The 88093-nt window shown below is 66.0% G+C and carries 80 protein-coding genes; 36 read left to right on the plus strand and 44 right to left on the minus strand.

The annotated features are described in order from the left end of the window. The first annotated feature begins 129 nt into the window (after window positions 1-129). A complete protein-coding gene (locus tag L5876_RS12860) occupies window positions 130-357 on the plus strand; it encodes a type II CAAX prenyl endopeptidase Rce1 family protein (RefSeq protein WP_236956762.1) in 228 nt (75 codons plus the stop codon). A gap of 114 nt (window positions 358-471) precedes the next feature. Here L5876_RS12860 and mnmA read toward each other — a convergent pair whose 3' ends face one another. The 4 genes from mnmA to flgK all read right to left on the minus strand — a co-directional run bounded on the left by mnmA (window position 472) and on the right by flgK (window position 5451). Next, on the minus strand, window positions 472-1656 hold the full coding sequence (gene mnmA, locus L5876_RS12865; RefSeq protein WP_236956763.1) for a tRNA 2-thiouridine(34) synthase MnmA: 1185 nt from the start codon (window positions 1654-1656) through the stop codon (window positions 472-474). Between the two features lie 89 nt (window positions 1657-1745). Beyond that, a complete protein-coding gene (locus L5876_RS12870) occupies window positions 1746-2057 on the minus strand; it encodes a hypothetical protein (protein WP_236956764.1) in 312 nt (103 codons plus the stop codon). Between the two features lie 329 nt (window positions 2058-2386). Then, window positions 2387-3301, minus strand: coding sequence for a flagellin (locus L5876_RS12875; RefSeq protein ID WP_236956765.1), 915 nt, complete (start codon window positions 3299-3301; stop codon window positions 2387-2389). 11 nt (window positions 3302-3312) lie between these two features. Beyond that, the gene (gene flgK / locus L5876_RS12880; protein ID WP_236956766.1) at window positions 3313-5451 is read right to left on the minus strand and encodes a flagellar hook-associated protein FlgK; all 2139 of its coding nucleotides are present in this window, start codon (window positions 5449-5451) and stop codon (window positions 3313-3315) included. A 431-nt stretch (window positions 5452-5882) separates the two neighbouring features. Between flgK and L5876_RS12885 the strand changes: the two genes are divergently transcribed. From L5876_RS12885 to L5876_RS12950, 14 genes are all read left to right on the plus strand, one after another. Beyond that, window positions 5883-7667, plus strand: coding sequence for a flagellar hook-length control protein FliK (locus tag L5876_RS12885; protein WP_236956767.1), 1785 nt, complete (start codon window positions 5883-5885; stop codon window positions 7665-7667). 10 nt (window positions 7668-7677) lie between these two features. Further along, the gene (locus L5876_RS12890) at window positions 7678-8343 is read left to right on the plus strand and encodes a flagellar hook assembly protein FlgD (protein WP_236956768.1); all 666 of its coding nucleotides are present in this window, start codon (window positions 7678-7680) and stop codon (window positions 8341-8343) included. Window positions 8344-8452: 109 nt separating this feature from the next. Then, complete coding sequence (locus L5876_RS12895; protein ID WP_236956769.1) at window positions 8453-9841, plus strand: flagellar hook protein FlgE; 1389 nt, start codon at window positions 8453-8455, stop codon at window positions 9839-9841. Between the two features lie 187 nt (window positions 9842-10028). Next, entirely contained in the window at window positions 10029-10298 is a 270-nt protein-coding gene (locus L5876_RS12900) for a DUF1153 domain-containing protein (protein ID WP_039712063.1), read from the plus strand. A 203-nt stretch (window positions 10299-10501) separates the two neighbouring features. Beyond that, entirely contained in the window at window positions 10502-12145 is a 1644-nt protein-coding gene (gene fliF, locus L5876_RS12905; protein ID WP_336886698.1) for a flagellar basal-body MS-ring/collar protein FliF, read from the plus strand. A gap of 2 nt (window positions 12146-12147) precedes the next feature. Next, complete coding sequence (fliG, locus tag L5876_RS12910; RefSeq protein WP_236956771.1) at window positions 12148-13176, plus strand: flagellar motor switch protein FliG; 1029 nt, start codon at window positions 12148-12150, stop codon at window positions 13174-13176. 14 nt (window positions 13177-13190) lie between these two features. Continuing rightward, entirely contained in the window at window positions 13191-13856 is a 666-nt protein-coding gene (locus L5876_RS12915; RefSeq protein ID WP_236956772.1) for a FliH/SctL family protein, read from the plus strand. An 11-nt stretch (window positions 13857-13867) separates the two neighbouring features. Beyond that, window positions 13868-14242, plus strand: coding sequence for a flagellar motor switch protein FliN (gene fliN, locus L5876_RS12920; protein ID WP_236956773.1), 375 nt, complete (start codon window positions 13868-13870; stop codon window positions 14240-14242). Between the two features lie 38 nt (window positions 14243-14280). Continuing rightward, window positions 14281-15648: a sigma-54-dependent Fis family transcriptional regulator gene (locus L5876_RS12925; RefSeq protein ID WP_236956774.1), complete on the plus strand. Its 1368-nt coding sequence runs from the start codon at window positions 14281-14283 to the stop codon at window positions 15646-15648. A 71-nt stretch (window positions 15649-15719) separates the two neighbouring features. Then, window positions 15720-17768 carry a flagellar biosynthesis protein FlhA gene (gene flhA / locus L5876_RS12930; protein ID WP_370469069.1) on the plus strand — a complete coding sequence of 683 codons (2049 nt, stop codon included), beginning with the start codon at window positions 15720-15722 and terminating at the stop codon, window positions 17766-17768. 12 nt (window positions 17769-17780) lie between these two features. Further along, window positions 17781-18767 (plus strand): flagellar biosynthesis-like protein (FlhF), encoded by a 987-nt coding sequence (locus tag L5876_RS12935; RefSeq protein WP_236956776.1) that lies wholly within the window; start codon window positions 17781-17783, stop codon window positions 18765-18767. After that, entirely contained in the window at window positions 18767-19570 is an 804-nt protein-coding gene (locus L5876_RS12940; protein WP_236956777.1) for an AAA family ATPase, read from the plus strand. The genes L5876_RS12935 and L5876_RS12940 overlap by 1 nt, the downstream gene beginning before the upstream one ends. Window positions 19571-19581: 11 nt before the next feature. Next, entirely contained in the window at window positions 19582-19899 is a 318-nt protein-coding gene (locus L5876_RS12945; protein WP_236956778.1) for a hypothetical protein, read from the plus strand. Continuing rightward, window positions 19896-20342, plus strand: coding sequence for a hypothetical protein (locus L5876_RS12950; protein ID WP_236956779.1), 447 nt, complete (start codon window positions 19896-19898; stop codon window positions 20340-20342). Before L5876_RS12945 ends, L5876_RS12950 begins: the two co-directional genes overlap by 4 nt. Before the next feature lie 483 nt (window positions 20343-20825). Here L5876_RS12950 and L5876_RS12955 read toward each other — a convergent pair whose 3' ends face one another. Further along, on the minus strand, window positions 20826-21863 hold the full coding sequence (locus L5876_RS12955) for a DUF6607 family protein (protein ID WP_236956780.1): 1038 nt from the start codon (window positions 21861-21863) through the stop codon (window positions 20826-20828). Window positions 21864-22017: 154 nt separating this feature from the next. Between L5876_RS12955 and L5876_RS12960 the strand changes: the two genes are divergently transcribed. Continuing rightward, window positions 22018-24120, plus strand: a complete 2103-nt coding sequence (locus tag L5876_RS12960; RefSeq protein ID WP_236956781.1) for a TonB-dependent receptor domain-containing protein — start codon at window positions 22018-22020, stop codon at window positions 24118-24120. 73 nt (window positions 24121-24193) lie between these two features. Further along, window positions 24194-24640: a hypothetical protein gene (locus tag L5876_RS12965; RefSeq protein ID WP_236956782.1), complete on the plus strand. Its 447-nt coding sequence runs from the start codon at window positions 24194-24196 to the stop codon at window positions 24638-24640. A 178-nt stretch (window positions 24641-24818) separates the two neighbouring features. Here L5876_RS12965 and fliJ read toward each other — a convergent pair whose 3' ends face one another. Both fliJ and fliI read right to left on the minus strand, forming a co-directional pair. Then, complete coding sequence (fliJ, locus tag L5876_RS12970) at window positions 24819-25235, minus strand: flagellar export protein FliJ (RefSeq protein WP_236956783.1); 417 nt, start codon at window positions 25233-25235, stop codon at window positions 24819-24821. Next, window positions 25232-26572, minus strand: coding sequence for a flagellar protein export ATPase FliI (gene fliI, locus L5876_RS12975; RefSeq protein WP_236956784.1), 1341 nt, complete (start codon window positions 26570-26572; stop codon window positions 25232-25234). The genes fliJ and fliI overlap by 4 nt, the downstream gene beginning before the upstream one ends. 260 nt (window positions 26573-26832) lie before the next feature. Between fliI and L5876_RS12980 the strand changes: the two genes are divergently transcribed. Then, window positions 26833-28269: a KamA family radical SAM protein gene (locus tag L5876_RS12980; RefSeq protein ID WP_236956785.1), complete on the plus strand. Its 1437-nt coding sequence runs from the start codon at window positions 26833-26835 to the stop codon at window positions 28267-28269. Between the two features lie 3 nt (window positions 28270-28272). Here L5876_RS12980 and L5876_RS12985 read toward each other — a convergent pair whose 3' ends face one another. After that, window positions 28273-28557, minus strand: a complete 285-nt coding sequence (locus L5876_RS12985) for a zf-TFIIB domain-containing protein (RefSeq protein WP_236956786.1) — start codon at window positions 28555-28557, stop codon at window positions 28273-28275. A gap of 335 nt (window positions 28558-28892) precedes the next feature. On the opposite strand from L5876_RS12985, the gene ctrA reads away from it, so the two are divergent. Continuing rightward, window positions 28893-29588: a response regulator transcription factor CtrA gene (gene ctrA, locus L5876_RS12990; RefSeq protein WP_039711022.1), complete on the plus strand. Its 696-nt coding sequence runs from the start codon at window positions 28893-28895 to the stop codon at window positions 29586-29588. Window positions 29589-29643: 55 nt separating this feature from the next. Here ctrA and L5876_RS12995 read toward each other — a convergent pair whose 3' ends face one another. The 5 genes from L5876_RS12995 to chpT all read right to left on the minus strand — a co-directional run bounded on the left by L5876_RS12995 (window position 29644) and on the right by chpT (window position 33262). After that, window positions 29644-30888, minus strand: a complete 1245-nt coding sequence (locus tag L5876_RS12995) for a type II toxin-antitoxin system HipA family toxin (RefSeq protein WP_236956787.1) — start codon at window positions 30886-30888, stop codon at window positions 29644-29646. A 23-nt stretch (window positions 30889-30911) separates the two neighbouring features. After that, a complete protein-coding gene (locus L5876_RS13000; RefSeq protein ID WP_236956788.1) occupies window positions 30912-31139 on the minus strand; it encodes a helix-turn-helix transcriptional regulator in 228 nt (75 codons plus the stop codon). Between the two features lie 133 nt (window positions 31140-31272). Further along, a complete protein-coding gene (locus tag L5876_RS13005) occupies window positions 31273-32103 on the minus strand; it encodes a protein-glutamate O-methyltransferase CheR (protein WP_236956789.1) in 831 nt (276 codons plus the stop codon). 21 nt (window positions 32104-32124) lie between these two features. After that, the gene (locus L5876_RS13010) at window positions 32125-32490 is read right to left on the minus strand and encodes a response regulator (RefSeq protein WP_039711024.1); all 366 of its coding nucleotides are present in this window, start codon (window positions 32488-32490) and stop codon (window positions 32125-32127) included. A gap of 85 nt (window positions 32491-32575) precedes the next feature. After that, entirely contained in the window at window positions 32576-33262 is a 687-nt protein-coding gene (gene chpT / locus L5876_RS13015; RefSeq protein ID WP_236956790.1) for a histidine phosphotransferase ChpT, read from the minus strand. A 216-nt stretch (window positions 33263-33478) separates the two neighbouring features. Here chpT and L5876_RS13020 point away from each other — a divergent pair, with 216 nt between their 5' ends. Both L5876_RS13020 and L5876_RS13025 read left to right on the plus strand, forming a co-directional pair. Beyond that, window positions 33479-34936, plus strand: a complete 1458-nt coding sequence (locus L5876_RS13020; protein WP_236956791.1) for a peptidoglycan DD-metalloendopeptidase family protein — start codon at window positions 33479-33481, stop codon at window positions 34934-34936. Between the two features lie 474 nt (window positions 34937-35410). Further along, window positions 35411-35854 (plus strand): glyoxalase superfamily protein, encoded by a 444-nt coding sequence (locus L5876_RS13025; protein ID WP_369281042.1) that lies wholly within the window; start codon window positions 35411-35413, stop codon window positions 35852-35854. A 126-nt stretch (window positions 35855-35980) separates the two neighbouring features. On the opposite strand, the gene clpB is transcribed toward L5876_RS13025, so the two are convergent. From clpB to prfA, 5 genes are all read right to left on the minus strand, one after another. Beyond that, the gene (gene clpB, locus L5876_RS13030; RefSeq protein ID WP_236956793.1) at window positions 35981-38605 is read right to left on the minus strand and encodes an ATP-dependent chaperone ClpB; all 2625 of its coding nucleotides are present in this window, start codon (window positions 38603-38605) and stop codon (window positions 35981-35983) included. Between the two features lie 128 nt (window positions 38606-38733). After that, window positions 38734-39468, minus strand: coding sequence for a DUF4167 domain-containing protein (locus L5876_RS13035; protein ID WP_236956794.1), 735 nt, complete (start codon window positions 39466-39468; stop codon window positions 38734-38736). 233 nt (window positions 39469-39701) lie between these two features. Further along, window positions 39702-40556 carry a peptide chain release factor N(5)-glutamine methyltransferase gene (gene prmC, locus L5876_RS13040; protein ID WP_236956795.1) on the minus strand — a complete coding sequence of 285 codons (855 nt, stop codon included), beginning with the start codon at window positions 40554-40556 and terminating at the stop codon, window positions 39702-39704. Further along, a complete protein-coding gene (locus L5876_RS13045) occupies window positions 40553-41311 on the minus strand; it encodes an MOSC domain-containing protein (protein WP_236956796.1) in 759 nt (252 codons plus the stop codon). Before L5876_RS13045 ends, prmC begins: the two co-directional genes overlap by 4 nt. Then, window positions 41308-42378 carry a peptide chain release factor 1 gene (gene prfA / locus L5876_RS13050; RefSeq protein WP_236956797.1) on the minus strand — a complete coding sequence of 357 codons (1071 nt, stop codon included), beginning with the start codon at window positions 42376-42378 and terminating at the stop codon, window positions 41308-41310. The genes L5876_RS13045 and prfA overlap by 4 nt, the downstream gene beginning before the upstream one ends. A 110-nt stretch (window positions 42379-42488) precedes the next feature. On the opposite strand from prfA, the gene L5876_RS13055 reads away from it, so the two are divergent. After that, a complete protein-coding gene (locus L5876_RS13055; RefSeq protein WP_236956798.1) occupies window positions 42489-43247 on the plus strand; it encodes a tetratricopeptide repeat protein in 759 nt (252 codons plus the stop codon). Here the strand turns inward: L5876_RS13055 and L5876_RS13060 are convergent. From L5876_RS13060 to L5876_RS13070, 3 genes are all read right to left on the minus strand, one after another. Beyond that, the gene (locus tag L5876_RS13060) at window positions 43244-43663 is read right to left on the minus strand and encodes an MAPEG family protein (protein ID WP_236956799.1); all 420 of its coding nucleotides are present in this window, start codon (window positions 43661-43663) and stop codon (window positions 43244-43246) included. The genes L5876_RS13055 and L5876_RS13060 overlap by 4 nt on opposite strands. 269 nt (window positions 43664-43932) lie before the next feature. Further along, window positions 43933-44514: a TIGR00730 family Rossman fold protein gene (locus tag L5876_RS13065; protein WP_236956800.1), complete on the minus strand. Its 582-nt coding sequence runs from the start codon at window positions 44512-44514 to the stop codon at window positions 43933-43935. Next, window positions 44511-45614, minus strand: coding sequence for a low specificity L-threonine aldolase (locus L5876_RS13070; RefSeq protein ID WP_236956801.1), 1104 nt, complete (start codon window positions 45612-45614; stop codon window positions 44511-44513). The genes L5876_RS13065 and L5876_RS13070 overlap by 4 nt, the downstream gene beginning before the upstream one ends. An 86-nt stretch (window positions 45615-45700) precedes the next feature. Between L5876_RS13070 and L5876_RS13075 the strand changes: the two genes are divergently transcribed. Then, the gene (locus L5876_RS13075; protein ID WP_236956802.1) at window positions 45701-46783 is read left to right on the plus strand and encodes a hypothetical protein; all 1083 of its coding nucleotides are present in this window, start codon (window positions 45701-45703) and stop codon (window positions 46781-46783) included. A 268-nt stretch (window positions 46784-47051) separates the two neighbouring features. Here the strand turns inward: L5876_RS13075 and L5876_RS13080 are convergent, their stop codons facing one another. The 8 genes from L5876_RS13080 to L5876_RS13115 all read right to left on the minus strand — a co-directional run bounded on the left by L5876_RS13080 (window position 47052) and on the right by L5876_RS13115 (window position 55641). After that, window positions 47052-47399, minus strand: a complete 348-nt coding sequence (locus tag L5876_RS13080) for an ArsC/Spx/MgsR family protein (RefSeq protein WP_236956803.1) — start codon at window positions 47397-47399, stop codon at window positions 47052-47054. A gap of 32 nt (window positions 47400-47431) precedes the next feature. Continuing rightward, the gene (locus tag L5876_RS13085; protein ID WP_236956804.1) at window positions 47432-48421 is read right to left on the minus strand and encodes a hypothetical protein; all 990 of its coding nucleotides are present in this window, start codon (window positions 48419-48421) and stop codon (window positions 47432-47434) included. Window positions 48422-48527: 106 nt separating this feature from the next. Next, window positions 48528-49457 carry a hypothetical protein gene (locus tag L5876_RS13090; protein WP_236956805.1) on the minus strand — a complete coding sequence of 310 codons (930 nt, stop codon included), beginning with the start codon at window positions 49455-49457 and terminating at the stop codon, window positions 48528-48530. 11 nt (window positions 49458-49468) lie between these two features. Further along, window positions 49469-49921 (minus strand): hypothetical protein, encoded by a 453-nt coding sequence (locus tag L5876_RS13095; protein ID WP_236956806.1) that lies wholly within the window; start codon window positions 49919-49921, stop codon window positions 49469-49471. Beyond that, window positions 49918-51045, minus strand: a complete 1128-nt coding sequence (gene ispG / locus L5876_RS13100; RefSeq protein ID WP_236956807.1) for a flavodoxin-dependent (E)-4-hydroxy-3-methylbut-2-enyl-diphosphate synthase — start codon at window positions 51043-51045, stop codon at window positions 49918-49920. Before ispG ends, L5876_RS13095 begins: the two co-directional genes overlap by 4 nt. A 100-nt stretch (window positions 51046-51145) precedes the next feature. After that, window positions 51146-52006 carry a helix-turn-helix domain-containing protein gene (locus L5876_RS13105; RefSeq protein WP_236956808.1) on the minus strand — a complete coding sequence of 287 codons (861 nt, stop codon included), beginning with the start codon at window positions 52004-52006 and terminating at the stop codon, window positions 51146-51148. An 84-nt stretch (window positions 52007-52090) separates the two neighbouring features. Beyond that, window positions 52091-54391 (minus strand): phosphoenolpyruvate--protein phosphotransferase, encoded by a 2301-nt coding sequence (gene ptsP / locus L5876_RS13110; protein ID WP_236956809.1) that lies wholly within the window; start codon window positions 54389-54391, stop codon window positions 52091-52093. A 20-nt stretch (window positions 54392-54411) separates the two neighbouring features. Further along, window positions 54412-55641, minus strand: a complete 1230-nt coding sequence (locus tag L5876_RS13115; RefSeq protein WP_370469067.1) for an aspartate kinase — start codon at window positions 55639-55641, stop codon at window positions 54412-54414. 143 nt (window positions 55642-55784) lie between these two features. Here L5876_RS13115 and ubiG point away from each other — a divergent pair, with 143 nt between their 5' ends. Further along, a complete protein-coding gene (ubiG, locus tag L5876_RS13120; protein WP_236956810.1) occupies window positions 55785-56552 on the plus strand; it encodes a bifunctional 2-polyprenyl-6-hydroxyphenol methylase/3-demethylubiquinol 3-O-methyltransferase UbiG in 768 nt (255 codons plus the stop codon). Window positions 56553-56898: 346 nt separating this feature from the next. On the opposite strand, the gene L5876_RS13125 is transcribed toward ubiG, so the two are convergent. The 4 genes from L5876_RS13125 to L5876_RS13140 form a co-directional block, all read right to left on the minus strand. After that, window positions 56899-57321, minus strand: a complete 423-nt coding sequence (locus L5876_RS13125) for a DUF1178 family protein (protein ID WP_236956811.1) — start codon at window positions 57319-57321, stop codon at window positions 56899-56901. Next, window positions 57318-58142 carry a carbon-nitrogen hydrolase family protein gene (locus L5876_RS13130; RefSeq protein ID WP_236956812.1) on the minus strand — a complete coding sequence of 275 codons (825 nt, stop codon included), beginning with the start codon at window positions 58140-58142 and terminating at the stop codon, window positions 57318-57320. Before L5876_RS13130 ends, L5876_RS13125 begins: the two co-directional genes overlap by 4 nt. Before the next feature lie 160 nt (window positions 58143-58302). Next, window positions 58303-58566 carry a glutaredoxin 3 gene (gene grxC / locus L5876_RS13135; RefSeq protein WP_236956813.1) on the minus strand — a complete coding sequence of 88 codons (264 nt, stop codon included), beginning with the start codon at window positions 58564-58566 and terminating at the stop codon, window positions 58303-58305. 35 nt (window positions 58567-58601) lie between these two features. Then, complete coding sequence (locus L5876_RS13140) at window positions 58602-59327, minus strand: ComF family protein (protein WP_236956814.1); 726 nt, start codon at window positions 59325-59327, stop codon at window positions 58602-58604. A 38-nt stretch (window positions 59328-59365) separates the two neighbouring features. On the opposite strand from L5876_RS13140, the gene L5876_RS13145 reads away from it, so the two are divergent. Next, window positions 59366-60289, plus strand: coding sequence for a methyltransferase domain-containing protein (locus tag L5876_RS13145; RefSeq protein WP_236956815.1), 924 nt, complete (start codon window positions 59366-59368; stop codon window positions 60287-60289). A gap of 340 nt (window positions 60290-60629) precedes the next feature. Here L5876_RS13145 and mutT read toward each other — a convergent pair whose 3' ends face one another. Then, window positions 60630-61040: an 8-oxo-dGTP diphosphatase MutT gene (mutT, locus tag L5876_RS13150; protein WP_236956816.1), complete on the minus strand. Its 411-nt coding sequence runs from the start codon at window positions 61038-61040 to the stop codon at window positions 60630-60632. A 50-nt stretch (window positions 61041-61090) separates the two neighbouring features. Then, window positions 61091-62059, minus strand: coding sequence for a peptidylprolyl isomerase (locus L5876_RS13155; protein ID WP_236956817.1), 969 nt, complete (start codon window positions 62057-62059; stop codon window positions 61091-61093). 168 nt (window positions 62060-62227) lie between these two features. Between L5876_RS13155 and secA the strand changes: the two genes are divergently transcribed. Next, complete coding sequence (secA, locus tag L5876_RS13160; protein WP_236956818.1) at window positions 62228-64942, plus strand: preprotein translocase subunit SecA; 2715 nt, start codon at window positions 62228-62230, stop codon at window positions 64940-64942. After that, the gene (locus L5876_RS13165) at window positions 64926-65396 is read left to right on the plus strand and encodes a GNAT family N-acetyltransferase (protein WP_236956819.1); all 471 of its coding nucleotides are present in this window, start codon (window positions 64926-64928) and stop codon (window positions 65394-65396) included. The genes secA and L5876_RS13165 overlap by 17 nt, the downstream gene beginning before the upstream one ends. Before the next feature lie 289 nt (window positions 65397-65685). Here L5876_RS13165 and L5876_RS13170 read toward each other — a convergent pair whose 3' ends face one another. The 4 genes from L5876_RS13170 to L5876_RS13185 all read right to left on the minus strand — a co-directional run bounded on the left by L5876_RS13170 (window position 65686) and on the right by L5876_RS13185 (window position 69428). After that, entirely contained in the window at window positions 65686-66669 is a 984-nt protein-coding gene (locus tag L5876_RS13170; protein WP_236956820.1) for an acetyl-CoA carboxylase carboxyltransferase subunit alpha, read from the minus strand. Window positions 66670-66770: 101 nt separating this feature from the next. Further along, window positions 66771-67694, minus strand: coding sequence for a site-specific tyrosine recombinase XerD (locus L5876_RS13175; protein WP_236956821.1), 924 nt, complete (start codon window positions 67692-67694; stop codon window positions 66771-66773). Next, the gene (locus L5876_RS13180; RefSeq protein ID WP_236956822.1) at window positions 67691-69316 is read right to left on the minus strand and encodes a hypothetical protein; all 1626 of its coding nucleotides are present in this window, start codon (window positions 69314-69316) and stop codon (window positions 67691-67693) included. The genes L5876_RS13175 and L5876_RS13180 overlap by 4 nt, the downstream gene beginning before the upstream one ends. Next, window positions 69288-69428, minus strand: coding sequence for a hypothetical protein (locus tag L5876_RS13185; RefSeq protein WP_236956823.1), 141 nt, complete (start codon window positions 69426-69428; stop codon window positions 69288-69290). The genes L5876_RS13180 and L5876_RS13185 overlap by 29 nt, the downstream gene beginning before the upstream one ends. A gap of 128 nt (window positions 69429-69556) precedes the next feature. On the opposite strand from L5876_RS13185, the gene L5876_RS13190 reads away from it, so the two are divergent. The 6 genes from L5876_RS13190 to pdeM all read left to right on the plus strand — a co-directional run bounded on the left by L5876_RS13190 (window position 69557) and on the right by pdeM (window position 76763). Further along, window positions 69557-70111, plus strand: coding sequence for a shikimate kinase (locus tag L5876_RS13190; RefSeq protein ID WP_236956824.1), 555 nt, complete (start codon window positions 69557-69559; stop codon window positions 70109-70111). Then, entirely contained in the window at window positions 70108-71205 is a 1098-nt protein-coding gene (gene aroB / locus L5876_RS13195; protein ID WP_236956825.1) for a 3-dehydroquinate synthase, read from the plus strand. Before L5876_RS13190 ends, aroB begins: the two co-directional genes overlap by 4 nt. Further along, the gene (locus tag L5876_RS13200) at window positions 71202-72470 is read left to right on the plus strand and encodes an HlyC/CorC family transporter (RefSeq protein ID WP_236956826.1); all 1269 of its coding nucleotides are present in this window, start codon (window positions 71202-71204) and stop codon (window positions 72468-72470) included. The genes aroB and L5876_RS13200 overlap by 4 nt, the downstream gene beginning before the upstream one ends. A 226-nt stretch (window positions 72471-72696) precedes the next feature. Next, entirely contained in the window at window positions 72697-75195 is a 2499-nt protein-coding gene (locus L5876_RS13205) for a ligase-associated DNA damage response DEXH box helicase (RefSeq protein WP_236956827.1), read from the plus strand. A 151-nt stretch (window positions 75196-75346) separates the two neighbouring features. After that, window positions 75347-75997 carry a CatB-related O-acetyltransferase gene (locus tag L5876_RS13210; protein ID WP_370469068.1) on the plus strand — a complete coding sequence of 217 codons (651 nt, stop codon included), beginning with the start codon at window positions 75347-75349 and terminating at the stop codon, window positions 75995-75997. 73 nt (window positions 75998-76070) lie between these two features. Then, a complete protein-coding gene (gene pdeM, locus L5876_RS13215; RefSeq protein ID WP_272906973.1) occupies window positions 76071-76763 on the plus strand; it encodes a ligase-associated DNA damage response endonuclease PdeM in 693 nt (230 codons plus the stop codon). On the opposite strand, the gene L5876_RS13220 is transcribed toward pdeM, so the two are convergent. The 5 genes from L5876_RS13220 to L5876_RS13240 form a co-directional block, all read right to left on the minus strand. After that, window positions 76760-77203 carry a DUF3429 domain-containing protein gene (locus L5876_RS13220; RefSeq protein WP_236956830.1) on the minus strand — a complete coding sequence of 148 codons (444 nt, stop codon included), beginning with the start codon at window positions 77201-77203 and terminating at the stop codon, window positions 76760-76762. The two genes, pdeM and L5876_RS13220, sit on opposite strands and share 4 nt — an antisense overlap. Window positions 77204-77223: 20 nt before the next feature. Continuing rightward, a complete protein-coding gene (locus tag L5876_RS13225) occupies window positions 77224-78039 on the minus strand; it encodes a TIGR02186 family protein (protein WP_236956831.1) in 816 nt (271 codons plus the stop codon). After that, window positions 78036-78971 (minus strand): sulfite exporter TauE/SafE family protein, encoded by a 936-nt coding sequence (locus L5876_RS13230; RefSeq protein ID WP_236956832.1) that lies wholly within the window; start codon window positions 78969-78971, stop codon window positions 78036-78038. Before L5876_RS13230 ends, L5876_RS13225 begins: the two co-directional genes overlap by 4 nt. A 5-nt stretch (window positions 78972-78976) precedes the next feature. Beyond that, entirely contained in the window at window positions 78977-82144 is a 3168-nt protein-coding gene (locus tag L5876_RS13235; RefSeq protein ID WP_236956833.1) for an SEL1-like repeat protein, read from the minus strand. 260 nt (window positions 82145-82404) lie between these two features. Further along, window positions 82405-84264, minus strand: coding sequence for a hypothetical protein (locus tag L5876_RS13240; protein ID WP_236956834.1), 1860 nt, complete (start codon window positions 84262-84264; stop codon window positions 82405-82407). A 162-nt stretch (window positions 84265-84426) separates the two neighbouring features. Here L5876_RS13240 and L5876_RS13245 point away from each other — a divergent pair, with 162 nt between their 5' ends. From L5876_RS13245 to L5876_RS13255, 3 genes are read left to right on the plus strand one after another with little or no spacing between them, the layout of a single operon-like run. After that, the gene (locus L5876_RS13245; protein WP_236956835.1) at window positions 84427-84918 is read left to right on the plus strand and encodes a MerR family DNA-binding transcriptional regulator; all 492 of its coding nucleotides are present in this window, start codon (window positions 84427-84429) and stop codon (window positions 84916-84918) included. A 28-nt stretch (window positions 84919-84946) separates the two neighbouring features. Next, window positions 84947-86722 (plus strand): acyl-CoA dehydrogenase C-terminal domain-containing protein, encoded by a 1776-nt coding sequence (locus L5876_RS13250; RefSeq protein ID WP_236956836.1) that lies wholly within the window; start codon window positions 84947-84949, stop codon window positions 86720-86722. Window positions 86723-86725: 3 nt separating this feature from the next. Beyond that, window positions 86726-87892: an acyl-CoA dehydrogenase family protein gene (locus L5876_RS13255; protein WP_236956837.1), complete on the plus strand. Its 1167-nt coding sequence runs from the start codon at window positions 86726-86728 to the stop codon at window positions 87890-87892. Window positions 87893-88093 lie beyond the last annotated feature (201 nt).

Genomic DNA, 88093 nt, shown 5'->3' on the forward strand with positions numbered 1-88093 from the left:
CGCATTCGCGTGAAGCCGGACCTGCATCACCCAGCCCTCCGTCTCAACGCAACATAGGCTAGCCCAGCAACGATCGCTGGGGAATCAAAACAATCGTCCGAAACGAAACACTTTCGCCGGGGTGACGTGTTGAGAGTTGGGTTCAGCCTCATCGCCTTCATCGCCTGGCACCCGGTTCAGGTGTGGCTCGGCCTGCCGATGGCGCAGCCGGTATTCCTCGATCCGGTCTTTCTCGCCATCGCGGCGCTGCTGGGTGGCGTCTGCACGATCAGCTGGCAGCGGTCCGGCTCTGTCTGGCCGCCCGTCCTGATCCACTGGCTGACGGTCTTCGGCTGGAAGGCGTTTCTGGCGGGGTGATCTTCCTTCTCCCCTCGGGGGAGAAGGTGGCCTGAAAGGCCGGATGAGGGGTTTTTTTTGAGAGTCACCCCTCACCCCTGCCCCCTCTCCCCCGAGGGGAGAGGGGAAGAGAGTTCAAACCGTCCCGGTAATCCAGCCGCCGCCGAGGACGCGGGAGCCGCCATCCTCCGGTGAATAGAAGACCGCGGCCTGGCCCGGTGCGACGCCTTCCTCTTCCGCGTCGAGGACGAGGCCGACCTTGCCGTCATTGACCGACAGGGCAGCCGGAACCGGCGGGCGGGTGGAGCGGACCTTCACGAGGACGGGTTCGCCCTCAAGCTGATGCAGCGGCGTGTCGCCGATCCAGTTCACGTCATGCAGGCGGATGCGCTTCACGCCCAGCGCCTCGCGCGGGCCGACGATGACCCGGCGGCCCGGCGCGTCGAGGCGCACGACGTAGAGCGGCTCGCCCGCCGCAATCCCGAGACCGCGGCGCTGACCGACCGTGTAGCGGATGACGCCGTCATGCTGGCCGAGGACCGTGCCGTCGACATGGACGATGTCGCCGGGTTCCGCCGCGCCGGGGCGCAGCTTTTCCACGATGGCGGCATAGTTGCCGTCCGGCACGAAACAGATGTCCTGGCTGTCCGGCTTGTCGGCGACGGCCAGGCCGAAGGCCTCGGCAAGCTGGCGCGTCTGGTCCTTCGTCAGATGCCCGAGCGGGAAGCGCAGGAAGTCGAGCTGGTCCTGCGTCGTCGCGAACAGGAAGTAGGACTGGTCCTTGCCCGGATCGGCGGCGCGGTGAAGCTCCGCGCCGTTCGGCCCGTCGACGCGCTTGATGTAGTGCCCGGTCGCCATGGCAGCGGCGCCCAGCTGCTGCGACTGGTGCAGGAGGTCGGCGAACTTGACCCGCTGGTTGCAGCGCACGCAGGGGATGGGGGTCGCGCCACCCAGATAGGTGTCGGCAAAATCCTCCATCACCGCTTCGCGGAAGCGGTTCTCGTAGTCGAGCACGTAGTGCGGGAAGCCCATTTCCTCGGCGGCGCGGCGGGCGTCGTAAATGTCCTGCCCGGCGCAGCACGCGCCCTTCTTCTTGATCATTTCGCCATGATCATAGAGCTGCAGCGTGATGCCCACGACGTCATAGCCGGCGCGGTGCAGCGCGGTGGCGGTGACGGTGGAATCCACGCCGCCGGACATGGCCACGACGACGCGGTGGCTCGCCGGTTCGCCGCCGAGTCCGAGCGGATCATCCGCCAGGCCGAAGTCTCGAAGCAGGGTGTCAGCACGCGTGTCCGCGCGCGTCAGCGTATCGGTCATCTCTCGCCTCCACCGGGGTCAAGGCCCGGAGCAAACGTTCATGGGAGGCGGCGATATAGAGGATCGGCGCGTGCGATGGAAGGGCGGGGTTAGATCGGGAACCGCCATGAGCGCCAGTCAAGAATTCTGCCCGGTAACAGAAATCCAACTGCAAATGCGACGAGCGCAATCCAGCACACGGCGATCAACGTTGTTGCGAGCGAGAGTCCCCCGATCAGAAACACTGCGCCAAACACGAAGGCGGTGCCTGAAGAGAAGAAAGCACCCCAGAGAAGGCGCATCTGGAAACCAGAGGGTTCTGAAACCTCGTCTCCATCGAGCGCGTCGGCGTCGCGGAATTCGTCCGGCACCGATGCAATGAAATCGTCGATCTCGCGCTGTTCGTCTGGATCAGGGCGCATGACGGAACCCTATCCGAAGTTGTTGCTCGCACAAGCAACTCCGTCCCGGCCTTGTGCCGGGACATACCGTCAGAGACAGGTTTGCACCGTAGGTAGGCCCCGGAATGAATCCGGGGCGAATGATGAATTTCAATATTCAGCGTCATTCCGGCGAACGCCGGAATCCAGAGGAACGGATGTTCTGGACCCCGGCTTCCGCCGGGGTGACGAAAAACAATTGAAACGTTCCCCGGTTTCGCGAAGCGAAGACCGGGGTCTAAAATTGACGTGAAAATTCTGGATCCCGGACCGGCTTCGCCGTCCGGGAAACGTCGCGGATAGCGGGAAAACTACCTCAGGAACGGCAGCAGCGAGACCTGGCTCAAGGTGGCGAAGGTGCGGGCCGAGACGTCGACCGCCGTTTGCGCCTGCTGGAAGCGCGTGGCGGCCTCGGCCATGTCGACATCCTCGATCGAGCCGATCAGGCGATCGAGATAGTCGGCCTTGTTCTGCTGGCTGGTGACCAGGCCTTCGACGCGGTTCTGCATCGCGCCGTTGGCGCCGACATAGTCGTTGATCCGGTCGAAGGCAGAGAGAATGTTCTGCATCTCGGCCTGGATGAAGGCCTGCTGGTTCGCCGTCAGCGGTCCATTGAACGGGCCATCGACGCCGGCATCGAACTCGGCAATCCGCTTGAAGGACGCCATCAGCTCGGTCCCGACATCGCTCGCGAGGACGCCGGTCTCGACCGTCAGATTGTCATCCAGCTTGACCGTGTTCTTGCGTGCCGAATTCTGGAACACGTCTCCGGCGGCCGGCGCGGCAACCAGATCCGCGAGCGAATTGGCGGTCATCGGGTCGGCGTCAGCGCGCGTGCCGCCGAAGATGTAGGCCCCGGCATATTGCGTCGACAGCGCATTGCGCGCGCTGTCGAAGGCCTCGCGCACCTGGTCCATGATGTAGGTGCCGTCGGTCGTCGTCATGGCGAGGCGAAGCTCGGTCGCCGATTCCGACAACAGGCCGAGGGCGGCATCCGTGACCTCAAGGCGGTTGGCGGTGCGCTTGGCGGCTTCCTCGTATGCTCCGGCGCGAAGCTGGGCGCCATAAGCAGCCGAGAGAGTCTCGGCGCGGTGGCCGACGCCGCGCAGATTGTCGCCGACCTTGCCGGTCGCAATCTGTTGCTGCGCCTCGTAGACGGAACGCTGGGCGCGCATCAGGTCGGCGAGCGCGGACTGGGCGGCGGCAGAGGTGGCGATGCGGGTCATGGCCTATCTCCTCAAACGAGCGACAACAGCGTGTCGGTCAGTTCCTTCGCGGCCTGAAGCAGACGCGCGGAGGCGTTGTAGGACTGCTGGTAGAGCGTCATGTTCGCAAGTTCCTCGTCGAGGCTGACGCCCTCGACATTGGCGCGCTTTTCCGCGGCGACCTGCTTCAGCGATTCCGCGCCCTGCGCCGTGCGCTCCGCCCGAGCGGAACGCGCACCGATGTCGCCGGCAAGCCGGGCCGCATAGTTTTCCAACGTCGATGTACCGCCGGAAAACCCGCCCGCCGTGCGGAAGGTCCGGGTCGAGGTCAGCGCCTGCTGCAGCGCTGCGCCGCCGCGCCCGTCGCCATTGGTCAGAACGAGATCGCCCGCGGCGCTGGCGCCGGTGATGTCGAGCTGGGCCAGCGCCAACCGTGAGGAATCGTTGCGCACCGCGTCGCGGACATTGGCCAGCTCGGCGCGGTTGGCCTTGGCCGCGAGGCCGACACCGAACATCTGCGAGAAGCTGAGACCCGTCCCGCCACGCGCCGTGGAATCCGAGGTCAGTTCGACATCGAAATTGGCGAATCCGGAGATCGGGGTCTCCACAAGGCGGCCATTGCCGTCCAGCGAGAAGGTTGCATAGCGGCCCAGCCCCGTGACGGGGTTGTTCAGCGAGGTCAGCAGATCGTTGAAGCTGGTCCCGCCGACCGTGATCGTCACGTTCTGCGCGGTACGGCCGTCCGGGGCCATGACCTTGAAGGACAGGGTCTGACCGGCGGTGAAGCCGTGCGCGTCCGCCGCCGACAGCCCGGTTTCGAAGAATTGCGGCCGGGCGGAATCGACGATGTCGTTCAGGCCGAAGAAGTGCGCGAAGCCGCGCCCGCCCCGGCTGGCCGGGGTCGCGGGATCCTGCAGCGTGGCAATGCCGTCGCCGCCCGTCGCGGAGATCGTCAGCTGGCCACCCATGAAGCTGGCCGAGCCGTTGGCGCCCAGAGCCGTGTTGATGTCGGAAACGACGTCGCCGATCGTGCCACCCGAGAAGGCCGCCGCCGCTGCGCCGTCGACCGAATAGGTGCCGGCGGTGAAGTCGATATCGATCCGCTTCACCAGCGCGCCGGTCGTGTCGACCACCGCCAAGGTGGTTGATCCGGTGAAGCCGTGCGCGTCGCCGGCCAGAAGCCCGGTATTGCGGCCCGTCAGGCTGGCGGGCGGCGGCACGGCGGAGGCATTGTTGTGCGCGGCGTTCAGCGCATCCGTGGCTCCGGCGACGAGTTCCGCGAGCTGTTCGGCGAGGGCCGGCAGTTCGCTGTCGCGCAGGTCGATCAGGCCGCGCAGTTCACCCGATGCGATGTGGGAATCAAGCTCGATGTTCGCGCCGCCGGTCTTCGAGACGATCTCGATTGGCGCGAAATTCGCTTCGTATCCGCCATTGCCCGCGGGCGCGTAGCGCAGCGTGGCGGCTTCGTTGTCGAGCAGCGGGATACCGTCACCGGTGCGCACGACGATGCGGCCATCGCTCAGGGGCTGGGTGCGGATATCGACATAGGTGGACAATTCGTCGAGCAGTTCGGCCTGACGGTTCGCCGCTCCTGTCGTATCCGACGTGTTCACCGCGAGGGATTGCACGTCCCGGTTCAGCTTCTGCAGCTCGTTCAGGATCTCGTTCATGCGCGACACGGTGGCCGAGATACGGGTCTCGGCTTCCTGACGCTGTGACCGCAATTCACCGGAGAGGCGCTTGGCCTCGTCGAAGAAGCTCTGAAGATCCGCGGCCGCCGACAGGCGCGCGACGGTCAGGGCCGGTTCAACCGAGGCGGAGTTGATCGAATTGAAGGCGCGGTGCAGGCGCGAAAAGATCGATCCCTCGTCGTCGAGACCGCCGACCTGCGACTGGAAACGGTCGAGCGCCTGCGAGGCAATGTCGGCTGCGCCCGCATCGGCCGAGGCGCGCAGCGCGGCGGCCTGCAGGTAGAGGTCTGCCACGCGCTGGACACCGGCCACGTCGACGCCCATCGCCTGGCCGCCGACATTGCGCGAGGTGAAGGTCGCGATGGTCCGCGCGTAGCCGGGCGTGTTGACGTTGGCGACGTTGTTCGAGGAGACCTGCAGGCCGACCTGGCTGGCCTGAAGTCCGGACAGCGCATTGCCGATGATCGAACTCAGCGACATGGGGCGTCCTCTCCGTTCTTATGCGCATGTGTGGAGGATTCTGCCGGGATGCTGGCAGAAATTGCCGGGCAAACGGGCGGGATCGAGGGGTGACCACTGCACCGCCGATCTCTAGCAAGTTGTTCTTTTTGAACCACTTTTCTGACCCGTTTGCTTATACGCACCCGTCATGGGCACGCGGTTTCTCGTCTGAGTGTCGCAACCGGCGGGCCAGAGTCGCACAGGGGTCCGGCTAGGCAGAATCGCCCGCCGGTGCCGGGTCGAATCTGCCGGGGCGGCAAGAAGCGCCCCGATACAGAAACTCACTTTCCTTTTGCTTTTCATATACTTGAATCCCTCCCCCATATGGCATGCCGCTTGCCAGACTTGTTCCGGGACAGGGTGCCTGGCGCCTTGAGACCGGTGGATGACAAGAGGGACGTGACCGCACCATGCATGCGGACGCTTACATTCCGGATTTTCGCGCAACGGGCGGAGCGAACGCTTCCGGCCCCGATCGGCGCGACGCCAAGGCCGGCGCGGGCGATACCGGCTTCGACGCTCTGCTCAATGAGCCCGTGCGCAACGAACCCGCACGCTCACGCGAGTCGATCACCGATCCGCGCGACCGTGGCATCGTTCCCGGCGGCCGCGGCAATCAGCGCCAGCGCCCCGACACGCCCTTCCCCGACCCTTCGCAACCGCCTCGTCCCGTCGATGGCGGCGGACAGCCCGCCGAGACCGGCGTGCTGGCACCGGAGACCGGTGGCGGGCTTCCGCCCGAACAGATTTCCACGATCCCGCCACAGACCGGAGGCGGCACTCCCCCCGAGCAGGTCGTCGCGGGTCAACCGAACATGACCGGCGGCGGAACGCCGTTTGGTAATGGCAATCTCGCGCCCTCGACGGGCGGTGGTCTCGCCCCCGAAACGGTGACGCCCGGCCCCGCGACCGGCGGTCCTCTGCCGACAGAAACCGTCACGCTTGCCCCCGCCACGGGCGGTCCCCTCCCTGCGGAGACGGGCGGACCAAACTTCACGACCGGTGGCGGCACGCCGCAACAGACCGCGACGCTCGAACCGGCGGTGTCGGGCGGACAGCCCCCTGAGCCAGGTGGCCAGGCAGCGCGCACCGGCGGCGGCCTTCCCGCCGAGCAGGGGACGCTTGCACCGAACGCTTCGACCGGCGCACAGGCCGATCCCGTCACTGCCGCCGACGGCAAGCCGAGCGCCAACGCCAAGGAGGCTGGCGAATCCGGCAAGGCCGCCGTCCAGCCGCAACAGGCAGCGCAGCCGGCCGGAAATGGTCCTGCCGCCGGCACGGCCACGGGCACAGGCGCAACGAATGCCAACACGGCGGCTCAGACGGCTCCTGGTCAGACAGCGAATGCCACACCCGCGATCACGCCGGAGCAGGCCGCCGCCGCTGCCGCTGCAGCACCGCAGGACACGGGTCGTCCGCGCGCCATTCTCGAAAAACCGGCCGCGAACGGCGCGAATGCCGCTGCCGCGAAGCCGGGCGTTGCGCCGGCCTCACCCGAGGCGCAAACCAGCGCCCAGCCGCAGACCCAACCGGCCGCGCGTCCGGATCGTCCGGTCCTGCCATCGCAAGCCAGTGATGTTGCGCGCAATGCGATCGAGCGCAACGCCGCCCCTGCCGAGCAGCCGCGCGCCGCCGAACCGGCACCCCTGCCCGACGGCGATTTCGATACCGAATTGACCCTCCAGCGTCAGGCGGCCGACATCCGGTCGGCCGATGCCGCACTCCGGTCCCACAACGCACAAGGCCCGCGCCTGCCGGCCAACGCCGCGCCGGGTCTCGCCGCGCACATCGCGCGCAGTTTCCACCAGGGACAGCGCCAGTTCGAGATCCGCATGGATCCCCCGGAACTCGGCCGGGTGGAGGTCAAGCTTCAGGTCAATTCCAATGACAACCGCGTCCATGCGGTGCTGAGCGCGGAGCGGCCGGAAACGTTGGCCGATCTGCAGCGTTCGGCTCGCGAGCTGGAACGCGCCCTGGCCGATGCCGGGCTCGATCTGTCGGAGAATGGCCTGCAGTTCGAACTTTCGCAGGGCGGCGAGGATGCCGCCGACACTTTCGACCCGTCCGGTGACGGGTTTGCCGTTTATTCCGATGCCGCACCGAGCGGTGCCGTTGCCGATCCTGCTGCCGGTGCGTTGACCCGGCTTTACGGGTTTGCGCTGTCCGGCGCCTCCGGCATCGATGTGAGAATATGAGGAGCGCGACATGACTGACACGTCCGCCGTTGGCCAGGCTTTCGGCTCCGCGAACGGGAATTCCCAGGTCCGGCTCGCCGAGAATTTCGAGATGTTCCTGACCCTGCTCACCGAGCAGATGAAGAATCAGGACCCGCTGAGCCCACTGGATTCGACCCAGTTCGTGGACCAGCTCGTCAGCTTTTCCAGCGTCGAGCAACAGATCGCCTCGAACCAGAATCTGGAATCGCTGCTGGTGATCCAGTCCGCCGCCGCGCAAGGGGCCTCGATCGGCTTCCTCGGCCGCATGGCGACCGTGGATTCTCCGCAGACCGCGCTGACCGAGGGCCAGGCGGAGTGGAGCTACACCCTGCCGGACCAGTCAACGCAGACCGAGCTGGTCGTGCGCGATGCGACGGGCCGCGTCGTGGCGCGCCTCGAAGGCGAGACCGATCCGGGACGCCACACGCTGAGCTGGGACGGCACGGACGGCAGCGGCAATGCGCTGGACGACGGGCTCTACACGCTGACGGTCAACGCGCTCGACGCCGAAGGCGAAACCATGTCGTCGAGCGTCAGCTCGACCGCCCGCGTGACCGGCGTCGACCTGTCAGGCTCCGAAGTCATCATCGAGATGGGACAGCTTCGCGTCCCGCTCTCATCCATTCGCGCCCTTCGTGAGGGTGCGGCAGTCTAGCGAAGAACCGGGCCATTCAAGGTCCGGCACGGCACGCGCAGAATCCGCGGGCGGTGGGGTTTCAACAACAGCAGAACGCTCCTTTTCACCGAATGGGGAGCTCAAAGTCATGAGTATCAATTCCGCCCTCTGGGCCGGTGCGTCGGGCCTGCTGGCCAATTCCAGCGCGCTCGCTGCAATTTCCGACAACATCGCGAACGTCAACACGGTGGGCTACAAGCGCGCCGCGACGACGTTCTCGCCGCTCTATGAAAGCCGGGGCGCAGCCTCGCGCTATGCCGCGGGCGGCGTGTCCTCGATCAATCGCCTCGAAATCTCGCGTGGCGGCCTTCTGACGCCGGGCAGTTCGGCGACCGATCTGGCCATTTCCGGCGAAGGCTTCTTCGTGGTCCGGAACGCCTCGCAAACGACATCGACGACCGACCCGGTCTATTTCAGCCGCGCCGGCCGCTTCGAAGCGGACGCCAACGGCTTCCTGCGCAATGATGCCGGCCTGTTCCTCTATGGCTGGCCGGTCGGGGCAGACGGGTCGATCACCCGCAACCCGTCCGACCTCAACTCGCTCGAGGCGATCAATCTCTCAGCGATTGGCGGTGCGGCGGAGCAGACGTCGAATGTCTCAGTGAATGCCAATCTGCAGGCCAGCCAGACGGTTTCGGCCGACGAGGCGACCTATACCGCCGGGACATCGGCCACGAACATGGCGTCCGGTGCCGTGACGCCGGACTTCCAGCGTTCGATCCAGGTCTATGACAGCCAGGGCGGTGCCCGCACCATCACGCTGTCGCTTCTGAAGAGTGCGACCGCCAATCAGTGGCATGCCGAACTGCATGTCGAACCGGCCAGCGATGTGACCACGGGAGCGGGCCTGGTCGACGGCCAGATCGCGACCGGCATCGTCGCCTTCGATGCCAATGGCGATCTCGACCTGACCAACACCACCCTTCCGACGACGCTCGATTTCCTGGCCTCGGCCAATGCCGGGGCGCTTGGCGCGACGCAGTTCCAGTGGGCTTCGGGTGAAGGCATCGCCGCCCAGTCGATCAACCTCTTCCTCGGCTCGGCGACCCAGCCGGGCGGTCTGACGCAGTATGACAGTCCGTCCGTCCTGCTCTCGACGCAGGTCGACGGCGCGGTCTTCGGCGACTTTTCGGGCGTGGAAGTCGACGGCGAAGGCGTTGTCTTTGCCAAGTTCGACAATGGTATCGTCCGCCGGATCTACCAGATCCCGGTCGCGACCTTCGTGAACCCGAACGGCCTGGCCGCGGAATCGGGCGGCACGTATTCGATCACGCCGGACAGCGGCACGTTCACGCTGAACGCGCCGGGCAATGGCGGCTCGGGTGCGATCGCCTCCTCGACGCTGGAAAACTCCAATGTCGACCTCGCGACCGAGTTCACCTCGCTGATCACAACACAGCGCGCCTATTCCGCATCGTCGAAAATCATCACGACTGCTGACGAGATGATGGACGAAGCGATCCGCATGAAGCGGTAATTCCGCTGATTCCGCATTGAGTTGAGGGGACCTCCGGCACAATCACCGGGGGTCCTTTCATTTTTAGCGATAGCGTTAATTGCAAATTTACGACGGATTTCAGGGGTTTGTTAAAAGCCCTGCGTTAGGGTGCCCCCAACAACAAAAACACAAACCGTCAAAAACCAGGGTGTGTGGGGTTCGTATCATGCAAACGCGTCTGCGCCGCGAAAACTTTGTCATTGGACCGGACGGCAGTCCCCTGACGCTGGCGGACCTGCCAGCGCCCTCCACGCAGCGCTGGGTCATCCGCCGCAAGGCCGAAGTTGTTGCCGCGGTGCGGGGCGGTCTCCTGTCGCTCGAGGATGCCTGCGAACGCTACCGCCTCAGCGTCGAGGAATTCCTCGGCTGGCAACGCGCCATCGACCGGCATGGCCTGGCCGGGCTGCGCACGACGCGGGTTCAGCAATACCGCTAGTTTCCCGTCGCTGACTCTCTTCCCCTGAGATCACAGCGTCCACGGACGGCGGCCCGGGCCACCCCCCGGCCGCCGTCTTCATGTGCATTCACCTGAAATCGATTTCCCGCAATTAAACCCTCGTTTACGCGGCTGGTGGGAAAAATCTGCCCAGTGACCGGTTCGACGTGACCGGCGGGGACGGATTTCAGGGCGGATCGCGCGTGAACGGACTTCTCGATCAATTGAGATCAATCGGCCCCATGCGGCTGATCGCCATCTTCGGATTGGCGGCCGGACTGGCCATGGCGCTGGTCTTCTTCTCGACGAATCTTGGCGGCGGCAGCCAGTCGCTGCTCTATTCCAGCCTGTCCGCCTCCGACGCGGCGGCGGCGAGCGAGCGTCTCGATGAAGCCGGCATTCCATACGAATTCCGCAATGGCGGCAGCTCGATCTACGTTCCGCGCGACCAGGTCGACGAGGCCCGGGTCCGCGTTGCCAGCGGCGGCGCACTCGGCTTCGGCTCGGTCGGCTACGAGATCTTCGACAATTCCGACGCACTCGGCACGACCAGCTTCGTGCAGAATCTCAACGCCAAGCGCGCGCTTGAAGGCGAACTGGCCCGCACGATCCAGTCTCTGGAGGGCGTCGCCACGGCGCGCGTTCACCTTGTCCTGCCGGAACGCCGCCTGTTCGAACGCGAATCAACGCCGCCGAGCGCGGTCATCACGATCGAGGCCCGAGGCGAGCTGAATGACCGCCAGCTGTCCATCGTCCGGAATATCGTCGCGAGCGCCGTGCCCAATCTCGAGCCGGGCCAGGTGACGGTGGCCGACACAACCGGCCGGTACTTCGTCGGTCCCAATCCGGGCGATGAAACCGGAGCCGCAGTGATCGACGATCGCCGCGAACAGGTCGAAGAGCAATTGCGTCAGCGGATCCTCAATATCGTCGAAGGTGTGGTCGGCGCGGGCGGGGCGCGGGTGCAGGTCTCCGCCGACCTCGACCGCACTTCGATCACCGAAAGCCGAGAAATCTTCGATCCGGAAGGCCAGGTCATCCTGTCGCGTGACCGGACCGAGGAGGAATCGCTCGACACGGAAGGCAATGATGGCGCGGTGTCGGCCTCGGAAAACCTACCGGAAGAAGCGCAGGGCAATGGCAGCGAACCGCGTGTCGCTTCCACCCGGACCAATTCGCGCGACGTGGTGAATTACGAGAATTCACGCACCACAAGGACCGAGGTCCGCGAAGCCGGCGCGATCGAGCGTCTGTCCGTCGCAGTCGCCGTCGACGGCGTCTGGGAGACCGGCGAAGACGGCACGGTCACCTATCGCGAACGCACGCCGGAAGAGATGCAGCGCATCGAGGCATTGGTGCGCGGGGCGATGGGCTTCGTGAACAACGAGGTCCGTCAGGACTCGCTCGAGGTTACCAACGTCCAGTTCGCCCGCGCCGATCCTTCGCTCGGCACGCCTGCGACAGGCGGCTTCTCCTTTTCCAAGGACGACATGATGCGCGCGGCGGAGATCGCCGTGATGTTCATCACCGCCCTCCTCGTCATCTTCCTCGTCGCCCGCCCGCTGGCGAAAGGCGCGGGATCCGCGCCGCAGCTCGCCGTCGCAGGCGCCGGTGCAGGGGAAGCTGGCGCGGCGGTAGCCGGTCCCTTGCAACAAGGCGCGGTCGCCGGTCAGGCCGCGGCATCGGGCGGAAGCCTGCCTGCACCCGAGGAATACGATTCCGGCATCGACATCGCGAAAATCGACGGCCAGGTGAAGAAGTCGTCCGTGAAGAAGGTCGCTGGCATCGTCGAACAGCACCCGGAAGAATCCATGTCCATCCTGCGCACCTGGATGCATGAGGGCTGATCATGGCACGCGAACCGAAACGCATGATCGAAGATCCCAACCGCCTCTCCGGCCCGGAGAAGGCTGCGGTGATCCTGCTCGCGCTCGGCGACGAGGAGCACAAGCTCTGGGAGATGATGGACGAGGAAGAGATCCGCGAGGTCTCCTCGGCCATGTCCAATCTCGGCAATGTCTCCTCGAAGGTCGTCGAGAAGCTGATCGTGGACTTCGCCGGGCAGATGTCGTCCGGCGGTTCGGTCATGGGCTCGTTCGAGGCGACCCAGCGCCTGCTCAACGGCTTCCTGCCCGAGGGCAAGGTCGAAACCATCATGGAAGAGCTGCGCGGTCCCGCCGGCCGGACCATGTGGGACAAGCTGGGCAATGTGAACGAAGTCGTTCTCGCCAACTACCTCAAGAATGAGTACCCGCAGACCGTCGCCGTGGTGCTGTCGAAGGTGAAGGGCGAGCACGCCGCGCGCGTGCTGGCCGCCCTGCCCGAGGACTTCGCGCTGGAAGTGGTGATGCGGATGCTCCGTATGGAGCCGGTCCAGCGGGAAATCCTCGACAAGATCGAGGAAACGCTGCGGACCGAATTCATGTCGAACCTGGCGCGGACCTCGAAGCGCGACAGCCACGAGATGATGGCCGACATCTTCAACAATTTCGACCGACAGACCGAGAACCGCTTCCTGGCTTCGCTTGAAGAACGCAATCGCGATTCGGCGGAGAAGATCCGTGCCCTGATGTTTGTCTTCGAAGACCTGTCGAAGCTCGACCCGGGCAGCATCCAGACGCTGTTGCGCGCGGTCGACAAGGACCAGCTGGCGCTGGCGCTGAAGGGGGCCTCGGATTCCCTGCGCGACCTGTTCTTCTCGAACATGTCGGAACGCGCCGCGAAGATCATGAAGGACGACATGGCCGCGATGGGCCCGGTGCGCCTGCGCGATGTGGACCAGGCGCAGCAGGCCATGGTCGCGGCCGCCAAGGACCTCGCTGCCAAGGGCGAAATCATGATCGCCGACGGCGGCGGCGACGACGAACTCATCTACTAGGGACGGAACGCACCATGACGCAGAAATTCGCCTTCTCGACGGTCTTCTCCGAAAGCGGGGAAGTGCTGCGCGATGGCGATCGCGTGCGCCGAATCCTGACCGAGGAAGAAGTTGCCGAGGCCAAGAAGATTGCCTTCTCGGAAGGGGAATCGAGCCAGGTCGCGCGCGCCGCCCAGACCGAAGCCGATGCGATGCGGGCCATCGCCTCGCAGATGCAGCTGATCCTGACCCGTCTGCACGGCGAGAGCGAAACGCTGCGGGCCGACGCTGCCAAGCTGGCTATCGCGGCCTCGAGCAAGATCGCCGGCGCGGCGCTGGACAATTTCGCCGCAGATACGGTCGCCGCCCTGGCCGCCGAGGCCATGGGCGAGTTGCGCGGCGAACCGCGCCTGTCCGTTCATTGCGCGCCCGAGCTGGAAGCTCCGTTGTCGGACAAGCTGGCCGAGGTGGCGCAGCGGAGCGGGTTCGAAGGGGCCGTCACGGTGCGCGGCGAAGCCGGCCTGACCGGAGCGGACTGCCGCCTCGAATGGCGGCGCGGCAGCATTTCCCGGTCGCACGAGGAAATCGCCGAACGGCTCGACGCGCTCGTCATGAAGTGGCTTGAGCGCGGGCCGGAAGAATCCACCGCCACGGACGATGTTTCGTCGTCTGACGGCGAAGCAGACACGCACGCTGCGTGAGGAGAGACACGATGGCCGACGACAAGGATCTCGATCTGCCGGAATTCAGCGGTGACGCCTCCGAGCGGAACGCGCCCGTCCCGGCGCCGCAGACGGCCAGTCTGGCCGAAACGCTGGCCGATGACGACGAGAAGACCGCAGTCGATCTGGAACCGGTCTTCGATGTCCCGGTCAACGTCTCGGCCGTGCTCGGCAAGGTTCAACTCGATGTGCATTCGCTTCTGAAGCTCAAGGCCGGTTCGGTCGTCGAGCTCGACCGGAAGGTGGGCGAAGCGATCGACATCTACGTCAACAACCGTCTGGTCGCGCGCGGCGAAGTCGTCGTCGTGGACGAACGTCTCGGGGTGACCATGACGGAAATCATCAAGGACGGAGACAGCAACTGATGACCGTCTCCATCCGTACACAGAAGGAGGGTTGAGCCATGCGAGTGCTCATCGTCGGAAGCCTCGGCGGACAACTCCACACGGCCACCAAGATCGCCATCGACCGCGGCGCGCGCGTCGCGCAGGTCGACACGGTGGCCCAGGCCACATCCCACCTCCGCGCCGGGCGAGGCGCCGATCTGCTCATGGTCGACGCGGCGCTCGACATCCAGGCGCTGATTGCCGCCAATGAGGCCGAGCGGATCACCGTTCCGGTCGTCGCCTGCGGCGTGAACATCACACCGGAAGCGGCCGCTGCCGCCATCCGGGCCGGCGCAAAGGAATTCATCCCGCTGCCGCCCGACGCGGAACTGATCGCTGCCGTGCTCGAAGCCGTCGCCGACGACGAACGGCCGATGATCGCGCGTGACCCGGCGATGAAGCAGGTCATCGAGCTGGCCGACCGTATCGCTGCCTCCGACGCGTCGGTCCTCATCACCGGTGAGAGCGGTTCGGGCAAGGAAGTGATGGCCCGCTACGTCCATTCTCGGTCGAAGCGCGCGTCGAAACCCTTCGTCTCGGTGAACTGTGCCGCGATCCCGGAAAACCTCCTCGAGTCAGAGCTCTTCGGTCACGAGAAGGGCGCGTTCACGGGCGCCGTCGCGCGCCGGGTCGGCAAGTTCGAAGAGGCCGATGGCGGCACGCTGCTGCTCGACGAGATTTCCGAAATGGATGCGCGGCTGCAGGCCAAGCTGCTGCGCGCGCTGCAGGAACGGGAGATCGACAGGGTCGGCGGCGCGCAGCCGGTGAAAGTCAATATCCGCGTGCTCGCCACCTCGAACCGCGACCTGAACAAGGCCGTCGCCGAGGGCACATTCCGCGAAGACCTGCTCTTCCGCCTGAATGTCGTGAACCTGGCGCTGCCGCCACTTCGGGAACGCCCGGCCGACATTGTTGCCATGGCCGAGCATTTCGCGAAGAAGTACGCCGCCGCCAACGGCATCGGCGACCGGCCGATTTCCGACGCCGCGCGCGGTGCGCTGACCGCCCGGCCCTGGCCCGGCAACGTCCGCGAACTGGAAAACACGATGCACCGCGCCGTGCTGCTGGCGTCCGGCACCGAAATCGGTCCGGAAGCCATCCGCATGCCGGACGGCTCGCTCTTCTCCGGCGGTCCGGCGGGCAGCGTTGCCAATCGCGCGGCCCAGGCCGCCGACGAGGCTCAGCGCACCATGGTCGGCCGCACGGTCGCGGACGTCGAACAAGACCTGATCCTCGAAACGCTGGATCATTGCCTTGGCAACCGGACCCATGCCGCAAACATTCTGGGCATTTCGATCCGTACACTGAGAAACAAGCTGAAGCTCTACACCGAGCAGGGCATCACCGTGCCGGCTCCGGGCGATACGCGCGCCGGCGCCGCTTAAGAAACTGAATGGCCGATACGACCTCCTCCAGCCCGGTTTCGGGCCAGGGTTTCGACCTGCGCGCCTTCGTGATGAAGGGCATGCGCGGGGATGTCGCGCTTGCGATCGGCATCATGGGCATCCTCGTGATGCTCATTCTGCCGATGCCGCGAGTCCTGCTAGACATGGCGCTCGCGATCTCGATCTCGCTGTCCGTCCTAGTGCTGATGACCGCGCTTTTCATCAAGAAACCGCTGGAATTCAGCGCGTTTCCGGCGGTCCTGCTGATCACGACGCTCTTGCGCCTGGGGCTGAACATCGCTTCGACCCGCCTGATCCTGTCGAACGGCGCCGAGGGCACGGACGCGGCAGGTGAGATCATCGAGGCGTTTGGCGCCTTCGTGATGCAGGGCAATGTCGTCATCGGCATCATCGTTTTCGTTATCCTCGTCATCGTGAACTTCGTCGTCATCACGAAGGGGTCGGGCCGGATCGCGGAAGTCGCCGCCCGCTTCACCCTCGACGCGATGCCCGGCAAGCAGATGGCGATCGACGCCGATCTGTCCGCCGGACTGATCACCGAGGAAGAGGCGCGCGAGCGGCGCAAGTCGCTGGAAGGCGAATCCAACTTCTTCGGCGCGATGGACGGTGCCTCGAAATTCGTTCGCGGCGACGCGGTGGCCGGCATCCTGATCACCGCGATCAACCTGATCGCCGGGATGATCGTCGGCATCGCCCAGTCGGGCATGACGTTCGCCGACGCGGCCAGCACCTATTCGACGCTGACGATCGGCGACGGTCTCGTCTCCCAGATCCCGGCTCTGATCGTGTCGGTCGCGGCGGGCCTGCTTGTCTCCAAGGCGGGCGTCGAGGGCGAGGCCGACAAGGCGCTCGCCAAGCAACTCGGTGCCAATCCGCAGGTGCTTGGCATGGTCGCGGGTTGCGCCCTGATCATCGGCCTCCTGCCCGGCATGCCGCTCATCCCCTTCACCTTCATGGCCGCAGGCGCAGGCGGGCTCGCCTGGACCGCCTGGCGGGCGCAGAAGGAAACCGCCAAGAAAGCCGAGGTCGCCGCCGAACGCGAGGCGATGAAGACCGAGCCGGAAGAGGCACCGATCGGCGAGACGCTGGCGATCGACGAGCTGAAGATCGAGCTGGGTTATGCCCTGCTGCCGCTGATCAACGACGTCGAAGGCCGCCGCCTGACCGACCAGATCCGCGCCCTGCGCCGGACGCTGGCGCAGGACACCGGCTTCGTCATGCCGTCGGTGCGCATCGTCGACAACATGCGCCTTGGGTCGAACGAGTACGTGCTGCGCGTGAAGGAGATGGAGGCCGGACGCGGCGAGGTGCGTCTGAAGCAGCTGCTCGTCATGGATCCGCAAGGCATGCAGATCGACCTGCCCGGCGATCACGTGAAGGAACCGGCCTTCGGCCTGCCCGCGACCTGGATCGACGAGACTCTCCGCGAGGAAGCGGCCTTCCGCGGCTATACGGTCGTGGACCCCGCCGCGGTGCTGGTCACCCATATGACCGAAGCGCTGCGCGACCACATGCCGGACCTCCTCTCCTATGCCGAGATGGAAAAGCTGATCGAAGGTCTGGGCAAGGAACACCGCAAGCTGGTCGACGACATTACGCCGTCGCAGATTTCCCGCGCCGGCATCCAGCGCATCCTGCAGAACCTCCTGAAGGAGCGCGTCTCGATCCGCGATCTGCCGTCCATCCTCGAAGGCATCGCGGAGGCCAGCTCGCACACGCAGAATCTCGACGCGATCACCGAGCATGTCCGCGGCCGCCTTGCGCGTCAGATCTGCCATGCCAATCGCGGGCCGGACGGTCTTCTCCCGGTTCTGGCGCTGTCGCCGCAATGGGAACAGGCCTTCGCCGAGGCGATGGTCGGCGACGGGGACCGGCGACAGCTCGCCCTCGCCCCGTCGAAGCTGCATGAATTCGTCGGCTCGGTGCGCGACTCCTTCGAGCGTGCCGCCGAACAGGGACAGACCCCGGCGCTGCTGACCAGCCCGACGGCACGCCCCTATGTGCGTTCGCTGGTCGAGCGCTTCCGCCCGCAGACCGTGGTGATGAGCCAGAACGAGATCCACCCGACCGCGCGGCTGAAGACGATGGGGCATGTGTAAAAGATGCGGCTGATGACCTTCTCCGGACCGTCGCTGACCGACGTGATGGCACAGGTGCGCCGGGATCTGGGCCCTGACGCCGTGATCATCTCGACCGGCAACCGGGCGGGTGGCGGGATCGAGGTCCGCGCCGCCGCCGAGGGGCCGCGCTTCGGCGAGGTAAAGGACGCCCCGCGCCTGCGTGCCAGCCGCGAGAGCGAGACCCAGCGCCGCGCCCGCCCCTCACCTGAAGACGACAATCACCTCGCGGAAATCCTCGCCTTCCACGGCGTGCCGCAGCGCGCCGCCGATGCGCTGGCCAAGGCCGCGCGGCAATTCGAGGACCGGGGCGATACCGCCGCCCTCGCCGCGGCGCTGGAGGCGCGCTACCGCTTTCGTCCCTGCCCGCCTGTCGCCGAACGCCCGCTCCTGATCGCGGGTGCGCCGGGCGCGGGCAAGACCTCCGTCCTGGCCAAGCTGGCCGCGCGCGCCGTGGCCGAGGGCGCGCAACCCATTCTCGTCTCCGCCGATCCGGAACGCGCCGGGGCCGAAGCCCGGCTGCAGGAACTCGCCGGAAAGCTGCGCCTCGAATTCGCCTCCTGTGACGATCCCCGAGAGCTGGCCCAGCTGGCCAATGACGCCGAAGCGCCGCTCCTGATCGACGCGCCGGCGTCCAACCCGTTCGATGTCGACGATCTCGACATGCTGCACGCCTTCGCCGCACCGTCGGACGCGGAAATCGTGGCCGTCGTCGATGCCGGGCAATCGGCCGAAGATGCCGGAGACGCTGCCGCGATGTTCGCCGCCATCGGCGCGAACCGGGTGGTCCTGACCAAGCTCGATTGCGCGCGGCGGCTCGGGGCCGTTGTCGCTGCGGGTGAGGCCGGGCTCGCCTACGCCCAGATTTCCGCCAGCCCCTATATTGGCTCCGGCCTCGCGCCGGCGACGCCGCTGAGGCTGGCGCGCACCCTGCTCGACGAACGCGACCTGCCCGCGAATGCGGAAGAGGGAGAGGCCTGATGAAGATTCCGGTCAAGACGTCTTCCACCGGACCGGCGGGGCGCATGCTCGCGATCGCGTCCGGCAAGGGCGGGGTCGGCAAGACCGCGCTCGCCTCCGCGCTCGCCGGGGCGTTCTCGCTCAAGGGCGAGCAGACGCTCCTGATCGACGGCGATCTCGGCATGGCGAATATCGACGTTCAGCTGGGCCTGCAGCCCGATGCCGATCTGGCCGCGGTGCTGGCCGGGGAAGTCCTGCTGGAAGACGCGGTTCAACGCGTGATGGGCGGTGCCATCCGCGCGGGCGGGTTCGACGTGATTTCCGGCCGCTCCGGGTCCGGCGCGCTGGCCGACCTCAAGGTCGAAGCCGTCGGAAGGCTGGCGGCCGGGATTGCCGCGCTGTCGCTCTATTACGACCGGGCGATTCTCGACCTGGCCGCAGGAGCGGATCATTCCACGCTGCGTCTCGCCATGGCGGCGGACGACGTGATCATCGTGATCAATGACGAGCCGACCTCGCTGACCGACGCCTATGCCTTCGTGAAGACGCTGCGCCGCCGCGATGACAGCGCCGCGCCGCTGGTCGTGGTCAACAATGCGCCGTCGAAAGAGGCCGCGCTGTCGGCCTATGGCGCCTTCCGCAAGACGTGCGAGAGCTTCCTCGGGTTCACGCCGCAACTGGCCGGTACGATCGCGCATGACATGGCGATCCCGGACGCGATCCGGGCGCAGATGCCGCTCGTCCAGCGCCACCCGAATTGCGAGGCCTTCCGCGACGTCGAAAAGCTCGTCGGGCATCTCGCGCAGGGCCGCGAAGCAGCCTAAACTCTGGTTCCATGGACAGGATTTTCGAACGGTTATCCGACGGATTTACCGGCTTCGACTGGTGGCTGATCATGCTCTGGTCGATCGTCGCGGCCCTGATCATGCGCCGCTCGGGCCAGCTCGTCGGCGCGGTCACCTTCGCCTTTGTCATGGATATGATCTCGCCCTTCTTCTGGAGATGGGCGACGGGCAGCCCGGCCGACTTCGCCTTCGACCTGATGCTGGCGCGGCTTGATGATCGCGGCGGCCTCGTCGTGCTGGCGCGCATCGCGATCTATTTCGCGGTGATCTACGGGCTGTTCTTCCTGAAGAAGCGGAACTGGCGGTGATTACCGCAGCGCTCGTTGCGGTGTTGGTGCAGTCGACTGCGCCCGATTGCACGGTTGAGCCCGGTTATCCCGAGCACCTCACCGAACTGGCGGGCGCAAGGATTGTCAGCCGGGACCCTGAGGCCGTCCGCTATTCCATTGAACTCGCAACCGGGGAAATGATCACTCTCTCCGCTGGCGGCTGCCACCACGTCGCTTGGGAGGCGGAGGGCGTCGCCCCCGATCCGTCAGGCGTCGCGGAGCTGGGCATCCGGATGTCTCGACTGACGGGATGTCCGATTGCGGACGAGACGCCGCTCCGCCTGTACGTGCGCGATGATCTTCAGCAGCTTGGCTACGTCATACTCGATACGAGAAATCCGCTTATCTCCGAACGCAGCCTGACGGCTGCGACAAGCGACGGCCCGACACCGGTCCAGTATCGCTGCGTCATCACGCCCTAGAGCAAATTTGTCCCGGCCTAGTGCCGCGACCTACCGTGGGTGGATGGGCCGCGCCGAAGGTAGGCTCCGGAATCCCCGCCTTCGCGGGGACAGGTAAATCCGGGGCAGTCGTGATTGATTGAGACGATGATGTCATTCCGGCGCAAGCCGGAATCCAGAGTATCGGTCGTTCTGGATCCCGACTTTCGTCGGGATGACGATACAGCAAGCGAACCGACGCTCCCCGGTTTCGCGTAGCGAAGACCGGGGTCCAATCTGGATCCCGGACCGGCTTCGCCGTCCGGGAAACGTCAATCGAGATGTTGATGGGTTCTCCATGTAAATGGGGACCCGAATATCGCGCCAAGTTTCCGGTTCCCGACTTTCGTCGGGATGACGATACAGCAAGCGAACCGACGCTCCCCGGTTTCGCGTCAGCGAAGACCGGGGACCAGACTGGATCCCGGATCGGCTTCGCCGTCCGGGAAACGTCAAACACCATTCCTACTCCGCCGCGGCCATCTCGATGAAGTCGGTGGTCACCGGTTCGCCATCGATGGCGACCTGGGAGGCGAGCAGCGCTTCGGCCTCTTCCCAGGCCTCATCCGTGTCGGCCGCGCCGAAAGCGATGCGCATCGAGGCCGACAGCATCGGACCGTAGAGCAGCGTGCCCTCGGCATCGTCGGCGACGTGGAAGGTGTCGGCGGTGGCTTCGAGAGTGTCCCAGAAGGCCCGGACATGGGTCCAGTAGTCCGCCGTCGCGGCCCAGTATTCGTCGGCTGCGTCGTCGCGCGGCAGGTCGGTCCGGACATAGGTGTTCACGCCGACCTCGCGGACCAGCGGATGCTCGCCCGTCTCGTCGATCACGATCTTGGTGTTGTCCTGCTCATGCACCCAGCCCCAGGGCGTGATGACGTGGCGGTTCACCGCCTGAATGGCGTGATAGTCGCTGCGCGTCGTGTCGTCGCGGCGCGGCAGGGGACGGTTCGAGGCGTGCGGCTCCCAGGTGGAGATGCCGTTCTCATGAGTCCAGCGGGCGACCGCGGCATAGCGCGGGCTGTCATCGACCTGATAGACGCTCTGCGACCATGCGCCGGCAGCCTCCGCCTCGGTCAGGTCGATCATGTGCCAGTCGTCATGGCCGTCATAATCCATGATGCGGGCGGGTTCGTATTCCCAGTCCTGGCGCCAGTGCTTGATCACCATCGGGTTGTCTTCATCGTCGCCGACGAGGAGGAAGTGCTGCAGCGAGATGAAGTCGCCGCGATCCTCGATCACGCGGACCACTTCCCAGGCACCGGTCCGCTTCGGCTCGGCGAGCTCATAGCCCTCGCGCAGCGGCACGGTCTCGCGGAAATCGAAGGTCACGTCGTATTCGCCGGTCATGGCGAGGATGGCGTCGCGGTCGCGCTCGAACTCGGCCTCGGAATGCTGCGGCAGCGCATTCATCGTGCCGCTGCCCGCGCCGCCCGAGACATAGCCCTGCCCGGTCGCACACCCCGCCAGCAAAACCACCGACGCCGAAATCAGAAATACGCGCATGTGACGGCCCTCCATCAGCCCAGTCGTCCAGATGCCGGACCGCCTAGCACGACCCGAACTGCATTTTAATAACGATTCTCACTTGCAGTCGCAAATTGCAAGGGGGTATGGGTAGCCGACCGCAATTAAGAACGATTTGCAATCGGGGGACATCATGTATCACAATTCGACGCTCGCCGGAGGGGTGAGCCTTCTGGCCCTGATGATGGCCGGACCGGCCATGGCACAGACCACTGACGAGGAAACGGGCGTGGAAACGCCCGAAGTTCTGGTCATCACCGCGACGCGCACCGAAATCCCGGCCTTCGACTACCCCGGCATGGCCTCGGCGATCGACGCGGAGACGATCGAGCTGACGGCCCCGGCCTCGCTCGACGACCTGCTTCAGGAACTGCCGGGCGTGGAAGTCGCCGGCGGTCCGCGCCGCACCGGCCAGACACTGTCGATGCGGGGGCTCAGCCGCGAGAATGTCACCCTGTTGCTCGATGGCGCGCGGCAGAATTTCAACTCCGCCCATGACGGCGTCGTCTATGTCGACCCGATGATCCTGTCGGGCGTGGAAGCGGTGCGTGGCCCTGCCTCGGCGCTCTACGGTTCGGGTGCAGCGGGCGGTGTGATCGCTCTGCGCACGGCGGATCCCGATGACCTGCTCTCCGCCGGTGAAAACTTCGGCATGGGCGCGGCCGCCGGCCACCGGTCGGTCGATGGTGAGATTCGCGCAGGACTGACCGCCTATGGCCGCGGCGAGATGTTCGACGCGCTGGCCCATCTCACCCGCCGCGAGAGCGGCGACATCGCGCTCGGCAGCGGCAACGACCTGCCCGCCGATGACGAGAGCCTCGCCGGTCTGATCAAGCTCGGCGCCGACCTCGTGCCCGGCGTGCGCGGCGAGCTGAGCTGGCAGACTTTCCGCTCGGACGTGACCGAGCCGAACAATGGTCAGGGCAATGCCGGGGTCGGCGGGCTCAACCCGCTGGTCGAGAAGGACGTCACCAGCGACACGGTCCAGCTGAACGCCGACATCGCGCCGGCCGGCTCGTGGCTGGACCTGCAGATCGTGGCCTATACCGGCCAGCAGGGCGTTCATGAGCGCGAGACGGTCAGCGGGCGCATCATCGATCGCCAGCTCGACAGCCGGGGTCTGCGCGTCGACCAGCGCTTCGCATTCACGCTCGGCGGGTTCGATGCGGGACTGACGGTCGGGGGTGAAATGTATGAGGACGAGCAGACCGGCTTCGACAGCGACGATCCGACGGGTACGCGCGGCGGGGTGCCCGACGCGCAATCAACCTTCCAGGGTCTGTTCACGCAACTGGAGCTGACCGGCGCGGCGCCATTCGGCCTGCCGGGCGAGATCGTCCTGCTGCCTGGAATCCGGTGGGATTCGTTCGAAAGTGCGTCGGTCCTCGCAGCGGACAATTCCGACGATCAGGTGTCGGGCCGCTTCGGCGCGACCTATGCCCCGAACGACACCTTCCGGGTGTTCGCCAACTGGGCGCAGGCCTTCCGTGCGCCTTCGGTGAACGAACTCTATCTCGACGGGACGCACTTCTCCCTGCCCCACCCGGCGCTGGGCGCGCCGGTCTTCATCACCAACGAATTCGTCGCCAATCCGAATCTGCGCCCGGAATCGACCGAAACGGTCGAAGCCGGGTTCGGCCTGTCGCTGCGGGATTCGATCCGCCCGGGCGACCGGCTTGAGTTCAAGGCCTCCGTCTACGAGACCCAGGCCGAGGATCTGATCAATCTGTCGGTCAATTTCGCCTTCCCGGGCAGCTGTTTCGCGCCGCCCTTCCTGCCGTGTACTGCCGGCACGACGAATTCGGCGAATATCGCGGCGGCGACGCTGACGGGTTACGAGGCGCAGGCGCACTACACCTCCGGCGGGCTCGAACTGAGCGCGTCGCTGTCCGATGTCGATGGCGAGGATGATGCGACCGGCGCACCACTCGGGTCGCTGACGCCGATCCGGCTCTTCGTTGACGGGCGCTACACGTTTGACGCGCCGCGCCTGACTTTCGGGGCCCGCGCCGAGTTCGCCGGCGATTTCGACAAGACGAACGACCCGGCGCTTGAGCGCGAGGGCTATACCGTGGTCGACCTCTATGGCCGCTGGCGGCCATTCGTGGACCGCGGCCTCGCGGTTTCGGCGGGGGTCGATAACGTGTTCGATGAAGACTATTCGCGCACCGTCGCCGGCGCGAGCGAGGCAGGGCGCGGTTTCCGTGTCGATCTCAGCTGGTCGCAGAACTGGTAGCAGTCAATCTGCATCTGATCGGGGAGCGGCACGCATCTGGACCTTGAAAATTAACAAACAAAGGTCCTGACTGATGCTCTCCTCGATCCTTGCCGCCCTGCTCCTGACATCCGTCGAAACGCCCGCCAGCTTCCATTTCGGCGCCGGACAGGACGCGCATGACTTCAGCACGATGTGCTCCAGCCACACCGTGCGCGAACTCGACCCGGCGGAAATGCCGCTGGCGGCAACGAGCCACGTCCAGGTCGATTGTGAAGGCTTCGAATATTTCGGCGGGAGCCGGCTCGCGGAGTTCGTTTTCGCCGACGGCGCGCTCGTGCATGTGTGGGTGCTGGTCGAGGTCGATGAACTCGACGCGCTTCAGGGGGAGTTCGAAGCCTTGTACGGTGCGCCCGACCGGGAGGCCCCGGTTTTCGCCGCCTTCTTCGGTGCACGCGCAGCGGTTCGCCGCGACATACCGGAGGCCCTTTATTACGGCGAAGCCGCCGCACCGCTGTTCGAGGCCTTCTTCAGCCAGTAGGCGGCAATGCGTCCCCTCGCCCTTTCCCCGCCTTTGCGGGGACAGGCGTGACTCGCTGCGCGAGCACCTCAAGATGAAGGGATATGCTGGGGTCCCCGTGGAAACGGGGACCCGAAACCGGGTGCGAGTCTTCGGATCCCCGCGTTCGCGGGGACCCCATGAATTGAAATCGAAACGCCTAGTGCGCCCGCGCGGCGCGCATCTGGGCGATCTCGTCCAGCTCGGCCTGTTCGGCGGAGCGGACGGCGCTCTCGATGCGGGCGAGGCGGCGTTCTTCCAGAAGCTCGTACTTCTTCAGCTCCTGGAACGCCGTTTCCAGCCGGGAGCGGATCGCATCGGCCTGGCCCTCGACCTCGGCGAGCGACAGGCGGATGTTTTCCTTCCGCTTGATCACCGCCTGAGCGTAGCTGCCATAGGCCAGGAAGCCGTCCTTCGACTTGGCGGCTTCGGCCTGCTCCTCGGGCACGGAGGCCTCGAGGCGCGAAATCTGGTCATTCAGGGAAGCCCGCGCGCGGTCGATCTCGGCCATCTGCTTTTGCAGTTCCTCGACCTTGAAGCGTGCCAGCCGGATCAGCGGCTCGTGTGAGCGCGTCATGATTTACCTCCATCACCACCCAAAATCCCGGACAGGGCCGCGAAGGTTTCGGCGATGGGCGCCGCTTCGTCTTTCCCCTGTCCCAGGAAACGCTCCAACGGATCGTTGAGCGCAATCGCCCGGTCTGTCGCCGGGTTCGATCCGCGGGCATAGGCGCCCAGACGGATCAATTCTTCCATGTCGGCATAGTCCGACAACGCGGCGCGGGCGGTGCGGACAATCTCCGCCTCGCCTTCGCCGTAGACTTCCGGTGCGGTCCGGCTGATCGAGCGCAGCACATCGATGGCGGGGAAGCGCCCCCGTTCCGCGATGGCGCGGTTCATCACCACGTGACCGTCGAGAATGCCCCGGACCGCATCGGCGACAGGTTCGTTGTGGTCGTCGCCGTCAACGAGGACGGTGAACAGGCCGGTGATCGAGCCCTGCTTGCCGCCATCGGTGCGCTGCGGGCCGGGCCCGGCGCGTTCAAGCAGACGCGGCAGTTCGGCAAAGACTGACGGTGTGTAGCCGCGCGTGGTCGGCGGTTCGCCGGCGGCGAGGCCGATCTCGCGCTGCGCCAGCGCGACGCGGGTGACCGAGTCCATCAGGCAGAGCACATCCTTGCCCTGATCGCGGAAATATTCGGAGACCGTCATGGTCAGCTGCGCGGCCTGACGGCGCGCAAGCGCGGGGGCGTCGGAGGTCTCGGTGATGACGACCGCGCGGCGGCGGCCTTCCGGGCCGAGCACGTCCTCGACGAATTCACGGGCTTCACGGCCCCGTTCGCCGACCAGGCCGATGACGATGACGTCGGCATCGGAGCCGCGCGCCAGCATGGACATCAGCACCGACTTGCCGACGCCGGAGCCGGCGAAGATGCCGAGACGCTGGCCACGCCGCATCGGCACGAAGGCGTTGAGCGCGCGGACGCCGAGATCGAGGCGTTCGCCGAGGCGGGCGCGCTGGTGGGCGCAGGGCGGCTGGCCCTTGACCGGATAGGCGGACGCGCCTTCCGGCAGCGGGCCTTGACCGTCGAGCGGACGGCCGAAACTGTCGATCACCCGGCCGAGCCAGGCATTGCTGGGGCGCACCGTGGCCAGTTGCGGTTCGAGGCGAAGCTCGGCGCCCGGTCCGACACCGTCCATCGGCGCGAAGGGCATGAGGATGGCGGTCTCGCCGCGGAAGCCGACGACTTCGCATGGCGACCGGCCGCCCGGCGTGTCGAGCCAGGCGCGCGCGCCAAGGACGAAGCCGGACTTCGGCCCCTGGGCGGCGATCATGAGACCGTTAACCGACGTCACGCGCCCGGAGAGCACGCGCGGGTCCAACGCCTCGACCTGTTCGATCAGCCCTTGCATCACGGCCTTTCGCGCATCCTGCGCTCGTCATCCCGTTCGACGGGACAGAGGTCACGAAAGCGAAAGGTAACCGAACGCGGTTGCCGCCCCGTAAACGCGGGGGAGAAAACGCAGCCGTGCACAAGGGTTCACATTCGGGGCACAGGCCTTATGTTCCGCGGCCCGGACGGAGGGTGCGCATCTTCGACGCCGCATGTCCGGACTTCGCCGTGCGCGCCTGGCGCTCATGAAATGACAACCATCGCTGACGGGAGACAGCCATGCCCCCCGCCACCCTGGTCAATCGCGTCGCGGGATCACGTCCCCGCAAGAAGGCGCTGAGCCGGAAGAATATGGACAATGTGTATGCGCGGATCGCGGAAACGCGGTTCCGGCGCCATGTCGTCCACGATATCGAACGCTATCGCCGTTATCTCGAAGAGGGCGGCGCGGCCGTCTATTCGGAAGCCGAACTGGACGAACTGGTCGAGGCCGGCGTGTCAGACCGCCTGCCGCCGCGCGCAACGGGCTATTATCTGGAACTCGCCCGCAAGAGCGAGGCGGTGCGCAATCTGATCAAGGCGCGCCCGGAAGAGACCGAGGATTTGTCCGGCGAGGCCGACCCGTCGAACCAGCTGAAATACAGCCCGGTGCCGGGCCTTTTGCACAAATACGAGCTGGTCCTGCTCTATGTCGTGCGGGCCTGCTCGTCATGGTGCCGCTATTGCTACCGTTCCGACTTCCTGACCGGGAAGACGGAGAAGGACACCGCCTCGATCCACGAGATCGCGGATTATATCCGGGGCCACAACGCGAAGGCCGAGGCCGGCGAAACGGACAAGCCGCGCATCCGCGAGGCGCTCCTGTCAGGCGGCGACCCGATGGTGCTGTCGAACCGGAATCTGTTCGACTACATGAATGGTCTCGCCGAGGCGGGTGTCGAGGTCATCCGCATCGGGACGAAGGAGATGGCTTTCTACCCCAAGCGGTTCGACGCCAATTTCCTCGACATGCTGGACCTGTTCCACGAGCTGCACCCGGACGTGCTGGTCAGCTTCATGGTCCACTTCACCCACCCGGACGAATTCCTGGTGCCGGACGGCCAGGGCGGCTGGGAAAAGGGTGCGACGGGATACAGGCGCAATCCGCTAGTGCGGAAGGCGATCCGCGATCTGCGGTCCCGCCCCTTCGTGACGCTGGAAAACCAGACGCCCATCATCGACGGGGTGAATGACAGCGCCCACGCCCTGCGCGTGATGCAGCAGGAGCTGAAGAAGCTGGGCGTCAACAACCACTATTTCTTCCAGTGCCGCGAGATCGAGGGCCACCGCGCCTTCGCCCTGCCGGTGGAGACTGCCTGGGCGCTGCACAATGAGAGCCAGGCCAATCTGTCCGGCATCGAGCGGTCGCGCTTCGCGCTGTCGACCGAGGCGGGGAAGATGGAGATGGTCTCGGTGATCGAGGGCCATCCCTCCGCCCGCGCGCTCGGCGGGCCGCTCGGCGAGGCGCTCGCCGAGGGCCTCGTCGTCTTCCGCCTGCACCGCTCGCCCTACAATGACCGGCAGGGCGATATCGTCATCGCCCGGCGCAACCCGGACGCCCTCTGGATCACCGGCTATGAAGACCGGATCCTCTATGACGGACGCAAGGCAACGCCGGACGAGAAATTCGCCCCGCTTCTGTCGCTGATCGAGCCGTCGCGGATGGCGGCGGAATAGCGCCTAGAAGTCGAAGAGTTCCGACAGGAAGCTTTCGCGGCGCTTGTGCGGCCGGCGGCCATGATCGCGGTCGCCGCCCCAGGGGCCGCCGCGGCGATGATCGTCATCATCATCGTCGTCACGGTCTCGGCGGCGGCTTTCCACGGGAGCAGCCGACGCGGAGCGCTCGACGATCTTGTCGAGCTCGCCGCGATCGAGCCAGACGCCGCGGCATTTCGGGCAATAATCGATCTCGACGCCGGAGCGGTCGGCCATCACCAGGGTTTCACCATCGACCGGGCATTTCATCGCGGGGCTCCTTTGTCTCGCAACTTCGAAACCAGGAGATAGGGCGCGCCGCAAATTGCGTCAGGGGGATTGGCGGGGCCGCCGTCCCCCGGAAAACACACTCCGGGGGAAGAAAAATGCAGCTGTTGCAACCGGGACTCACCGGACTCGAAACCGACTCCGAAACAAAGGCTTAGCGAATCAGGAGAATCGAGCCTTGATGATTTCTGAGTCTCTCAGCACCCGGTTAACTTTCATTAAGGGTTTCCACCTAGCGTGCGAAGCAGGTTAACCATGGTGCCAGCCGCGCAACATACTGATTCGCGGGGGCAACAAGCGGGGCGGAGGCTTGATCCATGCGGGTTTTGCTCATTGAAGATGATCGGGCCACGGCCCAGTCGATCGACCTGATGCTGAAGTCGGAAGGCTTCAACGTCTACACGACCGATCTGGGTGAGGAAGGCATCGATCTCGGCAAACTCTACGACTACGACATCATCCTTCTGGACCTCAATCTGCCGGACATGCCCGGCTTTGACGTCCTGAAGACGCTGCGTGTGGCCAAGGTCGACACGCCGATCCTGATCCTCACCGGCAATGCCGATATCGACAACAAGGTCCGAGGTCTCGGCTATGGCGCCGACGACTACATGACCAAGCCCTTCCACAAGGACGAAATGGTGGCGCGCATCCACGCCATCGTGCGCCGGTCGAAGGGGCATTCGCAGTCGATCATCAAGACCGGCGAAGTCGCGGTGAACCTCGACGCCAAGACGGTCGAGGTCGACGGACAGCGCGTCCACCTGACGGGCAAGGAGTACCAGATGCTGGAGCTCCTCTCCCTCAGAAAGGGCACGACGCTGACCAAGGAAATGTTCCTGAACCACCTTTATGGCGGCATGGACGAGCCGGAGCTGAAGATCATCGACGTCTTCATCTGCAAGCTCCGCAAGAAGCTCGCCTCGGCCACCGGTGGCCAGCACTATATCGAGACGGTCTGGGGCCGCGGCTATGTGCTGCGCGATCCGGCCGAGCAGAAGAGCGTCGCCTGACGCCTCCCGCCTCGACCAATACTTCGAAGAAAGCCCGGGCCGCCCCCGGGCTTTTTTATTTCCGAGCGTTGGCAGAAACGGTGAGTATTGATTTCTCGACCGCCTCGGAAACATGGCGAAGGACCGCCGGATCGGTTCCCTCCCCGGCTTCAAGGCGTTTCACCGCGTCCGGGAGCGCGATGAATGCGTCGTCCGCGAGGCGTTCGACACGCCGCAACAGCAAGGTGGGGTTCAGTCCTAGCGATTGGGATACAGCCTCCCAATGCCGGTGGAAAATGCCCGACATCGGCCGCTTCGTTCCAGCAATGTTTTGCGCGAAATACCGGTTCACCTCTGGCCAGCACCGCGCGCACAATAGATCATATAGTGGCGCGAGAACCGGTGTGATCTGTCCCTGCCGGTCCGGCTTGAAAAGCACACTATAGTTCTTGGCGTGCGCATCGGTGTTCCCGATGAGAATGTTGAATACAAAACTGTCGACCAAGGCGAGCCGGTCGCGCGCCGGTAAATAGTTCGCGACAGAATAAAGGTCGCGCAAACCGGGACCGCCGCCGGTTGCGCACTCATATTTCTGCTGGGGCGGATAACCGAGAATCTGACCGAAGTCTTCCTGGTGGAGACGGCGGACCCGTTTGTCCGTCGCAGTTCGGTCATAGCGTTTGACCGCCAGGTATTTACGCTGGCCCGCGCGTCGTGTTTCGCAGGAAGCCGCGTTCAGTCCGACAGCGGCCGCGAGCGTGAGACAAAGCGCTTCATTTTCCACGATACCCGGCAGGCGCGAATTGTCGGGCTTCAGGATGTGTGTCGATGATGCACCGGCCAAGGGAATGGCCCAGCTTCCGTTGTCGAGCAAAGCGACCGGCAATTTGTCCTGCCCCCCCGTCAAGGACAGCGAGACACCTTCTTCACCAACAAGAAATGGACGGCGCGGAAGCTCATTCAATACGCGTTCGAGGTCGCGGGGTTCAATCTCTCTGAAGTCTTCAACGGCTTGAGCATGTGCCCCGAAGGACAAAGCGCCGGCGGTTTCTCCGCCAAGTTGCTGAATCAATCCGAAGACGTCGCCCGGTGAATGGCCGGTTTGCCGTGCGATCGTCGTCAGGTTCCTTTCTTCGGGAAGAAGATTGGCGAGCCATATCTCGATCTCGGCGCCCGATACAGGCTCGTCATTCAACGGAAACCGGAGAGAGAGTGGGAAGGCTCCAGGCGTTGACAGCCACTCGGCTTCGTATTCGAACGCGTGGCCCGCGTCCGGATCGATACTACCGATCTGGAGGGTTTCATAATACACGCCGATCATGCGCTGTCCTCCGTCTGTCAGCGCTAGCGGGTGGCCGGGGTTCGACGCGCCGATACAGTGATCGTTAGTCCCAGCGCCGCTGTGACGGCGAGCGCCGTCTCGAAGGAGACATTGCCGATAGCCCGCTCGAGGCGTGTGAGGGTGATCCGTCCGACGCCGGCAAGCAGGGCAAGTTCCTCTTGGGTCAGCCCTTCGCTTTTACGCGCAGATCGGATTGCAGCCGCAAGATCATCAACTGACCGGATATCCATGACCAACTCTTTGTATCATTCTTGATACAGTAACTCACGCGGTCGGGGATTACAACTGAATTGTATCGTGAATGATAAATTTTGACGGCGATGGTGCCCTATCGACCAATTTGTATCATAATTGATACAAATTCTAAGCCGCCAGTTCGGTCACGTCCGGGCGGGTGAGAACGCCCTTCTGTCCGCGGATGGCGCGAAAGGGCCCGGCGGCATAGGCCGCCTCCCCCTCACCCATCAGGAGGTAGCCGTCTTCGGCGCAGCGGGCCGAGAGGTTGGCGATCACGCGCTTGCGCGCTTCCGGCGTCAGCGCCGTCAGCACGTTACGGCACAAGATGATGTCGAACGTGCCGGCGTCTTCCGGCGGGGTCAGGAGATTGCCCTGTTCGAAGCGGACCATGGAGCGGAGCGCGGTCTTCAACCGCCAGTCCTTGCCGGACTGTTCGAAGTGCTTCACCAGGCGGTGGATCGACAGGCCGCGCTGGACGTCGAACTGGGAATAGGCGCCGGCGCGGGCGCGTTCGATGGCGCGGCGGGAAATGTCGGTGCCAACGATCTCGATTTCCAGATCGCCGATATGGCCCGTTTCCTCGGTCAGCATCATGGCGAGGGAATAGGCCTCCTGACCGGTTGAACATCCCGCCGACCAGATGCGGATCGGGTGACGCCGCCCGCGCGCGCGGGCGAGCACGGGCAGCATGTCGTTCAGGATCAGGTCGTACTGTTCGCGCTGGCGGAAGAACCAGGTGTCGCGCCCGGCAAGCGCCTCGACCGCGGCCCCGGTCAGCTTGGCATCCTTGCGGGTCTTCATCGCGCCAATGAGGGCGTTGACGTTGTCATAGCCCTCCGCCCGGGCGAGCGCCGACAGGCGGCTTTCGATCATCGCGCCCTGTTCGGGGCGGATGGCGAGACCGGCGATCCGGCCCGCCTCGCTGGCGATCGAGAGCACGTCTTCTGCGGTGACCATGCCTGTCCCCCTGCCGCGCCGCTAAAGCAGGCCGGCCTGTTCCAGTTTCGATTGCAGGATTTCGCTGTCGAAGGGCTTCATGATGTATTCGTCGGCCCCGGCGCGCAGCGCTTCGGTGATCTTCTGCATGTCGTTTTCGGTGGTGCAGAAGACGACGACGGGATTGTCCCCGCCCGGCTCCCGCCTCAGCGCGGCCATGAAGTCCATGCCGTTCATCACCGGCATGTTCCAGTCGAGCAGGATGGCGTCCGGCATTCGGGCGCGGCACTTGTCGAGCGCTGCGGCGCCGTCACCGGCTTCGTCGCAATCGAACTGGAGGCCCTCCAGGATCCGCCGCGCCACCTTCCGGATCACACGCGAGTCATCCACGACCAGACAGGTCTTCATCGTCCGTCTCCGTCCGGGCGCGTTGATGCGCCCGCCCGAAGATCAGACTGGAACCGTTTTGGTTAACGGGGGGTTGGCAGACGCCCTAAGCCGCTGCCTGCGCCGGGTTGGACACCAGGGCGACGAACTCGACCCGGTCCTCGCCGGACGTGGCCGAGGCCCGTCCGCCGGCCCCGCGTGCGATCAGGCCCGCATAGAAGGGCTGGATCGAGCGGCCGTCGAAACCGTCTTCCGGCTTCTGGCCTTCGAGCGCCGCGGCGTGTTTCGGATCGATCTTGGCTTTCATGCCCTCGGCGAGGACGCGCAGACGGGCCCCGCCGCCGCTTTCCGTCGCCTCGACCGTCACCGTGCCGCCGCGCGGAGCGGCCTCGATACCGAGAATGCAGAGATTGAGCAGGAGGCGCGCGGCGGATTTCTCCAGCGACGGCGCGGCGACCTTCCACACGAGTTCCGGCTTGACCGTGTTGAACAGTCCCGCGGCGAGACGTTTCAGTTCGAGACTGTCGATCATGCCGGGCGCAGAGCCGCCCGCGCCGAAGGCGAGCCGGGCGAATTCGAGCTTCGCCTGGGCCTGTTTGGCGCTTTCGCGGACCAGTTCCAGCGCGTCCTCGCGCATGTCCGCCGCATCCTCGTCATCGAGCACGGACAGGGCCGCACCGAGCGCGGCGACCGGGCTGACCAGGTCGTGGCAGAGCCTTGCGCACAACAGCGCGGCAAGGTTCTCGGGAGACAGTTCGGCGGCCGAAATTTCGGCGGATTGTTCGGTCATCATGTGCGTATCGATACCTGATTCCTGCGTCCGGGTGTGTTAATAAGTCCGCCGCAGGGGAGGCATACGCCTGCTGCGGGTAAGCACTTGGCAAGGATATTCCGTCAGGTCATTGTTCAGCTCGCGAGGCACGAGAGACGGGGTTTTGACCGCGCCCGGCGCGGTTCTTGCTCAAAACGAGTAGTTCAACAGCGTTAGCCATCCCTTAAGGGGACGACTATGTCCGGATTCGACGTTCATTCCGCCGATACCGCCCGACGCCACGGGCTTGCCATCGGTGCCAGCCTGATCCTTTCCGTGGTGCTGCTGGCCGGTCTCCTGATCAGCCGCTTCAGCGAAGGCAATGCCGCAGAACCGGCGCGCGACGAGTTCGCACCCTCGCTTTCCGTACTGGCCGCGGACACCGCCACGGCCGAGTCCGAAGCCTTCACCCATTCCGTGTTCAACGAGAACGCCGTGTTCGCGGGGGGCTGTGTCGCCTGTCCGGCCGAGCGCCAGGCGATCACGGTCACGGTGCCGAGTGGCGGCACGCTGGCCGGTGTGCTGAACGCAGCGGGCGCGCCCAGCAATGACGTGAACCGCGCCGTCTACGCGCTCGACCCGGTCTATTCCGTGCGCCATCTGCGCGCGGGCCAGGAAATGACCGTCTATCTGGAAACCCCGGCGCTGCGCCAGATTTCCGCGGGCACCGAGGACGGCACCCGCCTCGCCGGCTTCTCCTTCCGCCCGGAGAGCGACCGCACCATCACCGTGGCGCGCCAGGCCGATGGCGGCTTCCGCGCCCGCGAACTGGTCGCCTCGCTCGAGCGCGAAATCGTCCGCGCCCAGGGCACGATCAATTCCAGCCTCTATGTCGACGCGCTCGCCGCCGGCGCCACCGACCGCATCGTGGTCGAACTGGCCGGCGTGCTTGGCTATGCCATCGACTTCCAGCGTTCGATCCAGCCCGGCGACCAGTTCGACGTGGTGTTCGAGCGCTTCGTGTCGTCCTCCGGCGACGTCGTCCGCACCGGCGATATCGTCTATGTCGAGTTCGCCGGCCGGGGCGAACCGCTGGAATACTTCCTCTACGATCCGGGTGACGGGCCGGGCTATTACAATGGCGACGGCGAAAGCGCCGAGCGCTTCCTGATGGCCACCCCGATCAACGGTGCCCGCCTGTCCTCGCATTTCGGCATGCGCCGCCACCCGGTGCTCGGCTACAACCGCATGCACCGCGGGACGGACTTCGCCGCGCCGCGCGGCACGCCGATCTACGCCGCCGGCAATGGCGTCGTGATCCGCGCCAACCGCTTCGGCTCGTTCGGCAATTACGTCCGGATCCGCCACTCGAACGGCTATGAAACCGCCTATGCGCACCTCAATGGTTTCGCCAGCGGCATCCAGGCCGGCACGCGGGTGCGTCAGGGCCAGACGATCGGCTATGTCGGCACGACCGGCCGTTCCACCGGGCCGCACCTGCACTATGAAGTGCTGCTGAACGGCAACCAGGTGAACCCGATGTCGCTCGACCTGCCGACCGGCCGGACGCTGGAAGCGGGTGAATTGCCGGCCTTCCAGGCCGAGCGCGACCGGATCATCGCGATCCGCGACGGGGCCAGTGATGCGGCCGCCACCTCGCGCATTCCTGCCGCCCGCCTCGTTGCCCAGGGCGAGACGACGCACGGCGCGCAATAGCGCTCGGCATCTGTGAGTTGAAACGGCCGGAGCAATGCTCCGGCCGTTTTGTTTTGCGGTGTCTCGCCCTCCCCCTTGAGGGGAGGGCCGGGAGGCTGAGCGTCAGCCAGCCGACCGGGGTGGGGGGTGCCTTGTTTGCGGGTTCACCCCACCCCGCTCCCCTTCAAGAGGAGGGAAAACAGATATCAGTCCCGCATGTCGTCGCGGAGCTCGACATATTGCCGCTCCCGGCTGACCGCGTCACCGGGATGAAAGTAGAGCGGACAGAAAGCGCGCGCCTTGACGGCCGCGGAACACGCACCTACATGCCGCGCCTCGGGTTTCGAAGGCACCTGCCGCTCGCTCGGTGAATACCGCTGGTGAAGTCTTCGCGTACGCGTCCCTGTTTCGGTTTCCTTCCGGAGACATCCCGAAACGAAGGCAATGCGAGCCCCTTTGTCTCAGCGCGGATGTCCGTGGAAAGAGACTGACATGATGACGAAGACTTCTCCCCTTCCCTCACTCGAGGCCCTGAAGGCGCAGGCGCGCAATCTGCGTGGCTCGCTCGAGCGCGAAGGTAATTTCATCAAGCATGGCGAGGCGCTGGAATTCATCGCCGCGCAATACGGCTATCGCGACTGGAACACGCTGCACGCGGCCGTCGGCAATGCGCCGCGCGGCGAACTGGCGGTCGGGTCGAAGGTCAGCGGGGCCTATCTGGGCCAGCCCTTCACCGGCACGATCCTGTCATTGACCGCGCTCGGCGGCGGGACGCATTTCCGCGTCGCGCTCGATCTCGACGCGGCGGTGGACGTGGTGCGGTTCGACAGCTTCTCGGCCTTCCGCAAGCGGATCAATGGCACGGTCGACAAGCGTGGGATATCCCATGCCCATACATCCGACGGAACGCCGCATCTCGTGATCGAGGTCGCGGGGTAGCTTGTCTCCTCGTCGTTCGAGGCTCCCCCGGATTCGATCCGGGGGAGCACCTCAGGATGAGGAGATAGATAGTTGACCCTCATGCTGAGGTGCCCCGAAGGGGCCTCGAAGCACGAGGGTACTCCGCTACTGCAACGTCACGTCCGCAGGAGGCGGGGCGGCGGAGATGCCACGGCCGGCGACCTTGTGACCATTGATCACAAGGTGGCCGTTCTCGGCGCTGACCTTCACCGCATCGCCATCCTTCAGCTCACCGTTGAGGATCAGCCTTGCGAGCGGATCCTGGACCTCTTTCTGGATGACGCGCTTCAGCGGCCGCGCCCCATAGGCCGGATCGTATCCCTTGGCGGCAATCCAGTCGCGGGCCTTTTCGTCGAGCTCGATCGTCATGCGGCGATCGGCGAGCAGCGCGGCGAGGCGTTTCATCTGGATGTCGACGATGGCGCCCATATGCTCCTTCGCCAGCTTCCGGAACAGGATGACCTCGTCGATCCGGTTCAGGAATTCGGGCCGGAAATGCGCCCGTACCGCGTTCATCACGTCACCGCGCGCGGCTTCGACATCGTCGGCGGCCTGCAGGAATTCCGCGCCGAGATTGGACGTCATGATCAGGAGCGTGTTGCGGAAGTCGACCGTGCGGCCCTGACCATCGGTCAGGCGGCCGTCATCGAGCACCTGCAGGAGCGTGTTGAACACGTCCGGGTGCGCCTTCTCGATCTCGTCGAACAGGATGACCTGGTAGGGCCGGCGGCGCACCGCCTCGGTCAGCGCCCCGCCCTCTTCATAGCCGACATAGCCCGGCGGTGCGCCGATCATGCGGCTGACCGAGTGCTTCTCCATGTATTCCGACATATCGAGACGCGTCACCGCCTGCTCGTCGTCGAACAGAAAGGCGGCGAGCGTCTTGGTCAATTCCGTCTTGCCCACGCCCGTCGGGCCGAGGAAGAGGAAGGAGCCGATCGGACGGGCGGGATCCTTCAGACCCGCGCGCGCCCGGCGGACGGCGTCGGACACGGCTTCGAGCGCCTCGTCCTGACCCACCACACGATTGCGCAGCGCGTTTTCCATCGCCAGCAGCTTGTCGCGCTCGCCTTCGAGCATTTTCTCGACCGGCACACCGGTCCAGCGCGAGACGATCGAGGCGATCTGCTCGGCGTCGACGACCTCGTTGACCAGGGCACCGTCCGCATCGTGCTTTTCGGTCTCGGCCACCTTGGCCTCAAGCGCGGGGATCCGGCCGTACTTGATCTCGGACGCGCGGCCGAGATCGCCGCGGCGTTCCGCGTCGGCCAGTTCCGCACGAAGGCGGTCGAGCTGCTCCTTCACTTCCGTGGAGGAGGCGAGCTTTTCCTTCTCGGCGCGCCATTCGGCAGTCAGGTCGTCGGACTTCGCCTGCAGCTCGGCCAGTTCGCCAGACAGGGTTTCAAGACGGGTCTTGGACCCTTCGTCCTTTTCCTTCTTCAGCGCTTCGGCCTCGATCTTCAGCTGGATGATCCGGCGGTCGATCTCGTCGAGTTCCTCGGGCTTGGAATCGACCTGCATGCGAAGACGCGAAGCGGCCTCGTCCATCAGGTCGATCGCCTTGTCCGGCAGGAAGCGGTCGGTGATGTAGCGGTTGGAGAGGTTCGCCGCGGCCACAATGGCGCTGTCGGCGATGCGCACGCCGTGGTGCACCTCGTACTTGTCCTTCAGGCCGCGGAGGATCGAGACCGTGTCCTCCACGGTCGGCTCCTCGACGAAGACCGGCTGGAAACGGCGGGCAAGCGCGGCGTCCTTCTCGACATGCTTGCGGTATTCATCGAGCGTCGTCGCACCGACGCAGTGCAGTTCGCCGCGCGCCAGGGCCGGCTTCAACAGGTTGGACGCGTCCATCGCGCCATCCGTCTTCCCGGCGCCGACCAGGGTGTGCATCTCGTCGATGAAGAGGATGATGCGGCCATTGGCGTTCTCGACCTCATTGAGAACCGCCTTCAGGCGTTCCTCGAACTCGCCGCGGTATTTCGCGCCGGCGATGAGCGAGCCCATGTCGAGGGCGAGCAGTTGCTTGTCCTCGAGGCTTTCCGGCACATCGCCATTGACGATGCGCAGGGCGAGGCCTTCGACGATGGCCGTCTTGCCGACGCCCGGCTCGCCGATCAGCACCGGATTGTTCTTGGTCCGGCGGGAGAGGACCTGGATGGTGCGGCGGATTTCCTCGTCGCGCCCGATGACCGGGTCGAGCTTGCCCTCGCGCGCGGCCTCGGTCAGGTCGCGGGCGTATTTCTTCAGGGCTTCATAGGTGTCTTCGGCCGACTGGCTGTCGGCGGTGCGGCCTGCGCGCATGTTGTCCGTTGCCTGGTTGAGGGATTGCGGGGTGACGCCGGCCTTCTTCAGCGCCTCGGCGGCCTTTGTGCCGACCTCGAGCGCGAGGCCCAGAAGGATGCGCTCGGCGGTGACGAACTGGTCGCCGGCCTTCCTCGCGGCCTCTTCGGCAGACGCGAAAACCTTGGCGGTTTCCGCCGCGAGGTAGAGCTTGCCCCCGCCGCCCTCGACCTTCGGCAGGGCATTCAGCGCGGCGTCAGCCTGCGCAGCGGCGATGTCGGGCTTGCCTCCCGCGGCGGCGATCAGGTTGCGCGCCAGCCCGCCCTCGTCGTCGATGAGGGCTTTCAGGAGATGTTCGGGGGTGAATTGCTGGTGGCCGGCCTTCAGGGCCAGTCCCTGCGCGGCCTGAATGATCTGGCGCGCGCGATCGGTGTAAGTCTCGAAATCCATAGCGGACGTATCTCCCGGAAACGGCAAGAAACGGTGAAGGCCGCCGCCCCATACGGGCACGGACGACCTCCGGTCACGCTGGATTTAGGTGTGACTTATGGGCCACACAAGGGGCAGGCCCTGGGAAATCAGGCGGCTTCGTCAGCCGAGGGCTTGCGGCCGTCGGCTGCATCGCTCGCGGCATCAAGCGCGGCCTGCGCCTCGTCGCTCGCGGCCTTCTTCGGCGGACGGCCCCGGCGCTTGGGACGCGGCTGTTCCTCGCCCGAATCCTGATTGCCGGACGCCGACTGCTCGGCTTCGGGATCGACGACTTTCAGCGGGTCATGGCCCTCGTCGCGATTGCGCGGGCGGCGGGAGCGGCGCGGACGGGAATCGCCATCATCGCCCTCGTCGTCATTGCCGCCACGATTGTCCTCGCGATTGTCGTCGCGGTAGAGGCGATTGTTGCGCACGCCGCGGTCACCGCGATTGTCGCGATCCCCCCGGTTGTCGCGGTTGCCGCGATTGTCGGGGTTGTTGTCGTTGTCATCGCGATCGTCATCATCGTCGCGATGGCGGCCGCGTTGGTCGTGCTGGTAGCCGCCGTTATTGCCGCTTTGGCGATCGTCGTCGCTGTCGTCGCGATTATTCCGCTGCGGCTGGTTCAGCTGCATGATGCGGAAATAGTGCTCGGCGTGCTGCAGCAGGTTCTCCGCACGCACCCGATCGCCGGACGACGCCGCGTCCCGGGCCAGCTGGGAGTATTTCTCGTAGATTGTCGCGGGGTTGCCGCGGATCTTCACCTCCGGACCGTTGCTCTCGTAAGAACGATTCGGATTGCCTCCGCCGGACTTGCCCCGGCCGCGACCACGTTGACGCTTCATGCCTGCCTGACCTCGTCGATTAGGCTGTCTGTTCCTGGCAAGGTTCCGCGCACTAATCGCGCTGAAACCGGTACGCCGGTAATGTGACGGTTCTTTCGGATTGCAAGGGCCGGATCAATCGCAGGTCGGTGCTCTATCCGGCCGCGACAGTCCCCCGTCTGGCGCGTACCGCCTGCTCGGTTCAATACCTAGACTGCATTGCGCGGGGCTGACAAGCGCTTTTATCCGTTCCTTCACTTGGGTTTCAGTGCCGAAACCACGCGGTCATTTCCGCCCAGATCGCGGCGGATCGCCATACCGGTGAAGCCGGCCTCGCCCGCGAGCGCGCTGACCGAAGCCGCCTGATCGAAGCCGATCTCGACCGCCATGGGCGCGCCAGGCTTCAGGATCCGGAAAAGTTCAGGCAGCAGGACGCGGTAGGCATCGAGCCCGTCTTCGCCGCCGTCCAGGGCCAGCGCGGGGTCATGGTCCCGCACTTCGGGCTCCAGCCCGGCAATGACCGCGGTCGCGATATAGGGCGGGTTGGACACGGCAAGATCGAAGTCACCGCCCCTCAGACCATCCACCCAGCTTGTCTGACGGAAGCTTGAGCGGCCATCGAGCCCGTTTCGCACTGCATTGCGTTCGGCGATCGTCAACGCCGCCGGGCTGACATCGGTGCCGATCCCGTAGGCGTTCGGGCGCTCCTTCAGGATGGCCAGCAGGACCGCGCCTGATCCCGTGCCGACATCGAGGACGCGCTGGATCCCGGAGGCCGAGGGCATCAGGTCGAGCGCAGTCTCGACCAGCGTTTCGGTATCGGTGCGCGGGATCAGCACGTCCGGCGAGACTTCGAGGTCGAGCGTCCAGAAGGGCTGATTACCGAGAATGTGCGCCAGCGGCTCTCGCGCCAGACGGCGCGCTGCCATCGCCTCCAGGCGGTCGGCCTCGTCAGTGGTGAATTCCCGGTGCCCCTCGGCGATCAGGCTGGCGCCTTCAAGACCGGTGGCGGCGGCCAGGAGGTATTTCGCCTCGATCGCGGCGTCGGCGATCCCGGCGGTCTCGAGCCGCGCGGCGAGGTCGCGCCGGGCCTCGTTCAGCGACGTCATGCGATCGCCGCATCGCCGACCGCGACGCGGCCGCCGCGCGTGACGCGGGCATAGAGGCCGCAATCACGGTGGCCGTAGAGCCGCATCAATTCCGGGACGGTGTCGATATCACGCGCCGCGGTGTGCGGGTTCACGTGGGTCGCCGTACAGCGCTCGATCGGCTTGATGCCGGTCAGGACGGTCTCGCCGATCCGGATCTCGCGTTCCGCCATGTCCAGTTCTGACCAGGCCGGCCAGTCCTCGACCATGATATTGCCGCGGAAACGCGCCGGGTCGACCGGACGGCCGAGCTTCGCTTCGAGATCGCGCAGGCTTTCCAGATTGATGATCGAGACGAAGCCGGAGCGGGAATCCATGAAGCGGTGCGCATCCGGCGCGGCGAGGACTTTCAGGGGGCCGGACACGGCATCGCCGAGTACCCCCTTCAGCCAGATAGCGAACATCTGCTGGCCGGCCTCGCCCTCCAGATCGGCGGTGATCTCGCCGAAATCGGGATGCCAGGCGATCAGTTCGCCGGTGTCGTCGTCATAGCGCGTGCGGACCGCGGCGACTTCCGGCAGGCGGGCGAGCACGGTGAAGCGCATCTTGGAGATATGCTGCGGGTCGGCGGGGTCGAAGCCGGAAGGGCCATCCTCCACCGCGAACATGCGGTCCCCCGGGAAGTGCGCATCTGCAGTCAGGGTCGCGGCATCGAGCGGTTCCGGCGTGAAGCCCTTGACCGGATGGCGGGCGAGCGCGGCGACCCGCCCGGTCATGCCTCCTCCAGCGCGGCGAGGCGCGCGGCCTCGTCCTCCGCGATCAGGGCGGAGACGATGTCGTCGAGCGCTTCGCCCGACAGCACGGCGTCCAGCTTCTGCAGGGTCAGGCCGATACGATGATCGGTGACGCGGCTCTGCGGGAAATTGTAGGTGCGGATTTTCTCCGAGCGGTCGCCGGAACCGACCTGGCCCTTGCGGGCGGCGGCGCGGGCGGCGTCCTTTTCGGAGCGTTCCTTCTCGTAGAGGCGCGCCTTCAGCACCTGCATCGCCTTGGCGCGGTTCTGGTGCTGCGACTTCTCCGCCGAGACAACGACAATGCCGGTCGGCAAGTGGGTGATGCGGACCGCGGATTCGGTCTTGTTCACGTGCTGGCCGCCGGCGCCGGAGGCGCGCATCGTGTCGATGCGGATGTCCTCGTCCTTGACGTCGATATCGACTTCTTCCGGTTCGGGCAGGATCGCGACGGTCGCCGCCGAGGTATGGATGCGCCCGCTGGCTTCGGTGGCGGGCACGCGCTGGACCCGGTGGACGCCGGATTCGAACTTCATGCGGCCGAACACGCCATTGCCGGACACCGAGGCGATCACTTCCTTGAAGCCGCCGGCATCGCCTTCGCTCTCGGAAATGACCTCGAAACTCCAGCCCTGCTTTTCGGCATAGCGCTTGTACATGGCGAAGAGGTCGCCCGCGAACAGCGCGGCCTCGTCACCGCCCGTGCCAGCGCGGATTTCAAGGACGGCGTCGGCGGCGTCATCCTTGTCCTTCGGCAGCAGCATGCGGGCCATTTCGGCCTCAAGCTGCGGCAGGCGCTTCTTCAGCGCATAGAATTCCTCTTCGGCGAGCGCGGCCATTTCCGCGTCGTCGCCGTCCATCATCGCTTCGAGATCGTCGAGCTCGGCGCGCGCCTCGTGCAGGGCGATCGCCTTCTCGGCGACGGGCTTCAGCTCGGCATGTTCCTTCGACAGGCGGACGATCTCGTCGGGGTCGCCGGCCGCGCCGAGGCGGGCCTCGACTTCCTCGAAGCGGTCAATGACCTGGCGGAGACGGGTTTCGGGTGCGTGCATGCGCGGGTTGATAGCGGGAAATGCGCGGCAACGGAATGTGCTTACTTCAGCGACTCGCCAGCCGCGACAGGCTTGCTAAACTGCGCCTTGGGGGAGAGGGGGACGAAACGATGCTGCGCGCCTTGATGGCCTTGGCCGTGACACTGGTGACCGCGACGCTGATCGTCGGGTGGCTGGAGTTCACGCGCGAGCCCGAGGTCGAGATCGTCGAATTCACCCCGCCGACCGAGGAAGAGAAGGAAGCCGACGCGTTCGAAGGCCCAGTCTTCTTCGAGGACGAGCGGCTGGCGCGTGCGGCCCGTTGCACGGTCAATGACATGGCGCTGTCGGACGGGCTCTCCAACGAATGGTGGGCCCGGTTCAACGCCATGGACAGTGACGCGGCCCTGGTCGCGCAGATCGAAGCCGAGGCCGAGGCGGGCAGTGTCGAAGCGATGGAACTCATCGCCTTCCATCTCGCCCAGGGCGGCGAAAGCGAGGCGCACCGGGCGCGCGGCTGGATGATGCGCGCCGCGGAAGCCGGCAGCGTCGCTGCGATCAACGAGATCGGCTACAGCTACACCCATGGCTCGCTCGGAAACGAGCGCGACGTCGAGGCGGGCGCCGAATGGCTGATCCGCGCCATGGAGGCGGGCGACCCGCTGGCCGCGAGCAATCTGGCGAACCTCTATGCCGAGGGCGAGATCGATCCGCCGGACGGCATGGATGCGCAGGCGGCCTCGCTGGAGGCGCACCTCGTGTCGGCGGCCGGATGCTATCCGCCCAGTCTCGAAGTGATCTCCGACCGGCTGAAACGCGGCCGCGGCGTGCCGCGCAACCTCGAAGCCGCCGGCTGGATCGACCGCAATCTGCGCATCTACCGGAACTAGCCCGCGAAGATTTGGAGCGCCGTGATCAGCCACAGGACGAACAGCACGATCGATCCGAGGGTGAAGATCGCGAAGCGCACCGGGACGAAATTGATCGTCGCCTGCATCAGCGAGTGCGCCACCCGGATCGCGGCATAGGCCCAGGCCAGCGCGAGTGCCGCCATGTCCGCCCCGCCCGTCACCGCAATGACGAGGCAGACCGCGTAGAACAGCACCGGTTGTTCGTGCAGGTGATTGTAGTTGTCGGCGATCTGCTTGACCGAAACGGGCAACGGATCGAGGTCGGATTTCTGCTTCAGCCTGGCGGCGTTGATCTTCGCCGCCTGCATCGCCGGAATCCGCGTGGCGTACATCCAGAGCCACATCACAAAGGTCCAGCCGACGAGCGCCATGACCGGCGCGAGTATCGTGTTCATGTCCTCTTCCCTCCCGAGGCTTGTCACGCGCGCATGCTGGTCCGCGCGCGCGCCGCGGGGAAGGGAGATTCTTGAATGGCCGAGTTTCTGACGCTCTCCTCGCCCCTCTTGTTTCTCCCCCCGCTTGCGGGGGGAGTGCCCCGGATGCTGTCCGGGGCGAGGGGGGAGGGGGGGGGGGGGGGGGGCGGGGGCGGGGGCCCAACTTCCCCCTCCACCACTTCGTGGTCCCCCTCCCCCGTAAACGGGGGAGGAAAACATAAGTAAACGCTCTAGGTCTGCCGCAGCTTGATGTGAACCCCGGTGGCGGGGGGCTCATAGCCCGCGAAGGCGTCGAGCAGGGCTTCGGGCGTATCGCCGACATGCAGCATGGAGCGCGTGCCCTGGCCGACGAATCCGGTGTCGGTCATCCGGTCGAGAAACTCTATCAAACCGTCGAAATAGCCCGCGGCATTCATCAGCCCGACCGGCTTTCTGTGCTGGCCCAGCTGGGCCCAGGTCCAGATCTCGAACAGCTCCTCCATCGTGCCGATCCCGCCCGGCAGGGCGATGAAGGCGTCGGAGAGCTGTTCCATCATCGCCTTGCGTTCATGCATCGAGGAGACGATGCGCATGTCGGTCACGCCGGAATGGGCGACTTCCTTGATGGCGAGGAATTCCGGGATGATGCCGGTCACGCGTCCGCCCGCCTCCAGGCAGGCATCGGCCACCAGACCCATCAGCCCGACCGCGCCGCCGCCATAGACGAGGGTCAGCTCCCGTTCGGCGAGCGCCAGCCCCATCGCCTTGGCGGCACGGGCGAAGTCGGCGTGATTGCCCGGGCTGGAGCCACAATAGATGCAGACGGATTTCATGCGTTCTTCCCTGCGTAGTCCGCCATCGCCGCGAAGGCCGCGGCGACCCGGTTCGGGTCGGCGGCCATGACGCGTTCGCCCACGGTGATTTCGGCGGAGCGGATATCGTCCGCCTCATAGCCCCAGAAACGGTTGGCGATCCAGACGCCGCTTTCGCGCGCGGCATGGTCGCGGGCGGCCTGCGCCATCGCGCCGGTCATCGGCATGCGGACGTGGAACATGGCGGTGCGCGGCGGGGCGGGTTCGATCTCGAAACCGGAGGCTTCGGCGATCTTCGCGGACAGGAGATTCGCCCGCGCGACATAGGCCGGCATCCGCCCCAGGCGTTCGGGCAGCAGCCGCAGCGCATCGGCCATCATCGGCCAGCCGCGAATGAGGAGACCGCCGAGCCGTTCGCGCCAGATCTTCGCCTGCTCGATGAATTCTTCGGATCCGCAGAGCGCTGCTCCGCCCAGCGCGCCGATATCCTTGTAGAAGGAGACATAGACGCTGTCGGCTACCCCGCCGATATCGGCCAGTGACTTGCCCGGATACGCCTCGGTGCAGGTCCACAGCCGGGCGCCGTCGACATGCAGGCGGGCGCCGCGCGCATGGGCCGCATCCCGCAAGGCGAGGAGCTCGTCCCACTCCGGCAGGGCACCACCGGAATGGCGCGCCGGAAGCTCGATGAAGACGGCGGCCGGGCCGGCTTCCGCGCGGCGCACATCAGCGGCGCAGACGACGCGGCGCCACTCACCGGTGAGCTCGGCCTTCAGATGGTGCGCCTCGCGATAGCCGTGGCGCTCGTGCAGTTCGAGATGCGAGGACGGGTGCAGCAACAGCGTGTCGCGCTCGGTCTCCGCGGCATGAATGAGCGCGGCGACGCCCTGGGCCATCGTACCGGTGGGAAACCAGAGCGCAGCGGGCTGGCCGGTCAGGCTGGCGACATGTCGTTCCAACTCCTCGGCCAGCGGACCGCCGAGATAGGTGTCATCGCCCCAGCCGCGCTGTTCGATGTAGTCGGCAATGGCACGCAGCCGGCCGGCGGGTTTCGAGTCGCCGTCATGAGGAAAGCCGAGCGTAACGTCGCAGCCGGCCCGCAATTCGTCGGTTTCGCTCATGGGGGTATCCGCCCTCGCCTGTTCCCGGTCCCGCGACTCGCGCACCGCGCTATCCTAGGCGCAACAGGTCAGGATGGGAGGCGGATGTGCGGATGATGTCAGCGCTGGTGCTGGGCGCGGCGCTCGCCGGGACGCCCGTGGCCGATCCGATCACGGTGCCGACGGAAATGTGCCGGGGCTATTTCTTCGTTCCCATCAGCCTTGCCGGCCGCGAGGGCTACCCCGAAGACCGGGTGCTCTGGTTTCTCTACGATACGGGTGCTTCGACGACCTATGTGGACCCGGACGCGATCGAGCGAGTGTCGGGCCGCAGCATGGACGGGCTCGACCGCGTCAACATCACCGGCGCGACCGCCGGGCCGGTCAACTACAATCGCCTGCCCGCGCGCCTGACCGATCTCGACCATCTGTCGATCGCGCTCGGGCGCGAGATCGACGGCATCCTCGCCTATGACGGGTTCGACGAGTATCTCGTTACGCTCGACTATGCCGCCGGTCAGATCCGGCTCGAGACTGGCCGCCTGCCCCGCCCGGATGGCAGCCGCGTGTTCTCGACGCGCGGGCCGGACGACCGGCCCTGGATGGAGGTCGAGTTTCCCAACCGGACAAGGCGGATGCTGATCGATTCCGGGGCGGCTTCCGCGATCTTCGCGGTCAATGACATCGAGCGCTATCCGCTGACGCAGCCGCCCCGCCGGGTCAATGCCGCCACCCGCTTCAACCGGATCGAGTACCGCGACGGCAGCCGGATCGACGGCGAGGTCCGGCTCGGCCCCTACGCCCTGCCCTCGCCGCAGGTGGAGGAGGTGCCGGAAACCGAACTGATCGGCGGGGAGGTGATGCAGCACTTCACCTGGACGTTCGATTTCGAGCGCGAGCGCGTGCGGATCGAGCGGCGCAGCGATACTGAGCTCGTCTTCCCGCCCGAGGCGTCGCTCGGCCTGTCCTTCCGTCCCGTCGCAGCGGGACTCCATGTCGAAGCGGTGCTCGACGGCGCGGCCGAGGGGATCGACCTTCAGGCTGGCGACGTCATCACGCACTGGAATGGAAGGCCGGTGCGCGATCGCGGTTGCGGCGAGGGCGAGACGGGTGAGGTGATCCGGATGACAAGGACGCGCGGCGGTGAAAGCGTCGAGGTGGATGTGCCGGTCGTGGTGCTGGTGGAGTGATTGAAGAACTCGACGTTTCCCGGACGACGCAGCCGATCCGGGATCCAGTCTGGACCCCGGTCTTCGCTTCGCGAAACCGGGGAGCGTCAACGATGTAGTCTTGTTGAGTTATTGAATTCCCCGCGAAAGCGGGGACCTCGACCGGTATCGGAGCAAAGGTGGGTCAGAATCGTTGCGCGGATTTTGCGGCGCCTCTGCGCCCTGCCGGTTCGAGGCCCCGGATCGTGCTTCGCCCGTCCGGGAATTCATATTTTGTGCCTGACGGGTACTAAACCCCCACCTTCTTCTGCACCTCGCCCGTCCAGCCGACGAACACCTCGCCGCCGGTCTCGATCACCGGGCGTTTGACGAGGGTCGGGTGGGCGGCGAGCAGGTCCGCCGCTCCGGCGTCGCTCGCGGCCTTCGCCTTGTCGGCGTCGGACAAGGACCGCCAGGTGGTCGATTTGCGGTTCACCAGTGTGTCCGCGCCAACAGCCGCAATCCAGCGCGGCGCGAGCGCGGTCATGTCGGCATCGGCGCGCAAATCCACGAAGTTGTAGGCCCGCCCCGCCGCATCGAGCGTCTTCATCGCCTTGCGGCAGGTATCGCAGGTCCTGATGCCGTAGAACGTGATCATGGGCGGGCCTCCTTCAATCCGGTCAGACCGGACTAGTCGAGGGTGGCCCGATCCTCAAGCCCGCTGGCGGCGAGAATGGCGGCCGGGTCTTCGAGCGCGATCAGATCGCGCAGGGCCTGATCCCGATCCCCGGCGTTCTCGTAATAGCCCTCGGCGATCATGCGTCCGGTCCAGTAGGCCATTTCATAGGGCCAGCCTTCGGGCGCGCGGCCGTAATTCCAGTACCAGCGGTTGGCCGCATCGCGTGCGGCGTCGCTGTGCTGCATGCCGTTCTCACCGATGGTGAACCCGCCGCGGATCGTGATCCGGTCCTCGGCGAAGTGCTGCCAGACCAGGTCTTCATTGGCACGGGCCCAGGCATCGCGTTCTGCGCCCGGCACCTCACCAGTCACGAGCCCGGCGACGAAGTCGGCCGTGCCTTCCATCAGGGCGATCGCCAGAAGCGGATCGGCGGCGAGCACATCGGACTCCGGCCAGGACTGGAAGGTGTGGACGGTCTCGTGGGCAAAGAATTTTCGGAAAGTGCGGCGGATTTCGTCCTCGGTTTCGGCATTGGCGCAAATCACTTCCAGGCCCAGCACCTGGGCGCCCGCGCCCGCCGTGCCGCCGGAATTGCCGCCACCGAAGACGACGTAAATCTCGGGCAGTTCGGCCTCGGGCAGGAGAGTGTGGATGCCGGCATAGATGTCGCGCAGCTCGTCATTCATCGCTTCGGCGATGGGCAGACAGACCTCGATGGCGCGGCGATAGGCCTCGACATTCGCCGCAACGGTGGCGGCAAGACGGTCTGCATTCTCGATGCGGCCCGGCGTGAAGATTTCGACGCCGCGGCCGGCGCCATCGAGATAACCCGCCTGCAGTTGTTCAGCGGTAGGGGTGCCGTTGGCGGCATCGAAGACGGCCGCGAAACGATGGGCGTCCTCGGAACGGATTTCAGCGGTGGCGGGGTCGACGCCCTGCGCCAGCGAAGGGGCGGATACCGCCATCACGGCGAGGGCGGAGAGGAGGATGGTCTTTTTCATTGTGTCCCGTCGGGCTCGATGCGCCCCCCGGCGCATGCGTGCTGTCTAGGCGGGAATGGCGGTCGTGTTGAGAGGGACAGCGCGGTGAGGTTGTCCCGCCCTTGCATCAGGGCTGGCGGGTCATCGGGTCTTTCGACGCCGCCCAGTTCGCCCGGCTGGACACAAAGCCAAGATAGGAAATAACCAACAGCGTGCCGAGCACACCCCAGCCGACGCCCGAGGACATTTCAAGCGGTTCGATCCCGTAGATGGCAATCCAGATAACCGCGCCGATGACAGGTATACCCGCCGCAATGAGCGAGAACGCGATGGCGCGCAGGCGTGTGCCGAAATACACGTCCTGAACCTGCGCCCATTCCGGCCGCCTGCGGAGCCAACGCCCCGGGAGCCAGAGCGTCAGCTGGCAAAGAAGGGTCGTCGCGACAAGAACGGCGACAAGATGCTCCTGCCAGGCGTCGAGCAGCAGAGGCAGGACAAAGGCCGCCGCCAGCGGGATAAGCAGGTAGAGTTCAGCGAACAGCAGATTGGTGGCCGCAAACACCTTCACGCTCGCCGGGATCGCCGAAAGCGGGATGTCCGCCGGGGGTTCGATCGGTCTCCGCTCGGGCTTGGGTTGGCCGTCAGGGAATGTCTTCCGCAGGTCCCGCCCAAGATAGGCACCGCCTGCTCCGAAGATCATGGCAAAGGCCGTATTCGGCAGAATGAAGATGGCGTCGTTCGCGGGCATTTCGGACAGACCGAGAAAAATGACATTCACGGCCATCGCCATCGGCAAGCCGTAGAGGATCGCACCGTTCACAAGCGTGGTTTCCGCGGTGCGCCACAGGCGGGCTTCGTCGCCGGAATGACGAGCAAGAAAAGGGTTCAGCGCGAAACGGCCCAACAGCCACCAGACGCCCGCCGCAGCGAACCAGGCTGCGCGGTTGATGAAAGCCCCGGCTGTCGATTCAGGCTGCCAGAGGAACAGTAGGACTGCAGCAGAGCACGGCCAGAGCATGAACGCGAACCGCGCCAGTGCTGCCTTGTTCCTGAACATGCGTCGCCGCCTCAATCGTCAGACGAGTCAGCCTCCGCGAAATAGTCGACGCAATAGCGGCCGGCCCGTTGTTCGTCCGTAAGTTGCACGTTTTCGAGAATGGATTCCAGTGTCTCAACGGCCGACGACCGACTGACCAATCCAGAATCCGGAATGAGTTCGGGTTCGGCAAGCATTTGGCAGAGTGCTTCTGCTGCTTCGTTGATCAAACTTTGATCGCGGCGATAAACCCGGTTGCGAACTGCATGTCCGTAGGCTGCATCAATGAGATTGGTCGTCCAATGGGCAACGATCCGTCTCTCTGTTTCATCAAGTCGGTCTTCGACGCGACGGTAGAAGAGAGCGTGCTGCCGGGCCTGGACCAGGTTTATTGATGTATTTGGAAGCAGGGCTTCGAAGGGATCGGAACAACTGCTCAGAACCACCAGAGAGGTGGCCAGAGCAATAATCGTTGTAGCCTTCACTCCGCCGCTTCCTTCGCCGCTCGCATCTGTTCGGCGCGGCGTTCGACGAGGCCGACAATGTGGTCGACCATTTCCTCATTGGTGACGTTGTGATCCGGCTTGCCGGAGACATACATCTTGCCCGCGCCCTTGCCGCCGCCGGTGAAGCCGAGATCGGTGAACATGGCCTCGCCCGGCCCGTTGACGACGCAGCCGATGATGGACAGCGAGATCGGCTCGGAGATATGCGCGAGGCGTTCTTCCAGCGTCTCGACCGTCCTGATGACGTCGAAGCCCTGACGCGCGCAGGACGGGCAGGCGATGATGTTCACGCCGCGCGTCCGGAGGCCGAGTGATTTCAATATGTCGAAACCGACCTTGATCTCCTCGACCGGGTCGGCGGAGAGCGAGACGCGGATCGTGTCGCCGATCCCGGCCCAGAGGAGATTGCCCATGCCGATCGCCGACTTCACTGAGCCGATGCGCAGGCCGCCGGCCTCGGTGACGCCGAGATGCAGCGGCGCGTCGGTCGCTTCGGCGAGCGCGGCATAGGCCGCGACGGTGAGGAAGACGTCGGACGCCTTCACCGAGATCTTGTATTCGCGGAAGTCGAGGTCATCGAGGATGCGGGCGTGGTCGAGCGCGCTTTCCACCATCGCCTCGGGACAGGGCTCGCCATATTTTTCCAGCAGGTGACGTTCCAGCGAGCCGCCATTGACGCCGATGCGGATCGAGCAGCCATGGTCGCGGGCGGCGGAGACGACGTCCTTCACCCGGTCCATCGAGCCGATATTGCCCGGATTGATCCTGAGGCAGGCCGCGCCGGCCTTCGCCGCCTCGATGCCGCGCTTGTAGTGGAAGTGGATGTCCGCGACGAGCGGGACAGAGACCGATTTCACGATCTGCGCCAGGGCGGCGGTGGAGTCCTCATCAGGGCAGGACACGCGCACGATGTCGGCACCGGCCTCTTCGAGCTGGCGGATCTGGTCGACCGTGGCCTTCACGTCCGGTGTGGGCGTGTTGGTCATCGACTGGACGGCGATCGGCGCGCCGCCGCCGACCGGGACATTCCCGACATGGATGCGGCGGCTCTCGCGCCGCTCGATCATGCGCCAGGGCCGGACTTCACGATGGGCTTCATGCATGGCCGTCTTCCTTCGCGGACGCGAACGGGTCCGCTGCCGGTGTCATGCGCAGGATATAGCGACAAATGTGGCCGGATTCGACCGTCAAACGCGCGGCGATTCAGCCCGCCGTCTCGATCTCCGCCTCGGCAACCAGGAAGGCCCCGGCATGGACGGGGTGCTCGGCGAGCGCGGTGCCGGCTTCCCCGAGCCGGCCGAAGGACTGACCGTCAATGAAGACCTCGACCAGGCCGGCATCGGCGGTCGTCACGGTGAGACCGTCTTCCGACAGCGCGCGATAGCGCTCACCCGCCGCGAGTTCGCGGGAGAAGAGCAGGCGGCCGGATCCGTCGCGCACTTCGAGCCACGTCGGTGCGCTGGCCTGAAGAACGACCTCCTCGGTCGTGGTTCCGGGGGCCGGCAGGTCACGCCAGACATCGCCGACCGACCAGTTAAGCGCGCCATTGGCGAGTGCGTCGTCTTCCAGCAGGGACAATTCCGCGTCGGGCGGCGGCGGCACATCGGCAAAAGCACCCTCGCCGGACGCGGTGTTCGCATACCACCAGGCAATGCCGGCGACGCCGGTCAGAATGAGGACGGCCCCGAATGCGCCGCGCGGCAGCTTGATCTCGCGCTTTTCCTTCGGAGCGGTGGGGACGGCGCGGCCGGTCTGGGTGTCGACCTCGCGCTTGAACTGGTCGACGATCGCTGTCTCGTCGAGGGACAGGAATTGGGCGTAGGTGCGCAAATAGCCGACGCAATAGGCGCGCGACGGCAGGCCGCGCGGATCCATGGTTTCGAGGGCTTCAAGATAGTCGCGCCGGATCCGGGTTCGCGCAGCAGCGGAATCGAGCGTCAGTCCGAGACGCGCCCGCGCATCACGCAGTTTTTCACCCGCAGACAATTGCACGCAAGATGTACCTGAACCGGCGAAAATCGCATCGACCGGCACAAACCCACCCGGATTGCGCCCCTCAGTCATGTTCACTCCTAGCGTCCTCAAACACGGACGCCCTGTCACCCCACCCCGTGCCTGTGACCTATTTGTCACATGACAACGGATTAATCATACTCTCAAAGCGCCCGGGTTATCAACAGCCTCCACGGCAAGTCCTGCAGCGGACCCCGCATCGAGGAGGCTGCCCCGGAGTGAGGGCAGGTCGCCAGCCATGTGGCTTGCAAGCCACGTGCCGAGCTTGCCGGCGTCGAGCGCGGTGAGCGCCCGCTTCACCGGACCGATACTGCCTGCCGCCATCGACATGCGGTCATAGCCCAGTGCCATGAGCACGCACGCTTCAAGCGGCCGGCCCGCCAGCTCGCCGCAGATCGATATCGGCACAGTGTGACGGGCGCATGCATCCCGGATCGATTTCAGCAGCTGGAGCGCCGCAGGGGCGAGCACGTCATAGCGGTCGGACACGCGCGCATTCTGGCGGTCGGCGGCGTAGAAATACTGCATCAGGTCATTCGCGCCGACAGAGACGAAGTCCACTTCCGGCAAAATCTGCTCGATCGCCCACGCCATGCCGGGCGTTTCCAGCATCAGGCCGGCCTCGACCTTTTCCGGCACCGTCCGTCCACGGCGGCGGAAATACTCCACCTCCTTCAGCAGCATTTCCTTCGCGGCGCGGAATTCCCACGGCGCGGCGATCATCGGGAAAAGCACCTTCAGCGGCTTTTCGCCCGCCGCGTGGATCAGCGAGCGCAGCTGGTAGCGCAAGAGGCCCGGCCGATCGAGGCCCATGCGGATGGCCCGCCAGCCCAGCGCCGGGTTCGGTTCGCGCGTCGACGGGGCGTAGTTGGTCACCTTGTCACCGCCAAGGTCGAGCGTGCGGAAGACGACCGGGTGCCCGTTCGAGGCGTTCACCACGGCGCGGTAGAGCTCGGCCTGCTCGTCGAGACGCGGCAGCGTGTCGGAAACCATGAACTGGAATTCGGTGCGGAACAGGCCGATGCCCGCCGCGCCGGTCTCAGCCAGGCGCGTCAACTCGATCAGCAGACCGATATTGAGGTGCAGTTCGAACGCCTTGCCGTCGGCCGTCACGGAGGGGGCTTCGCGCAATTGCTCGAAGATGGCGCGGCGCTTCGTCAACGCCTCGGTGCGCTCCCGGTAGGTCTCGGTCACGTCTTCCGACGGGCGGATGTGCAGAAGGCCGAATTCACCATCGACGATGACGGGGTCGCCCTCCTCCACGCGGTCGAGCGCGCCTTCGACCGTGCCGACCAGCGGAATGCCGAGCGCCTTGGCGACGATGACGGCATGGCTCGATTGCGAGCCTTCCTCCAGCGCGACGCCTTTCAGGCGCGTGCGGTCGTAGTCGAGCAATTCGGCCGGGCCGATCGAGCGGGCGATCAGGATGGCGTTTTCGGGCAGTGGCCGCGCCGTCGACGATTCCCCGTCGAGATGGCGCAGAAGCCGGTTGGCGAGGTCCTCGAGGTCGTGCAGCCGCTCGCGGAAATTGGCATCGCGCGCCTGCATCAGGCGGGCGCGATGCTCGTTGCGCACGCGCTCCACCGCCGCTTCGGCGGTCAGGCCCTGGCGCACCGCGTCGCGCAGCTGGTTCAGCCAGCCGCGGTCGTGCGCGAACATGCGGTAGGCCTCGATCACATCGCGGGTCGGTCCGCCGAAGGGCACGCGGCCACTGTCGAGCATCTGGTCGACGGAGCGGCGCAGATTGGCGATCGCGGTTTCAAGGCGTGCTTCCTCGCTTTCGGGATCGTCGGCGATCAGCTGCAGCGAGGTGACGTGGGGTTCGTGAACGACCGCCACGCCCATAGCGAGGCCGGGCGAGAAGGCGCCGCCCTGAAAACGTTCCGCCTTGGTCGGGCGCACGTCGAGCCCGGCGAGTTCCTCGGCGGAGATGATGTCACCAGAGGCGACGATCTCGGCGAGGATCATGGCGACGGTCTGGAGCGTCTCGATCTCGTCGTCACCGACATCGCGGCTGGTCGCGGTCTGGCTGGTCAGTACGCCGACGAGACGGCCGCCGCGCAGGATCGGCACGCCGATGAAGGACTTGAACGGTTCCTCGCCCGTTTCGGGGCGATAGGAGAAGGCAGGATGCGCGGGCGCATCGGACACGGCCAGCGGGCGGGCCTGGCGCGCGACAAGGCCGACGAGGCCTTCGCCCGGCTGCAGGCGGGTGTTGTGGACCGCTTCCTGCTTCAGGCCGTGCGTGGCGCAAAGCTCAAGCGAGCCGCCCCGCCGGGCGAGATAGATCGAGCAGACGTCGGCGCCGGTTTCCTGGGCGATTAGGCGGACGAGGTGATCGAGGCGTTCCTGCGCGTCCTCGCGTGCCGCCATCAGCGCACGCAAACGCGTCAGCAATCGCCGGGGGCCCGGCGCGAAGGCTTCGATCGCTGTCATCCCTCGCAAAAATCCTTTCGCTAGACGGCTTCGTCGAGCCCGTAGGCGGAATGGAGCGCACGCACCGCAAGTTCCACGGATTCGTTCGCGATCAGCACGCTGATCTTGATTTCGGACGTCGCGATGACCTTCACCGCGATATGCTTCTCGCCCAGCGCCCGGAACAGGATTCGGGCAACGTCCGCACGCCGGTTAAGGCCGATCCCCACGATCGACACCTTGGCCAGACCCGTTTCATGCACGATGTCGCGTGCGCCGGAACCGGATGCAGCGGAGTCTATCACATCCAGCGCGGCATGCAGGTCGCGGCGGTCAACGGTGAATTCGATATTCACCGTGCCGGCATCGCGCGAGCGGCCCTGCACGATCATGTCGATCCCGATTTCCGCGTCGGCCAGCGCGCCGAACACCTCGGCAGCCGCCTGCGGCTGGTCGGAGACACCGAGGAGGCCGATGCGCGCCTGGTCGCGGGCATAGGCCACGCCTGAAACGATCCGGCGTTCGGAAATCAGATCGGCATCGACCACTTCGGTACCCTCCGCATCGGGATCGTTCGAAAAGCTCGACAATACGCGCAGACGCACGCCCCTGGCCTTGGCCATTTCCGCCGAGCGCGTCTGGAGCACCTTGGCCCCCTGCGCCGCGAGTTCGAGCATCTCGTCATAGCTTATCGCAGGAATTCGCCGGGCGCGCGGCTCGATTCTGGGGTCTGTGGTGTAGACACCGTCAACGTCTGTGTAGATGTCGCAGCGCGCGCCCAGCGCCGCAGCGAGCGCGACGGCCGAGAGGTCCGATCCGCCGCGCCCGAGCGTGCGCAGGCGGTTGTCCGGCCCGATTCCCTGATAGCCGGCCATGACCGGAATGATGCCCTGGTCCAGCGCGGCAAGGACGGGCGCGGCATCGAGCGCGGAGATGCGCGAGGCGCCCGGCGGGCCCTGGGTCTCGATCCGCGCCTGCCAGCCGAGGAAGGATTGCGCCTTGAGGCCGTGACGGCCGAGCTCCAGCGCCATCAGCGCGGCGGAAACCTGTTCGCCGGCGGTGAGGACGACATCGGTCTCGACCTGGCCCAGCGATCCGCCATGCGCGCCGGCGAGTTCAAGCAGGCGGTCGGTCTCGCCCGCCATGGCGGACACGACGACGGCGACGGCATGGCCCTTCGCGGCTTCATCGGCGACGCGGGCGGCGGAGGCGCGAATCCGGTCGGAGGTGCCGACCGACGTGCCGCCGAATTTCATCACCACGCGTTCCAATCCGGCGTCCCTCGCCTATCTTCCCCGGCAACAAGCCCGGTGTGCGCCAATCGACGCATCCCGCTGTCCGCTCTCGATCATCGCGGCCAGCGGGGCCATATTACGGCAGCGCACCACACGCAATGCGAGAACGGACAAAGATTATGGCCCAGGCCGCCGCCCCCGAGACGATCTCCCGCCCCTCCGTCGACCCGCAGGAGGTCGAGAAATTCTCGCGCATGGCCGCGGAATGGTGGGACCCGGACTCCAAGTTCAAGCCGCTGCACAAGTTCAATCCGGCGCGCCTCAGCTGGCTCAGGAGCGCGATCACCGCGCATTTCGGCCTCGACGACAGCGCGGCCGAACCCTTCAAGGGTCTGCGCATCCTCGATATCGGCTGCGGCGGCGGGCTGATTTCCGAGCCGATGGCGCGGCTCGGCGCCTCGGTCACGGCGGTCGATGCGGCGGAAGCCAATATCAAGACTGCGATGGTGCATGCGCAGGAGATGGGCCTGGCCATCGACTACCGCCACGGCACGGCGGAGCAGCTGATCGAGGCGGGCGAGAAACCGTTCGATGTCGTGCTCAACCTTGAAGTGGTCGAACATGTCGCCGACCCGGACGCCTTCCTGAAGGATTGCGCCTCGCTGGTGAAGCCGGGCGGCATGATGGTGGTCGGCACGATCAACCGCACGCCGCGCGCCTTCGTCACCGCCATCTTCGGCGCGGAATGGGTGATGGGCTGGCTGCCCAAGGGCACGCACCGCTTCCGCAAGCTGGTGAAGCCGGAGGAAATCCGCGCGGCACTTACCGGCACGGGCCTCACGCCCGAGGAGCCGGTCGGCGTCAGCTACAACCCGCTGAACGACCAGTTCTCGATCACCGGGGATGCCGGCGTGAACTACATGCTGGCGGCGAAGAAGGCGGGCTAATAGAAGCCAACCCCGATTTGATTGAATTCAATGCTCAAAACAATAAAAATATACTATTTCGAGCTTATCCGGTTTCTTCGTGCCGATTGGACAAGACCGGCTATTTTTTCTTTGTTTTTTGCGTGCGCTAATGTTCTAATTAGAGTTATAGGTCGCGGAGGTGAAGTTCGACCGGTTTATACAATTATATTTTTTACCGCTTTGTTTTCTGCATCTATAATTGTCCGCTTCGTTTCTTTTTTATCTGTGAAATCTGGTGATGATTTCAGCGAAAATTACAAAATTTTTGAAAATCGGACAAAAATAATATGGAAGTAATCTGCAGAGCCGCCGCAGCCGTTACACGCTAATTCACCCGCTTCGGCGGGACAGGGGCGAAGGGCGCGGGCAGCGGCGCGCAGGGCACGCCGTCCTCGGCGAGGGCCTTGGCCTCCTCCGGCGTCGTCTCGCCATAGATGTCGCGGTGCGGTGTGTCGCCCTCGTGCATGGCGCGGGCTTCGCGGGCGAACTGGTCGCCGACATAGTCGAAATTGTCGCGGATATGGGCGCGGACTTTGCCGGCCATCTCCATCATCATCTTCTGCGGTGTTTCCTTACGCCGCTTGGGCGAGGCGACGTTCGGCGCCATCACCGCCTTCCGCACCGCCGTCGAGGCGCAGAGCGGACATTCGACAAGGCCGGACGCCGCCTGCTCGTCATAGTCCGACGAATTGCGGAACCAGGCCTCGAATTCGTGTTCGTGGTCGCAGATGAGGGCGTAGCGGATCATGGGCCGGTGACCTCGCGGTCATGCTTCAGCGCCGGGATGCGGGTGCGCGCATCGGCAACGGCGTCGAGGTCGAGCTCGGCATTCAGGACTCCCGGCTCGTCATGGTCCAGTTCCGCGACGATCTTGCCCCAGGGGTCGACGATCATCGAGTGTCCCCAGGTGTTGCGGCCGTCCTCGTGATGCCCGCCCTGCGCGGCAGCGAGGATGTAACTGCCCGTCTCGATCGCGCGGGCACGCAGCAGGACTTCCCAATGCGCGCGTCCGGTGGGACGGGTGAAGGCGGAAGGCACGGCGATCAGCTGCGCCCCGGCCTTTGCCAGCTTACGGTAGAGATAGGCGAAGCGGACGTCGTAGCAGATGGTCAGGCCGAGGTTTACGCCCGCCGCCTCGGTCAGCACGGCCTTCTCGCCCGGCTTGTAGTTGGTCGATTCCGAATAGGTCTCGCCGCCGCCCAGGCCGACATCGAACATGTGGATCTTGTCGTAGGTCGCAGCCAGCGTGCCGTCGGGCGCGAAGAGGTGGCTGCGGTTGACCGCGCGGTCTGCGGCAATCTTCTGCGCGAGGGAGCCGGCGAGCAGCCAGATGCCGTGCGTGCGTGCGATGTCGGCGAAACCCAGCACCGCGGGGTCCTCGTCCGGGGCGTAGAGCTTGCCGAAGAGTTTCGAGGCGTCGCGTTCGACCAGATTGGTGCATTCCGGGGTCACGACCAATTTCGCGCCGCCGCGCACCGCCTGTTCAACGAGGCGCGCCGCGTCGCCGATATTGGTCAGCGGGTCGGTGCCCGACCGCATCTGGACGAGGGCGACGGGAAGTGTGGTCATTTCAATTTCCCTGCTGACCTTGCTGTCCCCTCTCCCCCTTTTGAGGGGGAGAGGGTCAGGGTGAGGGGGTCAGCGCTGACGGAGCACAACCCCTCATCCGGTCCTTCGGACCACCTTCTCCCCTTCAAAAGGGGAGAAGGAAAAAATACTTGCGCTTCGGTCACCCCGAAATCCCCAGCATCACGTCAAGCGCGCCCTTGCGCTCGAGCGCGAACATGTCATCGCAGCCGCCGATATGTTCGTTGCCGATGAAGATTTGCGGATAGGTCGAGGCCCCGTTGGCGCGCTGGATCATTTCCTTGCGCTTGGCCGCGTCCATGCCGGCGTCGATCTGTTCGAAGTCGACGCCCTTATCCTTCAGAAGGCGCACCGCGCGGGCGCAGTAGCCGCAGAATTCGCGCGTGTAGATCGTCACCTTGGCCATCGACTCAATTCCCGTTTCGCGTGTTGAAGCCGCCTTTATGTAAGCGGGTTTACCGGTCTGACAACGCGGGCGAGCGTCAGAACGTTCACCCGAACCGCTCCGGCCCGCTCAAGCGTTCGCGCCGCGGCCTCGACCGTCGCGCCGGTGGTGAAGACGTCGTCCACCAGCACAAGCGTTTTTCCGGCGATGCGGGGCTTTGCCCGTTCGGGCACACGAAACACGCCCGCGACATTGCGCCGCCGCCCGCTGGCGGACTTGCCGGCCTGGCTCGGCGTCGCCTTCACCCGGTGCAGGGCGTGCGGCTCGAAGCGCAGGCCGGTGCGTCTGGCGATCGCCAGCGAGAGCAGGGCGGACTGGTTGAACCGCCGCATCGCCAGACGGCGGCGATGCAGCGGAACGGGAATGATGGCGTCCGCGCCGTCCAGCATTTCCCGCCCCGACAGCGCCATCCAGGCAGCGAATTGCGCGACGCTTTCGACCCTTCCGCCATGCTTGAACTCCAGCACCAGCTGGCGGCTGGCATCGTCATAGACGAAGGCGGCGCGCGCTTTCGCGTATTTCGGAGGACGGGCGATGCAGGCCGGGCATTCTGCGCCGTCGCCGATCGCATAGGGAAAGGGCAGGCCACAGCGCGCGCACCAGGGCGCGTCGAGGAAGTGGATCGCCGACCAGTCGTCCGCGTCGAGCCGGCCGGGCGCATCGACGCGCATGCCGCTGGCGGCGGAATGGGGCGGCCAGACGAGGTCGGCCGCGACGCGCACGGCTTCCCTTCCCCACCGGAGCGGGCCATATCGGGCCCATGAGTTCAAATGCCCCTCCCCGCCTGTTCGACCGGGCACTGGTCCGCCAGCATCGCTCGCGGTCCGCCTGCAGTCTGGCAGAGCACGACTTCCTGTTGAAGCGCGCAATCGAGGATATCGGCGACCGGCTGGTCACGATCACCCGCGATTTCGGCCGCGCGCTGATGCTGGGCGGGGGCGGAAATGGCGTGGCGCTAATGAAGGAATTGGTTCCCGAGGCTCACGCCAAGGCGGGCATCTGGATCGAGAGCGACCTGTCCCCGGACCGGGCGCTAAAAGCCGATGGGATCGCGCTGGCACTCGACGAGGAGGCGCTGCCCTTCGCCGACGAGAGTTTCGAACTGATCGTCTCGCCCCTGGCGCTGCACTGGACGAATGACCTGCCGGGCGCGCTCATTCAGATCAACCGGGCGCTGACGCCCGACGGCTTCTTCACCGCTGCGTTGATCGGCGGGGCGAGCCTCAATGAATTGCGCCAATCGCTGATGGCGGCGGAGAGCGAACTGACCGGCGGCGTGTCGGCGCGGGTCTCGCCCTTCGCCGATGCGCAGGATTTGTCCGGCCTTCTGCAACGCGCGGGCTTTGCCCTGCCGGTCAGCGATGTCGACCGCGTCACGGTCCGTTACGGCAATGCCTTCGTGCTGATGAAGGATTTGCGCGGCATGGGCGAGACGAGCGCGCTGGCCTCGCGCCCGCGCAAACCGGCAACGCGCAGCCTGTTCGTGAAAGCCGCGCAGATCTATGCCGAGCGTTTCGCCGATCCGGACGGGCGGATCCGCGCCAGTTTCGAGATCATCCATGCCGGGGGCTGGGCCCCGCATCCCGGACAACCGCGACCCAAGCGGCCGGGTTCGGCGACGGTGCGCCTGGCCGATGCGCTCGGGGTCAAGGAACAGTCGGCGGGTGAGAAGGCGGGGCGGTAGACTCCCGTCACCCCCGCGCTTTGTTTCGCGGCGCATCTCCCTTCTCCCCTTTTGAAGTGGAGAAGGTGCCCGAAAGGGCGGATGAGGGGTTCTGCTCCGTAAGCGCGGTTTGCGGCTGTCCCCCTCACCCGGCGCTTCGCACCACCCTCTCCCCCAAATGGGGGCGAGGGGAAGGCGTGCGCCTAGAGCGGCACGGCGGCGTCCGTCAAGGCCTGCATCACGAAGGGGCCAATCGTCATCAGCGCGGCAACGCCGGCGATGGCGACCAGAACCGCGATGATCGAGTACTCGATGCTCGTCCCGCCCCAGGTTTCCGCCGCGAAGCGCGAGAAGAAGCGCGCTAGAGCCGATCTCGGATTTCCGCCGCCAGCGGCCGGTCGGCCGGGGCCAGGTCGAAATCCATCAGCTTCGCGGGCCGTACCCAGGCAATCTCCTGGCCCTCGGTCGGTTGAGGAAAGCCGTCCCATTGCCGGCACAGGAAAAGCGGCATGACGATGTGGAACGCCTCGTAGGGGTGCGACACGAAGGCAAAGGGATGCAGGCATCGCTCGCATGGTTCTACCCCCAATTCCTCGCGCAGTTCGCGCGTCACGGCCTGTTCCGGCGTCTCACCGGGCTCGATCTTTCCGCCCGGGAATTCCCAATAGCCCGCCATCGGCTTGCCTTCCGGGCGGCGGGCGATCAGCACGCGGCCATCGGCGTCGAGCAAGGCACAGGCGGCCACGAAGAGGACCGGGCGCTGATCCGGCATAATGACCGATCTCCCTTAATTCCGGGTTCGCGAGGATGGTTAAGCGGGTCTTACCCGCCGTCCTGAGGGGTGGCTTCCGGCGCGTCATCACCCGTGTCCTCGGGCGCCTCGGCGGGCGGAACGGGGTCTCCGTCTGCACGCAGCAGCCCCGGTTCGACCGGTTCGCGGCGGCGGATGTCGGCTTCTTCCTCGAGCCTCGTGATCAAATTCTCGATCTCCTGGAAGGTCAGGAAACGCACGATGCCCGGGCGCATCTGGTCGAGCGTGCGGCCTTCGGCGGTCCGCAGGTTTTCGACCTTCAGAAGGTGCCAGCCCGACGTGCTTTCGAACGGTTCGGAGACCTGTCCGGCCGGCGTGTTGAACGCGATCTCGGCGAAGATGGGCAGCACGCCCTGGCGCGTGAAGTAGCCGAGATCGCCGCCTTCCAGACGCGTTGCCGTATCGAGGCTGTAGCGGACCGCCATCTCGGCGAAGTCGGCCCCGGCCTCGATCAGGCGGCGGATTTCCTCGGCTTCTTCCTGCGTTGCGACCAGGATATGCCGCGCGCGCACCTCGGTCGCGGGGCGGGACAATTCGCTCTGCTCCTCGAAGACGCGCTGGACGCGCTCGTCGGTGACCGCCTCGGCGATCGTAGATTCCAGGAGGACATTGCCGAGGATGCGCTCTTCGGCCATGGCGATGCGGCGGCGCGCCTGCGGGGTTTCGCGCAGGCCGAGGCGGCGGGCCTCCAGCGCCAGGAGGCGCTGGTCGATCAGTTCGTCGAGCACGCGCTGATATGACGGATCTCTCGTCGGCAGCGTACCGCCCTGCGGGATCACGCCCTGCGCCGCGGCTTCACGCAGCACGTCTGAATGGCGGATCACGGTTCCGTTCACCTCGGCGGCGATGACCTCCTCGCCCTCGGCGAGGACGGTGTCGCCGGGCAGCGGGATATCGCCATCCTCCTGCGGAACGTCCGGTCCGCAGGAAACCAGCAGCAGAACTGCGAAAACCGGGATGAGGGACAAATATCTGATCATGAAAGACTTCCCGGAGCCGTCCTGCCGTTTGGCCGCAGCCCCCGTTCATTGACACCCAAACCCGCCAATCTTAAGTCAGCCGGGCATTATTTCGTGGCGATACGGCGTCCGCCGTATCCGGGCCGCCGCCATGGGGCGCGGTTCTATCAGTTGGTTTCAGGGTCTTCCATGCTTTCTATCGCCCGCAGGCTGCTCGGCTCGTCGAACGACCGCAAGGTCCGCAAATACCAGCCGCTCGTCGCGAAGATCAACGCGCTGGAGCCCGAATTTGAAAAGCTCACCGATGCACAGCTGATCGAGAAGACCCAGGAATTCCGCCAGCGTGTCGCTGATGGCGAGAAGCTTGAATCGCTTCTGCCGGAGGCTTTCGCCAATGTCCGCGAAGGCGCCAAGCGCGCGCTCGGCATGCGGCATTTCGATGTGCAGCTGATCGGCGGCATCGTCTTGAACAATGGCGGCATTGCCGAGATGAAGACCGGTGAAGGCAAGACGCTGGTCGCCACCCTGCCGGTCTATCTGAACGCCCTGACGCAGAACGGCGTCCATGTCGTGACGGTCAACGACTACCTGGCCAAGCGCGACTCCGAATGGATGGCGCAGGTCTATTCCAAGCTGGGCATGACGACGGGCGTGATCCTGCATGGCATGTCGGACGACGAGCGCCGCCGCGCCTATGGCTGCGACATCACCTACGGCACGAATAACGAGCTCGGCTTCGACTATCTGCGCGACAACATGAAGTATTCGCTGGATGACATGGTCCAGCGCGGTCACCACTACGCGATCGTCGACGAGGTGGACTCCATCCTGATCGACGAGGCGCGCACGCCGCTGATCATCTCCGGCCGGACCGAGGACCGGACCGAATTCTACAAGACGATCGACAAGATCATCCCGATGCTGAACGAGGATGACTACCAGATCGACGAGAAGGCCCGCACCGTGGTCTTCACCGAGGACGGCAACGAGCACATCGAAGACCTCCTCAAGGAACACAATCTGATCGAGGACGGCGATCTCTACGATGTGGAGAACGTCTCGGTCGTGCACCACATCAACCAGGCCCTCAAGGCCCACAAGATGTTCAAGCGCGACAAGGACTACATCGTGAAGGGCAGCGATGTGATCCTGATCGACGAGTTCACCGGCCGCATGATGCCGGGCCGCCGCCTGTCGGACGGCCTGCACCAGGCGATCGAGGCCAAGGAAGGCGTCGACATCCAGCCGGAAAACCAGACGCTCGCCTCGATCACCTTCCAGAACTATTTCCGCCTGTACAAGAAGCTGGCCGGCATGACCGGTACGGCGGCGACCGAAGCCGACGAATTCTTCTCGATCTACAAGCTGGAAGTCGTCGAGATCCCGACGAACAAGCCTATCGCGCGGATCGACAATGAGGACCAGGTCTATCGGACCGCCGACGAGAAATTCGGCGCGATCACCGAGGAAATCCTCGACTGCCAGAAGCGCGGCCAGCCGGTTCTGGTCGGCACGGTCTCGATCGAGAAATCCGAACTCCTCTCGGAAATCCTGACCAAGAAGAAGATCAAGCACCAGGTGCTGAACGCCCGCTATCACGAGCAGGAAGCCAGCATCATCGCCCAGGCCGGCGTGCCGGGTTCGGTGACGATCGCCACCAACATGGCCGGCCGCGGCACCGACATCCAGCTCGGCGGCAATGTCGATTTCCGCCTCGCCGACTGGATCTCCGAAGAGAAGCAGGCCGGCCGCGAACCGACCGAGGACCAGATCAAGGCAAAGCGGTCGGAAATCGCCGCCGACGTCGCGACGAAGAAGAAGCAGGCGCTCGACGCCGGCGGCCTCTACGTCATGGGGTCCGAGCGCCATGAAAGCCGCCGGATCGACAACCAGCTGCGCGGCCGGACGGGCCGTCAGGGCGACCCGGGCAAGTCGCGCTTCTTCATCTCGGTGGAAGACGACCTGCTGCGCATCTTCGCGCCGGAACGGCTCGACACGATCATGCGCACGCTGGGCCTGAAGGAAGGCGAGGCGATCGAGCATCCGTGGATGTCGAAGGCGCTCGAAACCAGCCAGAAGAAGGTCGAGCAGCGCAATTTCGACATGCGCAAGAACGTCCTCAAATACGACGACGTGATGAACGACCAGCGCAAGGCGATCTTCGAACAGCGCATCGAATTCATGTCCGACACCGACCTCTCCGACGTCGTGAAGGACATGCGCCACCAGGCCGCCGAAGACCTCGTCGAGGCGCACATCCCGCCCAAGGCCTTCGCCGACCAGTGGGATATCGAAGGCCTGCACGAAAAGGTGCTGAACACGTTCGGGCTCGACCTGCCGATCGCCGAATGGGCGGCCGAGGAAGGCATTGCCGACGAGGAGATCCGCGACCGGATCACCGAGGCGGCCGACAAGTCCTATGCGGAGAAGGTCGCCGAGGTCGGTCCCGAACTGATGCGCCGCGTCGAGAAGTACGAGCTGCTGCGCACGATCGATGACAACTGGCGCGAGCATCTGCAGCAGCTTGACGCGCTGCGTTCGGTGATCGGCCTGCGGGGCTACGCCCAGCGCGATCCGCTGAACGAGTACAAGACCGAGGCGTTCAACCTGTTCGAACACCTGCTGGAAAGCCTGCGCGAGGAATTCACCCGCCGCATCATGGGCATCCGCATCCAGATGCAGCAGCGCCCGCAAGCGCCGCAGCCGCCGCGCCAGATGCAGGCCATCCACACCGATCCGAAGACGGGTCAGAACGAGATGGCCTCGGCCAGCGACGCGCTCGGCGATCACAGCGAGATCGATCCGGACAATCCCGCGACCTGGGGCAAGGTGCCGCGCAACTCGCCCTGCCCGTGCGGCTCGGGCAAGAAATACAAGCATTGCCACGGTGCGCTCGTCGCCTGATCTCACGCTGCGCAGCCCGCGGCCCGGCGAGGCCGCGGCGCTGTCCGCGCTTTGCCTGCGTTCGAAAGCCCATTGGGGCTATGACGCCGTCTTCCTTGAAACCGTCGCGCCCTATCTGCAGGTCGATCCGGACCTGATCGCGGGCGATTTCGTGCGTGTGGCGGAAGACGCCTCCGGCCGGGCGCTCGGGGTCGTTCAGGTCGACCCGAAGGGCAAGGCCGGGACGCTCGACCTGCTCTTCATCGAACCCTTTGCCATTGGCACCGGTGCGGGCCGCGCGCTCTACGACTGGGCGAAGGCGCGGCTCAAGGCCGCCGGCGAGACGCGGATTACGATCCTGTCGGACCCCGACGCGCGCGGCTTCTACGAGCGCATGGGCGCGGTGTTCATCACCGACCGCCCCTCCGACGTGTTCAAGGGACGGCTTCTGCCCTGGCTGGAGGCGGTGTTGTGACCCCCCTTTCCCCTCGCCCCCATTTGGGGGAGAGGGTGGCGCGAAGCGCCGGGTGAGGGGGTGGACGCAGATTTCGACTTCGGAGCAGAACCCCTCATCCGCCCTTCGGGCACCTTCTCCCCTTCAAAAAGGGGAGAAGGGAAAGTGTGGCAATCAATCTGCCCCGGCCCCCGTGCCGGGGCCTGTCCACGTTTCCGGTTACCCGCGAAGTGGACAGGTCCCGGAATAAATCCGGGACAGCAGGTTCCTTGATATGATTTTCCCTCCCCTCAAGGGGGAGAGCGAATAATCAGCCCTCGCCGGCCTGCATGCGGCCGATGGCGTAGAAGCGGTCGCGGCGCTTCTTCTTCAGCTTGTCGGCCGGAAGGCCGTCGAGCGCGCCGACCGCTGCGTCCAGCGCATCGCCGACATGGCGGATCGTGGTTTGCGCGTCGCGGTGCGCGCCGCCGACCGGTTCGGTGACGATACGGTCGATGATCTTCAGCCCGATCAGGTCCTGGGCGGTGATCTTCATCGCCGCGGCGGCGTCCTTGGCCCGGGCCGAGTCGCGCCACAGTATGGAGGCGCAGCCCTCCGGCGAGATCACCGAATAGATCGAGTGTTCGAGCATGATGACGGTGTTGGCGCTGGCCAGCGCGACCGCGCCGCCCGAGCCGCCCTCGCCGGTGATCACGGAGACGAGCGGCATGCCCAGCGTCAGGCAGCGCTCGGTGCAGCGCGCGATCGCTTCGGACTGGCCGCGCTCTTCCGCGCCGACGCCGGGATAGGCGCCCGCCGTGTCGACGAAGGTCAGGACGGGGAGTTTGAATTTCTCGGCGAGGTCCATCAGGCGGATCGCCTTGCGATAGCCTTCCGGGCGCGCCATGCCGAAATTGTGCTTCAGACGTGTCTGGGTGTCGTGACCCTTTTCATGGCCCAGAACGACGACCGGACGGCCGCGGAAACGGCCGACCCCGCCGACGATGGCGTGGTCCTCGCCATAGCGGCGGTCGCCGCACAGCTCCTCGAAATCCTCGATCAGCGCCTTGCGGTAGTCGCGGAAGTGCGGCCGGTCGGGATGGCGGGCGACCTGGGTCTTCCGCCACGGATCGAGCTTGGAATAGAGCGTCGCCAGCTGGTCCGCCGATTTCTGGCGCAGCTTGCCGATCTCCTCGGCCACGTCCGGGCCTTCGGCAGAGTTGGAGCGTGCGAGCTTTTCCAGCTCCTCGATCTTCGCATCGAGTTCCGCAATCGGACGTTCGAAATCGAGATAGGTACGGGTCGAGTCGGGCATGAGCTCTCTGTTGTGACGCCGCAGTACAAAGCTTGGGGCGCGAAAGCGCCGGGCAACCTATCACCCCTTACGCAAGGAACAAGCCGCGGAAACCACCGCTTTCAGCGCCGCGCCAGCGGGTGGGCGGATTCCACAAGGCTGCGCAGGCGCTCCTCCAGGACATGGGTGTAGATCTGGGTCGTCGAGACATCGGCGTGGCCGAGAAGGAGCTGTACGGCGCGCAGGTCCGCGCCATTGGCCAGAAGGTGCGTGGCAAAGGCGTGGCGCAGGACGTGGGGCGAGATTTTCGACGCGTCGAGCCCGGCCGCGCCCGCCAGGGCTGCGAGGATGCGCGCGAACTGCTCCCGCGTCAGATGCCCGGCGGCGGCGGTGGCCGAGGGGAAGAGGAAGCGCTCCGCCCTGGCCCGCTTCGGTCCGGGCTTCGGCAAATGCGCGTCCCGCACCTCGCGGTAGGCGGCAACAGCTTCGAGCGCTGAATCGGTCAGCGGAACCAGGCGTTCGCGCCCGCCCTTGCCGGTGACGTGGATACAGGCCTCGGCGCGGGAGAAGGCATTCAGCGGCAGGCCGACGAGTTCGGAGACCCGCAAGCCGCCGGCATAGAGAATTTCGAGCAGCGCCCTTGTGCGCACACCCGCCGGGCCATCAAGGCCCTCTGCGGCGCGGAACAGGGCGTCGACATCGTCCTCCGACATGATTTTCGGTAGGGGCCGACCGCGCGCCGGGCCTTTGAGCGGCGCGGCCGGATCGTCGCCTCGGAGTCCTTCGGACAGGAGGAAGCGGTAGAAGCGCCTTGCCGCGGACAGGCGGCGGGCCGACGTCGCGGGGGACAGGCCGTCGCGGCGCATGCCCGCCAGCACGGCTTCGAGATCGCCGGTCTGAGCCGTCATGAGGTCCGCCCCGGTCACGGACAGGCGCGCGGACACGTCGTTCAGATCGCGGCGATAGGCGTCGAGCGTGTTGGCCGCAGCCCCGCGCTCGGCCGCCATCATGTCGAGGAATAGCGCAATGGCCCGGGCGGGCGTCACGCGGTCTCCTCGATGATGCGGGCGAGCAGGAGGTCGCGCGCGGCGTCCGACAGACCGGCCCGGTCAAGCGCGGAAACCACCTGCATCAGCGTGCCGGGGGCGGCGCCTTCAAGACCGTCCTGCAGCGCCGCGGCTGCGAACAGCGCGGTTTCGGCATGCGCGCCGGACGCCGAGGCGGCCGCCATGCCCAGAAGGGCGGGCGAAGCCTGAGGCTCGGTTTCCAGAAGGGCGACACGCCAGTCCGGTGACACGGGCGCGCCCATCAGCGCGAGCATGGCGACATCGCCCACGCCTTCCGCGCCGGCTTCAAGCCGGGCGCCGGTCAGCGCGACCATGGACTCGCGGCCGATCTGGTTCTGCGCCACGGCAATGGCGAGATCGAGCGCAACGAGGAGGCGCGGCGCGGGCGGCGCCCATTCCGGCTCGTCGGCCTCGGATATGACCGGCTCCATGGACGGGCCGTTATCGGGGCCCTTGTCGATCAGATCGTCGATCGTCGCCGGAGCCGGACGCGAACGGCGCGGCGGACCGTCGTCCAGCGCGCGGCGCCAGCGGATCGCCGTCTGACGGTCTCCGGCGGCGAGCGCAGCCAGTACGAAGCGGTGGCCGTGATCCAGCGTCGCGGCGGTGACCGGGATGGTGTCGATCTGGCCGCCATAGCGGCGCGCGACGGGGATGAAGCGGTTTTCGGATGCGGCGTCGGCGAGGGCATGGCCCAGCGCGAGACCGGCGGTGAGGCGGTCATAGTCCTGGCGGATCAGCTGGTCCCAGGCGGAACGGCGTTCGGCGCCTTCCAGCGTCTCGGCATAGGTCATCGCCGCGCCGATCTCGCCGGGCAGTTCAACCGGCTCGGCAGTCGTCTCCGCGACCTCGGTCAGCCAGCCCGGCGCGTCCGACAGGTCGAGTTCAGGCTGGTCTTCTCCCGAGGCGATGCGCGCGAGGGCCAGTTCCAGACCGGTGTCGATCGATACGTCCGGATCATTCCACTGCCCGATCGTGACGGCGTAGAGGAGGGTGTCGAAATCGCGGTCCGGCTCCGCCGCGCTGGCGAGGTCGGCGGACAGTTCCGCCGCGGCGGCTTCGCCATTGATGGCATGGCAGGCCGCGCGGGCGCGCAGCCAGTAAGGCTGGTTGCGGCCATCGATCAGGCCGTTCGTGGTACGGCAGGCCGCGGCTGTTTCGCCCAGCGCGAAACCGAGCTCGGCATGCCAGCGGGCGAGCGCCGGCAGGCGTTCGAGACCGGGGGTCCGCTCCAGCAGGGCATAGGCCGCGATCGGACCGGTCGCCGCGAGCACGCGTTCGGCGCGGAGCACGGCGAGTGCCTCATCGCCGCGGCCGCCCTCGGGCGGGGTTCCGCCGGAGAGGAGGACACGGCCAGCAAAGTCGGCGACGGCCATCGAACCATAGGCGTCATCATCCGGGCCGGGCAGCGCCTGAAGCGCGGCGCGCGCCGTCGCGGCGCTGGAATTGCGCCACATGTCGTTGGCGAGCGGGCGTTCGGCAACATTGACCTCGAGCGGGTCGAGACTGCCGAGTTCCTGGACCTGGATGTCCTGCGCCGCGACGGGCGCAGCCAGGACCAGCGCCAGAAGGCTAGCGCGGGAAATCATCTTCGAGATCAACGCGAACCTCCTCACGGCCGGGGTCGATGCCCTCGGCGAGCAAAACGAGCGTGCCAAATCCCGCGACCACCAGAACCAGCAGGACCAGAAATCCGATCAGCATTCCGCGCATGCGTATTTCCCATCATTGCCGCGCATTGACGATTTCCCGACAGGGTAAGACCGATTGCGGCAAATTCCAGACGCCGCGGCATCATCGCGGCCTTCCGGCGTGCTGCGGCGCACACTACACTCACCGCCATGTCACAGATCGCCGCCCGAGCCGAGACGTTGATCGACCGCCCCATCGCCCTTGTCGGGCTGATGGGCGCGGGCAAGACGACCGTCGGACGGCGGCTGGCCAGGGCGCTTGGGCTGAAGTTCTTCGATGCCGACAAGGAGATCGAACGCGCGGCAGACCGCAGTGTCGTGGAAATCTTCTCCGACTTTGGCGAGGAGGCTTTCCGCGACGGCGAGCGCAAGGTGATTGCCCGCCTGCTCGACGAAGGTCCGTGCGTGCTGGCGCTCGGTGGCGGCGCCTTCGCCAACGACGCGACCCGCGCCATCGTCCGCGACAAGGCGGTCACGGTGTGGCTGAAGGCCGATCTCGACACGCTGATGGAGCGGGTGTCCCGCCGCGATACCCGCCCGCTCCTCCTCACCGGCGATCCGCGCCAGGTGATGGCCGAGCTGATGGCGAAGCGCGAAGCCGCATATTCGCAAGCCGACCTGACAGTCGATGCGACGAGCGGCAGCCACCAGGCGACGATGAAGCTGATCGTGAATGCGCTGGAACAGGCGGGCATATTGTCATGAACGGGATCGAGATCGTTTCCGTCGCGCTCGGCGACCGCAGCTATGACGTCATCATCGGCTCCGGCGCGCTCAAAAGCGCCGCGCCGCGTGTGCGCGAGATCTGCGGGAAGCGCGCGGTGGTCGTCACCGATTCGACCGTGGCGGGCCTGCATCTCGACACGCTGACCAAGGTGTTCGAAGCGGAAGGCGTGGCGGTTGACCCCGTTATCGCGCCGCCGGGTGAAGCGCAGAAAAGTTTCACCGGCCTCGAATCGCTGGTCGATGCGCTCGTCCATGCCGGGGTGGAGCGCGGTGACACGATCGTGGCGTTCGGTGGCGGCGTGATCGGCGACCTGACCGGGTTCGCGGCCTCGATCTATATGCGCGGCATCGACTTCATCCAGATCCCGACCACGCTCTTGGCGCAGGTGGATTCCTCGGTCGGCGGCAAGACGGCGATCAATACGCGGGCGGGGAAGAATCTCGCCGGCAGCTTTCATCAGCCGCGCCTGGTGATCGCCGATACGGAATTTCCTACGACGCTGCCCGAAGGCGAGATCCGCGCCGGCTATGCGGAGATCGTGAAGGCGGCGCTGATCGGCGATGCGGCGATGTTCGACCGGCTGGAAGCCGCCGGGCCGGCGCTGCTCGATCCGCCGCGGATCGGAGCGGCGGTCGCCGACGCGGTGCGGTTCAAGGCGGCCATTGTGGCCGAGGACGAGCGCGAGGCGGGTCGGCGCGCCCTCCTCAATCTCGGTCACACTTTTGCCCATGCCTTCGAAGCCGAAGCGAAGGGCGGCGTGCGCCATGGCGAGGCGGTCGGATGCGGCCTCGCCCTCGCCTTTGCCTGGTCGGCACGCGCAGGCGATTGCCCCGCCGAAGACGCCGAGCGCGTGCGCCAGCACCTCACCGCCATGGGCCTTGCCGGACGGGTCGGAGACCTGCCCGGCGGGCCCTATGACGCGCGGCGTCTGGCCGACCGGATGCGGCATGACAAGAAGAATGCCGACAATTCCGTCACGCTGATCCTCGCGAAAGGGATTGGAAACGCGTATATCCGGCGCGGAGTTGAGGCGGAGCGCCTCGCAGAGTTTCTGGAAGACCAAATCGCATGATCGAATCCTGGGGCCTGGTTGCCCCCATTGTCATCATTCTCGTCCTGCTCGTCCTGTCGGGCTTCTTTTCCGGGTCGGAAACCGCGCTGACCGCCGTGTCGCGGGCGCGCATGCTGGCGCTGGAGAAGGACGGCAATCACGCCGCTGCGCGGGTCAACGCGCTGACGTCGAACGGCGAAAAGCTGATCGGCGCGATCCTGCTCGGCAACAACCTCGTCAACATTCTTGCCTCGACGCTGGCGGCGACCGTCTTCCTGCACCTGTTCGGCGAACTGGGCGTGGCCTATGCCACCGCCGTCATGACCGTGCTGGTCGTGATCTTCTCCGAAGTCCTGCCGAAGACCTATGCCCTGTCCAATCCCGACCGGGTGGCGCTGACGGTGTCCTGGCCGATCCGTCAGGTGGTGCGGGTGTTCTGGCCGATCGTTGCCGGGCTGCAGGCCATCGTTCGCGTGATCCTGCAGGCGCTCGGCGCCAAGGTCGGCGGCCCGCTCTTCTCGCCGCACGAGGAAATCCGCGGCCATATCGACCTGCACCACCAGGAAGGCGGCGTGGTGAAGGACGACCGCGACATGCTGGGCGGCGTTCTGGACCTGCGCGAACTGACCGTTGACGACGTCATGGTCCACCGCAAGAACATCACCATGATGGATGTCGGCATTCCGACCGCCGAACTGGTGACGCAGGCGCTGGCCAGCCCGCACACCCGCCTGCCGCTCTATGAGGGCGATGCCGAGAACATCATCGGCGTCCTGCATGCCCGCGATCTGGCGCGTGCGCTACTGGAGGCCGGCGGCGATCCGGGCAAGATCGACGTGCGCGGCATCGCGCGCGACCCGTGGTTCGTGCCGGAAACCACCGAACTGCTGGAACAGCTGAACACGTTCAAGGAAAAGCGCGAGCACTTCGCCCTCGTCGTCGACGAGTATGGCGCGCTGATGGGCCTCATCACGCTGGAAGACATCCTCGAAGAGATCGTCGGCGAGATCGAGGACGAGCACGACATCACGGTCGAAGGCCTGAAACCCGAAAGCGAGGGCGTCTGGCAGGTCGACGGCTCGCTGCCGATCCGCGACCTCAACCGGGCGCTCGACTGGTCGCTGCCCGATGAGGAAGCAGTCACCGTGGCCGGCCTTGTCATCCACGAGGCGCAGACCATTCCGGAGACGGGCCAGGTGTTCAGCTTCCATGGGGTGCGGTTCGAAATCCTCGAACGCCGCCGCAACCAGATCACCCGCATGCGGATTGCAAGAAGTCCGGATTAACGGGCGCTGCTCCAACTCCAGCCCCGCGATTTCCTCCCCCGCCTGCGGGGGAGGTGCCGAGCGAATGCGAGGCGGAGGGGGGAAGGGGGCCCCCCCCCCCCCCCTCCCCCCTCCACCACTTCGTGGTCCCCCTCCCCCGTGAACGGGGGAGGAAACTGTTCGGCGGCGATCCTAGGGCGGTGCTTGGCGCTGTCGAGTCGGCGCAGCCGAGTCTAACGTTGATTTCATGGACGACGCCGCGCGCCTGCCCCGACTTCCCGACGCCTTCGAGCGCTGGTTCGCCGCGCGCGGCTGGGCGCCGCGTGCGCACCAGCTGGAAATGCTTGACGCTGCGGAGAAGGGCGAAGACGCGCTGCTGATCGCGCCAACGGGCGGGGGCAAGACGCTGGGCGGTTTCCTGCCGAGCCTGGTCGAGCTGCACGCCCGGGTCCAGCAGGAGGGCAAGGACCGGCCGCACCGGCTGCATACGCTCTATCTGTCGCCCTTGAAGGCGCTGTCGGTCGACGTGGCGCGCAATCTGATGACCCCGGTCGAGGAGATGGGGCTGGGTCTGAGGATCGAGACCCGAACCGGCGACACGCCGGTCTCCAAGCGCCAGCGACAGCGCGAGAAGCCGCCGGACATATTGTTGACCACGCCGGAACAGCTCGCCCTGTTCACGGCCTCGCCCAATGCCGAGGCCTTCTTCGCCGATATGCGGCGGATCGTGGTCGATGAAGTCCATGCGCTGGCGCCGCAGAAGCGCGGCGACCTTTTGAGCCTCGGCCTGTCGACGCTCGCGGCGTGGGCCCCGCAGGCGCGGCGCGCGGGGCTGAGCGCCACGATTGCCGACGAGGGCGGACTGGCGCGCTGGATCACACCGCAGTCCGGTGGGGCGGCGCGTTTCGCGCGTATCGTGCGCGGCGGTCCCGGACCAGCGCCCGAGGTGGAAATCCTCGAGACCGAGGACCGCATCCCGTGGGCCGGGCATTACGGCCGCCACATCATCGCGAAGATCTACGAGCGCATTCAGGACGCGCGCATGGCGCTGATCTTCGTGAACACACGCGCCCAGGCCGAAGCGACCTTCCAGGAGCTCTGGCGCATCAACGAAGACGGGCTCGCCATCGCGCTGCATCACGGCTCGCTGGCGGCAGAACAGCGCCGCAAGGTCGAGGCAGCGATGGCGGCGGGCAAGCTGAAGGCCGTGGTCTGCACCTCGACGCTCGATCTCGGGATCGACTGGGGTGATGTCGATCTGGTGCTGCAGCTGGGCGCGCCGAAGGGATCCTCCCGGCTGATCCAGCGACTGGGGCGGTCGAATCACCGGCTCGACCTGCCGTCGCGCGCCGTGCTCGCGCCAACGAACCGGTTCGAATATCTCGAATGCACCGCGGCGCGGGACGCGGTGACCGAAGGCGTGCTCGACGGCGACCGCTTGACTGCCGGCAAGCTGGATGTGCTCGCCCAGCACATCATGAGCCGGGCCTGCGGCGAGGCGGTCGATGCCGACCGGCTCTATGCCGAAATCCGCTCGGCCGCGCCGTATGCCGATCTCGACCGGGCGACCTTCGACCGCGTGTTCGAATTCGACGCCACGGGCGGTTATGCGCTGAAGACCTATGACCGCTTCCGCAAGCTGATCCACGGCAAGGACGGGCTGTGGCGGGTGCGCGATCCGCGCACGGCGCAGCGCCACCGGATGAATATCGGCACGATCATCGAGTCCGAAATGCTGAATGTCCGCCTCTCGTCCGGCGGGCGCGGCGGGCGGGTGCTGGGCCAGATCGAGGAATGGTTCATCGAACAGCTCGCGCCGGGCGACAGCTTCGTCTTCGGGGGGGAAATCCTCGCTTTCGTGGGTCTCAATGAGACCGATGCGCTGGTGCGGAAATCCTCCGACGATGCGCCGCGCGTGCCGACCTATAATGGCGGCAAGTTCCCGCTCTCGACCTATCTCGCCGCCCGCGTCCGGGCACTGACGCACGACCGGTCGCAATGGGCGGGCCTGCCGGAACAGGTGCGCGAATGGCTGGAATTGCAGGCCTTCCGCTCACGTCTGCCGGGGCCGGACGAATTGCTGGTCGAGAGCTTCCCCCGGCATGGCCGCTTCTATCTCGTCTGCTATCCGTTCGAGGGGCGGCTGGCGCACCAGACGCTCGGCATGCTGCTGACGCGGCGGCTTGAACGCCTGCGGAAACGCCCGCTCGGCTTCGTCGCGAACGAATACGCGCTGACCGTCTGGGGGCTCAGCGACATGGCCGATCTCGATCTCGACGACCTCTTTGCCGAGGACATGCTGGGCGACGATCTTGACGCCTGGCTCGCCGAAAGCCCGCTGATGAAGCGGACGTTCGGGCGCTGCGCGGTGATCGCTGGCCTCATCCAGAGGAAGATGCCGGGCCATGAGAAGACGTCGCGGCAGGTCAGCTTCTCGGCCGACCTGATCTATGACGTGCTGCGCCAGCACGAGCCCGATCACATCCTGTTGCAGGCGGCGTGGGAGGATGCCGGGACGGGGTTGCTTGATATTCGCCGCCTGGGCGACGCGCTGCGCCGTGTGCAGGGGCGCATCGTCCACGAAGCGCTGGGCCGCGTCTCGCCGCTCGCCGTGCCGGTGATGCTCGAGATCGGCAAGGAACCGGTCTTCGGCGAGGCGCATGACAGCATTCTGTCGTCGATCTCGGAGGAGGACCTGATCGCCGAGGCGATGGGACGGGACCAGGGGTGGGCCAGTCCAGGTTGATCCCGGGACCAATCCGGGGCATCAATCGTTCATTATGATCCAGTGACCTGATCCGTCATTCCCGCGCAGGCGGGAATCCAGATGTCCAGCCCGGACTGGACCTCCGCCTCCGCGGAGGTGACGCCGTAACTGACGCACTCCCATTCCAGAAATGAGCTTTCCCATGCACGGACCCGATCCGATGAACCCCCATCCCATGCCCGGATTTCCGCGGGTGTGTTTCCTGAAACCGGTGATCACCCGCTCCAATATCGAGGTGGGCGAATACACCTATTACGACGATCCTGACGAGCCGGAACGCTTCGAGGACCGCAATGTCCTCTACCATTACGACTTCACCGGCGACCGGCTGGTGATCGGCCGGTATTGCGCGCTGGCGACCGGCGTCCGCTTCATCATGAATGGTGCCAACCACGCCCTTGGCGGGGTCACGACCTATCCTTTCCAGATCTTCGGGTCGGGCTGGGAGGCGGGCTTCGATCCGGAAAGTCTCGACAGTGGCTATCGCGGCGACACGGTCGTCGGCCACGATGTCTGGATCGGGACGCAGGCGGTGATCATGCCGGGCGTGACCATCGGACATGGAGCGATCGTCGGCTCGTATTCGGTCGTCACGAAGGACGTGCCGCCCTATGCCATCGTCGCGGGCAATCCGGCGGAGGTCCGCAAGATGCGCTTCGACGCAAAGGCGGTGGCGGCGTTGCTCGACATTGCCTGGTGGGACTGGCCGGCCGACAAGGTGACGCGCAATCTCGATGCCCTCCGCAGCGGAGATGTGGAGAGGCTGCGCGCCGCGCGTTGACGGGGCGGGCCGAAGCGGCGAGTTTCGGACCCGGAACAAAAGCGAACGAACGGGCTGGCCAGTGGCCGAGGCGATGGCATTCGAGGACCGCTCCGCATGGAGCCTGTCGGGGGTGGAGGCCATCGCCGACCGGTCGGGCGCGCTCTACCTGCCGGGCGAGCGCGTCCTCGCCGTCGCCGATCTGCATTTCGAAAAGGGCTCGGCCTTCGCGGCGAAGGGGATTTTCCTGCCGCCCTACGACACGCGGGCGACGCTGACCCGGCTGGCCGAAGTGATCGCGCGGCTGAAACCCCGCACGTTGATCGCGCTGGGTGACAGCTTCCACGATCTCGGGGCCGATGGCCGGATGGACGAGGCCGACGCAGACACGCTTGCCGCGCTGGTCCGGTCCGTCGCTGACTGGGTCTGGATCGAGGGCAATCACGACCCGGTACCGCCGCCGCGCTTTGGTGGGTCCATCGCCGGTGAATTGTCGCTGGGGCCGTTGACCTTCCGGCATGAGCCGGCGGGTGGGGTGGGAGAGGTGGCAGGCCACCTCCACCCTTGCGCGAAGGTGTCGGGCAATGGCCGGACGCTGCGGGCGCGGTGTTTCGCCAGCGACGGCAACCGCGCGGTTCTGCCCTCCTTCGGGGCCTTCACCGGCGGGCTGAATGTGCGTGATGCGGCCTTCGCAAAGGTGTTCGGGTGCTGCCCGGACGCCTGGGTGATCGGGCGGCGGACCGTCTACCCGATTGCGGCGCGGCGTCTGCTTCCCGACCGGCGCTAGACGTTCAGGACGATCATCACGGCGGCCGAGAAGACCGCCCCGAAGCTGAGCATCAGGCGGAGACGGCCATACCACTCCGGCCAGGTGCCATCCTTCGCGCCGCGCCAGTCCCAGAAGAAGATCAGCGCAAAGGCCAGGATCAACCCGGCCCAGGCGATCTGCTTGTAGCCGCCGAGATGCGCGGCGACCGCCAGCCAGCCCCCGAGCGACGGGAGAATGGCGAGGGTCAGTTCGCGCGCCCTTGGCACCGCCATGGCGTGGACGACTTCACGCCCCCACCTCGTCCCTCCCAGAAAGGACAGGATGACGGCCGCATACAGCGTGAAGGCGATCTCGGCGCGGCCCGCGTCCGGCCCTTCGGCGAACAGACGCCAGATCACCGGGGCGTAGAAGGGAATGAGACCGGCAAGGCCGAGCCACAAGGCGGGGGCAGGGATCATGACGGAACTCCGCTTTCTCGTCAGCGGCGGTTGAAGATAGCGGCTGCGGCCCATCCGAAAAGGACGGCGAGCGCGGCGCATACCAGGCCGTAGAGCCAGGCATGCTGATGGGCGAATTCGTAGATGATGCGTTCAAGGCCGGCCTTGCGCACTTCCAGCGTCACCGAGCGGTCCGCCACGGCACGGCCATTGCGAAACAGGTAGACATCAACCGTGTAGTCGCCGACGGGCGTGCGCGGGGGCAGGGTGACCTTGGCCCGGAACAGGCCGCCATCCAGTAGATCGACGCCCTGGAAGGTTTCCGCGAACAGCGCTTCGCGCCGGCGGTTGCGTGCGATTGCGGCGCGGTATTCCGCGATCTCCGCCCCGATCTCGCTGACGGTGACCTCGACGCCGAAGCGGACTTCCTGACGCTCCGTTTCCGGGGCGTCGAGCCGCAAATGGTCGAGGCCGATGCCTTCGCGGCGCAGCGCGGAGAAGGCGCCGACTTCCGACAGGGGCCGCGTCGAGGCGACGGTGTAGTAGGACGGCACGTCCTCGAAATGGACCGGTGCCATATTCACCCAGACGCCGAGCACCCGGCTCTGGCGCATCACGCGGAGATCTTCCTGCGGCCCGCGCACCACGATCACGATATCGTCGCTCTCGCGCATGCCCTGGGCCGCGCCGAAAAGGATGAGCTGCGTGCCGGCGAAGTCCGACCGGATGTCGACGCGTTCCTGGGTGAGCGCCGCAACGATCGCCGGGCCGTCGGCCGCGGGCTGTTCGGCCTCGTCCTGAGCACCTGCGCGCGGGGCAAGTGCCAGCAGGGTGAGGAGGGCGAGCCAGTATCTCATACCTGCGGCCGCCCGAGCGAAATGATGTTGAACAGGTCTTCCGGGGTCGCGACGAGATCCCAGCCGACCTTGAGGCAGACGGCGATGACCAGCACGGCGAGCGCGACGCGCAATTCCTCGGCGCGGATATTCCGGCCCGCGCGGGCCCCCAATTGCGCCCCGACGACCCCGCCGACGATCAGGGCCAGGGCGAGAACGATGTCGACCGTCTGGTTCTGACCGGCCTGAAGGATGGTGGTCAGAAGCGTGACAAAGAGGATCTGGAACAGGGAGGTGCCGATGACGACATTCGTCGGCATGCGCAGGAGGTAGATCATCGCCGGCACCATGATGAAACCGCCGCCGACACCCATGATCGCGGTCAGCGTGCCGACGAAAGCGCCGATCACGACCGGCGGAATGACCGAGAGGTAGAGGCCGGACTTCGGGAAGCGCGTCTTGAAGGGCAGGCGATCGATCCAGCGCCGCTTTCGGCGCGCCGCCCGGTTCGTGGTGGACCTGGTCCCGCGATACCGGCGAATGAGGGCGTTGACGCTCTCGATCAGCATCAGCGTGCCGATCGTGCCGAGAAAGCCGACATAGCAGAGCGAGATGATCAGATCGATCTGACCGAGCGCCTGCAGATATCCGAAAATCTGGACGCCCGCGAACGCCCCGGCCATGCCGCCGACGAGCAACAGCCCGCCCATCTTCAGGTCCAGCGTGCCGCGCCGCCAGTGCGCGATCGCGCCCGAGGCGGAGGAGGCGGCAATCTGGTTGGCCTGGGTCGACACGGCCACGGCGGGCGGGATGCCGATGAAGATCAGGAGCGGCGTCATCAGGAAGCCGCCGCCGACGCCGAACATGCCTGACAGGAAGCCCACTCCGACGCCAAGGCTCAGCAATAGCAGGAGGTTTACGGAGATCTCGGCGATGGGCAGATAGACCTGCACCGCCCCTATCCCTGACCGGCGCGCTCGAGCCGGCCGATCAGAACTGCATCGATTTGCCCGGTGGGCGTGATCCCCGCATCGCGTTCGAAGTCGCGCACGGCATTGACGGTCTGTGCGCCGGCCACGCCATCTGCGGGTCCGGGCTGATAGCCCAGCGCGGCGAGAAGCTCCTGCGCCTGACGCACCATGGCCGGGGTCGTGGTTTGCGGCTGACCCCAAGGGGTGGCGGCGTAGTTGCCGTTGGCTTCCTCGTCGATCGGACGCGGCGTGAATCCGGCGATGACGGCGTCGGCTTCCTCGCGCGCGGCGTCGGACAGGGAGGAGCGAATCCGGTTGGCCTGGGCTTGCGCACCGTCGTCGCCGCCGGCCGCCGCGATCGAATACCAGGCATAGGCATCGGGTGCGCTCTGCGGTACGCCGAGCCCGCGCTCAAACAGGATGGCCAGGTTGAACTGGCTGTCGGTCATGCCGTGCAGCGCGGCCTGCTCGAACCAGTGGGCGGCCTGGTCCCAGTCCTGCGGCGCGCCAGAGCCGGACGAATACATCACACCCATATTGTGCATGGCGCGGCGGTGCCCCGCCGTGGCGGCCATCTCGGTCCAGCGGCGGGCTTCTTCGAGGTCCGCCGTCACGCCTTCGCCGCGTTCCAGCATCTTGGCGTAGCGGTATTGCGCAGCCGGAACACCCTGTTCGGCGGCGCGCCGCATCAGCACTGCAGCCCCTTCCGCGTCACCGGCTTCGATCTGCTGCAGGGCCAGCTGGTAGCGCGCGACGGGGTCACCGTCGGCGGCGGCTTCGTTCAGCGTACGCGGGCGGCTGACCGGCGGGATGGAATTGTCGAGCGAGGCGACCTGGTTGCGCGGCGCATCCTCGGCCGTGGCATTCCGGACCGGCTCCTCGGCAGGCGCAACGTTCTGTGCCGGTGCGTCGACCTCGGCTGCGGCGACGCCGGAGTCCGGATTGGCCACGATTTCGGCTTCAGGGCCGGACGCCGGCGGCGTGGCCGTCGCGGCGCCTTCCATCTCCGGCGGATTGTCACCCATCAGTGCTGCGGCAAGCGCGGCCTCGTCGAGTGTCGCTTCGCGCGTCGGACGATCGCCTGTCATGCTGTCGAAGACCAGAACACCCGCCGCGCCTGCAATGGCGATGAAGCCGGCGACGCTCAGCGCGATGACCAGCGAGCGGCCGCGGCCACCGCCATTCTGCGGCGAGCCGTAATCCGAATAGCCGGGATTGGCGCCGACGCGGTTGCGCGCCGCGGCCAGGAAATCGGCGTCGGCGGTCGCGCCGATGCGTGCCGGGCGGCGCGGTTCGGGCCTCGGCGCTTCCTCGACCGGAGAAGGGCGTTCCTCGCGGCGCGCGCGGGCGGGACGCGGTGCCGGCTCTTCCTGCCATTCCGGTTCGGCCGGAGCCTCGACGCGGTGTTCGCTGCGCGCGTCGCGGCGCGCCTCAGCCTGCGGTGCGGGCCGGGTTTCAGGTTGCGGATCGGCTTGCGGCCGGGTTTGCGGTTCGGGCGCGGAATAACGCGTGCTCTCCGCCGTGCTGGTCCACGCCGAGCCGGAGTCCTCGGTGATCAGGAAGGGGTCTTCCTCATCCTCGTCCGACCCCATCGGCGTTTCCGCCTCCGGCGGCGGGGCCAGCGGCGTATCGAAATCCGGGACTTCGCGTGCGGAGCGCGCGGGGGAGGGGATCGGGGCCGGTTCGGGTTCCGGTTCGGGCTCAGCAGCGGTGCGGGCCTGCTCGATCGCCTCGAGCCGGTCGGCGAGCGCATTCATAGCCCGCTGGACCGGCGTCAGTGCTTCCTCCGTCTCCTGACGGGCCGCGCTCAACCGTTCGCCGATCCCGGCGAGGGCTTCCTTGATACGCTCGGCAGTGCGTTCCTCGCTGCGCATGAGGCGCGCTTCCAGATCGTCCTCGGTGGCGCGGGCGCGTTCCATCTTCTCCAGCGCCTCGGTCATGCGCTTGCTGGAGGCTTCGATGGCGGCGGCGGATTTCTGCTCGGATTCGGCAACTCGCTCGGTCAGCGACTGGCCGAGACGGGCAATCTCATCGCCCATCTGCTTGATGCCGGCGCGGCTTTCGTCGCGCACCGCGTCGAGGCGGCGGTCGAGTTCGCGTTCGCTGCGGTTGTCGCGCTCGCGGTCGTTCAGCTGGCGCTCGTGATCGCGCAGACGGTCGTCCATGACCCGGGCGAGGCGAGTGATCTCGATGCCGATCTTGGAGAGGGCTTCGCTGTGCCGTGTCTCGGACTCGGCGATGCGGCGTTCGGTGGCCTTCAGCTGCTGTTCGAACCGGTCGGGAGTGCGGTCGTGTTCGAGGCGTTCGATCTGACGCGCGAAGTCGGCGCGCGTGTCGGAGACGATGCGGGCGACTTCGTCGGCGAAGCGGTCGAAGCGCTGGTTCAGCCCGTCGGGATCGTTCGAACTGGCGCGGGCCTCGACGGCGCGCAGCCGGGTATCGAGCCGCACGACGGATTCGTCGATCGTGCGTGCGGCGTCATGGGACAGGCCCTCGGTCGCTTCGAGCCGGCGGCGGAGCCGGTCGATCGCATTGTGCAGGCCGTTCAGGGCTTCGCCGGCAAGACGTTCGCGGTCGCCGGAGCGCTTCAGATCGGCGTCGAGCGCCTGACTGCGGGATTCCAGCGCGGTGAGCTTTTCCGAGAGGGTGCGGGCGGTCTCGTCGGCGCGGCGGGCCAGTTCACCGGTCTCGTGCAACTGCCGGCCGGTTTCCGTCTCGGTTCGGTAGAGCCGGCTGGCGAGGCGTCCGAATGCGGTTTCCAGCGCCTTCGTGGTTTCCGGCGCGAGTTCGACACCCTTGTCTTCAAGGCGTTTGACACGGTGCGCCAGTGCCTCGGCAACAGACCGCGCGCGTTCTACGGCCTCGCGCGTCTTGCGGCTTTCCTCGCCATAACCCTTTTCGGCGGCTTCCAGCCGTTCGTTGAGGGTTTCGAGCGTGGTGTCGATGTCTTCCAGCGCCTCGGCGGAGGACATTTCACTGCTCTCGAGGCGCTGCGAGAGACGGTCCACCATGCCGCGCAACAGGGCTTCGCCTTCGTCGGACCGCTGGGAAAAGCCGGGGAAGGCCTCGAGGCTCTGTTCCCAGGCGGGCGTGTCGGGATCGTCGGTGGAGCCATCGTCGAGGATGACGCGGTTCAACCATTCGCCAAGCGTCATGCCTTCGCGCCGGGCGGCCGTTTTGGCCCTCGCGCGGGCGCGGGGATCAATCCCCTTTACGCTCCACGGTCCCCCGGACGACATACGAATCACACTCCCCGCCTTTTGGCAGACCGTATCCAGCGGTTAATTTAGTGTAAACCAACCGGGCTGCCCCAAGATGTGGTGTTTCCACACCTCATTCCCGGGACGGGTCCGCCGACAACTCCGCGCAACGAGGTTAATGACAAGTGCGCCGGTTAACGTGCGGTAAAGCTCGGTTAACGCAGAGGGAAGAATTCCGGGGCGAGGCGCTGAAGCCGGATTTCGACCACGCCCGCCTGGCGCAGCAATTCATGCTCCGTACCGCCGGGGATGTGCCGTCCCAGATCCAGCATCGCCCAGGCCGCATCCGCGTGATTGGCGGCCAAATGCGCCTGCGCCAGATGCCAGTAGATGGCGGGCGCATAGGCGTCCTTTTCGGCGGAATTCGCCAGCAGGACGAAGGGGTCGGTATCGGGCAGGTCCGCGTCGGCACCCGCGCTGGCGGCCCAGGCGATCAGCTCATTGCCCGCGATCATGTTCGCGGCGGCGCCCGCAAATCCCGGGGCTTCCAGATAGGGGAGCACCGACTCGTACGCGGCTTCCGAGTCGCCGGTGGACAGACCGGCGAGGCCCGAGAACAGTGCTTCGAACTCCGCATTGCCGAGGCCGGACGCGACCAGCGAGCCAAGCGCCTGACAGGCGGCACGGGCATTATCGCCCATCTGGCATTGCCCGCGATGGGCGGAGTCCTGGTAGAGCGTCAGATAGGCCAGCGCGAGTTCGCCTTGCTCACGCAGGCGTTCGGCCGTTCCGGTGATGTCGGTGCTGGCCGGCGGGTTGGCATTCGCGATTGCGCGAAGCGCCGCTTCCGCCGGTTCCGCGACCGGTGCGAGCGATCCGTCAAATGCCGGTTCGAGACCATCCGGGAGCGGGAATTCCGCTTCCGGGTCTTCGACCGCGATCAGCGTCCAGACCTCGCGGCGCCCCTCCGGACTGTTCGGACTGACCACGACGAAGCTGAATTGCTGCGGGATGGCTTCGGCGTCCGCGAAGGCGGCAAAGGCGTCCGGGTGGACGGGCAGGGCGTGGCGCATCCAGCCCCGGAAGACGCGGACAAATCCGGGTTGGTAGAGGCCGTGATGGCGGTCGTCCTCGACCGCCTCTTGTGCCGGTTCGGCCTCCGTTTCGGTGGCGAGCTCAGCGCCCGCGCTGACGACTTCTTCTTCATCGCCGGAATCCCCGCGCAGCAGGGCTTCGATGTCGTCCGTCGGGACGCCGGAGAATGCTTCCTCGGCCTCGTTCGCTCCGTCCTCGGCGTCGGCTGCTTCGTCGGTCGGGTCATCGGCGTCGGCATTTCCGGCGTCGTCCCCTTCCTCCATGGCCGACGGATCGCCGCGCATTGCGGTCTCGTCGAAGGAGAAGACGTCGAGGCCTCCGGCGCGCAGCACGGAGATCATGCCGTCGGACTGCCGGACCGTCAGTTCGACCGGATTCATCCGCAAGCCCATCGCCGATTCCAGCCAGAAGCGGTCGAAGGTCCGGCCCGGACCGAAGGGAATGTCCTGAAGCGATCCGCCCCGCGACAGGGCGAGATAGGTGTCGAGCCGGCGGCGGACGTCGCCGTAGACGCTGGTGTTGCGATAGGTGCCGGCCTCGTCGTTCGCAACCAGGCGGCGGTCGTGCGCGAAGTCGTAGAGCACGGGCGGCGTCTCGCCGGTGTCGTAGGCGAAGTCCGGTCCGATCAGCACGGTGCGGGTCAGCGGTTCACCGCGCGCTTCGCCGTCCATGGTTTCGACCTGGACCTGCCAGACAAGGCGGATGACCGAGCCTTCCATCAATTCCGGGCGCGGATAATCGCTCGAATTGAGCCAGGGGCCGGCCTCGGTCGCGGCCACCGGTTCGGTACCGGCCGGCGTCTCGACCGGCGTGTCGGTGTCGAGCACGAAGTCCGCAACGGCCTCGTCCGTGTCGACTGCGTCGTCGGCCTCGTCGTCCTCGTCCTGCATGTCCTGCGGGAAGGGGATGGTCACGCCCGGAATGGCGTGTGCCGGGGCGGCGAGAAGCAAAAGCAGGAAGGCGAGGGCAAGCGCGCGCATGGACGAGTCCTGACGATGGCGGGTCCGGCTTGGCATGGCCGGGGATTGCGGCGAGGGAAGGGCGGGCGCTGCGCGAGGTCAAGCCCATGTTTCCACAGGCATCACCGGATTGTCGCTAAATTGACGTTGACGTTCGCGTAAACGTGAGTCACGTTCCCACGCATGATCAAGCCGGTTTCGCCCGCTTCATCCTTCACGATCCGCGACCTTTCCGCCGAATTCGGCGTCACGGCGCGGGCGCTACGCTTTTACGAACAGAAGGGCCTGCTGACCCCCGATCGCCGCGGGGCCCAGCGCATCTATTCCGCTGCCGATCGTGCACGGCTTGCGCTCATCCTGCGCGGCAAGCGCGTCGGTTTCTCGCTCGACGAGATCAAGGAGATGCTCGATCTCGAAGCGATCGACAGCGGCGGCCGCGCGCATCTCGAAGAATCCATCAAGCGTTTTCGCGAGCGGATCGGCGATCTCGAACGCCAGCGCGAGGATATCGACGCCGCGATCGAGGAACTCGAGGCCGGTTGCCGCTGGATGGAAGAGCGCCTGGCCGACCGCGAGCCATCGGAAGACCTGCGCAAGCGTTTGCGTGCCTTTGAAGCCCTGGCCGAGGCGCGCATGAGCGCCTGGACGGGCGCCGCCCCCGAACCCAGTTCCTGACCCTTTCGACCCTGCACGGAGATCTCTGATGCCGAGCTATTCCGCCCCCGTCCGCGACTATCAATTCCTCCTCCACGAGGTGCTGGACGTGTCGCAATACAGCAATCTTCCGGGCTTCTCCGACCTCGACCGGGAGACGCTCGACGCCATCCTCGAAGAGGGCGGCAAGTTCGCCAGCGAAGTGCTGGCCCCGATCAACCGTACCGGCGACATCCAGGGCTGCACGCGTCATGATGACGGCTCGGTGACGACCCCGGACGGCTTCAAGGATGCCTACAAGCAGTTCGCCGCGGCCGGCTGGATGGGCCTGGGGCAGGACCCGGAATATGGCGGCCAGGGGCTGCCTCACATCCTGTCGCTCGCGGTCGCGGAGATGACGTCCGGCGCGAACATGGCGTTCGGGATGTATCCGGGCCTGACGGGCGGCGCGGTTCGCGCGCTCGTCGCCGGCGGGTCGGAAGACCAGAAGCAGATGTATCTGCCGAAGATGATCTCCGGCGAATGGACCGGCACGATGAACCTCACCGAGCCGCATTGCGGCACGGATCTTGGCCTTCTGCGCACCAAGGCGGTGCCGCAGGCCGATGGCAGCTACGCGATCTCCGGCCAGAAAATCTGGATCTCGTCGGGCGAGCACGATCTGTCGTCCAACATCATCCACCTCGTCCTCGCGCGCATTGAAGGCGCGCCGGAGGGCGTGAAGGGCATCTCGCTTTTCGTGGTGCCGAAATTCCTGCCGGACGAAAATGGGGATGCCGGCGAGCGCAACGCGCTGCAGTGCGGCGGCCTCGAAGAGAAGATGGGCATTCACGGCAACGCCACCTGCGTCATGAACTATGACGGCGCGAAGGGCTGGCTGGTCGGCGAAGAGAACAAGGGCCTCAAGATCATGTTCGTCATGATGAATGAGGCGCGTCTGGGTGTCGGCCTGCAGGGTCTCGCGATCGCCGAGGCGGCGTATCAGAACTCGCTGGCCTTCGCGAAGGACCGTCTCCAGGGCCGGTCGCTGACCGGGCCGAAGAACCCCGATGGTCCGGCCGATCCGATCATCGTCCACCCGGACGTGCGCCGGATGCTGATGGACCAGAAGTCCTTCATCGCCGCGGCGCGCTGCTTCATCTCGTGGGCGGCGCTTCAGGCGGATCTCGAACACAATTCCGACGATGCCGATACGCGGGAGAAGGCGGGCGACTACATGGCGCTTCTGACCCCGATCGTGAAGGCCTATCTGACCGACAAGGGTTTCCTGTCGGCGTCGAATGGTCTGCAGGTGTTCGGCGGTTCGGGCTATGTCGAGGAATGGGGCATGAGCCAGTTCGTGCGCGATGCCCGCATCACGCTGATCTATGAAGGCACGAACGGCGTTCAGGCGCTCGACCTCGTCGGCCGCAAGCTGGCGATGAACGGCATGCGTCCGATCACCAGCTTCTTTGCCGAGCTGGACGCCTGCGTGGCGGAAGGCGGCGACGAGACGGTGAAGCCCTTCCTCGACGCGGTCGCCTCGACCAAGGCTGCGCTGAAGGAAGCCACCGACTGGCTGGTCGAAAACGGCCTCAAGGACTTCAACAATGCCGGGGCGTCGAGCCACGACTACCTGCAGCTCTTCGGCCTGACCTGCCTGACCTATATGTGGGCGCTGATGGCCAAGGCCGCCGCGAAGAAGGCGGGCGATCCCTTCCACGACACCAAGCTGAAAACCGGGCGCTACTTCCTCGACCGCTGGGTCCCGGAAGCCGGAATGCACCTTGCCAAGGTCAAGGCCGGGGCGGCCTCGATGATGGCGCTCGAATCCGAGGAGTTCTGATCCATGCAAGCCGATCCGCTCAACGTCCCGAAACCGTCCTGGCTCGACCAGGAAGACGTGAACATGTTCGATCACGCCGTGCGCGGCTTCATCGAGAAGGAATGCGCACCGCATGGCGACCGCTGGGAGAAATCCGGCAAGGTCGACCGCGAAGTCTGGAACAAGGCTGGCGAGGCCGGAATTCTGGTCCCGGCCTGCCCGGAGGAATATGGCGGTGCCGGCGGCGACTGGCGGCACGACTACGTCTTCCACATGGCTGCCGCCGAAATGGGTGTCGATGGCTGGGGCGCCTCGCTGCACAACTCCATCGTCGCGCCCTATGTCTGGCATTACGGCACGGAAGAGCAAAAGCAGCGCATCCTGCCGAAAATGGTCTCCGGCGAATATGTCGGCGCGATCGCCATGTCCGAACCGGCGGCCGGCAGCGACCTGCAGGGCATCAAGACGACGGCGAAGAAGGACGGCAACGGCTACCGCATCAACGGGTCGAAGACCTTCATCACCAATGGCGGCACGGCGAATTTCATCATCGTCGTGGCCAAGACCGACCCGGCGGCCGGCGCGAAGGGCACGTCGCTCTTCATGGTTGAGACCGATGGCCTCGAAGGCTTCCGCCGCGGCCGCCTGCTCGACAAGGTGGGGCTGAAGGGTCAGGACACGGCGGAGCTGTTCTTCGACGATGTCTGGGTGCCGTCCGAGGCACTGCTGGGCACGGAGGAAGGCCAGGGCTTCATCCAGCTGATGCAGCAATTGCCGCAGGAACGCCTGCAGATCGCGGTGCAGGGCGTCGGCATGATGAAGCGGGCGCTCGACGAGACGATCCGCTATGTCAAGGAACGCCATGCCTTCGGCAAGCCGATCCTCGCCTTCCAGAACACGCAGTTCAAACTGGCCGAGCTGAAGACCAAGGCGACGATTGCCGAGGTGTTCTGCCATCACTGCTCGGAGCGCCTCATCGAGGGCACGCTCGACGCCTCGACCGCCTCGATGGCGAAATACTGGGTGTCGGACATCCAGTGCGAGCTGGTCGATGAATGCGTCCAGCTGCACGGCGGCTATGGCTTCATGAATGAATATCCGATCGCCCGCATGTGGCGGGATTCGCGCGTGCAGCGCATCTATGGCGGCACGAACGAGATCATGAAGCTGCTGATCTCGCGGACGCTTTGATGATCTATCCCCCCTCCGACTCGCTGGCGCTCTACACCTTCCCTGTGAACGGGGGAGGAAAAGAGGCTGGCGTGTTTTCTCCCCCCGCCTGCGGGGGGAGTGCCGCGAAGCGGCGAGGGGGGGATAGGCGCCGGGCGGCCAATGTATACTCCGAACCGCCTTTCGCTGGCGCGGGGGGGGGGGGGGGGGGGGGGGGGGGGG

Origin of the sequence: Hyphobacterium sp. SN044 (assembly GCF_021864465.1) — a bacterium.
In the GTDB taxonomy this organism is placed as follows: Bacteria; Pseudomonadota; Alphaproteobacteria; order Caulobacterales; family Maricaulaceae; genus Hyphobacterium.

Coding starts and splice junctions, on each gene's coding strand:
- aroB (WP_236956825.1), top strand. CDS start 70,108: ATGAACGGGATCGAGATCGTTTCCGTCGCGCTCGGCGACCGCAGCTAT.
- L5876_RS13070 (WP_236956801.1), bottom strand. CDS start 45,614: ATGAGCGAAACCGACGAATTGCGGGCCGGCTGCGACGTTACGCTCGGC.
- grxC (WP_236956813.1), bottom strand. CDS start 58,566: ATGGCCAAGGTGACGATCTACACGCGCGAATTCTGCGGCTACTGCGCC.
- mnmA (WP_236956763.1), bottom strand. CDS start 1,656: ATGACCGATACGCTGACGCGCGCGGACACGCGTGCTGACACCCTGCTT.
- L5876_RS13065 (WP_236956800.1), bottom strand. CDS start 44,514: ATGAAATCCGTCTGCATCTATTGTGGCTCCAGCCCGGGCAATCACGCC.
- L5876_RS13055 (WP_236956798.1), top strand. CDS start 42,489: ATGCTGCGCGCCTTGATGGCCTTGGCCGTGACACTGGTGACCGCGACG.
- L5876_RS13240 (WP_236956834.1), bottom strand. CDS start 84,264: ATGCGCGCGCTTGCCCTCGCCTTCCTGCTTTTGCTTCTCGCCGCCCCG.
- L5876_RS13235 (WP_236956833.1), bottom strand. CDS start 82,144: ATGACGCTTGGCGAATGGTTGAACCGCGTCATCCTCGACGATGGCTCC.
- L5876_RS12895 (WP_236956769.1), top strand. CDS start 8,453: ATGAGTATCAATTCCGCCCTCTGGGCCGGTGCGTCGGGCCTGCTGGCC.
- L5876_RS13105 (WP_236956808.1), bottom strand. CDS start 52,006: ATGACTGAGGGGCGCAATCCGGGTGGGTTTGTGCCGGTCGATGCGATT.
- L5876_RS13200 (WP_236956826.1), top strand. CDS start 71,202: ATGATCGAATCCTGGGGCCTGGTTGCCCCCATTGTCATCATTCTCGTC.
- secA (WP_236956818.1), top strand. CDS start 62,228: ATGCTTTCTATCGCCCGCAGGCTGCTCGGCTCGTCGAACGACCGCAAG.
- ubiG (WP_236956810.1), top strand. CDS start 55,785: ATGGCCCAGGCCGCCGCCCCCGAGACGATCTCCCGCCCCTCCGTCGAC.
- chpT (WP_236956790.1), bottom strand. CDS start 33,262: ATGATGACCGAACAATCCGCCGAAATTTCGGCCGCCGAACTGTCTCCC.
- L5876_RS13170 (WP_236956820.1), bottom strand. CDS start 66,669: ATGCCCGACTCGACCCGTACCTATCTCGATTTCGAACGTCCGATTGCG.
- L5876_RS13250 (WP_236956836.1), top strand. CDS start 84,947: ATGCCGAGCTATTCCGCCCCCGTCCGCGACTATCAATTCCTCCTCCAC.
- pdeM (WP_272906973.1), top strand. CDS start 76,071: ATGGCATTCGAGGACCGCTCCGCATGGAGCCTGTCGGGGGTGGAGGCC.
- fliJ (WP_236956783.1), bottom strand. CDS start 25,235: ATGACGCGCTCACACGAGCCGCTGATCCGGCTGGCACGCTTCAAGGTC.
- L5876_RS13190 (WP_236956824.1), top strand. CDS start 69,557: ATGTCACAGATCGCCGCCCGAGCCGAGACGTTGATCGACCGCCCCATC.
- L5876_RS13220 (WP_236956830.1), bottom strand. CDS start 77,203: ATGATCCCTGCCCCCGCCTTGTGGCTCGGCCTTGCCGGTCTCATTCCC.
- L5876_RS12960 (WP_236956781.1), top strand. CDS start 22,018: ATGTATCACAATTCGACGCTCGCCGGAGGGGTGAGCCTTCTGGCCCTG.
- fliN (WP_236956773.1), top strand. CDS start 13,868: ATGGCCGACGACAAGGATCTCGATCTGCCGGAATTCAGCGGTGACGCC.
- flgK (WP_236956766.1), bottom strand. CDS start 5,451: ATGTCGCTGAGTTCGATCATCGGCAATGCGCTGTCCGGACTTCAGGCC.
- L5876_RS12940 (WP_236956777.1), top strand. CDS start 18,767: ATGAAGATTCCGGTCAAGACGTCTTCCACCGGACCGGCGGGGCGCATG.
- L5876_RS13145 (WP_236956815.1), top strand. CDS start 59,366: ATGAGTTCAAATGCCCCTCCCCGCCTGTTCGACCGGGCACTGGTCCGC.
- L5876_RS13255 (WP_236956837.1), top strand. CDS start 86,726: ATGCAAGCCGATCCGCTCAACGTCCCGAAACCGTCCTGGCTCGACCAG.
- L5876_RS13000 (WP_236956788.1), bottom strand. CDS start 31,139: ATGGATATCCGGTCAGTTGATGATCTTGCGGCTGCAATCCGATCTGCG.
- L5876_RS13045 (WP_236956796.1), bottom strand. CDS start 41,311: ATGACCGGGCGGGTCGCCGCGCTCGCCCGCCATCCGGTCAAGGGCTTC.
- L5876_RS13085 (WP_236956804.1), bottom strand. CDS start 48,421: ATGAAAAAGACCATCCTCCTCTCCGCCCTCGCCGTGATGGCGGTATCC.
- L5876_RS13185 (WP_236956823.1), bottom strand. CDS start 69,428: ATGCGCGGAATGCTGATCGGATTTCTGGTCCTGCTGGTTCTGGTGGTC.
- L5876_RS13020 (WP_236956791.1), top strand. CDS start 33,479: ATGTCCGGATTCGACGTTCATTCCGCCGATACCGCCCGACGCCACGGG.
- L5876_RS13225 (WP_236956831.1), bottom strand. CDS start 78,039: ATGAGATACTGGCTCGCCCTCCTCACCCTGCTGGCACTTGCCCCGCGC.
- L5876_RS13060 (WP_236956799.1), bottom strand. CDS start 43,663: ATGAACACGATACTCGCGCCGGTCATGGCGCTCGTCGGCTGGACCTTT.
- L5876_RS12915 (WP_236956772.1), top strand. CDS start 13,191: ATGACGCAGAAATTCGCCTTCTCGACGGTCTTCTCCGAAAGCGGGGAA.
- L5876_RS12965 (WP_236956782.1), top strand. CDS start 24,194: ATGCTCTCCTCGATCCTTGCCGCCCTGCTCCTGACATCCGTCGAAACG.
- flhA (WP_370469069.1), top strand. CDS start 15,720: ATGAAGGGCATGCGCGGGGATGTCGCGCTTGCGATCGGCATCATGGGC.
- L5876_RS12980 (WP_236956785.1), top strand. CDS start 26,833: ATGCCCCCCGCCACCCTGGTCAATCGCGTCGCGGGATCACGTCCCCGC.
- L5876_RS13245 (WP_236956835.1), top strand. CDS start 84,427: ATGATCAAGCCGGTTTCGCCCGCTTCATCCTTCACGATCCGCGACCTT.
- L5876_RS13155 (WP_236956817.1), bottom strand. CDS start 62,059: ATGATCAGATATTTGTCCCTCATCCCGGTTTTCGCAGTTCTGCTGCTG.
- L5876_RS13205 (WP_236956827.1), top strand. CDS start 72,697: ATGGACGACGCCGCGCGCCTGCCCCGACTTCCCGACGCCTTCGAGCGC.
- L5876_RS13025 (WP_369281042.1), top strand. CDS start 35,411: ATGACGAAGACTTCTCCCCTTCCCTCACTCGAGGCCCTGAAGGCGCAG.
- L5876_RS13035 (WP_236956794.1), bottom strand. CDS start 39,468: ATGAAGCGTCAACGTGGTCGCGGCCGGGGCAAGTCCGGCGGAGGCAAT.
- L5876_RS13210 (WP_370469068.1), top strand. CDS start 75,347: ATGAGCTTTCCCATGCACGGACCCGATCCGATGAACCCCCATCCCATG.
- ptsP (WP_236956809.1), bottom strand. CDS start 54,391: ATGACAGCGATCGAAGCCTTCGCGCCGGGCCCCCGGCGATTGCTGACG.
- L5876_RS13130 (WP_236956812.1), bottom strand. CDS start 58,142: ATGACCACACTTCCCGTCGCCCTCGTCCAGATGCGGTCGGGCACCGAC.
- L5876_RS12995 (WP_236956787.1), bottom strand. CDS start 30,888: ATGATCGGCGTGTATTATGAAACCCTCCAGATCGGTAGTATCGATCCG.
- mutT (WP_236956816.1), bottom strand. CDS start 61,040: ATGCCGGATCAGCGCCCGGTCCTCTTCGTGGCCGCCTGTGCCTTGCTC.
- L5876_RS12945 (WP_236956778.1), top strand. CDS start 19,582: ATGGACAGGATTTTCGAACGGTTATCCGACGGATTTACCGGCTTCGAC.
- L5876_RS13010 (WP_039711024.1), bottom strand. CDS start 32,490: ATGAAGACCTGTCTGGTCGTGGATGACTCGCGTGTGATCCGGAAGGTG.
- L5876_RS12935 (WP_236956776.1), top strand. CDS start 17,781: ATGACCTTCTCCGGACCGTCGCTGACCGACGTGATGGCACAGGTGCGC.
- fliI (WP_236956784.1), bottom strand. CDS start 26,572: ATGCAAGGGCTGATCGAACAGGTCGAGGCGTTGGACCCGCGCGTGCTC.
- L5876_RS13090 (WP_236956805.1), bottom strand. CDS start 49,457: ATGTTCAGGAACAAGGCAGCACTGGCGCGGTTCGCGTTCATGCTCTGG.
- ctrA (WP_039711022.1), top strand. CDS start 28,893: ATGCGGGTTTTGCTCATTGAAGATGATCGGGCCACGGCCCAGTCGATC.
- L5876_RS12875 (WP_236956765.1), bottom strand. CDS start 3,301: ATGACCCGCATCGCCACCTCTGCCGCCGCCCAGTCCGCGCTCGCCGAC.
- L5876_RS12925 (WP_236956774.1), top strand. CDS start 14,281: ATGCGAGTGCTCATCGTCGGAAGCCTCGGCGGACAACTCCACACGGCC.
- L5876_RS12900 (WP_039712063.1), top strand. CDS start 10,029: ATGCAAACGCGTCTGCGCCGCGAAAACTTTGTCATTGGACCGGACGGC.
- L5876_RS12890 (WP_236956768.1), top strand. CDS start 7,678: ATGACTGACACGTCCGCCGTTGGCCAGGCTTTCGGCTCCGCGAACGGG.
- prfA (WP_236956797.1), bottom strand. CDS start 42,378: ATGCACGCACCCGAAACCCGTCTCCGCCAGGTCATTGACCGCTTCGAG.
- L5876_RS13005 (WP_236956789.1), bottom strand. CDS start 32,103: ATGGTCACCGCAGAAGACGTGCTCTCGATCGCCAGCGAGGCGGGCCGG.
- prmC (WP_236956795.1), bottom strand. CDS start 40,556: ATGACGTCGCTGAACGAGGCCCGGCGCGACCTCGCCGCGCGGCTCGAG.
- ispG (WP_236956807.1), bottom strand. CDS start 51,045: ATGCATGAAGCCCATCGTGAAGTCCGGCCCTGGCGCATGATCGAGCGG.
- L5876_RS12985 (WP_236956786.1), bottom strand. CDS start 28,557: ATGAAATGCCCGGTCGATGGTGAAACCCTGGTGATGGCCGACCGCTCC.
- L5876_RS12870 (WP_236956764.1), bottom strand. CDS start 2,057: ATGCGCCCTGATCCAGACGAACAGCGCGAGATCGACGATTTCATTGCA.
- clpB (WP_236956793.1), bottom strand. CDS start 38,605: ATGGATTTCGAGACTTACACCGATCGCGCGCGCCAGATCATTCAGGCC.
- L5876_RS12885 (WP_236956767.1), top strand. CDS start 5,883: ATGCATGCGGACGCTTACATTCCGGATTTTCGCGCAACGGGCGGAGCG.
- L5876_RS12955 (WP_236956780.1), bottom strand. CDS start 21,863: ATGCGCGTATTTCTGATTTCGGCGTCGGTGGTTTTGCTGGCGGGGTGT.
- L5876_RS13080 (WP_236956803.1), bottom strand. CDS start 47,399: ATGATCACGTTCTACGGCATCAGGACCTGCGATACCTGCCGCAAGGCG.
- L5876_RS13125 (WP_236956811.1), bottom strand. CDS start 57,321: ATGATCCGCTACGCCCTCATCTGCGACCACGAACACGAATTCGAGGCC.
- fliG (WP_236956771.1), top strand. CDS start 12,148: ATGGCACGCGAACCGAAACGCATGATCGAAGATCCCAACCGCCTCTCC.